Source organism: Beduini massiliensis, from assembly GCF_000829905.1.
Classification (GTDB): Bacteria; Bacillota_I; Bacilli_A; order Erysipelotrichales; family Coprobacillaceae; genus Beduini; species Beduini massiliensis.
This window is the reverse complement of sequence record NZ_CDPP01000005.1, coordinates 173,014-288,356: the sequence shown is the minus strand read 5'-3', so window position 1 is coordinate 288,356 and position 115,343 is coordinate 173,014. Positions and strand designations below refer to the sequence as shown.

Genomic DNA, 115,343 nt, shown 5'->3' with positions numbered 1-115,343 from the left:
TTTAGTGCCATTAATTCATCATGTGTTCCTTGTTCAATGATATTTCCATCTTGAACAACTAAAATTAAATCTGCATTTTGAATCGTAGATAGTCGATGGGCGATCACAAAACTTGTTTTTCCTTCCATCAAAGAAAGCATTGCGGCTTGAATCTGACGTTCAGTGCGTGTATCCACATTGGACGTTGCTTCATCCAAGATTAAAATTTTACTGTCCAAAAGCATCGCTCGTGCGATTGTGAGCAACTGTTTTTGCCCCTTTGATATATTTACCCCATCATTGGATAAGATTGTATCATATCCATTAGGCAATTGAGTAATAAATGTATGAATATGGGCCGCTTTAGCGACTTTCATAACTTCTTCTAAAGTGGCATTATCTTTTCCATATGCAATGTTTTCAAAGATACTGCCTTCAAATAACCAAGTATCCTGTAATACCATCGAAAAGTTTTTACGCAGACTTTCTCGGGTCAAAGACTGAATATTTTGTCCGTCAATCAAAATTTCTCCGCCAAGTGGGTCATAGAAACGCATCAATAAATTAATAATGGTGGTTTTACCTGCTCCGGTAGGGCCTACGATAGCGATCGTTTGTCCCGGCTCAGCCTCAAAACTTACCTTTTTTAAAATCGGACGATCTGGTGTATAACCAAAATCGACTTGATGAAATGCAACGGCTCCTTTTACGTTTTCCAGTACAACTGCATCTTGGCAATCTTCCAACTCTGGTGCTTCATCAATAAGTTTGAATACACGTTCTCCGGCAGCTAAAGCAGATTGCAGTTCAGCTACAATATTGGCAGCTTCATTTATCGGTCCGGAGAATTTTCTGGAATATAATACAAAAGAAGTGATATCGCCTAAGGATAAATGCTGCATTAAAAACAAGATAGCTCCAAATACACTGATCAAAGATAAAGAAAGATTGTTGACAAAGTTAACGGTTGGCCCTACCATACTGCCGTAATATTCAGCACGATAATATGCGGTGACAGCATTTTCATTTTGCTTATCAAAGCGTTCAATCATATTTTGTTCCTGATGATAGGCAGTGATGGTTTTTTGTCCGGAAACCATTTCCTCAACAAAGCCATTCAATTCTCCCAGTGCCCTAGAACGTTTGGAAAACATGGGTCTGGTTTTACCGGTCATATATTTAGTGAGCACAATAGAAAGCGGAACTGTAAAACAGAATACTAAAAGTAAAGTAGGGGAGATTGCAATCATCATCCCTAATGATCCAATGACAGTAATTAAACTGGCAACAATTTGGATTAAATCATTCGATAAAGACGTATTGATCGTATCAATATCGTACGATATTTTAGAAATAATATCTCCTGTGGCATGGGTATCAAAGTAGCCAATCGGCAAACGCATTAACTGATTAAAAACATCTCGTCGCATCTGATAGACTACTTTTTGAGATATCTTTACCATTAAAATGGAGAGTATATAAGAAAAAACAGAAGAAAGGACATAGAAGATGACCATGATAAAACAATAATAGAAAACAGTTTTGAAATCGACCATTCCTTTGCCAAGCTCAATGGCATCGACAGCCTTTCCTGACAGCATCGGTCCTAATAAAGCAAGGACATTACTGATAACGGCTAAAACGATAGCAAGCAGAATCATCCATTTAAAATGCAACAAATATTGACTTAATCGCTTCAAAACATATTTTGTGTTTTTAGGTTTTTGCAATGTTTTTTGATTTGCGGATTTAGGAGCATTAAACTTCATAGATCTGACCTCCCATTTGTGAAACAGCTAATTCACGATAAATATCACAATGCTGCATTAAGGACGCATGATTTCCCTGAGCTAAGATTTTTCCTTCTTCCAAAACGAGGATATGATCCAACTGCATGATTGAACTTACTCTTTGAGCAATCATGATCAAGGTGGTTTCAGGATAATTTTTCACAATCGCTTGACGAAGAAGCGCATCGGTTTTGTAGTCAAGGGCACTGGAAGCATCGTCTAAGATCAGAATTTTTGGATGTCCGGCTAAAGCACGGCTGATGAGAATCCTTTGCTTTTGTCCACCGCTTAGATTAGCACCTTTTGCTTCAAGATGTGTGTCATACTGCTCACTTAAATTTTCAATAAATTCAGATGCCATTCCGTTTTGAGCGGCAAGGCTGATCTGTTCATCATTTAAAGCACGACCGAAACGAATGTTTTCTGAGACACTATCACTAAATATGGTATCATTTTGAAAAGTGACGCCAAACATTTCTCTCAATGTCTTTTCATCGATGGATTGAATATTTTTGCCATTAATTAGAATACTGCCGGAACTCACATCATAAAAACGCATTAATAATTGTATAATAGTTGATTTTCCAGCTCCGGTGGCACCGATAATTCCCAAACTTTGATTTTTCTTCAAATGAAAATCAATATCTTCTAAAACGAGTTCTTTTTGATTGAAAGAAAAATTAACATGGTTGAATTCTATAAAGTAGTCACTGGTTAAAACAGGCAGTTCTTTTACTTGAAGATCTTTTGTCTTCAGCAAGACTTCTTCGATACGATCAGCTGAAGCACTTGCTTTAGAATAGATGATAAATAAACGGGTAACATTCATCATCGCTGTCAAAATAATAGTAAAATAACTTAAAAACGCTACAATTTTACCAGGCTCGCTGATGCCTGCATTCACCCTTTGGGCACCGACGATAATAATAAAAACTAATCCCACGTTTAAAAGAATATTCATGATCGGATTAATTAGCGCCATCGTGTAATTTGCTTTTGTTTCTTGGTCGACGACTGTCTGATTTGTTTTTTCAAAACGTTTCTTTTCATAGTCGATTTTAGATAATGCCTTGATTACACGGATTCCGGTTACATTTTCACGGACAACTTTTACTAACTGATCAATATAACGTTGTAAAGATGAAAACATTGGCACCCCTTTTCTCGATACTAAATAAACAGTCAAGCCAATAAACGGCAGTGTTGCCACAAGGATCATGCATAAAACCGGTTCTAATGTCATGGTGATGACTACCCCGCCTAAAATCAAAATAGGGGCACGAACACCTAAACGCTGAATCATGCCGACCATTTGATGCATGTTGTAGGTATCTGTCGTTAAACGTGATACAAGCGACGGAATTGTTAATTGATCCAACTGCTTGCTGGAAAGATCTGTTACTTTTACATATAAATCATGACGAACATCGCGAGTAAAGTCACGTGCTACCCCCGATGCCTTGCGGTTAGCAAAGATATTCGCCCATAAAGCTAAGATAGAACAAACGATCATAATTGCTCCCCAAACAAAGATCATTTGTATATTTTTTAATGGAATGACATCATCGATCACATATGCCAAGATCCATGGCAAAAGCAAATCCATAATCGTTCCAAAAAATTTGATGACAAAACCGTATCCCATCCTTAAAAGATAGGGACGAATATAATTTGTCATTGTCCTCATATTAACCCCTCCCTTACGTATTTCATTTTTAGTATAGCAGTCCGTTTATGATTATTCAATCTTTTTGTTAAGGTACCATACATTATGAAAAGGTGAGGAAAACACCGTAATCGTTTGAATAATAAAGTGTAGGGGAGGAGGAAAATGGAAGAACTGTTAGAAAAGATTTTACTGTCGGCATTGAAAAAGAATGTAACGGATATTCATCTTAATAGGATGAAAAATAAAACGCTTGTTCAGTTTAGACAGCAAGGAAAACTGCGTCCTTTTAGTGAATATGAGGAGCCTAAGGGGAAAAAGTTGATCAATTACATTAAGTTTTTAGGAAACATTGATTTGAATTATCGCTTAACCCCACATACCGGGCAGTTTGAATATGAGCTGAATCAAAAAAACTATTCGTTTCGAGTCAGCAGTATTCCTACCATGTATAGTGAAAATATCGTTATTCGAATTTTACATCATGGACGATTGCTCGATATAAAAGAACTGACTTTACATACCAAAGCGCTTTGTACACTAGAACACATTACTACATTAAAAAGTGGTTTAGTGATAGTGTGCGGTCCTACCGGAGAAGGGAAATCAACGACTTTGCACGCCTTGCTTCATCGTATTTTTGAAAAGGGGATGGTACATATCATTACTATGGAAGATCCGATTGAAATTGTTGAACCTGCATTTGTTCAAATACAGATGAATTTAGATACCGGAATCAATTTTGAAAATTCTCTTAAACAAATTTTACGTCATGATCCAGATGTGGTGATGATTGGTGAAATTCGCGATGAATCATCTGCAGCATTGGCAATTCGTTGTGCTTTAACAGGCTGTTTAGTATTATCCACACTCCATTCAAAAAACTGCTTGGGAGCTATTCATCGTCTAAAGAATTTAGGAGTCAGCGATTTAGATTTAAGAGATACCCTTCACTATGTTTTATCTCAACGGCTTATCTATTCCCAGCAGACATCATTTTCTATCTATGAATGGATGGATTCGTCTGTTGTTCAACAGGTGTTATCCAAAAAGACAATCCTGTATAAGGATTTTACGGAACGTATTAAAGAATCGATTCAGATAGGAGAGACAAGCATTGAAGATTATGAAAACAGCGAATTTAGGTCAGCACTATTTGATGATTGAAACATTATCCTTGTTTATTAAACAACAATATCCCATGCATGACGCCTTGATGATGTGTTATCAGCTATTCAAAGAACCATCACTTTTAAAACTGCTGGATGAATTAAAACAAGGAAAAGCTATTGAAGAGATGGGGGATCTTTTATATCACGATAATCTTTTTAAAGAATTTTTCATCTTTTATTTATATCGTGATTCTTTAGATCAGGCACTTATAAAAGCCCTCGACCTATGCAGACAAAAAGAGGAGTTAAAGCATGAAATCATCAAAGCATTTACTTATCCGGCTTTTTTATTGGGTGGAGTTATCGGTTTTTCGTTTATTGCGGTCTTTTATCTGCAGCCTCAGTTTAAGCAGTTTTTTTCTTCATTTGATATCCATTTTAATTTCCTGCAGCAATGCTTAATGCAGCTCCTTTTTGCTTTTCCTTTTCTTTTATGTTTGTTTTTCATTATTGCTGGGGGAATCGTGATAGGCTTTATTAAAGAACTTAACGGTCAGAACTTCAAAGAATTGGAAAAGTGGTTTCATTTCTGGTTATTTGGTGGTGTACTGAAAAAATATTTTTCTATTAAATTTTGTCTCTATTATAAAGAGTTTTTATACCTTGGTTATGATCTGCATACCATTCTTGATATGATTTCTCAAAAGATAAGGGATTCCCATCTTCAAATGATAGCATTTGAACTCACTGAAAAAGTAAAAACAGGAACTGAACTCATCGAAATTATAGAATCGCTGCCATATTTTGATACTCATTTTAAGTTAGTTTTTAAACTGTCTCTATCGCATCCCGCTCCATTTACATTATTTGATCAATATTATAAAACCAGTTTGTTGCTATTGAAAAGCACGATTCACAAGATTATTCAATCCGTACTGCCGGTATTATATGGATTTATAGGAATTTATATAGTAGGAATCTACAGTGGGATGATTTTGCCGATGATGAATATGCTGGATAAAATATAAGGGGGAATTAAAATGAAAAAAGGTTTTACACTTATTGAATCTTTGTTTGTGATTGCCGTTATGATGATTGTCTTGCTTGTCGTTATTCCTAATGTAACAAGCAAAAACAAGATAGTCAAAGATAAGGGATGTGAGGCTCTTTTGGAAGTAGTCAACTCCCAAGCACTACTTTATGAATTAAATACGGGAGAATTTCCCGGATCGATCGATGCATTAATTGATGGAAGCGGAACTTATTTGAATGAAAATCAGCGTACCTGCCCAAATGGAAAAAGCATTTATTTAAGCGATGGACAAGCGTATGCCAGCTAAATCAGGATTTACAATGATTGAATCTTTGTTTAGTTTAGGGATCATCATGCTGATGCTTTTCCTTGCCCTGCCTAACCTGCACGATGTTGAAAATTTCATCGACGACCAGGAACAATGGCGTCAGAAAATTTATCACACACAGCTAAAAGCCATGATTTCTAAAACAAGAACGGAATTAGAAACCACCGGTGTTACCTTTAATGCGTTTGGCAATATTCACCACGCGGCAACAATCACGTTAGATGGACATAAATGTATCTTTCAGTTAGGCAGCGGACGGTTTTATTTTGAATAGGGGATTCACGATGATCGAAACATTATTTGCTTTTTCTCTTTTTTCCATAGTTGCAATCGGTCTCATCCAAGGTATTGTGGTGATAAAAAAAGGAACAAATACATCAATGCATAGTTATCAAGAAAAAATAGAACATATAGAACGTGAACTGGAACAGCTTTTTTTACCAGTCGATGATGTACAGTGGGCAATCACTCAGGTTTTACCTTAATCGAGACACTGTTTTCATTGATGATTGCAAGTATTGTTTTGACACTTTGTTTTACCGGGATGTCCTTATTGCATCAACTAAAGCCGTTTGAAACGCTCGCAACAGATAAAGAAATCATGTTTAAACAACTGCAAAGTGAATTGATGATGGCAACGGATATTTCGACCAATCATGAACAGCTTCGATATTATAAAGCTGGGCAATGGTTTACGCTTCTGCAAGATCAAAATCGATTAGTCAAAAAGGATGGGTATGAAATCTATTTGTATGATATCGATCAGCTTTATTTTGAAATTAGTGATTATATTTTTTTGACACTGCATCAGGGAGAAACAACAGATCGAAGAATCATCGGGGTATATCATGAGAGTAAATGAACATGGTTTTGTATTAAAGAATGTTTTAATACTGTTGCTGGTTTTAAGCAGTATCGCTTTTTCTTTTGCACACTACTATCAGCAAAATCTTAAAATCCTTCAGCAAAGTTTATTGTTAGAAAAGCAAAAAGCAGCCGAACTAATTCTTTATTCGTATTTTATGGCACATCTTCATACAAACGAAAGTAGCGTTATTGAAAGCACAAGTACGCAGATTACTTATACAATTTCCGCTACAGATAACCACTCTAATTTAGATAGCAGAATCTGCTTCGACTCATGTTATGGGTGGCGATTGGAGTACGATTTTGAAAATCAAAGGATGATAAGTAATGAATACACCCCATAATTTAAAAAAATACAATAAAGAATAATGGAAATCTGCTATAATAGTAGAATAAGTGAGGGAAGAATAATGATTTTAGAAACAGAACGTTTATATTTAAGAGAAATGACTTTTGATGACAAAAATGATCTTTCTGAAATATTGCAGGATCCAAGAGTAATGTATACCTATGACCATGAGTTTAGTGATACCGATGTACAGATATGGCTGGAACGTCAGCTTGCCCGATATCATAAAGATGGTTTTGGGTTATGGGCAATGATCTTAAAAGAAACGGATGAAATGATCGGACAAGCGGGGCTGACCTTTCAACAATGTGCTGAGGAAGAAGTATTGGAAATCGGGTATTTACTAAAAAAACGTTTCATGCATTACGGCTATGCCAAGGAAGCGGCAGAGGGCTGTAAACGTTATGCATTTGATCGGCTGAATGCGACTAAAGTGTATTCCATTATAAGAGCAGATAATGTTTCATCAATGAAAGTTGCAAAAGCGATTGGAATGCATAAAGAAAAAGAGTTTATGACACAATACTATAGTGGTAAACAGCTGCATTATCTTTTTATGATACAAAAATAATTTAATGCTTTAAACTAATAAATATGGTCATAATAAAATTGGGTGATATAATGTATCTGTTTTATCTTTCAATTTATAGTTATCTTATTTGGCTGTTGTTTTTTGCAATAGATTATTTCTTTTTACCTATTCAGTTTGCATATGATCTGCAATGGATGCAGTTTCTTATTTTTATTGTCGTTGGCTTGATCCTTAGTTATCTATTTACATCGTTTTTAAAGATGATGAAATGGAATCGTTATTTATTAAGTATTCTAATGGCGATTTTGATCTTATTTGTACAATGGCTGAGCGGTTTCTTTATTTTAGACGCTTTTTCGGCATTTACCTTTCTTTTAACAAATTTTTTATATTCTTTTATCATATTATCTTCACTAAATCAAAAAAATTTGATATAATCAATCAATGTTGAGGGAAACCTTAAATTATTTAGTAAAGGAGAGAGTATAAAATGATTAATGTCGGTGATTTAAGACCTGGTATGACTTTCCAATATGAAGGAAATTTATTTGTTGTACTGGAAGCAAGCCATAATAAAACAGCTCGTTCTGCGGCAAACGTTAGAGTAAAAATGAAAAATATGCGTACGGGTTCAACCACTGAAACGACGTTTGGTGGTAATGAAAAAGTTGCGAAAGCGCATATCGATAAAAATAAAATGCAATACTTATATGACACAGGATCTGAATTAGTGTTCATGGATAATGCAACTTATGAACAAATTGAAATTCCTGCAGCAAACTTGGAATGGGAAATCAATTTCTTAAAACCAAGTGACGAAGTGGAAGTGACAAGCTTTGAAGGAGAAGTATTAGGGTTATCGTTACCTATCAATGTACCTTTCAAAATTACAGAAACTGAACCGGCTGTCAAAGGAGATACTGCGACTGGAGCAACTAAAAATGCTACAATCGAAACTGGTTTCCAAATCAAAGTCCCTTTATTCATCAGTGAAGGTGAAATGGTTATCGTAAGTACAGTAGACGGAAAATACCAAGGCAGAGCATAAGAACTTCATTTTTGAAGTTCTTTTTTCATATTCTCAAACTTTCTACATATATTGTATTGTCATACATAGAAAGGAGAATATTATGAACAAGCAAGCGTTAACTTTTTTATCCCTATTCAGTCTTATATTGATGTTATCTGTGTATTATATCTTGCTTCCGCCAATTGAAAATACATTACCTGTCAGTGAACCGGTAGAACAGGAACAAGAACCGGAAAACAAAGAAGCGGATTTTGATTCGATGAAGTCTGACTTGGATGAACGTCATAACTCTGAAGTAGCGGGATATAACGCTATTATCGCATCAACAGATAGCAATATCGACCAAGTGAGTGAAGCGTTAGAAAATATTGATATGGTCAATGTAAACAAAGAATTAGAGAAAACACTTTCTAAACAAGTAAAAGATATGGGATATAATGATGCCTTTGTGGAAATCAGCAACAAGGTGATCAAAGTCACGATAAAAAAAGAAAAGGGTGAAGCAGGCGAAGTCGCTAAAATTATTAATGCTATTTATGCTTCAACAAACAATAGTTATTTAGTGGAAGTAAAATTTATTGCTTAGATTCCTTGTAATTTAACTTGGTTTTTTATACAATAGAGTTAAGTAGTAAAGGAGAATGATCGATATGGCTCAAAGTATATATTACAGCAATCCAGCAAATGAAAAATTAGGTAAAATCTGTATCGGTTTACCGGTATTTAACCTTATTGCAGAAAAATCAATTGATGAAATCGAAGGTGTCCATGTAAGCGGCAAAAATGGTATTTTAAGTGAACTTGACGGTGCTGATTTAACAATGACGATCAACACTAAAATATCATATGGAATTCTGGCGAGCAAGGCTTCAAAGGAGATTCAGGAACGGGTGACACGTGCCATCGTTGATATGAGTAATGTCTCACCAAAAGCAATTAACGTTAACGTGATCGGGATTGAATTTTAACCAGTTTAAAAACTGGTTTTTTTTGTTATCTTATGATATCATATTAAATTGTATAAATACATATTGGAGGATTTTAGGAATGGCTAAAACACGTCGTCAAATCGCTAGAGAAACAGCAATGATTGCCATCTATCAATATTTGCTGGTAGATCATAGTTTAGAAGAGATTGAAGCATATATATCAGAAAATAAAACAATCATGGAAGATGAAGCAACTTATACTTTTTGCAAGACTTTGATTGATACAACCTTGTTGAATTTAGATCAGTACCGCAATGAAATTTCAAAACATTTGAAAAAGGGATGGACATGGGAACGTTTAAGTAAGATGGAACAGGCTATCTTGCTTGTAGCAACATCTGAAATGTTGGATTCCGATCTAGCGAAGGGAGTCATCATTAATGAAGCTATTTTAATAGCGAAGACTTATTGTGATGAAGAATCATATAAGTATATTAATGGTGTGCTGCACTCATTGATTTAATGGAACAGCGTTATTTAACAGTCAGTGCTTTAAATAATTATTTAAAAGCTAAATTAGATCAGGATGTTCATCTGCAAAAGATTTTTCTGCAAGGAGAAATTTCCAATTTAAAATTACATAGTTCAGGGCATTATTATTTTACTTTAAAAGATGAAAAATCAAGAATTAACGCGGTGATGTTTTCAAGTTATGTTCAAAAACTGAAGATTCGTTTAGAAAACGGAATGAAAGTATTGATTGTCGGCAGTATTTCGGTATATGTGGCAGCTGGCAATTTTCAGCTCTATGTTTATCATGTAGAGCCGGATGGCATAGGAAATCTTTATATTCAATTTGAGCAGTTAAAAAAGAAACTTTATAATGAGGGATTATTTGAGGATACTCATAAAAAAAGGATTCCCCTGTATCCTCAGGAAATTGGAATTATTACTGCTTACCCAAGTGCCGCTTTAGAAGATATTTTGCGTACTTTGCATAATCGCTTTCCATTAGTAAAAGTCAAACTTTTTCCAACTTTGGTTCAAGGCGAAAGTGCTTATCAAAACATCATTCGTTGTTTAAAACAGGCGGATTCATTAGGGCTTGACGTGCTTATTTTAGCCCGTGGCGGTGGGTCTTTAGAAGATTTATGGAACTTTAATAATGAGGAATTAGTACGTACTATCTATCACTGTCAAACGCCTATCATCAGCGGGGTAGGTCATGAAGTAGATACGACCTTGACAGACTATGTAGCGGATTTGCGTGCGGCAACACCAACAGCGGCAGCAACGGCAGCAGTTCCTGACTTAAATGAATTATTGATGCAAAATGATGCCACTATGGATTATCTTCAAACATTAATGATGCATCAGTTAGAGAATACGAAAACAAAGTTGGTACATCTGAGTCAACATCCTTGTTTAAAAGAACCGCAGAGAATGATTACCAAGCAGCAGGAAAAATTAGGTATGCATACATTGTTTTTAAAACAGCAGATGTCACTCGTTCTAAAGCATTATCGCTATCAGCTTAGTCAGCTGGATCAAAAAATTGTGCCGATGACGCAGCAGTTTATTCAAAAGCAATATTATACGATTGAACAGCAGACTCAGCAGATGCAATACGCTTTAGTGCAGAAAATGAATACAGAAAAGCAGCACTTCGGACAACTTTTAGAGCAACTGCAATTGCTGAGTCCGTTAAATATTTTAAAAAGAGGCTATGCCATTGTTGAAACGAATGGACATGTCGTTGATAGTGTTTTACAAGTTAAACCGCATGATGAAATTGCCATACGTTTAAGTGATGGCACTATTAAAGCCACTGTAAAGGAGTAAAGTTATGGCAGAAATTACATTAGAAGAAGCGATGAAGCGATTAGATGAAATCGTGAAAATTTTAGAGAAAAATGAAGAACCTTTAGAACAATCAATTAAATTATTTCAAGAGGGAATGGATCTTTCTAAACTATGCAATGATAAATTGACTCATTTTGAAAAACAAGTTGTAGAAATTATCGGTAGTAAAGAAAGTCAGGAATAGATCGATGGAAAAAATGAAGACACAAATTGAAACTTATCTGGCTCATTCCTTAGAAGCTTTAAAAGATGGTCCGGTGAAAGAGGCGATGTACTATTCTTTATTAGCACCGGGCAAACGTTTACGTCCTATTTTGTTTTTAAAGGTACTGCAAGCTTATGGTATGGATTATTCTGCTTATATAGATATTGCCTGCAGTGTTGAAATGGTGCACACCTATTCTTTGATTCATGATGATCTGCCGGCAATGGATGATGATGATCTGCGCCGAGGCCGTAAAACTTGTCATAAGCAATTTGATGAAGCTACTGCCATTTTAGCGGGAGATGCATTATTAACGCAAGCTTTCAGCATTTTAAGCCAAGCTAATATTACAGATGATAAAAAGATACAATGTATCCGGATTTTAGCTGAAGCAAGCGGACAAAATGGAATGATTTATGGGCAGCAGGAAGATCTTCACTTTGAAAACAAACAAGCAACAATGGAAGAGTTAATCAATATTCATACTCATAAGACCGGAAAGTTGATTACAGCGCCTTTATTGATGGCCGCCCAAATCGCAGCGCCTCAACAAAAAGATGTTTTTGTGGAATTAGGGGAAACGATAGGACTTGCTTACCAGATTCAAGACGATATTTTAGATGTGACGGGTGATGAAGCAATCATTGGCAAAAAAGTAGGCAGTGACATCGAAAATAATAAATCTACTTATGTTTCCTTGTTAGGATTGGAAGCATCACAAGAATTAGTAAAAGACTATTTTAAAAAGGCATTAGAATGTATTTATAAATTAAAGATCAATCATGGCATCATGATCGAGGTCGTTCAGGCTATTTTGAAAAGGGTGAAATAATGGACGTTTCAAAGATTAAAGATCCTCATTTCTTAAAGAACTTAAATACCGAGCAGTTAGAAAGTTTAGCCGGTGATATCCGCCATTTTATTATTAACAGTGTCGCTAAGACAGGCGGACACCTTTCAAGCAATTTAGGGATTGTTGAATTGACGATAGCTTTGCACTATGTTTTTAATGCACCAAAGGATAAGATTTTCTTTGATGTCGGGCATCAGAGCTATACACATAAAATTTTGACAGGCAGAGCCAATCGCTTTGATACATTAAGACAGCTAGGGGGATTATCCGGATTTCAAAAATGCTGTGAGAGTGAATATGATGCTTGGGAAGCAGGACATTCCTCAACTGCTTTATCTGCGGCTGTCGGAATGGCAATGGCACGTGATTTAGACGAAGAACAATACGAAATTATTCCTGTCATCGGTGATGCGGCCATGGTTGGCGGCGCTTCGTTGGAAGCTTTAAATCATCTAGGATCCACACATTCGAAAGTGATTATCATTTTGAACGATAATCAGATGTCGATTTCAAAAAATGTAGGTGGAGTGAATAACTTTCTTTCTGAATTGCGCACCTCCATGGCATATAATAAAGCGAAGCAGGAATATAAAGAGATGCTGTCCCATATTCCTTTAGGAAAACCATTATATAAAGTTTCTTCTGCAGTGAAGGAATCCATCAAAAAGAATCTGATCGACGATACGATTTTCACAGAATTTGGCGTTGACTATTTAGGTCCGATTGATGGTCATGATTTCAAAGATTTGATTCGGGCACTTAATAAAGCAAAAGATTCTTCAGGAAGCATCGTGGTTCATGTGCTCACCAAAAAAGGAAAAGGGTATCCTTTTGCTGAAAATGACGTTGAAGGAAAATGGCATGGAATCAGTCCTTTTGATATAGCGACAGGCGAAAGTTTGAAAAAAACGAAGCAAAATGAAGTGACTTGGTCAGAAGTTGTATCTGAACAAGTGTATAAAGCGATGGCATTTGATCAGGAAATAGTTGCGATTACACCGGCGATGATTTCCGGCTCAAAAATGGAGAAGATCTTCCGAGATTACCCTAAACGTTCTTTTGATGTGGGAATTGCTGAACAGCATGCTGTCACTTTTGCCTGTGGTTTGGCAAAAGCAGGTAAAAAGCCATTCATCTCTGTTTATTCTTCTTTTTTACAGCGTGCTTATGATCAGATTAATCACGATGCTGCCAGAATGAAACTGCCTTTGCTGATTTCGGTCGATCGTGCCGGATTTGTCGGCGAAGACGGTGAAACACATCATGGTGTTTTTGATATTGGCTTTTTAATGGCAGTCCCTAATCTTGTCATTTTTACGCCAAGCAATGCATTAGAAGCAAAAGAATTTATCAATACCGCTTTTCATTTATCTGATCGTCCATATATTATCCGTATTTCAAAACAAATGATAAAAAATCAGGATGTATTGGTAAATCATTATATGGAAATCGGAACTTGGACAACCCCTCTATTACAAGAGGATGCCAAAGTGGCGGTTTTAACTTATGATGATAAAGTTCAAAGAGTAATTCACCATATTAAAGCGAATAATTATAATGTAGACGTTATTAATGCGCGTTTCTTAAAACCGATGGATGAAGTAATGTTAAATAAAATTGCGGATAAATATGAACATTTAATCATTTATGAAACGGATATGAAGAACGCTTCTTTAGGACTTTATGTGAATGAATATTTTACTGATCATCATTTAAAAATAGATACGGTACATTTGGCGATTGATGATCACTATACCCCGCAAGGAAAGATTGACCAATTGCTTGAATTAGAGAATCTGGATATGAAAAACTTAGATATCCATTTGAAGAAGGTATTATAATGAAAAAAGAACGAATAGATGTATTGTTAGTAGAAAAAGGATTCTTTGATTCGCGTGAAAAAGCTAAACGTGCTGTGATGGCAGGAATTGTTTATGATGATCACGATCGAATCGATAAACCGGGAACCAAAATTGATATCGAGACTAATCTCTTTGTCAAAGGTCAAAAACTTAAATATGTATCTCGTGGCGGTTTGAAGCTGGAAAAAGCGATTGAAGTATATCATCTTGATTTAAAAGATAAAATCATGTTGGATATCGGTTCTTCTACGGGAGGATTTAGCGATTGCGGATTACAAAATGGAATTAAACTGGTTTATGCGTTGGACGTAGGAACGAATCAGCTGGTTTGGCAGCTGCGCAATGATCCACGTGTTGTCGTGATGGAGCAAACAAATTTCCGTTATGTTGAATTGGAACGATTTGAATTTGGACGACCGGACTTTTGTTCTATCGATGTTTCCTTTATCTCATTAAAGCATATTTTTCCGAAACTTTCCGAAATTATAAAAGACGATGGACAAGTCGTTGCCTTGATCAAACCGCAATTTGAAGCAGGCAAAGAACAAGTGGGTAAAAAAGGAATCATTAAAGATCCGGCGGTTCATCTCGATGTTTTAGAAAAAGTTTTGGGCTATGCAAATGAAGAGGGGTTCCGAATGACCGGGCTTACTTATTCACCCATTACCGGTGGACAGGGCAATGTAGAATTTTTGGCTTTATTTGAAAAAGGAGAACAAACAGAACAATTTGATTTTAAAGAAGTGGTGACACAAGCGGCAGACTATTTTGGAAAGTAGGTGAACTTAAATGATCCAGGAATTATTAATCAAAAACTTTGCGATTATCGCTGAAAGCAGAATTACCTTTAACGACGGAATGACTGTCTTAACGGGAGAAACCGGTGCCGGTAAATCGATTATCATTGATGCAATCGGTCAATTGTTAGGCGATCGTGCCAATACATCGTTTATTAAAAACGGAGAAGATAAAGCCTTTATTGAGGCGATTTTGGATATTTCCGATAACGATGCTGTGTTAAGCAAATTGCAAGAAGCAAATATCGATAATGAAGATGATAATTTATACGTATCAAAGGAATTATTGAGTAATGGTAAAAGTATCTGTAAAATCAATTATCGTACCGTACCCGCTTCATTGCTGAAACAGATCGTGCCTTTAGCCATTGACATTCATTCTCAGTTTGATAACACAGAGTTGCTGAACAATAAGCATTACCTTGACATTTTAGATCATTACTGCGGCAGCGGTTTAGAAACACTTTTAGAACAATATAAAACAAGTTTTCAAGTATATTCAGAAACGTTAGCTAAAAAGAAAAGCTTAGAAAACGAAGAAGAGAATTATGAACAGATGGACTTCTATCAAAGTCAATTAGATGAAATTAATCAGTTTGATTTTGAAAACGAATCTGTAGAAGAGCTGGAGAAAGAAAAGCAGCAGCTGCAGAACTTTGAAAAGGTACAAAAAAGCATAAATGTTTTCCGGCAATATATTCAGCAAGATGAAGGCGCATTATCGAAGTTTTATTTAGGAATCAAAGCATTGGATGAGGTTTCAGATCTTGAAGAGTTTGAAGCATTGTATAACGAATTGTATGATTTGTATTACAAGAGTGAAGACGTAACAGAAAAAATCATGGATGTTTATTATGCTTTGGACTTTGACGAATATCGTTTTAACGAAGTTCAGGATTTATTATTTACGATTCAGCGATTAAAGAGAAAATACGGACCATCTGTAGAAATGGTCTTAGAAAAAAAGCAAGAGATAGAAGACAAAATGCAATTTTTAAGTAATCGCGAACAAGTCTTGTTAGAATTAGACAAATCTATTTTAGAACAAAAAGAAAAATGTATACAACTCGCGAATAAGCTACATACTATTAGAGAAAAAGCCGCAAAAGATATCTCTAAAAAAATAACTCAGGAGCTTCATTTGCTGTATATGGAGCATGCTCGTTTTGAAGTACAGGTGCAAATTGGTGAATTGTCAAAGCATGGTCATGATAAGATCGAATTTATGATCACAACCAATTTAGGACAGCCGATGCATCCTGTTTCTGATGTCGCTTCCGGCGGAGAGCTATCACGTATCATGCTGGCTTTAAAAACGATATTATTAGATCAAACCTCCATTTCTACCATTATTTTTGATGAAGTAGATACCGGAGTCAGCGGCAAAGTCGCTTACGCGATCGGGCAAAAAATGAAACGAATCGCTAAAAATAAGCAAGTACTTTGCATTACACATTTACCACAAGTGGCAAGCTTTGCCGATTGGCATTTGTATGTTTCAAAATACATTGAAAATAAAGATACCAAAACTAAAGTATCTGTGCTAAACCCTAAAGAACGCGTTGAAGAAATCGCAAAAATGCTTTCAGGTGATATGATCAGTGAAGAAGCATTAAAACAAGCACAAACGCTTTTATCACAAGTTGCAGCTTTATAGCATGAAGCTGCTTTTTTATTCCATAATAACATTGTAGCTTTGCTACAGAGGATGATGAGCTTGGTTAAAAAGTTGTTAAAGTTTGCAATTGTACTCTCTATGCTTTGTTTGACAACCATTTCCGCTTTTGCTGCCACGGTCATCTGTGGCGGTGATTCTGTTGGGATTGCACTGGCATATGACGGTGTCCTAGTTACAGGCACCTATGATTATGCAATCGATTCTCAGACAGTCAATCCGGTGAATAACGATATCCATCCCGGAGATTTGATTACCCATATTAATGGGAATAAAGTCGAAAATATTTCATTATTAGCCAATGAAATTCAAACTGCTATTGAAAGCAACAAATCTACAGTCCTCACGATCACTCGAAACAATGAATCGCTACAAAGAACATTGAATGTAAACTACGACCAAGCGACTGGGACATTTAAGACAGGTTTATATGTGAAAGATTCTACGATTGGAATTGGCACAATGACCTATTATGATCCTCAAAATCACACATTTGCATCTTTAGGGCATTCTTTAAGTGATCAAGATTTTGATTTGCAGTTTGCTAAAGGGACCGTCTTTGAATCTTATGTAAAAGATGTTGTTAAAAACAGTACTTCCAAAACCGGTGAGAAAATCGCAGTAGTGGAAGACGATAAGGTTCTAGGAGAAGTGGTCTACAATAACGAAATAGGGGTCTATGGCTATTATTATGGGACGATGGACGGTGAGACGATGGAAACAGCGTCAATCAGTGAAACAACACTTGGGACTGCCTACTTATTAACCGTTATTGACGGTCAAAATGTACAGAAGGTAGAAATCGAGATTACTGAATTAAAACCGCAGGCGGAAGCTGGCCAAAAAGGAATTTGCTTTAAAGTCACAGATCCGGCATTCTTAGAAAAAACAAATGGGGTTATTCAAGGAATGAGCGGTTCTCCAATCTTACAAAACGGCAAGATTATCGGAGCAGTATCTCATGTAAACGGGAAAGATCAAAAAGTTGGATATGGTGTCTACATCGAATGGATGCTTCAGATCAGCGATCAGATGAAGCAATAATAAAGGGCAGAAAATGCCCTTTATTATTTGTTATTCCAACAAGAAGTGACAAAGCAAAGATGAATTTGTCGAAATAATACATGTATGCAATACATTTTTAAAGATTATTGAAATATTTTAAAAATTTTACAAAGAAATTATTTATTTTACTCGAAAAAGGATATATACTAGACCTTGCCGATAGTTTAGGAACTCTGAATAGGAGAAACTAAAATGAACACGATTAAAACACTCATTGCACAAGACAACGTTGCATTAACCGAACAAATCATTTCAAAATTTTCTGAAACTAAGATTTTGAATTTGATCGACACAGCCGCTAATGGAAATGAATGTTTAGACAAGTTAAACAGAAAACATTACGACTTATTAATCATCGATTTAATGCTTTCTGGTATTGACGGACTAGTCGTCTTAAAAGAGTATTTTACTTCAAAGAATTATAATCCAAATATAAAAATCGTCTGTTTATCAGATTTCATGTCTGATATGATGTCACAAATGTTAAATGCATATAATGTACACTATTGTTTTAGAAAACCATTGGATTTGAATTATTTTGTTAAGTCTATTAACGAAATCGTAAATTTTCAAAACGATGACTTGTCACGTCTAGGCAATGACGAATTGGAAAAGTATCAAAAAGTAAAACTGGAAAATGAAATCACAGAAATTTTACATGAAGTAGGCATTCCGGCTCATATTAAAGGCTATATGTATCTTCGTTCTTCTATTATGGAAACATATTACAATCCTGATATTTTAGGGCAGGTAACAAAAGTCTTATATCCTGATATCGCCAGAATGTATAATACTACTTCTTCAAGAGTAGAAAGAGCTATCCGTCACGCAATCGAGGTAGCATGGAATAGGGGGAATACTGATGCGATTGATGAAATCTTCGGATATACAGTATCAGCAACGAAATCAAAACCAACCAATTCAGAATTTATTGCAATGATCTCAGATAAATTAAGATTGGCGCATAAAACAAAAACAACTGCAGTAGGAATGAATCGTTTTCAATAATGCCAATCATCTTCCATATTGATCTTAATTCATTCTACGCGAGTTGTGAAATTGCAAGAAATCCTTCACTTGCCGATAAGCCTGTCGTGATTGCCGGAAATTCACGTCGCGGTGTTATCACGACAGCTTCCTACAGTGCAAGAAAATATGGAGTCCATTCTGCAATGCCTTTATTTCAAGCACAAAAACTCTGTAAACATCTTGTGATCTTACCAGTAGATATGAATTACTATAAATCAATATCGGAACAGTTCTTTAAAATTATTGCTCATTACACATCGGAATTTGAAATTGCAAGCATCGATGAATGTTATGTCGATGTAACAGATATCGTATATGAATATGAAAATGCGATCGAATTAGCCAGTCAGATTCAAAAACAAGTGATGGATACATTACATATTGGCTGTTCGATTGGTATTTCTCATAACCGTTTTTTATCTAAAATGGGAAGTGATTTAAAAAAGCCAAACGGCATCACCGTATTAACAAAGACTAATATTCAGTCTTTTTTATGGCCATTGCCGGTTGGGACAATTCATGGAATCGGTAAAAAAACGGCAGTAAAATTAAATGAAAACGGCATTATCACGATTGGTGATTTTGCTCGTAAAGAAAACTACGACATTATCAAGCAGTATTTGGGGAGGAATGCACTGCTTTTTTATAACCGTGCCAACGGAAATGACGCGGTAAAATTAAACAGTGCCCACAATCAGCTGCAATCCGTTGGAAACTCAACCACTTTAGAAAAAGATACCAACGATATAGAAGTGATTAAAGAGCATCTAAAACGACTGTCAATGCAGGTTTCACAGCGAGCAAAAAAGCGTGATTTGATTTCTAATCATATTACTATTACATTAAAATATACACGTGAACTCAGTATTAACCGTACCTATCGATTAGAAACGGCAACCAATGACTTTGATATTATCTATGAAACGGTGCTGCTTTTATTTGACCTTAATTATGATGATCAGCCAATCCGTTTAGCCGGGGTCAGTTTAAGCAATGTCATTGCCCGAAAAGATTATTCAAAACAACTTTCTCTCTTTAATTATGAAAAAGAAAAGAATGACGATTCTCAAACCGATGAAGTTATTCGCTCGATTCAACAGCAGCTTCCGGATACGGTTAAGCTGACGAAAGCCTCAAAACTATTAAATCAGACAAATCATCAAAAAAAATATATCGATGAAGAATAAAAAAACATGCGTATTCATACTATAAATTGAGGTGATACTATGAATACAGCAATATCGAAGCATTTTAACCATTACCAATATATTTATCTTTTTATGATAATTTTATTTGGCGGTGGTTTTTTTCTTGGTCTGACAATGAAACTTTTACATCAGCCCATGATCCTTTTTCAAACGACGTATATTAACCATTTAATCACTTTAGATAATATTAAAACCTATATGTATCTAATCCTTTTTATCTATGTTTTACTTATTTTCAATTCTCTGCATGTCTTAGGCGTGATTACTTTTGGTGCCTTTATCTTTCTTTATGGAATACATAATGGTGTCTATTTATATAGTTTATGCTCACAATTCCAACATGTTTTTGGTTTTATTGTCGATTTGATCTTTCTTTTGATGCAGTGGGGGAGTATTGCTGTTTTGCTTGTTGGCTGCATCGAGATCGCAATTAATATTTTTGCTGTCACATTTGTGTTTAAAGAAGCAATCCGTCCATCGGAAATTCTTCATCAATACTTAAACTATGGATTCATTTCTGTTTTTATCTTTTTTATCAGCATCATTTTTAAAACATATATGATGAAGTTGTAAAGATAAACAAAAAATTATTAGCATAATAGTTGGTCGAACATTTAAACAATGCTATAATTTAAAGTGGTGATAACATGAAGTATAGCATTGATGAAGCAATCAGCGAATATAAACAGTATATTCGAATTGAAAAAGGGTTATCCAATCAAAGTGTTGCTTCTTATATGACGGAACTGAAAAAGTTTAGGGAATATTTTATTAAAAAGAAAGAAATCAGGGAAATCAGCAAGAACGATATATTGGATTATTTCAGTTATTTAAACGAGCAAGCTTTAAAAAAAAGAACAATTTCACACAATGCTTCTACGCTGAATAATTTTTTTAAATTTTGTATGCGTGAGGGGATCTTAGAGATTGATCCGATGGTAAGCGTGAAATTTCCTAAGTTAGATAAAGATCTTCCAGTTGTGTTAAATGAGCAGGAAGTGGAAGATCTCATGAATGTCGCTTATGCTCAAGCAAGGGAAAATGCGCTGCATTATCGGGATTTTTGTATGTTGGAATTGATGTATGCCGCTGGTCTTAGAATCAGTGAGTTAGTCAATTTAACGATAAATGACTTGCATTTAACAATGAATCTTATTCGTTGTTTTGGAAAGGGATCTAAAGAAAGAATGGTTCCCATTGCCGATTATATGATTGAGATACTCAATGAATATATGCAGGATTATCGTCCGCAGTTAATGAAAGATCATGATTCAAACTATTTGTTTTTAAACTATAAGGGACAGCCGCTTTCACGTCAGTCATTTTGGAAAATGATTAAGCAAAAAGCAGTGTTGGCAAACATAAAAAAGAACATTACGCCTCATACATTAAGGCACAGTTTTGCTACCCATTTGTTAAATCATGGTGCGGATTTGCGTTCTATTCAAGAAATGCTTGGACACTCCAACATTTCAACCACCACAATCTATACTCATGTTACAAATCAAAAAATGATCGATGAATATAAAAAATTTCATCCCCGCAGCAAGCAACAGGAGGAAAAAGAAAATGTATAAGTATAAACGGGTATTTACAATTGTATTGGATTCACTGGGGATCGGAGACGCAAAAGATGCTGAATCTTATGGGGATCAGGGAACAAACACATTAAAACACATTTGTGATCAATATCCGCAGATCGAAGTTCCTAATCTTGAAGGATTAGGACTAGGTGAATTAGATGACTTTAACGGAATTTATAAATTACCTGGATATTTTGGAACTGTTGGTAAATTAAATGAGATCAGCAATGGTAAAGATACCATGACGGGTCATTATGAATTAATGGGATTAAAAGTGGAAAAGCCGTTTAAAACCTTTACAGAGACAGGTTTTCCAGAAGCCTTTATTAAGGAATTCGAAGAAAAAACAGGGTATAAGACGATTGGAAATATCGCTGCCAGCGGAACGGAAATCATTGATTTATATGGTGAACAGCAAATAAAAAATAAGGAATTGATCGTCTATACATCGGCAGATTCTGTATTTCAGATTGCAGCCCATGAAACATACATAGGGCTGGATGAATTATATCGCTGTTGTGAAATTGCACGTGAGTTGCTCTTAAAAGATGAATGGAAAGTGGGACGTGTAATCGCAAGACCCTTCGTAGGAGAGAAAAAAGGAGAGTTCCAACGCACTTCTAATCGTCATGATTGGGCATTAGAACCGTTTGATCGTACAGTTTTAAATACATTAAAAGATAAAGGATTAGATGTCATTGCGGTGGGTAAAATTAATGATATTTTCTGTGGCCAAGGTGTGACCAAAGCCATTACAACTAAAAGTAATGAAGATGGTATGGAGCAAACGATTGCTCTTGCACAAACTGATTTTACCGGTTTAGCATTTATTAATTTAGTCGATTTTGATTCATTGTACGGACATCGTCGTGATCCGATTGGTTATGGGAAAGCATTAGAGAGATTTGACCTTCAGCTCAATGATCTCATGTACCAGCTGCATGAAGATGATTTATTGATTATTACAGCTGATCATGGCAACGATCCTACCTTTAAAGGAAGTGATCATACACGCGAGCAAGTGCCATTGATTCTTTATTCCAAAAAACTAAAAGGAAATCAAAATTTAGGAGATTTAGACAGCTTTGCGACAGTGGGAGCAACAATAGCAGATAATTTTGAATGCTCGTTGCCATCTATTGGAAAATCTATTTTAAATGTTTTATAAATATGCTTTTATTAAGATGAACCTCGTTATTTGAATTCCCAAATAATGATGGTTCATTTTATTATGGCATGCCATCGGCTTAAACTCTACTGTAAGTCGTTTGAATACGATAAACAAGACTAAGAGAGTTATTTCATTCCATAATAAAAGGTGTCTTACCATAGGATAAAACACCTAATATTGAATATTTTTCATCTGCTTATGGAATCTCATCTATAAACCCTCTAAATAAATTAACTTATAACAAATCATATTCATTTCATGATAACAATGCTTCTAATCTTCAATTTGATAATCGATGCAGACGCGAGATTCACGCAATGGTGTTATATACTGGCCAAATGCAACATGACTTGGGTGAATCTGGTATTGATTCAGATCTTCCATCGTTTGGAAAGTAGAAACCAAAATATAATCATAATTATCTTTTACAGCCTGTTCATCATTAAAATAAACATTCAATGAGATAATCTGCTGTATTTCATCTTTTAACTTCAGCATTCTTTCTTTTGCTTCTATAAGATTTTCTTGTTTGCTTTTGCCATTTGCTTCTTCTTTAAATTTAAACATTACAATATGTTGTATCATCATCCATTCCTCCTTTAAACATTATAACACAGCTTGAAAGTAGACGAAAACCTCTTTATAATAGATATTAGTTTTAATAAAGGAGAAATAAAAAAATGTCTACAGATCCTAAAAAATTAGTAAAAACCATTCTATTGACTTATTTACTGGCTTCTGTTATTTTAGCTTCAGGCTATACTTGCAGGGGAGTGCCGGTTTTGATTATTACTTTCTCAGTGATAAGTTTATTGCTTTACGGAAGTGCTGTATTAGCACTGCATCAAAACTATAAAAAATACAAAATAGCGATGTATCGTTTTTTGGAGGGAATTGGAATTGCCTTTTGTTTATTTGCTGTGATAATGGCAGTAATGAATATATAAGAAAAGCCTAGGGTTTTATTCAGATCAAACCTTAGGCTTTTTAGCTGCCTTACTTAGATATTCGTTCAAATACACACATAATAAATAAAGATTATTTACACATCTATTTTGGTTAACATAATATGCATTATCGGAAGTATCATATATTATTAAAACAGGAAAAGGTGAGCATTCATATCACTGTTATAGCACCTTTTCCCTTGGATATTAAAGGATTTCACTTATGAATAATGTTGATGTTAGCTTTTCTATTTCTGTCTTTAATCCATCATCTTGACAACGAACCGCCATATTCGCTAAAGTTATTTCATTATCTATTAATTCAATATTATCAGCCATTCGTATTTCAATTTGTTTTACTTCACACAATAAATCATTCAGCACTGCTTTTAATCCTGACTGATCACCTATAATGGCTTCATGAATTAATATACTATCATTCGATTTTTCATACACTAAATAGCCGATACATGTTTCTTCTTTATAAATGTTTAAAATGAAATGACCTTCATTTTGATGATATGGTATAAAATAATTCTGATAATAATCTATATCACGAATACGATACCCGGTATAAGCTTTGGTAAAAGATTGATATGACTTCAGCAAGCTCTCTGCCCTTACCTCTTTTTTGAAATTGTATACAACATTATCAATATTTTCAAATGGCTGCTTGATTACTGCTTTCTTATGATAATATGTCTCATGGAAATCAAATGAATGGTAAATATCCCAATTATAGGCTTGCAGGATCAATAATTGATCTTCTTTGTGATCATTTAACGCTTGATTCATCATAGTTCGCATAAAACCATTGCCCCTGAAATTGCGTTTTGTGCAGACCCCGACAATAAAATGGGTATCCACATCCTTATCCCCTATTTTTAAAGTCATGGGCTTTATTTGCATCGCGGCTAAGATCTGGCCATAGCATTCAATGGCATATGTATATGTCGGATTATATAAATGATTGAAGTAAAAATCCGTTGAAGTCTCATTTTCATCTGCAAAGCAGTCCAACCACAATTGTTTGATTTGTGCGGTATATTGATCATCAGGACGAATAAGTTTGGTTTGATTTAACCCAATGGCATATTTATTTAAACGATATAAAGGATGCAAATCCATTTTTGCCTTTCTTAATTCAGGAAGACCTAAGTCATCTTCACGATTAATAAAATGATAGTCTAAATGTTCATTCAAGAAATGTTTTAATACAGCTACATATAAACCACGAATACTGCGGTTTGCCTTTTCAACATGAATCTGCAGAGTATCTTTATAGAGTCTTGAAGCCAATGTAAAAGCTTCTATTTTGCCATCAATATACAAACATCCGCCCAACAGGTTCAGTTCATCATAATGGGCTAACAGTCCCCCAATTCCGTTGATTTCTGCTTCAATATCTTCTTTTCGATCATGGGAATCCTTCCATTGATTTAAAAAGCGAAGAACCTCTTCTTGCATGTAGTTTTGATAAGGAATAAATTTAAAACGTCCCTCGTATTCTTTTATAAAAGCATTATAATGATTGCGGCGTTTTTGCATTTTCTTCCCTTTTAAAGTGGCATGCATAGATACATCATAAACATAATCTCCGGCATTTTCTTCTAATCGCCATATAAAAGTGTTTTTAGGATAATATTTCTTTAGTAATTCTACAAATGGTTCCACTGCCGCTTCCACAACAAATTCTATTTCGTGCTGTTTTGAATACTCCAGCATAAAATCTACTGCCTCCTTGAAATGGGCTTCATCACATAGCGGCATCATCCATCTTATTCGATCATGATAGAGCCAGTAACCGACAAAAAAATGTTCATGAATTTCATAATAAAGTTCATAGACATCTTTCCACATCAATAATGTGACGATGTTGCAGTTATATTCATTGTAGCCATACTTCTCTATGTATGACCGGATTTCTTCAATATCATTATAGTCTATTTTTTTCATAAATTTCTCCTGTTACGCCAATATTATACCACACTCAATGATTATTAAAATTAAAATGCACAAAAAAGGCATTAGAGACTCTCTAACACCTTTTTATTGACCATATATTGAATGAATTGAGTGGCTGTGCGTCCGGAAAAACCACCGTTACGAATTTCCCAAATCATTGCTTGAGCATGCAGTTCTTCCCGGTCAATCTCTAAATGATACTTTTTTGCTAAAGTATCAACAATATTCAAAAATTCATCTTTTGCCGGATGTGAATAGAGAATCGTAATGCCAAAACGATTGACTAATGACAATTTTTCCTGCATAGCATCGTTTAAGTTCACTTCATCAACATTCTGTCGTTCAGACCAGCTTTGCTTGATCAGATGACGACGGTTGCTTGTAGCATAAATAATAATATTATTTGGTTTTTCTTCCAATCCGCCTTCAATAACGCTTTTTAAATACTTATATTCAGTTTCAAAATCTTCAAAAGATAAGTCATCCATGTAAATAATAAACTTGTAGTGACGATTTTGCAAAGTATGAATGATTTCCGGCAGGAATTGAAATTGGTGTTTATAGACTTCCACAATCCTTAAACCATCCTGATAGAAGTCATTTAAGATAGCTTTGATACTTGTTGATTTACCGGTTCCGCTATCCCCATACAACAATACATTATTTGCTTTTTCACCTAGTAAAAAAGCCTTCGTATTTGCCACCAATTTTTCTTTTTGACTGGTGTAGCCAACTATATCATTTAATGTATAACTCTCTACATGAGCAATTGGAATAATCTTATGCTGATCGTAGCGAAACGCCTTATTTAAGCCGTAGAAGCCTACTCCATAAGTAGAATAGTGATCCTTTAAAACTTCATAAAAGGCTTCTACAGAAGCCGTATTGGCTAAATGAGCGCAAAGATTGGATAACAAACGATGCACTTGTGGATCCATCATATGTTTTTTGATTTTGTAGCCATTAAACATAGGCTGATATAGTTCATTTAGACTAGAAAAGTCATAGTGAAACAGCTTATAGATAATAGAAAGGTCTGATAAAACAATCGCTTTTAAAGAAGCGCTAATTTCTTCTTTTCTTTCTAATGCCAATGTAAAAGAATTTTCATGATAAGCCAATAGAAGTGTGATGTATACTTGAAACAGTTGTCCGTCGATTGCATAGCTCTCTTTGATTTTTAACAGCTGGTGAAAAAGATCAATTTCATATTGATTCGGCGCCTTTTGCCAAGCTAAGAAAACAGAAAGCGGTTCTTCACTAATCAAATCGACTTTTAACGGACGATATAAAGTAAGCTGACTTAAATCCATTGATTTCACCTTAATTCTTAAAACTGTGAATTGGAGCAGGCACTCTGCCACCACGGTTTACAAATTTAGAACAATCGTATTCATTTACTTTCATGATTGGTGCATAACCTAACAATCCACCAAATACTGCTTCTTCACCAACATCTTTACCGATTACAGGGATGATTCTTACTGCTGTTGTTTTTTGATTGATCATACCGATCGCCATTTCATCTGCAATAATTCCTGAGATTGTGCTCTCTGTTGTCTTCCCTGGAATCGCGATCATATCCAGCCCTACTGAACACACACATGTCATTGCTTCTAATTTTTCAAGTGTCAGTGCCCCTGCTCGGGCAGCATCAATCATTGCTTGATCTTCACTGACCGGAATAAATGCCCCGCTTAAACCACCCACATAAGAAGATGCCATGACACCGCCTTTTTTAACTTGGTCGTTTAAAATCGCTAATGCTGCTGTAGTTCCCGGAGCTCCAACAGATTCCAATCCCATTTCCTCTAAAATTTCCGCAATACTGTCTCCTACAGCCGGTGTAGGTGCTAAAGAAAGATCGATGATTCCAAAGGGCACATCAAGCTTTTTAGAGGCTTCCTGAGCTACCAATTGTCCGACACGTGTAATTTTAAACGCTGTTTTCTTAATGGTTTCACATAACTCACCAAAATCTTTTCCACGTGATTGTTCAATGGCCTTTTTCACAACACCAGGACCGCTGACTCCGACATTGATAATGCAATCTGCTTCTGTCACACCATGGAAAGCCCCTGCCATGAATGGATTATCATCAGGTGCATTACATAGAATTACCAGTTTTGCACATCCCAAAGAATCTTCTTCTTTTGTCAGTTCAGCTGTATCTTTAATAATCTTCCCGCATAATTTGATTGCATCCATATTCAGTCCTGTTTTAGTAGATCCCACCACTACCGAACTACAGACAGAGCTAGTTACTGCCATTGCTTCAGGAATAGATTCAATCAGTAATTTTTCAGCCGGTGACATTCCTTTTGAAACGACAGCTGTATATCCTCCGATAAAATTAACTCGAGTCGCTTTTGCAGCTTTATCTAATGCCTTAGCAATCTTCACAAAGTCTTGTGTTGAATGACAACTGCTGCTGCCTACAAATCCAATTGGTGTTACAGAGATTCTTTTATTGACGATGGGCACCCCAAATTTCTTTTCAATTTCTTCTCCAACCGATACTAAATCCTGTGCTTTAGTAGTAATTTTATGATAGATATTTTCACATACCTTATCAATATTACTGTCCATGCAATCCAACAGGCTGATCCCCATCGTAATCGTTCTTACATCCAAGTTTTCCTGTTCGATCATTTTATTGGTTTCATTTACTTCAAACGTATTAATCATTCTAGACCTCCGTTAAATACGATGCATCTTATTAAAGATGTTTTCGTGTTGTAATTTAATATTGACTCCGATTTCTTTACCTAAAGCATCCAATTCATCAGCGACATTTCCAAATGTTTCTTCAACTTTTGAGGCATCGACGATCATCATCATATTAAAATAATCCTGTACAATCGTTTGTGAGATATCTAAAATGTTCATTTCATGTTTCGCTAGAAAAGTACATACTTTTGCGATAATTCCTACTTGATCTTTTCCTACTACGGTAATGACTGCTTTGTTCATATACATCCTCCTTGTTATATCTGTTAGCATTATAACAAAATACGATATAAAATACTACCTGTGATCCTATAAAAAAACCGGTAAAAAGAAGACTTTTACCGGTTTTTCATTATTATAATCGCAAGATCTTTTTTACTTGATCCAAGACTGCACGGCCGTTCATGGTGCCATAATCCACCATATCAATCATTTGGATGGGTATTGATCGTCTTATCGTCTCTTGAATGTGATGTTTTTCAAAGCGTTCTTGGGGTGATAAGAGAATGACATCTGCTTTATCGCTCCATGTGTTCAAGTCTTCTTTTGACACTGGTTGAATAGCGATTTCAATGCCATCGTCCCTGGCGGCTGCTTCCATATTATGTATCAACATATTAGGGGCTTCGGGACATTCGATGATAATTGTCTTCATTGCCAGCTCCTCCTTTTTTCTAATTATATCATACAATGTGCGGCAATTTATGTAAACCCTTCCATTTAATTTTTGTCAAGATATTTGCTTAAAATAATATTCTGTCTACATTTATATATACCGCTTTCAAAAAGGCGTGACAAATGAGTGAAAATGTGCTTTAATATATATGTAAATTAATTATATAGGAGGAACTTACAATGGTAAGAATTATGTTAGCATGTGCAGCTGGTATGTCAACTAGTTTATTAGTAACTAAAATGCAGACAGCAGCTAAAGAATCAGGAGTAGAAGCAGAAATCTGGGCAGTACCAGAAGCAGACGTTGAAAAAAACGTTGGTAAATTTGACGTATGTTTATTAGGACCTCAAGTACGTTTCAAATTAAAAGCTATCCAAAAAATCGCTGATGGTAAATGGCCAGTAGATGTTATTGAAATGACAGCTTATGGTACTATGAACGGTAAAAAAGTATTTGACTTTGCTATGGATACTTACAACAATTTCTATAACAAATAATAAACTATTAAAATAAAAGACGGGGGTTCTCCTCCGTTTTTTATTACTTGAAAGATGAAAAAAATATTAGTAGTAAGTGATACTCATATGGATAATGATACCTTTTCTTTAATAACTGACAGACATCGTGACTGCGATTATTTTGTACACTGCGGAGATTCTTCTTTACCCTATAACGATCCGCTGTTAGATGGTTATATCACGGTGATTGGCAATCACGATGATGATCCTCATTTCGATCAATATCGTTTCTTTAAAGCAGAAGACAAGCGTATATTCGTTACCCATGGGCATCTCTATGATGTTTATTCAAGTTATGACAAGTTGTATCAAAAAGCAAAGCAAATGAAATGTTCACTAGTCTTACACGGTCATACTCATATTCCCCATCTGCAGACAATTAAAGGTATAACGTTCATCAATCCCGGCAGTGTGATGTTCAACCGATCTCACTATGGCTATGGAACGTATGCGATTGTATTTATTGATCATGCACAAGTATCTGTTCATTTTTATCATCACGAAACGCATCAAATCGTAGATGACATTGTTCTTTTAGATGGGAATGAAATGCTGAAGGAATTTGGGTTCAATTCCGATTTAACAGATTAAAAAGCACCTCCTAAGAGATGCTTTTTTTGTTATACAACGTCTTTCATATTTTCGATAGCTTGTACTCTTCGGATATTATTTAGTGAAATTAACACCAGAACGGCAACAAGTAAAATATCAAAAATCATGATTGATACAATTAAGGTGAGCAAGATATTTTGTCCTAATTGGAACGCCGCTGACAGCTTCAGCTTTGATTCCAGTATACAAACCGGTATAAAGATGGCAGTAACTAGAGCAGAAGCATTGATATACCCTTCTAAGTATTCAAAAACAAATAGTTTATATAGCTGATATGAGGTCATTCCAACTGATTTCATAATACTGATATCACCACGTTTTAAATGCACATTTCCCACAAGGACGTTATTGATATTTAAAACAGAAATGATAAACAACAGGAAGAATAACGGATACAACAAGGATTCAATCATAAAGGATACTACTTTATTTTCCTGTGCTCTTAATAAGACATTATCATACGTATATGTGTCTTGAGCTCCGGAATTAGAAATAGCCTTGTCAATCGCCAGTGTTGCTTTTGTTACTGTCGCCTTATTGCTTAAGACAATCTTTGCCGCTTCTTTAACGGTAAAGTACTGCTGATATTTGATTCCATAGCGAGATGACATAGCTACAATACGTGGATATTCATCATAATCGCAATAAAGACCTTCGACCCCTTCATCCACTAAAGCAATAGCCGATACATTTTCATATAATGTCTCTAGTGATTCCGTCATATATAAACGGTCCCCAACTTTTAGCTGATCAAACAGCCCCTCTGCTACTTTTGAACCTTTTCTTAATACCACGACCATTCCACCATTATCCAAATCATCCAATGATCCAGCTACAACATAAGGTTTTAATCGATCTAATTGCTCATGGTCCAACAGCAAGGTTGCCGTTTGAATCTGACCGTACAAAATTCCGTTTTCATCTGTATTTTCTACGTAGCTTACACGAGCATTGCTCTTATAAGTTTTAAAATTAACCTGATTAATAGCATCTACCGGATATTGAATATACGGTCCTAAAACCTGACGTTTGATATCCATCGACTCCGGAATCAATTCACGATCATCAATAGCTTGATACAATTCGTCATAAAGATCCAGATTAATTGGAGTAGCCGTATTCATAGGGATAGAATTTTCAATGGAGAAGTCATAATTCACCGAAGCGGTTTCGTTTTTATATGAGAAATTGCTTAAAAATACCGCAAAGAAAATAACTGTCGTTAAAATAAGCAATGCAAAAGATTGAAAAATATTACGTGTTTGTTTTTTTAAACGTCCATTATAGATTAAAAACATTTTCCAAGAAAAGCTCTTCGACATATAACTTTGGCGCTGACGAGGCGGATCATAGTTATATGCAACATCTTTCAAATCTTCAATAGCATTAGAATGAATATAACGGCTGTAAGAATGATGTCCTAAGATCAGCATTAACCCAAATCCGATTAAGAAGGATGAAATCAATGTAAATGGATTCATGATCATCGACCAGGCAAACGGTAATGCTAACTGCTTGATAAACATCTTTAATACAAAGTAAGAAATCAAAATCCCAAATACGATGCCTAAAAAAGCTCCAAGCAGACCTAATGCCGATAATTCAATCTTTAATAAATGATTAATATCTTTTGGTGTTGCTCCAATTGATTTTAATAAACCAAATTCTTTTCGGCGGTCTTTGTCGGTAATGATAAAGACATTCTTTAAAGAAATGACTGACATCATGACTGCGATCAGAACAATCGCCGCAAACATGACTAACAAGGTTGTGGTGTCTTTTAAATAATTTTTAACCGTATCATAAGAAATTGCTGAATTATTCATCTGAATTTCTTGGGTATCGGCATGAAAGATTTCACTGATCATCGTTAATGAGTCAGCACGTTGTACCTGATCATCTCGAATGATCACATTACGATTCGTGCTATTGGCATTATCCGTTACATAAACCGGAGCCGCTGAAGTTGTCAGCTGAGCAAACAATTCGGTTGCTTCATATACCCCGACAACTTTATAAGAAGCGGTTTTGCTTGGGATCTGAGCAAATACATTGCTGTCCACTTGATATACACCGTTTGAGGCAGCATTGGACTCAATCAAATCCAATGAGAGTGTATCCCCTACTTTTAAACCTAATTGGTTAGGGACGACAATCTCATCATTGCCATTTGGCAGTGTTCCAGTTTCAATGATGATGGGCAAAGGAGAATCTTCTTCAAGCAAAGTTAGCTGATGAAGCGCTAATGAATGATCCTGATACGTTGAATACGTATTCAAATCATAATCATACGTGGTCTGATGACGTGTCAACGGTTCACCCTCATTGCTGTTGAAGATGTAATGGTATTCTCCTGTCGTTTCCTTATTTGGGATCTTAGTTAAAGAAAAGACATTGGTAAACAGGGTTAAAGAAGTAAAGATTATCGCAACACTTAAAGAAATCGCAATCAAACTTAAAAGCGTACGCTGTTTTTTCTTTACAATATTGATAAGAGCTAATTTATTAATATATTTACTTACCTTCATGATAGAACGTCGGTTCCTTTTCTTCGATTGCTTTCATCAGCATTTTTTTGCGTTTTGTGGTCATCCATCTTGCATTGTCAAAAGTATCCACAAATTGAAGCAATTCTTCTTTTGTTGAAATGGATTTAACTACTTTATTCTTTTTCATGTTTTTAAATTCAATACATCTAGCTCTTGCAAAAACATCCATTCCTTCTAAGAACAGGTCAAAATACACTTTCATGACATCTTCTACTTTTTCATCTTTTTTATCTTCTGTCGTTTTTAAATCTTCATTATAAATAAAGAAAAGTGTACGAAGCATTTCATTATAATCAATAACAAAGTTCCCGGTTTTCATATCCCATTTTTCATATTCCTCATCGATATGTACAGAAAACTCCATATTATCTAATTTTTCTTGTGCACGTTTAAAGATTTCATCTTTATCTAAACGTTTGATTGAAGTTTCTTCGATCGGACTATCTTCTCCTTCAGTTTGGAAGTCCTTAATGATGTGTCCATCCTGAATTTCTAAAACACGATCCGCATAACGAGCTAAATTCAAGTCATGTGTGATCATCACGATGGTCTGGTTATATTTTTTAGAAGCTAACACCAAAAACTCCATGATTTCTTTTGCTAACTTACTATTCAAATTTCCGGTCGGTTCATCAGCCAAAATAATGCTCGGCTTGTGAATCAAAGCTCTTGCAATCGCAACACGCTGCTGTTCCCCACCCGACATTTTGCTAGGATAGAAATCCAAACGATCTTTGATCCCCAACAATTCCACTAATTCATTGAAATATTGGCGGTCTACTTTTTTCTCGTCCAACATCAGCGGCAGTTCGATATTTTCTCTTGCGGTCAACACCGGAACTAAGTTGAAGAACTGATAAATGATTCCTACCTCTCTTCTTCTAAAGATCGCTAAACCTTCCTGATCCAGTTTTGTTACATCTTTACCGTTAATGAAAATTTCACCGGTAGTAACGGTATCTACCCCAGCCATCATATGCATCAAAGTGGACTTACCTGAACCGGATGTTCCAATGATACAAACAAATTCTCCTCTCTCGATAGAAAAAGAAGAATTTTTTAGGGCTTCTACCTTAATATCGCCAGAACCATAGGTTTTACTGACGTCTTTTACATTGATTACTGCCATATTATCCTCCTAATATAATAAAAATACACGTTAACATTGTAACCCTTTTCAGGTTAAAATGCAATTTATTGTATATAAAAAATAATCCAGTTTATTCAGCTGGATTATTGCTTTCAGTGGCTTTTTCTTCGTTTCTTTTTCTCTTGTATTCAATGATAAACATTACTTCTTTAAGATCTTCATCAGGCAGTTCCGTTAACAGACGTGCAATATTTGCGATATTATAATAATCATATTTTTTACCGCTCATGATTTCTTCTACACTGCGTCCATAAAGATTGGATAAAATCTTTAATTCCCCGACGGTGACGTCACGTTTACCATTTTCAATATCTGAAATGGCTGAATGGGGAACGTTTAAATAAGAAGCAACCTCTTTTTGGGTTAAATGCTTAAAGTTTCTATATACTTTTAATCTTTTCGCTAATGCCATATCAATAGCCATATTCTCACCTCGATTTTAAGAATATCATAAATCGTCAGGAATTTCAATTTAGAAATATTAAAAATATAAAATATTTTTTCCTAGGTTATATTTACGATATTTGCAACTTATTGGAAATACCTATTTTTCATTTAAGGAAAAGCTTATTTCATTTAGCAATTTTCAACATTACTTGACTTCTTTATTATTGAAATATCCTAACGTGTAATCTTTATTTCCGTGCCAGTAGCTTTGACTGTTATCAGCAATGATATGCTGATAATCCTCGATGACACGCTGTACTTCTGCTTGTGTTTCAATTGTCATTTTTAAAACGATGAAATCGGCCTGCAGATTTGAAAGCTCATCTACATATTGAATTTTCGCGTTATATAAATGCATACGGCATTCTTCATCCATTATAATAGGAAATTGTTCATTTTTCCTATCTATTAAATAGTATTGACCAATTTCACAGCGATTACACCCCTTTTTTTGACAACCGTAATGCTGCTGCGAAATAGGACAGTATCTGGTAATCATCGTTTCTAATCGCCCATATGCAACATAACCGATTTCTTGCTGACCGCAATGAAGCTGATTAATCTGCATCTCACTCATTTCGACAGATAAGATAACATCATTATTTTTAATCAAGTCATGATTTAAAGCATAACTGTTCGTAATGTTTAAACTGCTGTCTAAAATAAGCTTCTTTTCTGAAAAATAATACAAAGCCCCTATATCTCCCACCATTATTTTATCAAACAACGGATATATAGAAGATGATTTGATTTGTTTTAATTGCTCATCATCAATGATTCTTGATAGGTATGGGATTAAAGACACGTTTGTCTTTTGGCATAAAGAATAGGCTTCTTTTAATGAGGGATGAAATGGATAGTAGATAATCTTTGCCCCTGCATGGATTGCCGCTTCACATTGTTCCAACGTTTGAACATGCACATGAATCTCTTTGATAAAACGCTCAGAGGCTGCCGAACGATTAGGTTCAAACGCTTTAGATTGTCGCTGATGCGTTAATCTTGCTTGATCTAATGCTTCGATTCCCTTACGACGCAATTCATTTAATTCTTTAATGGCAAATTGAACGTTATCGGGTAAATTCACAATCGTTTTTTCAGCTATGTAGACCGTATTTCCTAATTTAGATAACTGTTGTTGTATTCTTTCTAAAGATAACGGACTGTTCATTGCCTTTTCAAGGATGGCAGATGACTGCACTGCAACCTGACAGTGTTTAGCGGTCAATGTCAATGTCAGCGGCCCTCCAATCTTGCCGGATAATTGAAGTGTAATCGGACTCTTAATCTTCTTTTCACTATATTCCTTTTGTAGTTTTTGAATCAGTTGAGCTGAAGATGTTTTAAAAACTTTCGTTCCTTCTTTGATTTTCACGTTAAACTCTACCGCAATTTCATCTTGTGGTTTTCCTTGATTCACCAAACGGTCACGATAATACATTTTGTTAACAACTCTTCCGCTGTCTTCAAAGCCAAAGCGAATACCATCCCCTTGAGCTAAAGGTTGATTTAATTTTATATAAACCAATTGTTCTTTGCGATCATATTGAGTAACTTCACCGATTTCTATTCCGAAGTTTCCGGGAAAGATATCCGTAATGATTTCTTTTTCATGATAAGCATGTCCTAAAGAGAAACTGCGGTTAAACATTTGAAACATTTCCGCTTTTTCTTCTTGAATATCTCCAACAGAATGTGTTTTTAACCATTGGTCTATCGCATGACGATAGCTTTTAACTACTGCCGCAACATATTCAGGACGTTTCATTCTTCCTTCGATTTTAAACGAAGTAACGCCTGCCTCAATATAATCACCAATATTATCAATCACACAGATATCTTTTGCCGAAAGCAAATAATGAGGAGCATAATCTAATGATTTATCTTCTAATTTCAATTTATATGGCAGACGGCATGGCTGCGCACATTTTCCTCTGTTACCACTTCTTTTACCAATTAAGCTGGACATCAAGCATTGTCCTGAATAACACATACATAAGGCACCGTGAATAAACACTTCAATATCAATCGGTGTATGCTTAGCAATATAGCGGATTTCTTCCATCGTATTTTCCCGCGCTAATACTACCCGTTTGACACCTTGCTTCTCCATTGCCTTTACTCCCGAAAGCTGATGAATGCTTGCCTGAGTAGAGGCATGTATTTCAAAATCAGGATATAACTTTTTTACTTCTGCCATCAAACCCAAATCCTGAATGATCAAAGCATCGACGTTCATTAAATATAAACGGTCAATGTATTCCATTAGTTCTTTGAATTCTTCATCATAAAACAGGGTGTTCACCGTCACGTAAATTTTCACATGGCGTAAATGTGCATATTTAATCGCTTCTTGCAGTTCTTCATCGCTAAAATTCGCTGCATAGGCACGGGCATTAAACATTGTCCCGCCTAAATAAACGGCATTTGCCCCGCTGTTCACCGCTGCCTTTAGTGATTCCAAACTTCCTGCCGGTGCTAATAATTCTATATTTTTCATAATTTTTCTATCAGTGAGTAACACATCTTAGCAGATGCTGCGCTTGCGATTTTTAAATATTCGTCAAATTGCATTTCACTGTTTCCTTTTCCAAAGATATCGCTTAATGATCGGGTAATAATAAAGGGCACACCATAAATCGTACAGACCTGAGCAATTGCCGCCGCTTCCATCTCAGCGCATTGGGCATTTGGGAAATGTTGTTTTATATTTTTTACCTGAACATCTTTAGCCACGAACATGTCACCTGAAACGATCAGTCCCGTATGAGCTGAAATACAGTTGTCACTAAGGACTTGCTTTGTCATTTCCATTAACTGAGGATCTGCTTCAAAAAAGCGCGGACTGCCTGCCATTTGACCATATTCGTAATTAAATGCCGTGACATCCACATCATGATAGCCAACCATTGAAGAAATAACAACATCTCCTACTTCTTGATCTAAAGATAGCCCCCCGGCACTGCCGATATTAATCAACTGTTCAGGATGATAATTTTCAAAAAGCAGTGTGGCTGAAACTGCCGCATTTACCTTTCCAATCCCCCCTTGGACAACGACACAGTCTTTATTGGCAATTTTTCCTATATGATATTTATAATTCAATTTTTCTTGTGTACAAGTGACGTCCATCAATTCTAAAATAGCTTCTACTTCTTCTATCATTGCACCGATTATTCCAATCATTTTATTTCCTCCATTATTTTTTTACGACAAAGATAACACGGTCATCCTGCTCGTCATATTCTTTAAAATCACTGTAATAGTGAATATTGTTAAATCCTGCCTTTTTTAAAAGATCCACATATGTTTCAACAGGATAGGTTTGCTGTTCATGACGTTCATCTACACGATCATGGTTTTCCTGATCAACAATTTGAACATGGTGACGGATTTTCCCTTCAGCAATCTTGCGCACTGTCCATTTAAAGTAAAAATCATCATCTTCTGCTTCTTCTACGTAATCTTCAAATGTTACATTGATTTTATGCAGACTGTGAACATCAAAGATAAACGTTCCGTCTTCTTTTAAAGCATTAAAAACATTCTGGAATACTTTTAAAACTTTATTAGGTGTTAATATATAATTTAACGAATCACACATACATAAAATCAGGTCAACCGGTTCATTGATGATAAAATCACACATATCGATTTTCCCTAACATTAAATCGACATTGGCTTCTGTGGCATTCATTTTTGCGACTTCCAACATTTGTTTGGAAAGATCCGTCGCATAAACGGTTTTATTCAATTTAGAAAGTTCGATTGCCATGATGCCTGTCCCACATCCTAATTCCAAAACAGTTTCAAAAATAGCGTTGTTCATAATAAAATGAAGATATCCAGAATAGAAATCTTCATCCATTAAGCTATCATAATAATAGGCAAATTTCTGATAACTCATTACAGGTATTTCTCCACACCAATACGTGGCATATCGCCCCATAATTTCTCTAAGTTATAAGCGCCTCTTTCATTTTCTTCAAAGATATGAACAACAATATCTCCGTAATCCATTAAAATCCACTTACTGTCACGCAAACCTTCAATACGTTTCACTGTGCATCCCGCTTTTTCCATTTCTTCTTCGACGTTGTCACGTAACGCCTGCATTAAACGTTCATTTGATCCGGTACATAAAATAAATGTATCAAAGATCGGACTTGCATCACGCATATCGATAGCAACAATGTTTTTGGCTTGTTTATCACTTAGCGCTCTTACTATAATTTCAATTTTATCCATGAGTACCCTCCTCTACATATTTCTTGTATATTTCAAAAAATACTTTATCTATTTTTCTGTTTTTTTTCTTTGAAAACTCATAAAAATCTTTCAAAGCATATCGGAACCCCTCTACTATATCTTGATTACACATCGCTCTTTCTTTAGATGCATCAAAATCACGAGTAGGTTCATATTTATCCGCACAATACACACACATGTCCAGTAAACTCATTTCCACAGAACCTGTGGTATGATTTGTGATGGCTTGCAAGATTTCTGTATCATCGACCAGATACTTTTCTTTTGCTAAAAAGGCGGACAGCCACTGATGCCAAACCGGAACACTTGCATCTAAATGTTCTGGATAATGACGCATCATCAAGTCTTTCATTTCCTCCATCGGCATCTCTTTAGCGATATCATGCAATAATCCGGCAATGTATGCCTTATTGCTATCCACATTATTGTTTAACGCAAACTCGCGCGCGGTATCCGCTACACTGAGTGAATGCATATAACGCTTTTTTGACATCAACGGACGAATCATCGTTTTTGTATAAATAGAATGCATCATCATATAATGAAGAACTTTGGGATCTAAAGCAGATACATCTCCGTTTTTGATCGCCGTAGAGGAAATATCGGTTGCTTCCACCTCTAGTTCGATCATCTTAAATTTTTCAATATTGGGATGCTTATGATATCCCAATCTCTCAACCACCACCAAAGTGGCCAGTGTGTTGATTTTATCCGCCTGAAACCATTTTTCAAACTGTTCTGCCTGATCATAACCAATAATGAAATAAAACTCATGATCATACATGTGATTAAGTTTTGTTAAAGTATCATAAGTATATGATTTTACATGGATATCTGCATGCAGTTCGATATCACATATTTTCATATAAGGATAATCCTTTGTTGCTAAACGAATCATTTCAATACGTTCTTTATTGCTTGCTGTGATTTCTTTAGTAAAAGGATTATTCAATACCGGAATAAACCATACTTCCTCTAGTCCCAACTGCAAATAGGCTGCTTTAGCATTACGAATATGTCCGTTATGAATAGGATCAAACGTCCCCCCCAGCAAGCCGATTTTAGCCATTAGATCTTAATGTTCCCATCTTTATTATATAAATATAAAACAATGGTTCTTCCAATAATTTGTGCAACTTCTGCCTTTGTATACTCACTAATTTTCAAAGCCACCACACGAATATCTTCATCGCATGATTCGAGCAGCTTCACCTTAATCAATTCATGTTTAATCAACGCCTGTTCGATCCCTTCAAGCATATTGAGGCTCACGCCTTCTTTTCCAACCTGATAAATAGGGTTTAAATGATGTGCTAGTTTTCTTAATTCTCTTTTTTGTTTTCCTGTTAACATATAAATTCCTTTCTATATTAAAGCTTCTCTTATAAAAACACCGATTCCTTTTGGTGCACGAATTACAACTTGAGTATGAGGTTCGATTCGAATCCATCCCAATCCCGATATAACAACATCTGACTTTTTATCCAACGAAGTCAGTGTGTAAGCGGCCATCTGTTGAATTGTTTTAATATCTTCAATTTCCGGTGTTAACGTCATATGACGATTATAGAGCTGATCCGCATTTTCTAATTTTGTACGATGAATCTTTAATGTTTTTGGCATATAGCAGATGAACGACTGATTGTCTCCGGTCACATAATCCATTCTTGCTAAAGCACCAAAATATAATGTCTGCTGGCTGTTTAGCTGATAACTGACAGGACGTAGTTCGCTTTTTGGCAAAATCACTTTCAACAATTCCGGTTTTACCAAATGCGCCATCTGATGCTTATTCACAATGCCTGGCGTATCATATAAAGATGAAGTTTCATCGAACGGAATTTCAATTAAATCCAAAGTCGTTCCCGGAAATTCACTTGTGGTGATCAGCAATTCATTCGTGTTTTCTGTATAATGCTTTAACAGTGAATTAATAAAGGTCGATTTCCCAACATTTGTCACTCCTACTACATAAACATCCCGCTGCTGACGATATTCATCAATGCACTCTAAAATTTCATCTAATTGATAGTTTTTGATGGCACTCGTTAAAAAAACTTCTTTCGGCTTAATATTATATTCTTTTAACTGCCTTTGAACCCAATGTTTAATTTTTGTATCTTTCACAGATTTAGGCAGAATATCACGCTTATTCCCAATCACAATTACATCATTCATGCCGATATGACGAATAAAGCCATCGATCATACTTCCGTTAAAGTCAAACAAATCAATGATATAGACAACGAGACAGTCTTTTTCCCCTATTGTCTGTAAGATATTTAAAAAATCATCATTCGTTAAAGTAGTGGACTGAAGTTCATGGTAATTTTTCATGCGAAAACAGCGTTTGCATAAAACATGATCCTGAGATAAAGCATTTTTGGGAACAAATCCGATTTGATGTTCGTTCTCAGTTTGAATGATCGCTCCGCAGCCGTAACATCGTATTTCTTTTTCCATAGAACTCTCCTTTCGCTCTTGGTTTTACACTTTATTGTACACTATTTTGTCAGTAAAATAAAGAAATTCATGATTATTTATTCTTTTTGACAGATTTTTGAATATCTTTTATAGAGGTGTTCGAAATATGTTGTATTATATTATGCTTTTGTTGCAAAACCCGCTTTTTCTAGGTTATATTAAAACGAATATTTTCTTAAACCCATTAAGCAAAGATGAAGAAGAAAAATACATTGAGCAATGGATTTTAGGAGATCGTAACGCTCGTGATAAACTTATTGAGCATAACTTACGTCTTGTAGCCCATATTGCTAAAAAATATGAGAGTTCAAATGTATTGCAAGAGGACCTGATCAGTATCGGAACTATCGGTTTGATTAAGGCCGTCGATTCTTATTCTAACCATCATCAAACAAAGCTGGCAACCTATGCTTCCCGCTGCATTGAAAATGAAATTCTGATGTTTTTACGTTACAACAAAAAGACTCGCTTGGACGTTTCTATGAATGAAGCAATCGGTAAGGATAAAGATGATGGTGAAATTGCTTTGATTGATGTTATTCCGATGGTGCAGCCGGAAATTATCGACACGATTCACTTGAACGATCAAATCAAGCAGCTGCTTGGTTATTTAGATATCTTAAGTGAGCGTGAACGTGAAATCATTGAACTGCGTTACGGATTAAATTTAAAAAAAGCACTCACTCAAAAAGAAATTGCCAAACATTATAAAATATCCCGTTCTTATGTATCACGCATTGAAAAAAGGGCTTTAACGAAATTATTAAAATGTTTCATTGAAGACGAAGAAGAAAAGAAAAAAAGGAATCCCTGAGATTCCTTTTATTCATCTTCACTTAAAACATCATCAATCGTCAGCTTTTTAAACTTCTTTGGCTTGTCTTCATCATAGAAATGTACTTCCGGTAATTCGATTGATTCTTTTTTCTCTTTAACGGGCATTTCCGCGGCAGCATCAAACAAATTCGGTTCATCTAGACGAATAACCTTCTTTTCTGTTTTAGGTTTTATTTCTGTTTCACCCTTTTTAGCAATAATAACATCATCTAACAGTCCCATCAGAATGTTGTCAACACCCTCAACCATTGAGGCAAAACGAGTATCAATCGTAGTTGTATTAAAATGTTTTGCTTCAAATGAATGATGCACAAAGGCATTATCAATAATATGCAATGATTGCTGATCATTTACAGTAAACGCCGAAACAATTCGCTGTTCATTTGATTTTACTTTTTTCACGATCAATACACCTCGGCTGGTTCGATTTGACGCCGGGATATCCAACAAACGAATCTTTTTAATATATCCTTTTTCACTCAAAAGAATCAAGCAATCTTTTGACGTTGGAAGGAAGGCACTGATACCCACCACACGGTCCCCAGCGACATTAATTCCTTTAATCCCCGCTGCTTTTATACCTAAGACACTGATTAGTTCTTCACTATACAAAGCTGCATACCCCTTTTCAGAAACAAGAATCAGTCCTTCTTCTCCGGTAGATAATGCTACATCCACCAATTCGTCTTCCCCTTTCAGGTTCATACACTTGATTGGTTTAGAATAACGGGTCACTTCAAATTCTCTTAAAGCGGTGCGTTTTACTTGTCCATTGGCGCTAGCTAAACAAATGTAACAAGGAAGATCAAATGATTTCACTAATACACTCTTAATGATTTTTTCATCATTGTTGACTTTGATCATATAGCTGATATGTTTTCCGACATCTTTCCACTTAAATTCTTCTAATTCATGAATGGGAACGTACAGATAATTTCCTTTATTGGTAAACAGCAGTAATTTATCAACTGTATTAGCCGCAAACACATTCACCAATACATCCTCATCCTTTTTACCAAAGACAGTCTTTTCGCTCGCTTTATATGAACGTGGCGAAATGCGTTTTACATAACCGTCTCGGGTCACCGTAATATAGATATCTTCAGGAATAATCAGATCTTCTTTATTGATTGTAATATCTTTTATTTGATCTAAAATAACGGTCAGACGCGGTACTTTATATTTTGATTTTGTCTCTTTTAACTCGCTGATGATCACACGTCTCAATTCTTTTGGGTCATCAAGAATTTTATTAAGCTCAATAATCAGCGCTTCAATTTCATCGTGTTCTTTTTGCAAGGCAACAATATCGGTATTGGTTAAACGATATAATTGCAACATTACAATAGCTTCTGCTTGTTTTTCCGTAAATTCATATTTTTCTATTAAGTTATGCTTCGCATCCCCTTTATCTTTAGAAGCACGAATGGTTTTCACCACGTCATCTAAGATTGAAATAGCTTTAATCAACCCATCGATAATATGCTGACGAGTCTGTGCTTTATTCAAATCAAAAATGCTGCGGCGTGTCACAACGTCGATTTGATGTTCAATGTAAGAATCTAATATTTCCATTAATCCCATCAAGGTTGGACGTTTATTCTTGATTGCTACCACATTGTAGTTATAATTTTTCTGCAAATCCGTATTTTTATAAAGATAGTTCAACACATTTTGCACATTGGCATCTTTTTTCACTTCAACAACGACACGCAGTCCGGTACGATCGGATTCGTCACGTACTTCTAAAATGCCATCAATATTTTTATTTAAACGAATTTCATCGATTTTACGTACCAGATCCGCTTTATTGACTTCATAAGGAATTTCATCTACAACAATGACATTCATATTCTTTTCTTCTTGAATTTCCACTTTAGAACGAACCACGACTTTTCCGCGCCCGGTTTTAAAGGCGTTTACGATCCCTTCTTTTCCTTCAACGATTGCTCCGGTTGGAAAATCCGGACCTTTAATCCATTGCATCAAATCTTCCAAACTACAGCTTGGATGTTTGATGCGATAAATAGTGGCATCAATTACTTCCTCAAAATTGTGCGGAGGAATATCCGTAGCATATCCGGCAGAAATTCCTGTAGCACCATTCACCAATATATTAGGATACTTTGCCGGTAATACAGTAGGTTCATATTCCGTATCATCAAAGTTTAGTGCCATCGTGACCGTTTCTTTATCCAGTCCTGCCAACAACTCCAATGCAATCGGTGATAAACGAGCTTCCGTATAACGCATCGCTGCTGCCGGGTCATTGTCAATAGATCCGTTATTTCCCTGCATATCGACTAGAGGTACACGCATTTTCCAATCTTGGGATAATCGCACCATCGCATCATAAACCGAAGTGTCTCCATGAGGATGGTAATTCCCGATAACATTCCCTACTGTTTTTGCTGATTTACGATAGGGTTTTAAATGGGTATTTCCTTCTTTGAACATCGCATATAAAATACGACGCTGAACAGGTTTTAACCCATCACGAACATCCGGCAAAGCACGATCCTGGATAATATATTTTGAGTAACGTCCAAATCGTTCCCCCATGATTTCTTCAAGGGGCATTAATATTTTTTTATCTGACATGATCACATCTCCACTTCTAGTCTAGGATAAATGAATCTTCCAATGAGAATTGAACATTCTCTTCGATCCATTCACGTCTTGGCTCTACTTTATCCCCCATCAGCACCGATACACGGCGATCGGCAATCGCAGCATCCTCGATAGTCACTTGAATCAATGTGCGTGTTTCCGGATTCATGGTTGTTTCCCATAGCTGATCCGCATTCATTTCCCCAAGCCCTTTATAGCGCTGAACATTGTAGCCACGTCCGACTTTTTTCTTTGCTTCTTCTAATTCTTCTTCATTCCATGCATATTCAACAACATTCTTTTTGCCTTCTTTTCTTGCTACTTTATAAAGCGGAGGCAAAGCTATAAAGACTTTTCCCGCCTGTATCAAGCCACGCATATAGCGATAAAAGAAAGTCAACAGCAACACTTGGATATGTGCCCCATCGGTATCGGCATCGGTCATAATGACCACTTTTCCGTAATTGGAATCATCAGCATCGAAGTCCTGTCCAACCCCTGCACCTACAGTATTAATGATCGTTGAAATTTCTTCATTCTTTAAAATATCCTGCATACTTGCTTTTTCAGTGTTGATGACCTTACCTCGCAATGGCAGGATTGCCTGATATTTTCGGTCACGCCCTTGTTTTGCAGAACCACCGGCTGAATCCCCTTCGACTAAGTAAAGTTCTTTTTTCTTCTTATCTTTTGACTGAGCAGGGGCTAATTTACCGCTTAATATTCTTTCTTGCTTATTGCCTTTGCCTTTACGGGCATCTTCTCTGGCTTTACGTGCCGCTTCACGTACTTGCGAAGCTTTAATCATCTTTTTAACCAGTAAATCCGCTACCTCTTTATTTTCTTCTAAAAAGAAACTTAACTTTTCTCCCACTAAAGAATCCACAGCATTTCGAGCTTCCGGAGTTCCCAGCTTTTCTTTTGTCTGCCCTTCAAACTGAAGCAGTTGTTCGGGAATCTTAACAGAAATAACCGCAGTTAACCCTTCACGAACATCATTTCCTTCAAGATTTTTATCTTTTTCTTTCAATAAGCTGTATTTTCGTGCGTATTCATTGAACACACGTGTTAAGGCAGTACGAAATCCGGTTTCATGGGTTCCGCCGTCACTGGTTCTTACCAGATTGACAAAACTAATTGTATTTTCTTGATAACTATCCGTAAACTGCAATGAACATTCGGTTTCAATCTCGTTAACGACACCTTCTATATTGATGATTGAATGAAGTACATTTTTTTGATCATTCATATAATCAACAAATTCTTCTAACCCTTTATCATATTTGAAAGTATCGGATTTTCCGGTACGTTCATCATAAAGTTCCATTTGAATGCCTTTTAATAAAAAAGCACTTTCTCTCATTCTTTCTGAAATCGTGGTATAGTTGAATTCAACGGTTGAAAAGATCGTATCATCCGGCATAAATTGAATAGTGGATCCGGTTTGCGTGCTTTTTCCAATGACTTTTAAATCGGAAATAACAGTCCCGCCATTTTCAAAACGTTGAAAATATTTTTTGCCATCGCGACAAATGGTGATCTCCAGCCATTTTGATAAGGCATTGACAACACTGGCCCCAACGCCATGCAGTCCGCCGGATGTTTTATATCCGCCATCGCCTGAGAATTTCCCTCCGGCATGGAGAATCGTTAAAATAACTTCGGTTGTATTTCTGCCGCTGGCATGTTTCCCGACAGGGTATCCACGACCATGGTCTTCCACTTTAATACTGTTATCTTTACCGATGGTGACAATGACTTTATCACCATAACCAGATAAAGCTTCATCAATGGCATTATCGACGATTTCCCAAACGAGATGATGCAATCCTCGTCCGTCCGTTGATCCGATATACATCCCCGGTCTTTTTCGAACTGCTTCCAGCCCTTCTAAGATTTGAATGCTCGAATCATCATATGTATTAGTTACCTTTTTACTCATCAGTAATGACTTCCTTTCTTTAGAAACATTATGTTAATTATACCTTAACCCTTTTATTTTTCAAATATATTCGGTATAATATTTGCGGGAGTGATAAAATGAATATTCAAACGATCATCACAATGATTTTATCTTATTTGTATGGTTCTATTCCCTTTGCATTAGTCATTGGAATTGTTTTTTATCATACAGACATACGAAAATTTGGTTCAGGAAATCCGGGTGGATCGAATGCCGGACGTGTCCTTGGAGCAAAAGCCGGATTGATTTGCATTATCCTTGATATTTCCAAATGTTTCGTTGTTGTAGAATTGACTAAATTGTTAACCGGTACCTTTGATTTACCGCCTTATGCCATTTATTTATCTGCATTGGCTTGTGTTATCGGACATTGTTATTCTGTCTTCATGAAATTCAAAGGCGGGAAAGCTGTATCTGTTTTCTTTGGATACATATTGGCCACAAACTTTATCGTTTTTGCCATCGTGGGACTTTTCTTCTTAGCAGTGCTCAAAATCACGAAATATGTTTCTCTAGCTTCAATCAGCTGTGCCTTGGTTATGATGGCGATTACACCATTCTTCCATTATGGTCCGGTGGGACTATGTGTGAATGCTGTTATTGTTCTATTACTGATCTATAAACATCGTGCTAATATCACAAGGTTAAGAAATAAGACTGAAAATAAAATCACTTGGATGTAGAGGCTGAGCCTCTATTTTTTTGTATATGAAATCGTTTTTGTGTCATCTAAATGTGTATCGATGGTCTCTTTTAAAAGATGATAGCTATGCTCTTCTAATGAAACGATGGTGAGTGCACCGCCGCGAATAATAGAACGATTCAATGTCGTCAATTCTTTAATCGGTACCTCTTTTATAATGCTCATCAAAATCACATACAACATCCCATGAATCGCGATAAAAATATGATGCTCTTCTTTTAATGAAGACAGTTCATCTAAAAATGAATGCAGTCGTGCATAAACTTCCGCATAGCTTTCTCCATGAGGAATTCGATCAAATGTTTCCGGATGATTCCAAAGGGCATCGTAATCTTCTTCATCGAGCAGTTCGCTTACATAACGTCCTTCATAATCTCCAAAACTCATTTCTTTTAAACGCTCATCTTTTATGATTGACCGATTTGGGAAGACAAGACAAGCGGTTTGATAGGCACGCATCAATGGACTCGAATAGATCATATCGATCGGATAATGTTTCATTAGCTTCGATAACGCTTGCGCATCTTTAATCCCTTGCGTTGTTAAAGGGGAGTCGCCATGTCCTTGCAGGCGCCCTTCTTCATTCCATTGTGTCATGCCATGACGGGTTATATATAAATAAATCATTCTTACAACAAAAAAATAAGAGGAACCTCTTATTTATATTGCGAATTCATTGATTTCATGATTCTTTTGATCTGTGCTTCTGTTGGTTTTCTTCCCATTTCCATAAACATTGCACGGATCATCTTTTCATTGATAGGAGGGTTCTTTTGAAGCTGCTTCTTGAAATAATATCTTGCCCCAAAGAAACCTACAATCAGCCCAACAACAACACAAAGAATTTGGATAAATAGATCACTCATTTGTTGACACCTCCATAAATTACTTATCTAGTATAACATAATTTGAATCACATTGCAAAATGATATTCTTCATTATATGGAACTTTGTCGAACAGCGCAAATAAATGCCATGATCATAGACTTTCATCAAAGAAGAAGCGCCTGTAATACGATTTCTTATGTAGTGCGTGCCCAAATAATATGTATAGTCGTTTCTGTCCTTAAAGAACTCGTTTAGGATATGATCGATTTCCTGATGATCCAAGAATACTAACTGATGCTGTCCTCTTGAAAAGAGATCACGATTCCTTCTTGCCATTTTATGAATCGCTTTGGGATATTTATAGGCATAAACAAGAAATTCATTATTTAGTTTATAAATATAATACTCTTCCATCTTTCATCACCCAAACTTATTTTAGAGGATTCAAAACGAAAAAAAAGACGAATTATCGCCTTTTTTATTATTTTATTAGTTTATAGATGTTTTCTTTTACTTTATCTACGGTGAAACCATAGTTTGCAATGACATCTTTTGCCGGTGCTGAAGCGCCAAATGTATCAATCCCCATGCTGATACCATCAAGCCCAACATATTTTCCCCAACCAAAAGTTGCTCCCATTTCAACAGATAAGCGTTTTCTCATTGAACTAGGTAAAATACTTTCTTTATATTCTGCTGATTGTCGATCAAACAAATCCATTGAAGGCATAGAAATAACACGCACGTCAATTCCCTCTGCCAGCAATTCTTTTTTAGCTTCCATTGCCAGATTGACTTCTGAACCTGTTGCGATAATAATCGCATCCATCTGATTTTCTTCTTTTCCAACAATATAGGCACCATGACGCAATCCTTCATAACCCGTATTTCCCATTGTTGTTAGGTTTTGTCTTGTTAAAAGGAGTGCTGTTGGACGATCTTTAGTTTCTAATGCCTGACGCCATGCCCCAGCCATTTCATTGGCATCACAAGGACGAATGACCTGCATATTCACCATTGCACGCAGCATTGCCATTTGTTCGATTGGCTGATGTGTTGGTCCGTCTTCGCCAACAGCAATACTGTCATGAGATAAAGCTAAGATAATGGGTAATCCCATTAAAGTTGACATTCTTAATCCGGCTTTTAAATAATCACTAAATACCATGAATGCACCAGATGCAACCCTTAATCCGGTATGCAGTGTCATCCCGTTCATAATCGTTACCATGGCAAACTCACGGATACCATAATATACGTTTCGTCCGTCATAATTTCCAGGTAAGAATGGTTTTTCATAGCTGATATTCGATTTTGTCGATCCTGATAAATCCGCTGCTCCCGCCATGAATGAATGGTATTCTTTCGCAAAAGCATCGATCACTTGAGAAGAAGTATTACGTGTTGCATCACTGTGCCCTACTTCATATGTTGGTAAAATACTGTCATAATCCAATTCATAGTCATCATTGACTGCCATCATAAACTCGTTATAAAGTTCCGGATATTCGCTTTGGTATTCTTTCAGCATTTTATCCCATTTTTTGTTTTTATTAAGTCCGCGTTTAGCTACGTTTTTATGAAAATCTGCATACACTTCTTCAGGTACAAAGAAATCTTCATGGTCAAAACCATAAGATAATTTTGTATTGCGTCCATCTTCAGCTCCTAAAGGATTTCCATGAACTTTGCTCGTTCCTTGATTTTTAGAACCATATCCGATCACGGTATGATTAATGATCAATGTCGGTTTATATATATTGTTTTTCGCTTTTTTAATAGCTTTAGAAAGACTGCTAAGATCATTTCCATCTTTTACTTCCAACACTTCAAATCCACAAGACTCAAAACGTTTCTTCACATTTTCAGAGAATGATAAATCCAACGGACCATCCAAAGTCACTTTGTTGGCATCATAAATAATGACTAATTTTCCCAATGAATAATGTCCGGCTAATGAACAGGCTTCATAAGTTACGCCCTCTTCCATATCTCCATCTCCACATAACACATAAGTGTAATGATCGCAGATGTCATATCCAGGTTTATTAAACTTTGTTGACAAAGCTTTTTCTGCCATTGCCATTCCGACTGCCATTGGGATTCCCTGTCCTAACGGACCTGAACTGGCATCAATTCCCGGTGTCATTTTATATTCAGGATGTCCCGGTGTTTTTGATTCCCATTGTCTGAATGCTTTTAAATCATCCATAGTCAGATCAAATCCAGATAAATGCAGTAAACTATACAATAATGCACAAGCATGTCCAGACGCTAAAACAAAACGATCACGGTTAAACCATTCCGGATTCTTTGGATTGGTAGTGAACGTTTTAGTAAATAACGTATATAAAGCGGGTGCCGACCCAATGACCATTCCAGGATGTCCCGAATTGGCTTTATTGATCATGTCGATACCAAGAGAACGAATCGTTGCGACCGATAAATCAGATATTTCCATTAAGCTAATCCTCCGTTAATAAAATTGCTATATCAACATTATTATACACAATTCGAGTCAAAAGTATATTATTTTTTTATCATCAGATAAAAAAATTATCTTTCAACAAAAAAAGACCCTAATGGGTCATTCCTGAATTCTTCATCTTTTCTTCTTTTATTTTTTCCGGTGTAATATCATTTCCTTGAGCATCCACCACTTTAACTGACGTTAACTGCTGTTTAAATCCGGCTCTAAAGATCTTCAGATATTCTTGATACAGCGCTTGCTGTTCTGTTTTTTCTTCCTCTGTTAATCCTTCCGTTTTTTTCTTTTTAGCAAGAAAGTTGATCCTTGCAATCAGTTCATCCATTTCCATCTATACAATCTCCTTTACTATAAGGCTTTTAAACAAAATAAGCGCCTAGAGGTGTTTAGATTATCCCTGGTTCATACAGGTGGGCATCTTAGCACTTAAATTAGGATCCCTAATCATTGAAAAGGTATTCAACACATTAAATGCAAATCAGATTCCCTTATCTAACATGTAGGAAATTTATTTTCCTCTAGGCAATATTATTATAGCATAGTTTGGTTGTCTGTAAACCTCTTTTAATCATAAAAAATTATGCTGAATTTATCACGATAATTTAAACTTTTTATTCAAACTGTCATAATTTGAGTAGATTTTCGGCTGTTATTTTATGTGTTTATTGGGAAAACAGAGTTTTTTCAGCAGTAGGTTTTCAAACAAAATTATCGATAACTTTGATGCTTTTCATACAAAACTATATGAATAGATATGTACTTCACGATTGTCCTTTGTTAAAGATATTTCATCTTTATACGGTTCATTTAGTGAAATCAACGAAATCTTCTTTCTGTAATGCATATTCCACTGTTGATTGCGATTCCCCTAACTGATTCTGCCATGAATTTTTTAAAACTTGAACCTGCTTGAATCCGAGTTCTTCATAGACATGCTGAGCTCTTTTATTTTTCAAGTTTGTGTTAAGAATAATTATTTTGTATTTTAAATCATTAAACAAAGATGAAATCAGCATACTAAGCAGTTTTTTTCCTAATCCTTTATTATGTAATGAAAAATTACAAATTTTTATGCTTATTTCTGCGATTTCTTCCCCTATATGGCGATAACTCATTTCACCTATTGGAATTCGGCTCATTTCAATAATGAACTGTTGATAAGATTTGTCAGCAGCGTTATTTAAACTCGTTCTTATTTCATCAACAGATTGACCAATTCCATTAGGAAATCCGGCATGTGCCATGATCATTCCATCATTCCACCATGTTGCTAATAGTTTTGCATCCTCTGCAACTGCATTTCTTATCTTTAAATTTTCAAATTTTAATAACATGCGTTTTCCTCCTCCGAATCATTCGATATTCTGATGTCTCTCCATTTTTACTAAATAAAATTAAAAAGGAGTACACAATCAACCTATTGTCAAAGCCTTCATCATCCTTTAGTAAACAGACTGACTTCCAAGAAAAAAAGACCATTCTCATTAAGAAAACGATCTTTCCTGTCTGTTTCAATCTTCAAACAGCTTAATTATCGGCACTGGTTTTTTGCGGTAAAATAATATGCACTGTTTTTGTATCTTTAACAAAGTAATCTCTCATTTTCAATACATCGTCTAAGGTAATACTACTGATGATATCAATAATTTCAAAAGAAAATATTCCTTCAAAATAATAACGGCTGAAAGTATTCGCAATCGCTTCAGGAGAATTAAAACTATTAATAAAAATTCCAATCGATTTCTTTTTTACTCTCTCAAATGTAGCTTGATCGATATCAAATTCATTTAGATGATCGAATAAATGAGTCAAATATTGTTTTAATTCTTCCGGTTTCGTGGTATCCCCACCTACTTGAATAAAAGAATAATCTCTTTCTTGAGTAAAACCTGCACCAAAAGAATCGTTGATCAATCCGGTATTCTGCATTTCCTCATAGACTGGACTGCTTTTTGAAAACAGGATATCTAAAAGGATATTCATACTTAATTCTTTGATCAGTTTATCTTTTCCGTTTTGAGGAATATCGTTTACTTTAATTCCCATCATCATTTTCGGCATGACGACATCCATTTTTAACACTTCTTCTTTTCGATAGACAGTCACTGGCTCTTCTATTTTTGCACGAATGATCTCTTGAGCCGGAGCAAACTGTTTTTTTGCTTGGTTTTGACGAATTAACTCCATCATTTTTTCCGGTTCGAGGTTTCCTACCACAAAAAGCATCATATTGCTTGGGTGATAAAATGTTTCATAGCATTCTTTGAGCATCTCCACCGTTGTTGCATTTACGGTTTCTATTGTTCCGGCAATATCTACTTTAACAGGATGACGATGAAATAAAGAAGCGATAGAGCCAAAATAATTACGCCAGTCCGGATCATCATCATACATGGAAATCTCTTGACCGATAATCCCTTTTTCTTTTTCAACACTTTCTTTTGTTAGATAAAGAGACTGCACGAAATCAAGCAGCAGTTCAACACATTCATCAATGCGGTCCGCACTTGAAAATAAATAAGCCGTACGAGAACTTGAGGTAAAGGCATTGGTGCTTGCCCCCAATAAAGAAAACTTATCACTGGCATCACCATCTTCCATATCAAACATTTTATGTTCAAGAAAATGTGCGATTCCATCTTGAGTTTTAATCATTTCGGACTGTCCCAGCGGCACAAACTGTGTATCAATAGCGCCAAAGCGAGTTGAAAACAAACCATAGGTTTTACTGAAACCATATTTAGGCAACAAGTAAACATTTAAGCCGTTATCCATTTTTTCATGATAGAGTGTTTCTTTGATTGTCTTATAATATAATTTTTCCATGGCTTACTCCTTTCCTTCTAGCATATAGATTGTATCCAGCTTTACCTTTTTACTAACTCGAATGACGTCTTCTAAAGTGACTGCATTCAAACGATCAATATACTGCTGATTGGTTTCCTCTTTATGCGTGATATCACGGTTATAGCGCAAAGCAATGATATTTAATGCCTCATCATCTGATTTCTTTAATGAATTTTCTAACATCACTTTCGTAATATCTAATAATTCTTGACTTAATTCTCCACGTTGAATTTTCTCTAGTTCATTTTGAATCAATTTTACGGTTTGATCATAATTTTTCGTTTCAATTCCGGCATTCACCAGCATAATCCCATTGAAAGCATCATAACTTGAACTCACATAATAGCATAAGCTGTGTTCTTCACGAACGACTTTAAATAATTGAGAATGCGCAAATCCACCGAACAAACCATTAAATAAAGTAAACGCATAATGGTCAGGACTGGTGAAATCAGTATCAATCGTATAGCCCATATTTAACTTCGCCTGAACAATATCTTGTTTTTCTTTAACGACTAATACATCGGATTTATTCGATTTGAATATAGTGCTTGTTGCAATTTCCTGCGGTCTTTTAGACAGTTTAAAGTTTTTGGAGAATAATGTTTCAAAATTTTCATCAATATCGCCTACAACATAAATATCAAATACATCATTTTTCAAGCATTGCAGATAATAATCATATAATGCTTCATTAGTGATGCCATCAATTTCATCTTCATAACCAAATGTGCTGATACCTAATGGTTGATTTTTCCCCATTTCTTCAAATAAACGTTCTAAAGAATAAGAATATTTATCATCTTTCAATGCTTGCAGACGCCATTTGAATTCTTTTTTCTTTTGATTAAAAGTTAATTCATCAAAACGTCCATCTTTTGCATTGGGCGAAAATAAAACATCACGAAACAGCTCAATTTGTTTTGTCAGAAGATCTTCATTTTCTTTTAAATATTGTGAATCGATACAGACACTGGCAATCTGAATGACGTGTGCCAGTCCTTTTGTTCCGATTGAACTTGAAAAACGAGCACCGTATAATTCCTCTAAATAAGATGAAAAGCGTGCCACAGAAGGCAGTTTTTCAGTTCCGCCGGTAAACATGAAGCTTAGTAAACTTCTTAATGTTGTGGTTTCTCTGGTTAACGGAGCTGCCATTTTCAAAATAATCATGACATTTTTAAATTTATTTATGGGAATCAGATGCAAACGATACCCGTCATACTCTATTACATTTTTCATTTCAACACCTCTTCCATTATTGTAAGTATCTAAGTTTTTATTATACTCCCTTTTTTAAAAAAAGAAACTGTAATAAAAAAGAATAGCCTTTGTCTATTCTTCTTCCTGATATCCTCTGATTAGCACTTCTCTTGGTTTTGAACCAATCTGAGGACCGATGACACCATCACTTTCTAACTGATCAATTAAGCGTGCCGCTTTATTGTAGCCGATTCTGAATTGACGTTGTAAGAGTGAAGCACTTGCCTTTTGTGCCGAAATAACAAATTCTCTTGCCATTTCGTATTCTTCATCTTCCTGATCGTCATAGCTGCTGCCATTATTGACCGCTACTTTTAAATTGGTATATTTTTCATCATATTCCGCTGTCATTTGTTTGGTTACATGGTACACGATATTGCTGACTTCTTCATCGGAAACAAATGCTCCTTGGACACGTGTCGGATGACTGACTCCCATTGGCGAAAACAGCATATCGCCTTTTCCCAAAAGTTTCTCTGCTCCGGTTGTATCTAAAATCGTACGTGAATCAATACTTGACGAAACCGCAAAAGCAATTCTCGAAGGAATGTTTGCTTTAATAACCCCGGTGATAACATCGGTTGAAGGACGCTGTGTCGCAACAATTAAGTGAATCCCAGCAGCACGTGCCATTTGTGAAATACGCATGATGCAGTCCTCTACTTCCTTGCTGGCGACCATCATCAGATCTGCTACCTCATCAAGAATCACCACGATAAACGGCAGTATCTCTGTTTTTTCCTCATCCTCTTTAAGCTGATTGTTTTTCTCTTTAGCAAAAGCATTATACCCGGCAATATTTCTTACATTATGACGAGCAAACAAATCATAGCGGCGTTCCATTTCTTCTACGATCATGCGTAAGGCCACTGCGGCCTTTTTAGGATCCGTAACCACCGGTGCCAATAAATGAGCAATGCCATTATAATTTGTTAATTCCACCTTTTTAGGATCGACTAATAATAATTTCACTTCATCCGGACGGGCGCGCATTAAAATACTGCAAATGATTGAATTCACACAAACAGATTTTCCAGACCCCGTTGCCCCGGCGATCAAAAGATGGGGCATTTTATTTAATTCCGCATAAATGGAATTTCCGGTAACATCCTTTCCCAAAGGGACTAATAGTTTACTGTCATTATATTTTTGCGGAATATCTGTAAACACTTCTCTGAATGTTACGGTATTCGCTTCTAAATTTGGAATTTCTACCCCCACCGCTGATTTTCCCGGAATCGGGGCTTCGATACGAATATCTTTTGCAGCCAATGCCATTTTAATGTCATCTTGCAGCTGCAAAATCTTATTAACACGGGTTCCGGTTTCTAAAGTAAGCTCATATTTAGTAACCGATGGTCCGATAAAAATATTTTTAACCGATGCATTCACCCCAAATTGTTTTAACACCATGATGAGCTTAGAGGCATTATCCGTTGCATTTTGACTTGCCATTTTATTATTTCGCTTATTCGTTGTGCCCTTTAAAAGAGATAAAGGCGGATAACGATAATGATCCAAATTTTTAGCGACCGTTTCATTATGAACGACTGGCGGTTCTGTTTTTTTCGTCTCAGTAACAACGGTTTCTTTTGATACCGGAGCCTCAATTGGTTCAGGAATCTGACTGACACGAATAATTTCCAATGGTTCTTCCTCTTCATCGTTCATCAAAGGTTTAGGGATCTTTTTATCAGCAAACACTTTTTCGGGAAAGAAAGGGCTTTTTTTCTTTTCCTTTTTCCTTTCTTTTGTGGTTTGAATCATTTGTTGGTAGTGTTTTACCTGCTTGTTTTTAAACTGATCCACTTTTTTACGATGACGCAGATAAATACGTCCGCCTAAGAGTGCTGTTCCGACGGCAATCAATAAACCACTGGCAATCAACGAGCCGATATAATCAAACAGCATACTAAAGCAGCCGTAAATTAAAGCACCAATCAATCCCCCGCGAATAATCGTATCCTGGCTAAAAAACAAATTGATGACATCGGTTCCCTTAATAGCATGATCGCTGGGAATGGATGCCAGTGTCAGCATAGCCAGTAAAATCAGATAAACCCCTACGGCTTCCGGAGAAGCAAATTTAGGAAATTTTAAATTAACAAAAAAGTATCCGCAAGCAATCAACAGCAGACCATAAACAATGCCTGCAAAATTGCCAAAAAAATAGACAAACACATAATCCATATAAACGCCGACAATCCCTAATTTCAAACAAGAAACGATCAAAAGGAATGCCACTAGGATGGTTAGGATTCGATATTGTAATTGTTCACTGAAAAAAGATTCGTCTTCTTTTTTCTTTCTTTTCTTTGTTGTTGCCATATCATCCCTCCACTTTGTCATTATAGCAAATCCATGCCTTTAATGAAAGAAAAAAAGCAAGGAGTCCTTGCTTATATTTCAATCACGATTGGCAAAATAACAGGTTTTTTGCCGGTTTGTTTCATAATATATTTGTAAGCTTTATCTTTGATCATTTGACGAATATCCGCTACATCGACATCACTGTTTGCCTGGTTTTCAGTCATTGTGTCTTCGGCAATCTTTAAGATCCCTTTGACAATATGTTCAGAATCTTTCAAATAAACAAAGCCACGTGTCTGAACATCGGTATTGGCAACGATTTCACGCTTATCATTAATGGTCATCCCAATGATTACCACACCGTCATTTGACAGTTGAATACGATCATCAATTACTTTCATTCCGACATCACCGACACCAATTCCATCAATCATCACATCTTCAATTTCATAATATTCACGAGCATGCTGAAGCTGTCCGTCTTTAAAGGTGATTTCTTCCCCGTTATCCATAATAATAACATTTTCTTCCGGCAGTCCGCTTTCTTTTGCAACAGCAGCATTCGCGATAAAATGCTGATATTCACCACGGATTGGAATATAGTATTTCGGATGGAAAATCTGCAGCATGACTTTCAAGTCTTCAATGGAAGCATGCATACTAGATAAATCTTTATTTTTAAAGATATAGATTTTAGCATCGGTCTTATACAATTCATTCTGTGCTTTAGTCGCAATCTTTTCAGTCCCCGGAACTACTGGAGATACGACGATAAACGTATCTTTTTCATTAATCTTCAGCATTTCATCTCCGCCATCAATAATATCTGAGATATCGTGATAGATGCGGGTTGGACGTCCGGTAAGCAAAACCACTAATTGATCATCAATGTCCGGTCTGCCAATCTGCGATTTAAAGGCTATATTTTCTTTTGGGATTTCAATTACCGCTTTTTTCAGCTGATTTCCCATACGAACGATTGAATTTGTATTATCATATTTATCACGTCCATAGAAAACGATCTTACGATTATATCTTTTTGTTAATTCAATGATTTCCTTTGTTCTAAAAATATTTTGAGCATACGAAGCGACAATGATTCTTCCCGTCGCATCTTCAAAAATCGGATCGATCTTATCCTTGATCTTATGCTTAGGTGATGTATAACCCGGCTTTTGCGCATAGCTGGATTCACACAGCAGTGCCAGCACACCTTTGCTGCCAATCTCCATCATCGTTTGAATATCGGTCTTAAAACCACTTGGTGCTCCAAAATCGATGATGAATTCTCCGGCATGGACAATATATCCTTCCGACGTTTCAAAAGCAATTCCGATTGATCCCGGAATCGAATGGGTCACAGGAAAAAATTTAATATGCACTCCGGCAACATCAATATCACTTTTTCTTCTGACACGCACGATATCTGCTGTGATACGTGTACGATTCAAGCGATTATGCTGTTCGATCATTTCGACGATTAAATCGGCAGTCAATGTCGGTGCATATACCTTTACTGTAATTTGTTCTAATAAATAAGGCAAAGCTGCCATTGTATCATCATGACCATGTGTGATAAAGATTCCGGCAATCTGATCTTTTCTTTCTTTTAGGTAATCAAAGCTTGGAATTATGATATCGACCCCTAATTTTTCCGATTCCGGAAACCTAAATCCTGCATCAATAATAAATAATTTCTCATTTATATTAATGACATACATATTCTTTCCCATTTCCGCTTGGCCACCGAGCGGCAGGATTTTCACTACATCATTCATTTATTATATTCACTCCTTATAAATTTTCTGTCACATATATTTTATTATACATGAAATAAGGAGGAATTAAAATGAAATTACAAATTATTCACCAAACGCTCCAATTTTTTCTCAGTTTCTTTACTTACCGGACACATCGGCAAGCGCAGCACATTTTCAATATAACCCTCGATGGACAGCATATACTTGATTGGACCCGGGGATGCTTCAATAAAAACATACTGTGCAAAATTTTTAATGAAATCATCCTGTAATTCCAGATTCATCTGATAATCATAGTCTTTCATAAACTGTTCAAGCTTAGGATAGATCATATGACTGCTGACGGAAATAACACCATCCATCCCATGATCCAGTCCCTCTTTTAATGTTCCATCTTCGCCGCTTAAAATTAGAAAATGGGGATATGCCGCTTTTATTTGTGTCACCATCTCAAAATTATGACTGGCATGTTTCAACCCGATCAAATTCTGATGTTTCTTTAAAAGTTCAAGCATCGTATCCGCTTTGATCTCTACCCCGCAACGACTTGGCACATTATAGATGATGATGTTTTTGTTTGTACTGCTAAGCAACAAATCAAAATGTTTGAACAAACCGGCTTGTGATGGCTTATTATAATAAGGCACCACAATCATCAAGGCTTCGACTTCTTTATTTTCAAAATATTTTAATTGTTTTAATACCTCAGCTGTATCATTTCCGGAAATTCCCATAATGATTGAACAATCTTTTGCTTTGCGAATCACAAAATCTAACAGCTGTTCTTTTTCTGACAAACCCAAAGTAGGCGCTTCGGCTGTAGTTCCACAGACAACGAAGCCCCTTTCTCCTTCACGAATCAATTTAGCGATAACATTTTCCAATCCATTAAAATCAATTTGACCTTTTTGGTCAAATGGTGTGATCAGTGCCGTATAAATAGCTTTCATTTAAAACGAAATAATAACCGGTTGATATTGTTCGTTGTTTAATGCGCTGATACAAGTCGGCACTAATTGGTTTGGATCGCACACCATGCTGTTTGGTTTTTTTACCGGGTCATCTTGACCAAACGGAATAAAGAAAATATGTTTCGTGTTCATCAGTTTCATAATATTGGTTCCGCTGTTTCCTAATGCATCATTGGTAAATATACCCAATACAACAGGATGCAGATTTCTTAATGTCGCTTTAATCGCCATAACTAAAGCATTATCGCACAACCCATTGGCAAGTTTTGCCATCGTGTTGGCACTGCATGGTAAAACGACAATAAGGTCTAATGGATCTTTCGGTCCAAATTGCTCCGCTTCTTGAATCGTGGTTACAATTTTATGACCGGTAATTTCTTCCATTTGCTGTCTAACATCTTTAGCTTCCATGAAACGGCTGTCTTCTTCATAGACCATGCCGCTCATGATGCAGTATAGATCGGCTCCGGTTTCTTTCAAAATACGAATCGCTTTTAGCGATGCTTCCAGCGAACAAAAAGAACCGCTCATTCCGATTCCAATTTTTTTCCCTGCTAACATTCTGTTCCCCTCCTATAAATAAAATCAGCGATCATTTTACCCGCCTCTTTATAGCCATACTGGCTTGGCAGACCCGGTAAAATATAATCGTGCAAATGACTGGCACACTCATGATGGTAGCCATATGGGAAAGAAGAAATATCAAATAGATAGATGGATTTATCTAAGTTCTTTACTGTTTCTTCCTGCATTGCTTCGTGGGGTGCGGTATTCACAATGATATCGATTGGTCGCTTCAGCAGCTCATCTTCGCTGATGATCTCAAAGCCATCCTTTAATGCCGCTTCAATAGCATCAGGATCTTTTTCAATCACTAAAATAGCGGATTGCAGTGCCGATAATTTATTGGCAATACTCTTTCCGCAATGTCCGTAACCAATGACACATGTGGTTGAATTTTCTAAAGTATAAGGTCTTTTTTGGATAATTTCACTGATTGTTCCTTCAGCAGTTAAAACAGCGTTTTTATTGATCATCTCTTCTTCTTTCATCAAGGTAACGAAAGAAAAATGATATTTTTCTTGTAATTTATTTAAGACAGGATTGTTTTTTCCTGTATAAATAATCGTTTTAGGATCCAAGTTTTCAAAAAAAGTTTCATCTAGATGGCAGTAATAGCCATGACTCGTACCTTTCAAGGTTTCATTCAATCCATTAAATCCAAGCAATACAAAATCTAATTCTTTTGCCCATGTCAACGTCTCATACAGCATGCAGCCTTTTTTAATCAATTCCATTTCGGTATATGATAAACGCTGATCGTCATTCAATATATAACCTTTCATTTTATTCCCCCTTTCATCTATTTATATGCGTCACTAAAGGGCATGTGCATTTAAACTTGTAGACTCTGCCTTAATAAACAGCCTACAAGTTCTAATAAATAGGGATGTATATCATACAGGTAGCACTTTGCTTTCTTAGCATCTAACTGTTCGTTTTCGTTAATTCGATACACCATGGAAATAAAAATGGATGGATGTGTTTGCTTTTCGCCGATTTTTATTTCATACTTAAATAAAAAAGCGTTGTCTGCTTTGATGATTTCAAGATCCGCAAATACCTTCAACTTCGAAATATCGGTCATATCTTGACGTAAATGAGCATTTAAAGCTATTAATGTAATGTTTTCTTTCATAATCTCCTCCACTAATACATAGACAAAAGATTAAGAAAAAATACTAAAAAAAGATCATGCTATTTTTCAAGCATGATCTCTAAAATTTCATGATCGGTCACTTTCATTCCTTCTTTGCCGATTCTTCCGATCGCTTGGATCGTATTTTCAATCGACTCTTTTAAGATGCCGTCACATGTATTATAAGCACAATTTTTCATTGCCAAGTAATGCGCCATCATCGCTGCATCAATGGCAGTGGCAATCTTTACCGCGCAAGATGCCTTTGCTCCATCACAAACGATACCCGGAATATTGGCTAATGTATTGCGGATTGTCATATCGATTTGTGCTAATGTTCCTCTTGATAAATAAGTAATTCCCGCTCCACTGGCACAGCCTGCACAGACAGCTCCGCAAAAAGCAGAGAGACGTCCGATCCCAGTTTTTTGATGAATTGTCACCAGATTAGAAAATACCAAACCACGATACAGTTGTTCTGCACTCATTTGGTGATAGCGAGCATAGACGATAATCGGTACAGAAGAAGTGATCCCCTGATTTCCACTTCCCGAATTTGTCACAACAGGCAGTGAACAGCCTGACATACGCGCTTCAGAAGCAGACGCGGTATAAGCCTTCATTAACGTCAAGACATCTTGATCCGGATAGTTTTCCATCAGCATCTTACCAATCCCAACGCCATAGCCCCCTTTTAGTCCCTCTTTGGCAATCGCCATATTATAGGTAATTTGCTTATCCAGCATATCTTGAACATCTTCAATATTTACCGTATTGGCAAATTCAAAAATGTCGCAGATATTTAAGACCGAACGATCTGCCAGTACCCCCAAATATTTACTTTCTTCCTGTTGGGTTTCAAACAGCACTTCTTTATCCTTAATAATCTTGGTAATATTGGTATGCGTATCTTTAATTTCCACAAATGCTTCATGGTCATCAGCCGTTGCAAGCACTTGAATATGTAAAGGGGTCAAAGATTCGAGCAGTTCTACTTTACAGTAATCCGTATTCAGCAGCTGTTTAGCCTTGCTGATCTGTTCCTTGTTTACAGTATTGATAACTTCTAAACGTTTTGAGGCATCTCCTGCTAATACCCCAATAATTGCACTTGCTTCGATTCCCACTAAATGTCCGGTATTAGGCACGGTAACACACTTTGCATTTTTAACGATATTACCACTGCATTTTACCACTAAACGTGTTGGCAGCTGTCCTAACACTTCTTTTGCTTTTGCACAGGCATAAGCAATCGCAATCGGCTCCGTACACCCCATTGCCGGAACTAATTCTTCTTTTAATATTTGAATGTATTCTTGATAGTTTTCTAGCATAATCTTTCTCCTCTATTAGACATTCTACCTAATCTAAAGGGTACATTCAACCCTATTTAAACGTTTCATTATTTTTAATTTATGAAAAAAACGTTTTATCTAAATTTTCTATATTAGACTTATCTTTATATGGGGGAATTATTATGAAATTAAGTCAGTTTTTTTCTGTAAAATCACATGTATCAAAAGATGAAATACAAGGTGAAATCCCCAGCGATAAAGAAATTTATAAAAAGACCTTAGGTGTTGCCTGGCCTTCTACGCTGGAAGCCGTTTTGATTTCGCTCATTTCTTCTGTCGATATGATCATGGTTGGTTCCATCGGAGCCGATGCGATTGCTTCTGTCGGCATCACCAATCAACCGAAGTTTATTATTTTAGCGGTAATCTTATCTTTAAATGTGGGAGTTACTGTTGTCGTTTCAAGAAGAAAGGGCGAACAGGATAAAGATGCGGCAAACCGCTGTTTAAGACAAGCATTGATGATTTGTATCGGTGCCGCTTTAGTATTGTCCATAGCGGGAATTATTTGGGCTAAAGATATCCTTTATCTTGCCGGTGCCAATGACGAATATGTCGATATGGCCGCCACTTATTTTAAATTGATTATGGTCGGTAATATTTTTTATAGTATGTCGTTGACGATCAATGCCGCTCAAAAAGGATGTGGGAACACTAAAATCTCTATGAGAACGAATCTAACTGCCAATGTCGTTAATTTAATTTTTAACTTCTTGCTCATCAACGGGATAGGCTTTTTTCCTAAGATGGGAGTTGCTGGTGCCGCTATTGCTACCTCATTAGGAAATATAGTTGCCTGCATCATGTCATTTATGTCTTTACGTCATCAAGAAGAATTCCTGCATTTTTCTTTCCACCAAAACTGGCGTTTCGATAAGAAAACATTGCATGATCTATATTTTATTACCTCTTCTTCTTTTGTGGAACAAGTCTTTATGCGTATTGGTTTCTTCCTTTACTCAAAGACCGTGGCAACTTTAGGGACTATTGCTTTTGCCACACATCAAGTCTGTATGAATATCATCAATCTTTCTTTCTCGTTTGGAGACGGACTATCTGTCGCCACTTCTTCTTTAGTTGGGCAAAGTCTGGGTGCCAAACGAAAAGATATGGCAAAAATATACAGCACTTCTACGCAAAAGCTGGGAAAGGTAGCCGCTGTTTTAGTGGGAACCTTCCTGATTGTCTGCCGTTATCAGATTTTGGGTCTCTTTACTAATGATCCGGTCATTATCCAAACCGGCGGCAATATCGTTTTTATCATTGTGTTAACTGTTGTCTTCCAGATTACTCAAGTCATTACTTTTGGTTGTCTGCGAAGTGCCGGAGACGTTAAATTTACTGCGATGATTTCTTTAGTGAGCGTTACAGTGGTACGCCCGGTCTTGACTTACCTATTAGCTTTCCCATTAGGACTAGGATTAATTGGGGCATGGCTCTCTCTTTTCTTAGATCAGCTCATTCGTTATTTTGCTTCCCGAATACGTTATCGCAAAGGAAATTGGGTCAATCTTAAAGTTTAAGGTGCTTAGCACCTTTTTATCATATAAAACAATCAGTTGTATCCGACTTTGCTTTTATGATAAAATCAGGGAGTAAATCAAGTCTTCATTCAGGAGGAACTTATGCTAATCACAATAAAAAACTTAAACAAACGCCACGCTGACCGACAAATCCTAAAAGAGGCTCAGCTTATCATCAATGATCAAGATAAGATTGGGATCATCGGAAAAAACGGTGCCGGGAAATCCACCTTATTGAAAATCATTGCCGGAATTGAGCAGATGGACAGCGGTGATTATATTACAGGTGGAAATATAAAGATCAGTTATTTAAAACAAATGCCCGATTTTCTTGAGGGTCAAACCTGTTTTAGTTATATCAGCAGTCAGTTAAAAGAGAAAGATAAAGTGAATGACTATGAAATCAAAGCGATTTTATCTAAATTAGGAATCTATGATTACGACCAGCAGATCAGCCAATTGTCCGGTGGACAAAAAAAGCGTGTTGCTTTAGCATTGGCATTGCTTTTACCTAGCGATCTGCTGCTTTTAGATGAACCAACGAACCATTTAGATCAAGATATGATTTTATGGCTGGAAAAATATTTAATCAAATATCCCGGAGCTATCGCCATGGTAACACATGACCGTTACTTTTTAGAGCGCGTCTGCAACAAGATGGTAGAGATTGACCGCTGTGACTTATTTTGTTATCAAGCCAATTACTCTGCCTATCTCGAACAAAAAGAACTCACTCAGGCCCAAATGATTGCCAGTGACCATAAACGTCAGCAATTTTTAAAAAAAGAACTGGAATGGGTACGTGCCGGAGTTCAGGCACGCTCTACAAAAAGCAAAAGCCGATTAGAGCGCTTCGAAAAATTATCTCAAATCGCTTCTGTTTCACAGGATAAGGAATTTGACCTTTCTTCGATCGCCAGTCGCCTTGGCTCTAAAACAATCGAGTTAAAAGAAGTGACTTATCAACTAGGTGATCGTACACTTATCCAGCATTTTTCATATTTGTTTTTACGTCATGATCGCGTAGGGATCATCGGAGCTAACGGAATCGGTAAATCGACTTTACTGAATATCATTGCTCAAATCAAACAGCCAACTGCCGGTGAAGTTATTTTAGGTGATACGGTTAATATTGGTTATTTTTCACAAGAAATTCAAGGAATCGATGAAAATAAACGAGTTATCGATATCATTCGTGATTATGCCGAACATTTTCAAACCAGTGAGGGACAATTAAGTGCTACCCAGCTTTTAGAACAATTCTTATTTGAAAAAGAAAAACAATATACCGTAGTAAACCGCCTTTCCGGCGGTGAAAAGCGACGTTTATTTTTACTGACTGTTTTACTTAAACAGCCAAATGTCTTGATTTTAGACGAGCCTACTAATGATTTTGATATCCCGACTTTAAATGTCCTAGAAGATTTTCTGGATCAATTTAGCGGAATCGTTATCACAGTCAGCCATGACCGTTATTTCTTAGATCGTGTTGTCGATCAGATTTTCGCTTTTGAAGAAAACGGAGTCATTCAGCGATACATGGGCGGATTCAGTGATTATTTAGAAAAAAAGACAACTCAGAAAGAAACTGTGAAAGAAGCCAAAAAGAAAGTCATAAAAAAAGTCAGTACTGTCAAAATGACGTATCAGGAAAAGAAAGAGTTTGAATCAATCGAATCTGAAATCAGTCATTTGGAAACACAATTAGCAGAAATTGAAAAAGAAATGAACACATTCCATGATGATTATACAAAGATCATGGATCTCACAAAAAAACAAGAACAGCTTGAAACTACTTTGAAAAAAAAACTGGAACGTTGGGAATATTTAAGTGAACTAAACGAAAAAGTGATGCAGGCACATTAGCCGCATCACTTTTACTATTTGCCAAAGCAGAAATTTTATCGCGTTCCCTTAAACTATTTTATATAATAAAGATAAGGAAGGTGATGTATAATGAAAAAATCTCTACTTCAATCCTTTATTATTTTCTTTTTAGTACTCGTTGTAACGGGTACCGGTATCGGCTTTTATTCTTTGCAAAAGCCTTTCTCTTCCCCACCTGATTACACAAAACTGACGATTTATGAGGAGGCCTCCCATTATATTCATGTTTTATCACAAAACCATAATGTTTCAGATGAAACTTTGGATTCAAAAATCAATGTGGCTTTTGCGGATGATTCCCTACATTTTGGCAAACTTATTCATCATCTTCAAATTACCTCTGATTGCAGTATCCAGCTTTGCTTTTATATTCAGTTTAAAAATAACCCCAACACGCAGGCCCCAGAAATCATCACAAGTGTGGACCATGCCGAAGTAAACATACAAGATTCACAGGCAGCCAAATCATATAATGGTACGCTTTATTATATTTTAGATTCTAATGGTGTTCTCATTTGGGATTTAAACGGTAATATTTATAATGAAGGGAATACTTCTTATAAAAATGAACCTAGAAGTACGGAATCTGCTTTTGTTCAATATGTCATTGACGGCTTATACGAACATTATAAGTATATTCATGATTCGGGGCGATTGAGATTGGATGATACGATTATTATTTCATATTAAAAAGCAATGCCCATCAAGAAACGGCATTGCTTTTATATTATCTTTCCATTAAATGGATTAAAATGGACAATTTCATTGTAAAAATTAACTGCCGCATATTTGCCATCTGTTATTCTTAATCCAATATAAGCGTTGTTCATATTTTTAGTGACCCCACTCGATTCGCATTTTTTTATTTTCCATAATTCTTGCCCTTCTTGATTCAAACAATAAATATTACAATGCGTTTGAACATCTAAATCAAAGCCTAATAATACAAAAATATAAGATTTACTCATCATAACATTATAGATTTTGTTTGGAAACACGATTTCTTTACCATTAAGTTGAAGACAATTATCTTGAAAGGTCATTTTTCCACGCTCCTATTCTGATATAAGAATACATTATAAAATATGCAAAAATATAGAATAAATACTAAAGATTCTCGAAAGGTTTAAAAAATTTCTTAATATTCGGTAAAAACCGGCTAAAACAAAAGAATGAGTTCTCCCCCTATTCCTAATTTTCAAGTATAATAAAGATAAGGAAGGTGGTTTATTATGAAAAAGAAATTCTTTAAACATAGCTTATTGGTTATTTTGGTCATCATTATCGGTGTCATCTGTCTTGCTGCCTATTTCAAAGCCAAACAACTGCAGCCGGACCCAAATTTCACTGAATTTACCGCTTACCAAGATCATGCCGATTATATCGACGCGATTAAGCAAGACGCCAGTATTCCGACAGATATTCTCAATGAGCTGCTGAAACGTGCCGAAAATGATCCTTCTATTCATTATGGGTTATTCGTTTATCATCTTCAAGTCACATCAAAATATACCGTTCGTCCTTATTTTTTCGTTCAATATGAACAGGATGAAGAAAACCAAAAGATCACAAAGATTGAATACGGGAACATTAACCGTCAAGATGTAAATAAAAACAAGCAATTTATCGGAAAAATGTTTTATAATATAGAATCTCTCAATAAGATTGCTTGGCAATTAGAAGGTAAATTTATGAATGGGAATACTACTAGTGAAAGCAGAAAATATTGGGATACCGGTGGCGTGACTGTTGAATATAGCGCAAATGAAGAAAGTACCTATTACCACTACCTCAATACAGAAGGTTATATCAGTTTTCAGGATCTGTCAAAAAAATGATTACAACGCCTTAGTCCCATTCCAAAAAGTTTCTAATTGTTTTGAAACATGATCCACTGAGGTTTTCTGCAAATGTTTCCATTCTCGTGGAAACATTTTTGTATACTCTTTTGAAGCATAACGTTCATCCAGCAATAAAATTACTCCGCGATCCTGATGGGTACGAATTACACGTCCGGCTGCCTGAAGCACTTTATTCATCCCCGGATATTTATACGCATAATCATACCCATCTGTTTCAAAGTAACTTTTGATGAGATCTCGTTCTAACCCCAGCTGCGGCAGTCCTACTCCCACTATAATTGTGCCAATCAACTGCTCCCCTTTAAAATCAATCCCTTCTGAAAACATTCCACCCAAAACCGTGAAAAATACCTGTGAACGATCTTTTACAGTTTTGAAATGATCAAGAAATATGCTTTTATCTTCCAAACTCATCTGTCCTACTTGTTTATAAACGTAAACTTCATCATTTGGCATAAAACGCTGATACACTTGATTAAGGTATTCATAAGAAGAAAAGAAAATTAAATAATTTCCAATTTTTCCCTTTGCCAGTTTAGAGATATACTGACAGATTTTATCATAAGAATAGACACGCTGACGATATTTTGCCTGTACATCGCTTCCCACTAAAACTAAACGGTTTTGGCTATCAAAAGGGGAATCATAATATAATTTAAGATCATCTTTCTTGCCCCCTAGAATGCGATAAAAATATTGAATAGGAAGCAAAGTTGCACTAAAGAAGATAACAGCTTGTGCCTGAGTGTAATAATCATTAAGCAAACTGCTTGGGTCCATACAGTAAATTTTCAGCATGACATCCCCATCATCAACGGCATAAGTGACATAAGATTCACGATACAATTCATAGATTTTCATAAATGCCACACATTCAAAATATAAATCCAAAATCTCCTGTTCTTGCTCTCCGTTTTCTGACAGGAACTTTTGCATTGCCCATAAGAATCCTTCTACTCGTTTAGCCATTTCTACCGGTGGCTGATAGTCGACGATATAAGGACGATCCGCTAAGTCATTTTTTAGCTGAATCATCACTTCATCCAACGCGATTAAGGCTTTATAAGCATTTTTCGAGCGATCTGACATCATCGTTTTGACTTGACGGATATGGGAATGAAACAGAGCCTTAGAATACATATCTCTTGAACGATCGACTAAATTATGGGCTTCATCCACCAACATAGTTAATTTACTTTCAGGATAAAAGGCCCGCTGTAAATTGACTCTTGGATCGAAAGCATAATTATAATCCAGTATTGAAAAATCACTAAACAAAAATAGGTCTAAAGAAAACTCAAAGGGGCAGACCTCGTGTTTTAAAGCAAATGTCTGAATATTTTCTTTATCATAAGTATTGGCGTGTGCCATGATATCCAGCATCGCCTGATTTACCCGGTCATAATGATTTTTGGCGTAAGGGCAATAATCCGGATGGCAATGACGTTCTTCAAGAAAACACATTTGATCTTTGGCGGTAATTACCACCGTTCTTAAAGTCAGCCCGATTTCTTCAAGATGACAAAGTGTTTCTTTAGCAACGGTACGAGTAATCGCTTTTGCAGTCAAATACATAATCTTGTTTGTATGCCCATGATGCAATGCTCTTAAAGCAGGAAATATGGTTCCTAACGTTTTTCCCAGTCCGGTTGCCGCATGAATAAAAAGCTTTTGCTTATTTTTAATTGTATAATAGACGGCATTCATCATTTCCTGCTGACCATTTCGATACTGATCATAAGGAAAAGCCAATGTTTCCAAAGATTGATCACGAATTTCTTTAAAATCAAAATACAGCTTAACGAACGCATGATATTGTTCAACGATTGAAAAAAAGATCGTTTCGATCTGATCAAATAAAAAATGTTCCTTTAATATTTTCTGATCTTTATTATTCACATCATAATATGTCAGCTGACAATCTATTTCTTTGAGATCATTTTGAACACAATAAATATAAGCATAGCACATCAGCTGGTGGAAATGGCGTGGATTGACATGATCAAGATCTAAATCATCTAAAGGATAGGTAACAGATTTAATTTCATCAATACAAATTTCCTTCTCTGAAATAATTAATCCGTCCATCCTGCCCTGAAGAACATATAAAAAACCGGCATATTCAAATTCATAGTTTAAAGCGACCTCTGCCTGATAAAATTCGCCTTGTTGTTTTTGTATAAGCTGATGAATGCGGGTCCCTTCAACGGCTCGGTTATTCGCTGAAATTTCTGTAATGATATGTCCGCTGCGACTGATGAACTCTACCATTTCTCGAATTGAACATCTTACTGTTTCCATGCATCCACCTCTTTTCTCCATTATACATATTTTTTACTTTAAAATCTATGTGCTTGTGAGAATATTCAATTTATGGTAGGATACCACTAGGAGATGAGGATATGGACAAGAAATTTGATGACCTTCTCAACAGTGTATTTGGGACGAAAAAAACATTAGAAAAAATGGAAAAAGAGCATAAAAAAAGTGGGGATTTAGTTAGTGAGTTGGAACAGATGAGCAAACAAATGGATCAGTTGATCAAAGAAAACAGCCGTCAGATGATGAAAAACACCAGCAAGCAAATGGATAAACTGCAGCAGAATTTAAAGGAAGAGATGAAGGAAGAAACACCAAAAGAAATTGATTTTGGTGATTTTGAAACAAAACTTAAAGATATCATGATTGGTCAAGATCGATTTATCCATCAGCTCGTTATTGCGTTTAAAAGAGCGAAAATTGCCGGAAATCGAATTGGTAAAATCAAAAATAATATTTTAGTTTTAGGGAAACAGGGAACCGGAAAGCAACTTGTATTAGATAAGTCAAATGAACTGCTTTATCTGTTAGGAGAAGTAAAAAGCAAAAATCTTCATATCATGGATTTATCTCTTTACCCCTCTCAAGGAGAAGAAAAATTGTTTTTACAAGACCTCTTCGCCCTGCTTTCTAAAAGTGACAGTATTTTAGTTTTCTTGAATTTTGAACAATGCTTTACAGGATATTTATCTATGATTACTCAATTATTAAAAACTGGGAAAATCACATTAAATAAACGTTACATTTTAAATAATCATCAATTAGTAGAAAGTACAAATGTACTCTCAAGTGATTCCATCGGCAGCCTGGAAGCGAATCAGCAATACCTGATTTTTGTTTCTGATCAGTCAATAAGCCAGTTAACTGCAAAATTGGGAACAAAGTTTATTCAATTATTTGGCGATATATGCGAAACAAATGCCTTTAGTGAAGAAGAAGTGGCAGAAATCACCAAACAACAGCAGTTCATCTTTATTCAGCGTTGTTTAAATCAATTACAGATCGATGTCACTGTTGATCCCAAATTGGAAACGACCATATTAAAAAAATATGATCCCCAACAAGGCATCGAATCCATTCAATATCAATATGACAAATTGTATCAAGGATTAGTAGAACTAAAACTTCAAGAAACACGTCCAATTAAAAGCGTCACTATACAGCAGGATATGTCTGTTTTAGTGGATGAAATCGTTTATCCGTTGGATCACCTCTTACCTAATCAAAGCAATTTAGAATTACAACAAGTGATTGATGAACTCGATACGATTATCGGTTTAAAAGAAATCAAAGAATATATTCTTTCTTTAAAAGATCATTATGAAATCATGAAACTAAGAGAACAAAGTGGTTTTAAAACATCGGACATCTCTAAACATATGATCTTTACCGGAAATCCCGGAACTGGAAAAACGACGATTGCCCGTATTGTTTCACGTTATTTAAAAGCAATCGGTATTTTAGAAAGCGGTCAATTAGTGGAAGTCAGCCGCGGAGATTTAGTTGGACGCTATGTCGGACATACGGCACCATTAACCAAACAAGTGGTAGAATCAGCACTTGGCGGGGTACTGTTTATTGACGAAGCTTACTCACTTTATCGTGGAAAAGAAGATTCATTTGGTTTGGAAGCAATCGATACTTTAGTAAAATGCATGGAAGACTATCGCGATCAACTGATCGTCATATTAGCCGGTTATACTAAAGAAATGAGCGAGTTTTTAGAAGCAAACTCTGGATTGAAGTCACGCTTCCCTAATATTATTGAGTTCCCGGATTACACCGCACAGGAACTGTTGGATATTACCTTCAATATTGCCGCTTCAAAAGATTATCAGATTGATGAAGAGTGTTTCCAGCCGTTGCTTCATTATTTTGAACAAAAACAAAAGACCGATTCACAACGAAGCGGAAACGGTCGTATGGCACGAAATTTAATTGAACAGGCCATGATCAATCAGGCCAAACGTCTGATTGTTGAAAAAGAAGCCTCAATCAATCAGTTAAAACTTTCTGATTTTGATTTCGTTAAATAATATTTCTTAGGACTAAATCTGTTATTCCCGGATTTAGTCCTATTTCTATTTTTATCACCTTAGGATGATGCCGATAGGTCTGACGAACCATTTTCCTTAACGCATCGCCTTGATGAAAACCATGAACAATGCGTAACCGATATACATTCGTTTTCGCTTTTTTTAATTGCGAATCAATATAGGTCTTTGCCTGATACTGATTCATCCCATGTATATCAATTTCAATAATACCACCATTCATTTTCATCACCCTATTCATTATAGCATCATTCGCAGTGTTGTTTAAGCATAGCGATACTTTTTTTCAAATCATAATCTCCCATATTTAATAATAGAATCATTTGATTTTCATTTTCTTCCATGATTCGCATTTTAAACACTGCCGGCAGCTGCTTTACAAAATTATCAAAATCTAATTTTGATATTCCGATACTAACTGAATAGATTGCATAAATATCAAAATCAAATTCTTCCATGCTTAGTGTCAGCATTTTTCCCGATACTACGTTCCCATTCGTAAAGTCAACCGCTTCTGAATGCAATGTATAAGTCACTTCTTCATCATTTAATGTCAATAATAATTCCTGCAGCAAGAGACTGGGAATGTTTCGATCTACTAATATTTTCTCTTTAAATTCAATCAAGCTGCCGGCAAAGCTGATGACACCATCCATGGCATAATGCGGGTAGTTTAATGAAGAAAAGTGAGTAAAGCCAATGTTGTAGCAATGCGGTAATAAAGTCGTTTCATTTTGATCTAGGTTTATAATGTTAATCTCTTTCATAGTTCCCTCCATTTATCTAGTACATTATATGAAGGAGAACAGAAAAAATTTAAGATTTATTGTATTTCCATATAAAAAATCACCTTGTTGAGATAAGGTGATTATTTCTAAATAAGTTTTTTGTGTTTCCATTTACCGCTTTTCCAACGCCAAATAAAGCACAGTGATCTAAAGCACCAGTCTAAAATCATGGCGATCCAAACCCCCATGACCCCCATATGAAAGACATAAGCTAACACTAAACATGCACAGATTCTAAATGCCCACATAGAGAAAATAGAAATAGACATTGTAAATTTCGCATCATTTGCTGCACGGAATACATTAGGCAACGTAAACGCAATTGGCCAAACCAAGATGGCGAACACCGTATGTAATACAAGCAATTCAAATGCCGTTGCCGTTGTCTCCGGTGATAAACTGTATAATCCTAAAATCGGTTTACACAAAGCCAAAATCACAACATTTAAAACCAACATCGATATAAAAGTAATCTTCATTAAATATTTAGAATAATGTTCTGCCTGTTTATAATCTTCAGCCCCGACACATTGTCCAACAACCGTAACAATAGCGAGTCCCATCGCCGCTCCGGGAATAATCTCTAATCCGGCGATATTGTTCGCAACCGCATTCGCGGCAATCGCCACTGTACCAAATGAAGCCACTACGCCTGCTACTAAGATTTTACCAATCTGAAACATTCCGTTTTCTAAACCGTTGGGCACCCCAATTTTCAAAATCGTTTTAATCATGCCAAAATCAAATTTGAAATGAAAGTAATGGCGGACATTAATCATTAAAGACTCACTTCTAAGCATCCATAGCATCGTCATAGAGCCAACTACACGAGAAAACAAAGTCGCTAATGCTGCCCCTAAAACACCCATGTGAAAGACAAAAATTAACACCGCATTCCCCACAATGTTCAACATATTCATAATAACGGAATTATACATGGAGATTTTTGAATTCCCCATCGATCTAAACAAAGCCGCTCCGGCATTATACAATGCAATAAACGGATAAGAGATTGCAGAGACAGTAAAATAGATCTGTGCATTGCTCATGACTTCTCCATCGATATTAAAAATCAAGGCTAATAACGGACCTTTTACCAACAAACAGACAATCATCACGACCAGTGCTAACGCTCCGGTTACAAACACCAATTGTTTTGCGGCTTTATTGGCATTATCATGATCCTTTTTACCTAAATATTGACTTGCCACAACCGCCCCTCCTGTTGCAAGGGCTGAGAATATATTGATTAACAAAATGTTAATCGTATCGACAAGCGATATCCCTGAAACCGCTGCTTCTCCACAAGAAGATACCATCATCGTATCTGCCATTCCAATTGTCATGGCAAGTACCTGTTCGATAATCAGCGGAAAAATTAATCTTTTTAAATCCTGCTTACTAAACATGTCATTTCCCCCTAAACATGTAAAAATTATACGCTCATTTATTTTTTTATCAACATGAAATGTTAAGATTTTGTTAAATTCGATAAAACATGACCAACAAAAGATAATCCTATTAAGACCGTGACATCCTATTATTAAGATCATTTTCTATAAATATGATTCATTATTCAAACAGCAAATTTCCTACACTTCTTTATCGCTGATCTTTATTAATTCCTAATCCCCCACATATAAGCCCATCATATTTTGCGTACCCGTCATCCCCTATTAAAAAAACAACTAGAGACCTAGTTGTTGTAAAAGTCATGAATATCCATAATATTTTGCGGCGGTACACGATATCCCGTTTTAAGCTGACACCATAATTCAACATGTTCGTTTAACGCAATGACATCCATTGCATAATAAACTAACTGCAGCAGAACATCTTCCCTATTTTGAGAAGGGGCTAAACTGGCTAAATCAAAGTTGCTCAAATCTTCGGTAAATTTGATTAAGTAGGTTTGATGATCAATATCCCAATAAGAGAGTAAATCATCATCATTATAAATCTCTGCCAGTAAAGTCAAAATCTCCGGACGAATTTGATTTTTTGCGGAATAATAACCGAAATCCCCAACCCGTAAATATACATGAGTAGACTGATCATCATATATTTTTTCTTTTAATGGCTGAAATTTGGGATCATCTAAAGATTCTGTTTTCCCACGATAGCTAATTGTCTTATCTAAGAGATCAAATAGGATCTGATGTTCTTTTAAATAAGCGGTTAAACTGTTTTGCGTAGATAACACGGCATACAGATTAGATAACCCATGTTCTTTTATAAATGCACATTGATCATCATTGGAGGTTACATGCATCCCCACTAATTGCACAGTATCAAAAGGCAGAGCATCATGATCAACATTTAATGTCTCAAGCAATTTAGCCGCATCGTAATCTTGGATATGATGTTCCATATATTGTCGGATTGCTTCAATATCTCTTTGAAGGAATGTCGCTAAACTTTCTAAGGCTTTTGATTTATTTGTAATGTCAAATATTGTCATATTATCCTCCCTTTCGCATGTCTCTATTATAGCTTTTATTCGTTTAATTGTATAGATGAGATATGCTATAATATTAAAAAAGGAGTATACTTATGCAAGACATCGATAAAATCATCGCTTTACAAAATGAATATTTTCTTTCCCAAGCGACAAAGTCTTATACTTTTAGAAAAAAACAATTAAAGACTTTGTATAAAATAATTTCTGATAACACCAAAAAAATTGAAGAAGCATTGTATCAGGATTTAGGCAAACCGGCATTTGAAGCGTATTCTACAGAAATAGGCTTTGTGTTAAACAGTATTACTTATACACTTCGCCATTTAAAAAGATGGATGAAACCAAAAAAATATCTCTCTCCTATTTTTTTATTTGGCAGTTATGATGCCATTACTTATGTCCCTTATGGAATCAGCTTGATTATCGGTCCTTTTAACTATCCTTTTCAGCTTGTAATCGAACCTTTGATTGGGGCTATTGCCGCAGGAAACACTTGTATTGTAAAACCTTCTGAAAACACCCCTTGCACAGCTGACTTATTAGCACAACTGCTGCAAGATAATTTTGAAGAACGCTATATTGCTTGCGTTAATGGGGATAAGGAAGTGACCATCGCCCTGACCCACAGCCCTATTCAGCACATTTTCTTTACAGGAAGCATTCCAGTTGGAAAAAGTATCATGAAAGCTGCCAGTGAGCGTTTGATTCCCGTCACTTTAGAGTTAGGCGGAAAAAGTCCGGTAGTGATCGACGAAACGGCAGATGTAAAAGATGCCGCTAAAAAAATTGTTTGGGGAAAAGCATTAAATGCCGGACAAACCTGCATTGCTCCCGACTATCTTATTATCCATGAACATCAAAAAGATGCCTTTATTGATGCTTGGTCTACTTATGCTAATCAATTTAAAGGACATATGGCTAAAATCGTCAATACACATCATTTTGACCGTTTGATTCAGCCTTTAGACACCGCTATAATTTATAGTGGAGGCACTTATGACAGGGAACATTTACAGATTGAACTGACGCTTGTGGCAGGAAATGAATCAACGTACATGGAAGAAGAAATTTTTGGTCCTATCCTGCCCCTTGTGACCTATCGAGATTTTTCTGAAATTGTTCCGATGATTCAAAAACATCCTAATCCGTTAGCCTTTTATATCTTTTCTAACAATCAACAGCATATTCGAGACCTTCAAAGTCGTGTTGCATTTGGTGGCGGATGTGTTAATGATACGATCAATCATCTGATTTCACATAAAGTTCCTTTTGGCGGAGTAAGTACCTCGGGCATTGGTCAGTATCACGGTAAAGACAGTTTTATTACGTTTTCTCATAAGCAGACAATCCATCATCGTTTTTTAAAAAAGGATATCGTTTCTTTATACCCACCTTATTCTAAAACACTATATCAGTTAGTAAGAAAGATAATGAGATGATCGAAGCAGTTCAGATCATCTTTTTATTATCCAAAATAAAAACAAGCTTTCGCTTGTCAGTCTTTATATACCATATTCGGAAACACTTGTTCTAAAAATTCATCAGGATAAACGCTGTCACAGTAACGCCCTATTATTGAATATGGCGGAATATTACTTCGTCTTAAATTTTGTCGAACTACCGCAGCCAAAGAGATTGCCATATCAAACGCTAGAAAGATGGATAAGATCATGGTCAGCGATTTCCCCAGTGAATAGGGAATTTTTTCGATCCACCTTGATAGAGGCGGATAAACATAATAAACAAAGACTAAAGAAAGCAGTCCCCAAAACAGCATGAACGGTAAAGTTGTGCGTCCATTGATATTTAAAAAATGATGTGAGTAGTCCCATGATGTACTGCCCACGACTTTTTCTTGAAGGAAACTTAGCAAGTATTCAAACCCTCCGCCAATTAACGCTCCATGAAATAAAGTGATATACCATTTTTTAGGTTTACGGCTCAAACATATCACCATTAATAATAGACCGATGGCATATACCGGATTAAAAGGCCCATAAATAACGCCTTGACGCATTACCCATTCGACTCTGCCATATTTAATCCATACTTTTATAAAATGAAGAATTTCTTCATAATAGGTTCCTGCAATGCCGCCAATTAAAAAAACAAAGAAAAGTTTATCATAGCAAAAGCCTTGTGCAAACACCTTTTCAGTTTTATCCTTTGAGCCTCTCATACTTTTTTCCATAAACGTTTCCCCTATTCATTTGTCAAATGTCGACATTTTATATTGCCTTGATTATAACATCATTGTGATGTTAATACAACCACTACCAAGATATGCTGATAAAGCAAAAAGATTCTAAGAAGTGCTTAGAATCTTACTTTTGACGATGGGCTTTTCGCCATGCTTCAATCTGCTTTAAACGTTCCGTCACTTTACTTTCCGTTCCTTGCATTGTAGGCTGATAATAACGACGATCCAACAGTTTTTCTGGCAGACAGTCCATATTGGTAATTTTTTCTTTAGTATCATGAGCATACTGATACCCTTTTCCATAGTCAAGATCTTCCATCAGTTTTGTTGGCGCATTACGAATCACTAAAGGCACCGGTTCTGCCAGTGTTGTCAGGGCATCCTTTCTTGCCATTTCATAGGCTTTATATAACGCATTGGATTTAGGTGCTAAAGACAGATAAGTAACAGCATGCGTCAAATTCACATTGCATTCCGGCATCCCATTGAAATGACAAGCTTGATAACAGGCAACTGCAATCTCTAAAGCTCGACTGTCCGCCATACCTATATCTTCACTGGCAAAACGGATTAAACGTCTGGCTACATAAAGCGGATCTTCACCGGCTTCCAACATGCGGCTTAACCAATAAATCGCAGCATTGACATCACTGTTGCGCATCGATTTATGCAAAGCAGAGATAATATTATAATGTTCTTCCCCGTTTTTATCATAGAGAAGTGATTTTTGACTGATACATTGTTCCACACTTTTTTCATGGATAATCCAACGATCGCCTTCTTTTTCGGCATTTAAAACCAACATCTCCAATGTATTTAAGGAAATCCGTGCATCTCCATTAGCAAATCCGGCAATCATATTTAAAATGGCATCAGACACATCAATCGTTATATTCCCATATCCTTTCGGACTTTTCAAAGCCTGTTTCAATAAATCAACTAAATCTTGTGTCGTCAGTGATTTTAAAACAAAGACCTTGCAACGAGATAAAAGCGCTGAATTTACTTCAAATGACGGATTTTCTGTCGTTGCTCCAATCAATATGATGCTTCCTTTTTCAACAAAAGGTAGAAAAGCATCCTGCTGAGCTTTATTAAAACGATGAATTTCATCAACGAATACAATGGTTTTCCTTCCATACATACGTTCTTTATCCGCTTCTGCCATAACTTGCTTAATTTCTTTGATCCCACTTGTCACTGCACTAAAATCTATAAAACGTGCTTTTGTTTTATGCGCAATGATTCTTGCCAATGTGGTTTTCCCTACTCCCGGCGGTCCCCAAAAAATCATGGAAGGCACTTTGTCATTCTCGATCAAACGATAAAGAATCCCATCCTTATCTAAAAGGTGTTTTTGTCCTACATATTCTTCTAAAGTATCTGGTCGTAATCGTGCCGCTAAGGGTTCATCATCTAATAATCTATCCATCGTCATTCACCTCTTTTTCTATTCTAGCATGAATCTCTCTTACTTTTCCATCTTTAGACACAAAAACGGTCAATTCTCATTTGTTGACCGTCTCTTACTTTTTAACGTTTATAGTTTTTTACTGCTCGCACTGGAATACACATTCTTTCTGCCACTTCTTCATCACTTAGCCCCATTGCAACAAATCGCTGACATACAACCTTCATGTTTTCACCGACTTCAATGATGTGCCCATCCGGATCAAAAAAACGAATAACACGCTGTCCCCATTCACATTCCATTACGGGATGGACATAGTGAATCTCCTTCATTCCATGAAGTTTTTCTAAATACTTATCAAACTGATCCTCTTCAAAATAAATTTCAGTATCATTGCCTTGATAGGTCACTTCTTGTTGAACAAATCCTTTCCAGCTCTCTTCAGTCTGCAATGCCAATCCTCCACTTAAGACAACATGCCCATCTAAATCCGCCAATACTCGAAGTCCAATCACTTTCGTATAAAATGCTTTTGCTTTTTCCATATTTTTTACCACTAACATACATGTTTTCATTTTCATCGTTCTTCCCTACTTTCTTTATTTAAAGTTTAAACCCTACAGCAGCTGTAAGGTCAACTCTTTTTTACAGGAATCATCAATTCCGTTACAAATTCATCCATATTAGAGGTTAAAGAATGATCAATCAAATAATTTTCGATGGCTGCCCCATTCATCTCATATCCGTGCGTATTCATCCAATCCAGCATTAGTCCATAGGTTTTTGGTTCTTCTTCGTAAGCTCCATGATGCAGAGCTGATAATACCCATTCTCCACCAAATTCCCGAACCTGTGCCTCTTGCGGATCTTCTAGCACTACCTCTACTGCCACCTCAATGTCTGCATTCGTCGGGTCAAATTGCCGATAATCATCGTAATAAATCGCTTTAATGGGCCCTGACGGCAATAAGTTTTTCTTTTTTAAAAGATGATTCAATTCGGCAAAACGACGCATGAAATCTTGAGGGGTACCCCCATCTTTTTTACGAATGAATAAAACTGTTTTCTTTTCAAGAAACTTTAAGTGAATATTCATTGGTGCATTGATGTATTGGATGATATCCAATTCCTTGCTTAAACGTTCTTCTATTTGGATCAATCGTTGAATAGTTTGATGAACTTCTTCTCTTTTTTTAACGATGTTTTTTTCACTAAAACGAATCGAATCAGACTTTAGTTTTTCTTTTATTTCATTAAGAGAATACCCCTCGCTCTTAAATTGACTAATGATATTGATTAGCAATAACTGTTGAGAGGTGTAATAACGATAGTTCGTCTCAATATCTTTTTTCTCAGGTTTTAAAAGACCGATTTCATCATAGTAATGTAATGTCCGGATGGGAATTCCACATATTTTAGATATTTCTCCGATCGTATAATATTCTTTTGCCATAAAATCAGCCCATCCTTATATTCTGTTGAAAAATCAATAAAGATAATCCATACAAAAGCATAATATGAAGCGGATAAAACAGATAAAACGCATATTTCAAAGATAATCCTCTTTGATGATTATAGAAAGCGACCGGAATCATCGCCAAAAAAGCCGGCAGTTCTGTGATGGAAAGCAGACAGAGAATAATACAGGCAAGTCCTACAGATAAGACCGGCTTTTCACGAAAAAAGTAAATCACGATAATACATAAGATTCCATAAGCACTATAATCTCCACCGATTACTACAACACTGCCACAGGCTAAAAAGGTAATGAACAGATAGCTCATACAGAAAATCAGAGGACTTTTTACCCTCTCTTTTATCCTATCAAAGCCATACATCGCTATAACGCCAATCAATAATGTAAAAAATACATTTTGATAGTGCATATTCCATTCACCAAAGAAAGCATAATCAAAGGGAATCTCCGACAGAACAGCTAAGATTCCTAAGTTGCGCATGTATTTGAGTTTGCTGTGGGTATGGTAAAAGCCTTCTACCAATAAAAAACAAAACAGCGGAAAAGCAATACGACCGATGCTTCGCAAAACGAAATCCAATATCAGCCAGCTTTCCTTTATTTCTCCTATTCCTAGCTGCATTGGCAGATATAGTTTTCTTTCTATTAAAACTCCCCCAATATGATCCATCAGCATGAACACGCATGCGATGATCTTAATCGAACTGTTGCTTAACCCCATTCTTTTTTCTGACATGATATCCTCCTGAACTAGTAAAATGAAAGATATCGAACCTAATGATCCGATATCTCTGTTCTAACCACTGACTCCCAAATATTCCTCAAGAGTGGTTTGACGATTGTAAATTTCTGTAGCGGCATCAATCCCGACATAACGAACATGCCATGGTTCGTACATATATCCGGTAATGGCTTCTTTCCCTTCCGGATAACGAATGATAAACCCATATTCATGAGCATGTGCCGCCAGCCATTTTCCTTCCGGTGTTGTTCCATAATTGTCATCTACTGCCCCAATATCAAAGCATAATCCGGTTTGATGTTCTGAAAATCCTGGTCGTGCCGAATAACGATCGGCTGCAGCTTGTCCATCTGTGGCAACATAATCATTGTATAATCCGACCTGATAATCATAACTGCGCCATCCACTAATCAAAGGAATATCATAACCTGCCGCATTTGCTCCTGCCTGCAAAGTTTCTAAAGCGGTTGACGCTTCTTCATTCCATCCGCCAAAATCTGCAGGAATACCATATTTCTTATTTACGATCAAAATACCATTTATATAAGTTGGCTGGATTTCGTCATTATTCCCACTTGTAAGCTGATCCTTTGCCACTACTTTCAATGTATAAGTGGCAGTTGTACGATTCCCGTTTTGATCGACCGCTTCAACATTTATTGTATATTCCCCTGCATTCGCAAGATCAGCATTGCTGCTTGCGGTATAATAGTTCACTTCATCTTTGCTCGGATCCGCTTTATATGGCAGTGCTCCATCAACCACATCACTGGCAGATTCAACATTTGCTGCAAGATCATAACTTTGCCCAACCGTTATCTCAACAACTTCTTGACGCAAAGTAATCTGTGGATTTTGTGTATCTTTAATTTCTACTGTGTACTCAACTTTTTTCTCTTTATCTTTAGATTTTAAAACAAATTCAATCTTTTGAGGTCCCACTTTCGAAGTATCAATCACCGGATAGATGACTTCATCTGCTTTAAATGAAGCAACTAAAGATTCTGCCTTGATATCGGCAGTTCCATATTCGATTGTTGTTTTATTTTCCTTAAATTCTATAGATAAAGCTGGCTTTTTATTCAAAATAATAAATAATGCCGCCGCAACAAATAAAATAACAACAACAACCAAAGCAATCCATGCCTGTGGTCGCACCTTTCTTTTTTTCATGTGACTCACTCCTTTATTTCATATTCTTTTTTATTCTAGCATAGTTCGTCGATAATAGACAGTATTATTCAATCGGAATCCCTAATGTCTCTTTTATCACCTTTGCAATCATTGGCATTCGCTCCGCTTCAAACTGCGGATACATCTTAAACCAGCGCATATTCAGCGGAGAAGGATGCGGCAAGATAAAGGCCGGTTTCCCATTAAGCCAGTGATCCTTAAAAATCATTTCTGTAAACTTCTCTTTAGGAAAAAAGTAATGAGCGGCATAACGTCCAATCAAGATATAAATTTCATTTTCCACACAGGCCATTTCCTTTAATAACCATTTATCCGCACAATGCTTAGGAGGTTTTTGATCTCCCCCGTTTTTTGCTTTACCGGGATAACAATGAGCAATCGATGTTATATAAAAACACATTGGGTCATAGAAAACCTCATCACTGAGCTGATACCATTGTTCACGCAAACGTTTCCCACTCGGATCATTGAAAGGGAGCCGTGTTTCATGAACTAATTTAGAAGGCGCCTGCGAAATTTGCATGATTTTCGCTTCCTTTTTACCAAATGCAATAGGATGAGGTAAATAACCAAATCTTTCCTTGCAATCATGACAGGTTTGGATTTCTTTTTGTAGTTTTTCTAATGTATCATAGGACATAAAATCAACCTTTCTGTTTTCATTGTAGCATGTTCTTTTTATGACGTATACTTTTCTAATAATAAAAACTTCGGGCTCCCGAAGTTATGGTGCTAAATAATCATTTAAAGAAGTATCTCCAAAAAACGTATTTGCATTATATAAAAACAACAAATCGGTAATGCCCTCATCTTGAATCAATTGATGAACATCGCCAAAATAATAACGCGGATCAATCATCACAATTTTTTCATAATGAGGTGCCAAAAATGGAACAAAAGCATTCGCATAAGAATCTTTAAAAATCAATAATCGCTGTTCTGATTCGGAGTCTGTCGCAATATCTACTCTAGCAAAATTTCCGCCCATAAAAGCTGCATATTGATCTTTTGTTGACAATTTGCTTTCATCATAAAAACTCACTGTCTTCTTTTTTTCTTCCACATAAGAAATAGTATAATGTGTCTGATCATCACCAACATATATTTGAATTTGATCTGGCTGACTTACGGGATAACCACTTTTACTTGCGAGCGTACCGATAAAGTTATCACTGATATAATAATTCGTATATTGAGGGGATGTAAAGCCATTCTGCAAGGCAAATGCTTGATAAACATAATAGGCATTCAAACTGGTCCAGTGGTGATCCGTATGGTAATACAAGTATTCTTGATCATGTTCCTTTAAAAGTTCAGAGAGATTCGGTGCATAATCTACGTTTAACCCCTCCAAAAAGCGCTGAATGACAACCTCCTGATCCAACGGTTTAGCAAGGGAAGGCAGATTATCCTTTTGTAAAGAGATGGCATTTGGCACCAGCAACATGGACGTATTCAAATCCTGATATCCCTCTAAAAAGGTTTGCAGACGCTCTTTAAGCTGAGTTATCTGTTCATCGTCAAAAGGTTTAAAATCTTCAAACATCTGGTCGTTTTTCCCAATATAAACATCATGAAAATAACGTTTGCCAGATAAGTAATCCAATTTTGTTTTTAATGTCACTAACGAATTACGGAAAGGAAACTGATCAGAAAGATAACGATCTTGTTCAGATTGAAAATCTTTGTTCATATAAGCTTCACTGTTTAAATTCGGTCTTGTCTGCAGTACCCGGTTCTCCGATTCCGAAAAAGTTTTTTGTTTGCCAAAATAAATAACCAATGGACAAAGAAATAAAATAAATGTGATGATAATAATGATTGATTGTTTAGATTTCATCTTTTTTCTCCTTTATCCTAGAATGCTGCATATAAAAATGACTGATACGTTGAATTCAAAAGAGCGGCAATACAAAGAAATAGCAGGCTCACTAAAATAACGGTACATATCCAATGTCCCTGTGCCTCCCCATGAAGACGCTGATACATTTTCCCCGGTAACGGAAATATAAAGACTGTTGCCAATAGTAAAATCAACCCATAATTTTGAAGCAGCCAAAGCGTATGATGCAAAACAAAACCCTCCGCTCCAAACATCGCCCCTAAATAGCGAAAAGCTTGCTGAATTGTGGGACTGAAGAAGAACACCCAACCGATCATCACAAAAAAGAAAGTTGAAGCCCATTTCAGCCAATGAGGCAGCCTTAACTTAGAAATACCGTATTTCTCAATCAGCAGCATTACCCCATAATATAATCCCCAAAAAATATAAGTCCAGCTGGCTCCATGCCATAAACCCGTCGTCATCCAAACGACTAAAATATTCACAATATGTCTTGGCAAAGGAACACGATTGCCCCCCAGCGGAATATAAATATAGTCTCTGAACCACTGGCTTAGTGAGATATGCCAACGACGCCAAAAATCAGAAATGCTTTGTGCTATATAAGGATAATTAAAGTTTTCCATCAGTTCAAAACCGGCAATCTTCGCTAGTCCCAATGCCATGTCACTATACCCACTAAAATCAAAATAAATCTGCAGTGTAAAAGCAAAAACAGCAATCCAAACTGTATAAAAACTTAATGTTCCATCCGCAACAGCCAGTCCGTAAAGGACACTTAAACTATCCGCAAGCAAAACTTTTTTAGAAAGCCCAATAATAAAGCGTTCAATGCCTTCACTTGCCTTAGAAAAACTCACTTTACGATGATATATTTGATGAAAAAAGGGTTCAAATCGTTCGATTGGTCCCATTAATAATTTAGGGAAGAAAGAAACGTATAAAGCATATTCAAAAAAGCCATGCATTGGGCGGTTTTCATCTTTATAATAATCAAATAATACAGATAATACACTAAATGTAATAAATGATATCCCTATTGGCAAAGGAATCGGTTCAAATTGAATTTTAAAATGAAACAAGCCGCCAATCGTCGTTAAAATAAAACCATAGTATTTAAAATAAAACAATAGGAACACATTAACTAAAATTCCTTGTATAAATAAGGATTTTCTTCTTTTCCCGGTTTTTTTATTCATGAAGCTAAGCAAGATAAAATTATAGGTCATCAAAAGAATTAAAAAGAAGAAATGATGGGGATCTCCCCAAGAGTAAAAGAATAAACTGACAAAAAGCAATATCCCATTACTTTTTTTAATGGATAAAAACAATGAACAAAGAATAAATAAAGGCAAAACAATAAACAAGAATGTAAAACTTGTAAATGACATTTAGATCACCTTAGCGATATCTTTCCAAATGGTTTCCGCATTGGGACTGATGATCAAAACGACATAGCCTTTTTTATCACGAATGCGGCTTTCTTTTAATAAAGCCGTCTGATCAGGACCATAACCTTCGAATATCTTTATTCTTTTGTCTATTCTTTTTTCCATTGCTTTTTTTACTTCTTCTCTTTGTGCACTGTTTTTTACTTTCACAACCATAATTTCATTTACTTCTGTCGATTCCTTGGATTCATAAAGCAAAATGCCGTCATAATCGTCACTGCGCAATCCGTAATCCTGATTGACATTGCGTGTTGATGCCAAAAAAACATTTTCTGATTCTATATAATCATCAAGATATGGCTGTATTTTATCTATCGTTACTAAACTGATTTTATAGCGAAAAGGATAAGCGAGCATCACTACTGCAACAGCTATTAAAAACAAACTAAATAAACGATCTTTTCTCATGCTCTCCTCCTATAAATCGGCTTCATCTGCCATATAACTTAACCATTTAGGGAAATATGAATATCCCGGATGGATACCATCTGATTGATATTGCTCCATATCATTAGGGTCCACCAAAAAACCAGGATCGATAAACTTTACCCCTAAACGCTCACACATTGTTTTTAACGCCTCATTGAATTCTAAATAACGATGATTATATTCATTGACACTTTGTCCCTTGCTTGTTAAGGGAGTAATAGCCACCACATAAAGGTCCGTTGCTGGCAAAGAGGCTTGTAAATCATGGATTAGTCCCTCATAAGCATCAATCCAACCATCAATATTCCCACGAAAAGCCGGCATGTCATTTAAACCATATTGTAAAAACAAGGTTTGGGGACTCAACCCTTTTACAACAGCGACATCTTCTTCATTATTGCCGACTGTGCGCCCTCGTTTACTGACAACTTGATTAGGATTTAACAGCTGATAATCCAAAAGTGCCATCGCCATTGAATCCCCCATAATAATTGCATTCTCATAGATTTGCTTAAAATTAAGATCTTCCCTCTTATTTGCACGTTTTCGTTTCTGTGCATTGGAAATGCTTGTTTCTACGCTGGCTAAATCACGTTGAGACATTTCTGCTATTTTTTCTCTTCCTAGAGCGACCTCATCGGGATATGTCATTTTTTTAGGTGAAAAAATAAAAACAGAAGCGACAATCACAAGTACAACGAATATTATTATTCTTCCTTTTTTCATATCTCTCACCCTTCCCTAGCATATCACTTATAGAGTATCATATTCCACATATATAGCCAATCAATATTCTTAAAAATGTCATTTTTTACCGAACTGTAAAATGACTTGGAACGATTAAAAAAGATATCCTGCGATATCTTTATTTATGGATTGATTTTAAAGAAGCATGTGATTTTAATTTACGTCTTCTAAAGATCATCTTAAAATCACGCCAGCAAAATGGAATCAGCGGATATAGATAACTTTCTTTAGATATCGTTTTACTGCGATAAAGAATCCATCCCATGATGACCAATCCTATCCATAAGCCCCATTTAGGCAGTAAGGCAATCAAGATCAACAACATTACACGCATGAATTTGATGCCATAGCCGAGTTCATAACTTGGCTGTGTGAAATTGGCTAATGCGACAAACGCCATATATAAAATAACTTCCGGTGCAAACCAACCAGCTTCCACCGCAAAATCTCCTAAAATCAATGCCCCAATAATACTAAAGGAGCTGCTTAAGGAACTGGGGGTATTGAGCGAGGCTAATTTTAATGCATCAATCCCAAATTCCAACATTAAAAGCTGAACGATAATAGGAATATTGTGGGCATTGCCAATCAGTGTAAATTGCAAAAAGGCCGGTGTCAAGCTCGGATTTGTATTAAAATAATACCAAATCGGACTCGCTAATAAAGTCACAATAAAAACACCAATGCGAATAATACGCAGATAAGTCCCCGTTAAAGGCGGCAAATAATAATCCTGAGCTTCCTGAACAAAGTCAAAGAAATATGTTGGCAGGATCATCACACTAGGGGAATTATCGATAATCACGATGATTTTGCCTTCTAGTACATTGCTGCTGGCGGTATCCGGACGCTCTGTATAACGTACTTTTGGAAAAGGACTATACCACTTCCCTATGACCAATGCTTCAGCTAAACTTTCCTGTGCCATTGTCAAAGCCTCTACCTGAATATCTGCCAACTGCTTTTTGATGCTGGATAATATTTCCGGTTTAACAATACCATCCATATAACATAATACAATATCCGTTTTGCTTCGTGTTCCTACGCTGGTATATTCCATTCTTAATCGCGGGTCACGTATGCGTCGACGAATCAACGCCGTATTAAATACTAATGTTTCAACAAACCCATCCCGTGAACCTCGTAAAACCCGATCATCTTCCGGTTCCTGCATTCCTCGTGTCGGATAGGTACGAGCATCAATGAATATTCCTGCAGAAAATCCTTCCACAAGCAACACGATCGTTCCCGATAGGATTGCCTGTACCATCATTTCTATCTCTTCATTGACTTCTACTTCTACATAAGGAATAAGCTGAGCGGAAAACTGTTCAATCGTTTTGAGCTGATCCATTTTAATAGCAGTTCCCATTAAAAACTGCATCAATCGTTCAATAATATCATCTTTCACATAACCATCTATAAAATAAAAAGAGAGTTCCTTTTTTTGAATGGTCAAGGTTCGCTTTACAATGTCAAAGTTAATCTCAACATCTAAAATTCGATCTAATTCATCAACACATTGCCAATAATCTTTTTTATCCATTTTATCACCTATTATTAAGATTGACTTATTTAAGTAAAAGTATACAAAAAGCAGGAGTAATAATCTCCTGCTGTTTATTTTCTGTTTTTTCGCATCCACTGATACGCAAAATCTGTTATGGACTGTATCTCTAACAAACGTGCTTCTCCCTGCCCCACTTTTCCAATCTGAACATGATGTTCTTTTTCGTAATCCTTGCCAATTTCTTCAAAATCTTCATCATTATAGTCAATTTCACGAAAACTGACCCATGTTGCTTTTTTGTCTTGCATCATGCTGGCGCCGGTATCTACCCATTTAGGATTCTCTAACCACGTTTCTCCTAAATGCATACAGGTACAATTACCATACCCTACTCCTAATAATAATACTTTGGCATTTTTTTCATACAATCGGTATAACGGTGACTGTTTTCCAAATCCAGGCGTCAAAGCATGATTCTCTAATAAAACTTTTGCTTCTGGACCACGGGCAATAAAAGACACTTGAGGATGATAAGAACGCTGCGACCCGGGATAATGGCGAAAAAGATCGGCAATCTTGCCCATTTGCCTTGTGGGAGTCAAGATTGGATCAAAAGGTGGCATATGCATTCTGATTTTCTCTATCCATTCTTTAGGGACAGGAGGTGCCTGCCAATTTTCAGGATCTGAATTTTCACCACTGAAACTAGGCATTACCAAGGTTCCCTCTTCCCCCAATGTTTCAATCAATGCTTCTACCACACTGACTTCTCTGCCAATGATCCAGCCCAACTTTGAAAGTGATGCATGCACAAGCAAACAATCCCCCTTTTGAACCCCTAATTCTTTTAAATCTTGAATTAAATCTTCTTTAGTATACGCTTTTTTACTTCCTTCTATAATTTCATATTCACGCATAGTTTCACCCGCCTTTCTTTCATTCTAACAAACTTAGCCTCATTTTCATAGTTGTATCGCATAAGAAAAAAGCAAGGTAATCAAAAAAATTGATCAAACCTTGCATTGTATTTTATTCCATATAATCATGATTAAAAGCATTCTCACTATTTGCATTCATTATATCCGCATTAAGATAAGGAATAAAGACGTTATTTTCTTTATCCATTTGGACAACTCCATAACTTACCAATTTTTAGATGACTCTTGCGTAATATCTTTTTTCCATTGCTTCCGCCACAGATTGCCGTTATCTCCATTAACAAAAACAGACATTAGTTTCTCTCCCATACGCATTATAAGAAGAGATAGTTTATTTCTAAACCTATCCCATAATAGTTATGGAAGATTTTATCATATCTACTTTAGCAATGACAAGAGATTAACAATAACAGATATTATTTTATAGTCAGCCGTTTATCACAAGCATGGATTAAATATCAATCTCTTCACTTTATACTAAATGATTCATTTCTATAGACTAAATTATAAAACTGATTAAAGTCCTTTTTAAATAAGTTTGCTTTTTCCTATTTTAGAGAGACTTTAAAATAAACGCTAAGGCATGAGCAGTAAAACTTTCCCGACAGGTCATAAAATCTTTTTTACCAAAAGTCCATGTCTCTTTAGCATTTAGCGGATGGGCATCAGAAGCCATTAAAATAACGGTGCTTTTTTTATTATAATAATGACATACTGTCAAAAAAGCAGAAGACTCCATATCCACACCTACACAGCCTTGTGTACGCCAGTATGCTTCCTTTTTAAAGGTTTGACGATAAATAGCGTCTGTTGTGACAGTAGGTACTAAATAAACAGTTTGAAGCGTTTTAAAGTATTGATACACTTGCTCCTGCCTTAACTTATCCGTTTCAACAAATTCGATATCGGATATATAATGGCGCGATGTGCCTTCTTCACTCAAAACCCGATTGGGAATCACAATATCGCCGACTTCGACAATGCCGTCAAATACGCCACACAGCCCTAATAGATAAAACTGTTCAACGCCCAATGCTATAAGTGTTTCTATTGTATCGGCAATCATCGGTGCTCCCGCTCCGCCATGAAGAAAACAGATATCCTCGTAACCATCTATTTTATAAACTTCTCCGCCCGACAAAAAGCGAGGTAATTTCTTTAACCAAACTTTCGCATGATGCTTTGACTTCAAAAAATCTAACCCATATCCATAGCAAAACACGACGGCTCGTTTAGGAAAAATAGGAACCGATTGCCCATGCTGCATATCATGAATCTGATCAAAAGCCGTAATGACCGGGCGACTATCATCTTTATCTAATCTGAATTTCATCTTATTTTACTTCTCCGTTTAAAGTTTCATAGACGGTCCTTTGCAGTTCTTTTACTTCCGGACTGTTTGGATTGTCGACATCTTGTTCAAATTTATCCATTGAATATGCCCAATAAACCCCCCCGCCATAGCCATTTTCTTTAACCCAGTTCATCTTCTCCTGAGTTATTTTAGGAGTGGCATCTTCATAACCCTCCCATTTTTTGTAGTAAGGGACTAAATAAGGGCCCCCTTCGTTATAAAAAGGAATCCCTAAGTTTAATTTTGCCCGGTGTTCAGGTGTATCGTTAACCTTATGAATATGCTTTTTCATATTATCTTTTACATATGACATCGGAGCTTGACTTCTGCCGCTTCCCGAATCATAGTCATAGCACATTACGTTCATATAATCCAGTGCTTCCAATCCTTCTTCATCAACCCATGGGAGCCCTGAAGCAATTGTCAGCAATTTACTCTCATCAGGATAACGTTCATCTAACTTAGCACGGAATTCCTTCAGCAAAGCAATTCCATCTTTTTCACAGGTTGGACAAGAAGCAATTGTTCCCCATCCGCCGTTATTTGGATATTCCCAGTCTAAATCGATGCCATCCAATTGAAATTCATCGATCAAATCCATACAGCTTTCAATAAATTCATTTCGTCCTTTTGATGTTTGTGCCATATAGCAAAAACCATCTGAATCCCAACCACCAATCGAAAGCAATATATTCAGATCCGGTTTTTGTTCTTTCAGAGCGACTAAAGCATGAAGATAGGGCTCACCGTTTACTATAGATTTCATTTCTTCAATCCAACCGTTCACTGTTGCCCGGTAATGATAATTTCCATCATCGGGGTCTTTATAAGCCTCTTTTGACGCTACATTTCCATTCATTAAGGGGCGCCCGTCATATCCCGGATCATACTGATAAGCTTCAATCATGCCAAAGGCAAAATTAATATGAGTGACATAGCGTGTATCCACTGCCGATGTAACCGTTTCTCCATCTTCTCCGATCCAACGCCAATTTTCTGATGCCGGCACAGTGACATAGGCAATTGCTCGATATTCCCCCTCTTTAACGAGTGATTCTTGTTGCTTGGGGACCGAACAGCCACTTAACCATACCGAAATCAAAAGTAAAAACAGAATTTGTTTTTTCATTCAAATCTCCCTTTCTATCTATTTCTATACCTCTATCATACACCTTAAAGCTTCCTTTAGGTCAATGCTTTTTTCTTTAACACCAGTGTATTCTGGTCCCCATGATTCACTATAATATGCATTAATATTAAAAATATCATTGTATTGATCCCATTCAGAATTAAACCAAGCAAAAAAAACATTCTTTTACTTTATCCTCACGCATAAAATCACCTCTATAAATTCAAATTTGTATATAATTTAACTTTCATCATAAATGCTTTCTAATCCATATTTATTTACCACTAACAAGAAACAAAAACTTATTAAAGTTCCAACAATGCCATAAATTGCATCTATTATATCAGTAGTATTCATAAAACCCATTATTGTTTCACACAAAATATTTGCTATAACAATAAGCAACCCTAACAAAATTATTTTTTTAAATGATATTTTTTGTAACATCCAAGTAAATCCAACACCTAGATAAAACACTAAGCTTAATGAAAAATTTGTAATATGAGAATTAATTTCTGTATTGATTACTACTATATTACTATTTAAAACACTTGCCCAACGTATAATTGATAGCATTGTAGCTATTAAAACTAAACTATTAAAAACAACTTTCGTTGACTTTTTTGGTTTCAACATATTATCCCTGGCTATGCTTTTTTTAAAAAAATTCAAATTTCCCATAAAAATTCTCCTTTACAAATTCTAATTTATGGGGATATTATACCTTAATCATAGGCAATACACAATTTTATTTGTTCTCAATATTCTTATTTTGATGAGGTGGAATTGATTGTTGTTTTCCATTCTTTAAGATTATATCCTCTGCTTTGATATACCAATCAACGTCCGCACCCATGTAGGTAGCAGTTGCTACAGTATCAGCCACAGGATTGATGATTTCCACCTCTGCATTGTAATCAAACTCCTTTAATGGCACACTGGCAGGTATGGAAACCTGTATCATACAGCCTTTTTCTTTACATTTCAAATCATAGGTACGCTCTTTGACTTCTGTTGAGGGTGTGCCGTCCTTATCTGTTGTGTAGATACGGTCAATGCCGTTTCCTGTAATCTGGAAACGCAACCCACTTACAATGCCATCTTCGGACGCTTTCTTTAATTTAATATGTCCGATTTTTTCAGTGTGTAGCTTGAAGTACGCAGGAACAGCTTCACGAGAACCAGTCACATCTAATGAAGTATGGTTTTGCTGTGTAGAGTTATACCAGTATTCGGGCGTACCAGAAACTAAAGAAGGCAATACGTCTTTAGGCAGGTTCTTATTGGCTTTCAATGTGATTGTATCGAGCTGCTTTTCTGTTGGGGCGGATAACACCAACTTATTACCGTTTCTTTTTACGCTCACGCCAGAAGCTGAAAAGTCAAAATACTTCAATACGTTTCCGCTGTCCTCTAAGGTCAATTCAAAATTGCCTGTGTTCATGTTGTATTTCATTTCATAATCTTTAGCCTTGCCAGCACTAGAAGCTGTAAAGCTGGGAATAACATCGTAGCTTTCCATGTTGGCACGAATTTGATTATAGATACTGCGTGCGGTTGGGTTATCTTGCAAAAGATTGTCTGCAATTCTGCTTTCCCATGACGTACCATATTGACCGCCTGTAATGACCCATACCATAGCTTGCGTTGCCATAGCATTGTCAAGCCATGAGCCACCATACAGATTGCCTGTATTTTCATTGTAGCCAAAGACCAAGGCACGCTGTAATAGCTTTTGTTGTGCTGAACTGATGTCAGGGTGGGTGTGTTGATGGCTGTAACTGTCACCTGTATTGCATGGTATACTATACTGAATGCAATAGACGATTTTTTCCAAGCCACTGCTATCTACATTCATTTTAAAAGTCCACCAGTCTTTATATTTTGTATCACTTCCAAATAGTGAGGGATAACTACTGTCAAACTGATAACCATATTGTGGGTGTTTTTCCAGACGGATAACGCTATTTGATGAAGCGTGTACCTGCGTGGCAGGTAACGAAGTAAAGAGTGTTGCTAGTGTCAGCGTGGCAGTCAGCAACCGTTTAAATATTTTCTTCATGTAATGCTCCTTTCATTGGGTAATAAAATAGTCGTCCATTTCTGAACGGCTGGAAATAGAAAAGGAACGCTTCTTTATAGGCGTTCCATAGTCTATATGCTTTATTCAATTTTGATGTTTCAATACTGATGTGCTGTACCATATCTTTGCATTGCTTGGACTTATCAACGTATCAAGGCTCATTAGTAAGTAGTAAATAAGTAGTAAAATGAGTTCTTTCGTCCTTTGTAAATGCGATAGATACAGTGTTTTAGGGGATAATCAAGATTTTACTGTTTTTTTGAGTATAAAAAAGATTTCAGGGTATCCTGAAATCTCCTATTATTCTTTACCGCTCCAGCAATAAGTACATAATTTACATGGTTCAAGACCAATCGATTCAATCAAATCATCTAAACGATGGTATTTTAGTGATGTAAACTTCAAACGTTTACAGATTTCATCTAGCATTGCTTGATATTTAGGATGATCCGGATCAGCATATTGAAGCAATACTTCTTCACTGACATTATCTGTTCCTTCAAGGTCACGGATTACTCTTCTGGTAATCAAATCCATTTCTGAATTTGAACGTGAGAAATTCAGATACTTACATCCAAACAGCAATGGCGGACATGCTGGTCTGACATGCACTTCTTTTGCACCACTCTGATATAAGAATTCTGTTGTTTCTCTTAATTGAGTTCCACGTACGATAGAATCATCAATCAGCAATAAACTTTTATCTTTGATCAATTCCTGTACCGGAATCAATTTCATTTTTGCAATCAAATTTCTTTGTCCCTGACTTTGGGGCATAAATGAACGTGGCCAAGTCGGTGTATACTTAATAAATGGTCGGGCAAAAGGAATCCCTGAACGATTCGCATAACCTACTGCGTGTGCAATTCCTGAATCAGGTACCCCGGCAACACTATCCGGTTTAGCATCGTCACGCCCCGCTAAAAGATCACCGCAGCGATTTCTCATCACTTCCACATTAATCCCTTCATAAGTAGACGTTGGATATCCATAATATACCCATAAGAACGAACACATTTTCATTTGATCTGATGGTGCCTGTTCCTGTTTGATCTCGTCTTCGGTCATAAAAATAATTTCTCCCGGACCTAGATCTTTTTCATGATGATAACCTAAATTCAAGAAAGCCGAACTTTCAAAAGTAACGCAATGGGCATCTTCTTTTGTGCCAATAATAACTGGTGTTCGTCCAAATTTATCACGTGCACAATAAATTCCATCCGGTGTCATGATCAAAATACTCATTGATCCTTTTACCACCTTTTGAACATGTTTGATCCCATCAACAATCGTATCTTTTTGATTGATGATTGCCGCTACCATTTCCGTAGGATTAATCACGCCCCCGCTCATTTCTAAAAAGTGAGTCGTTCCATAAGCAAAACAATTTTCCTTTAATTCTTCTAAGTTATTGATACGTCCAACCGTTGTAATAGCAAATGACCCTAAATGAGAATTTACCAACAATGGTTGAGCTTCATTATCTGAAATACAGCCAATTCCAATCTTTCCAACAAATTCATCCACATCTTTTTCAAATTTTGTTCTAAAGGGTGAATTTTCAATATTATGAATAGAACGATTAAATCCATCCGGTCCATATACAGCCATTCCCCCTCTGCGGGTTCCTAAATGCGAATGATAATCTACTCCAAAAAATAAGTCCATGACACAATCGTTTTTTGATGCTACGCCAAAAAATCCACTCATCTCGATAACCTTCTCCTTTAACCATAGTTTACTTATCTATTTTAGATGATTTTTCGACATAAGTCTACATTTTGTTTCCAACAATTACGATAACTTATAAAAGAAAGCGCAAACACTTTATGTATTCTCCTTTCTTTTATCCCAAATTGTAATGAAATAAACAAATTTATATTCCTTTAAAAAATACATATATCTAAACAAGAACAGCTGAAAAATCATTTTTACGACTAGATGATTAATGAATAAATAAAAGAAAAAACTCGAAGTTTAAAAAGGAAATGCCTTTTCATAAGACATTTCCTTTTATCGTGATTCATTAAAATAACAAATCTTAGCACAAAGATGATCTCCTACTTCTAAAACCGCATAACTAGGACCGTTTCTACTGTTGCATCGCCAAAGTGCACCGGGATTAAGCAGCAATACAGAATCTAAATATTCTTTTCTGGGAACATGGGTATGTCCAAAGCAGACAACATCCACATTTAAAGACTTTGCCAGCTTAATCAATTGTCTGTCTCTTTTTGCAGAAGGATACTGATGACCATGCAGAATAAGGAGTCTATATTTTCCTATTTCCAGCACCAATTGTTCGGGAAAACTGTTTATTTCATCATTATTTCCACGGACAATCTGAAATTGCGGATAATCTTTCTGATTTAACAGAAAATCCCCGCAATGAATATAATAGTCCGCCTTGGGATAACGTTTTAAAATCTCATCCATGCGCTCTGCTTTCCCATGTGAATCACTGACGATAACAACGATCATTTTCTACCTCTGCTTATTTTTCAGATTCTTTATATTTTCCAATATCCCGACAGCTCAGCATAACCGCGTCTTTCGCCTTCCATTTTACATGTGAGGCATCTACATCCACCCATACTTTAAGATAAGGATTATATATTTCGACATTTTGATTTTCTTTACCACTTAAAAGTAATTTAAGCGGACAAAACGAACAGGGTGAAGTCCGCTGCATAAAAATTTCATAACAGCACATTCCTATTTTCGCTTCCGGGCATAACTCCATTGTCTTTTTATTAATAAATAACAGTTCATAAGTTGCCGGATCAATGACATAGATCCATGAATTTTGATTATTTAATAAATCCAACAATCCGTTAGATTCTTGTCTCAATACTGATTCTGCCCTGTTTTTTAGTAAAAATACACTTAGGATTTCCGATATAAACACTAAAGTTTCAATTTGATCTTGTGTCCAGTAACGATTCTGTCGACATTCATCAAACCCTACATAGCCTTTAAATTTCCCATTATCTTGAATTGCACACTGAAGCATGGATTTTATGCCTTGCTTTGCCACCACTTCATAATGATATTCAGGCAGTTGATGAATATCCGTACAGTAAAAAATTCCATCTTCATTAAAATTATCCATATAATTTCTGCCCAGCTCATCCTTATAGGCAACTCGCTTCAAACTCTTAATCTGTGGCTCCACACCCTCATTACACCATTCAAACGTATTCATACAATAAGCATCGTTTTCAACATTTTCAAATATATAGACACGACTTACATCAAACTGCAGACCAACGATTTCTAAAATAGATGAGATTGCCCCAGACAAATTTTTTGAATTATAAAGCACCCGAAATACATATTCTGTCAGCTGACCGCTCAGCACCTTATTATTTTCATTAGAATCAATGGTTTCATTTACTACTGAGCTAACTTTAGTATCTCCTATATATTCTTTAATAATCGATTCATCATAAAAAGCATATTGATTTTTTCCAGCCTTTTTCGCATGGTAGAGTGCCTGATCCGCTTTTTGAAAAAGCGATTTAAAATCATCTCCATCTTTTGGCACCAACGCAATACCAATACTGCACGAAATCGGGACCTGTTTATCATGGTTTAACTGTAGTTCATGCATTTCATAGATCATTTGCCCAGCTTTACTTTTAATTGCTTCGATATCCTGCCCATCTTTTACAAAAATAATGAATTCATCTCCGCCAATTCTTCCAATAATATCATGATGATGAAATACGTTTTTCATTCTTCTGGCAATATCACTTAATATTGCATCACCAAACAAATGCCCTAGACGATCGTTGATTTCTTTAAAATTATCAATATCAATGATCATCAATGCATGGGTTCTTTCTTTATCCAATTGAGTTAAAATACTTTTAATCTGTCGTTGAACAGTCATCTTATTATAAATACCTGTCAACGCATCTTCCTGTGAACGGTTTAATAAAAATTGAGAATGCTTTTTTTCCTGATCGATATCAATAATAATGCCGATTGCTCGGATTGGTTGATCCTCTTTATCAAACTGTACGCTGACACGCACACGCCACCAACAGTATTGATGATGAGTATTCATCAAACGCAGTTCTTCTTCAACATAACTGCTTTTATTTCTGATTTTATCAAGCAAACAATTCAATTTAGGAAGATCTGCCTGATAAAAAAGAGGACGACATGTTTCCAGTATAAATTCTTTGATATTGTTTTTAGGTATTGGCTGTGTAATTATTCTTTCCAAACCTCTTGAATATTTCAAACAATCCTTTCTAATATCCCAGTCAAATACGACATCATTGGTCTGGTCCATAATAATATCGTAGCGTTCTAATGCCAGGCTTAGTTCTTCTCTTACCTTTTTTTCTTCTGTGATATCTATAATAATGCAGTAAAAGGATGGATAGCCTCCTTGTGGATCTTCAATCAATTGTCCTTTATCCAAAACCCATAAGGAATAATGTTCTTTATGTAAAATACGATATTCGATCTGCTTAGTATTGCCAAGTGACATTTGCCGTTTTACTTCTTTTTCAATACTTTCACGATCACGTGAATCAATCATCTTTCTAAAACTGTCTTGAAATAAATCTTTTATTTCCTGACGAGTATATCCGAGCATTTTTAAAAAGCCGTCACTGACGTATTGCAGCGTCAGAGCCTCATCATCTAAACAGCGGAAAATCCCCCCGGGAACATTATTGGTTAATACTTCCAGATCATCATTCACTTGTTTTAATCTTAAAGCATCAAGATTCTCTTTCTCCTTATCTTTCTGCTTTGTCTTTTCTTTAATAAAAGCAGAAGTGGCTTTTGTATTCATTTTAGTGCCCTCCTGCTTGATCATCATTAAAATAGCGATTTTCAAAATCAGCGGCACTGATTGGTCTGCCAAATAGATATCCTTGAATATAATCCGGTGACGCCTGTTTAACCACATTATACTCTTCAATCGTCTCTACCCCTTCAACACACACTTTTAAATCAATGATATGTGCAAGCTTGACGATATATTCCAAGAAGGTATATTCATAGCTGCCTTGATTGATTCCTTGAATAAAACTTCTGTCGATTTTAATAATATTCGCTGAAAGTTCTTTTAGATGACTCAGCGAGGAATAGCCGGTGCCAAAATCATCAATCGCAATCCCATAGCCCATATCCTGAATATTCTTGAATTCTTGATTTAAAAAATGCAGATTGGGCACCCAGCAGCTTTCTGTCAGCTCTAAAATGAAATTTTTTGCGGAAAGCTTGCGATAATCATTGTTTTTCAAATATTCAAGCAATGAGTTTTCTTTAAGTTGAGTGTAAGAAACGTTGATGCTCATGATAAAATCAGGATCATATTTTTGCCAATGTTTGCATTGCTTAACAGCTTCCTCAAACACCCATTTTCCCACTTCAATAATCAAGTGACTTTCCTCTAACAACGGGATAAATTCAATCGGTGACACTTCTCCGTGTTCAGGCGAATGCCAGCGCAGCAAAGCTTCGGCTCCGACCACCTTTTTAGTCTCCGTGTCAATTTGAGGCTGATAAAACATTTCAAACTCATCACAGCCACGGCTGACACAAGCATGCAGACTTTCTTGCATTTCAATAATCTTTAAACGACGATTATAAATTTCTTTAGAAAAGAAAATCAGTTGGTTTTTCCCATTCATCTTAGCGATTTCAACAGCTCCCTCTGCCTGCCTTAACAATCGCTGATAGTTATCTCCGTCATGAGGAAAGAAACAGGCCCCGGCGGATAGAGAAACAAACAGTTTATGTCCATCCATCATAAATTGATTAGTGATATAAACTTGGATATTTTCATAAATCATTTCGATATCTTCTTTTGTGCCGTCTTTCATTAAAAAAGCAAATTCATCTCCATCCAAACGATAGATTTGACAATCTTGAGGCAATAAGTTAGATAATTGTGTTGAAATTAAATTTAATGCCCGATCTCCAAAAGCATAGCCATGGCGTTCATTGATATTCTTAAAATTATCAATATCCAAAACCACAACCAACCCTTTGACATCCGAACTTAAAAGATAGTTTAAATCGCTCTGAAATTGAGCACGATTCATTAACCCCGTTATATTATCAAACTTATTTTGCTTTCCAATGTTGGAAATACGCCCTACCATAAAAAGAGGACGCTGATTTTCATCTTTATTCACTTTCCCTCGGCAAGATACCCATATGATGTGTCCGGCTCTATTATAAATACGGTATTCCATATCATGATAATCCTTTTTCCCATCACCAATTAATTGCATATCATCTAACCAACGCTGACGATCTTCTGGTACCATGATGCCTGCCCATTCTTTCACAACGTCATTCTTAATTCCTTCATCGATATTAAAATCAACATAAGCATTATCCGATATATAAAAATATCCTCTTTGGATATCCCACATATAAAGATAATCGTCTGTCGTTCTTGAAAACAAATCAAAGAAATCTGCTGCAGTTAGCCCTATATTTTTCATCATATTACGCATATAGTTGCCTCCCTTTACTCTCTATGTTCATTATATCCTAAATTTATTGGCAATACTAGGTTGTTTGATGAAAAGAAACACAAGTTTATCCAGATTTTATCCCCTAAGTTTAAATAATACAAAAAAAGAACCATCCTTCTTTAGAATGGTTCTAAAACGTTTCTATTTTGCTTCTTTTACTTCGCCTTTTCTCTTTTTAATAAAGTAGAATACAACGCCTGCCACAACTAAGATACCTACAGCACTTCCACCTATGATATAAGGAGTCTGAGCTTGTTTTGGCTGATTAGCTAATGGTGTTTCATTTTCTTCTACCACTTCAGTTTCAGGAGCATTTTCAGGAGTTTCATTAACTAATTCTCCGTTTTCATTTACAACTAGCGGCGTTTCATTTTCTGGTACGGTAATCACTGTTCGCCCAGTCATATAATCAATCGTTACGGTTGTCCCGGTTGGCGTTTCGACTACTCCACCGTTATTTCCAGGTAAAACCACCACATCCTGATTGGCTAAATCTTCTGCATTACGATAAATGAATGTATAACTGCGTCTTGTTGAATAAAATTCATGTGTATATTCAGTATCTTGTCCAGATAATAAGACATATTGATTTCCATTTGCTTCATAAGCAGCAGGTACTGTGATTGTTAACCCTTCATTTATATTCGCTGTTGCTTTGGTCGTAAATAAGATTTTGTTTTCAGTTAAATCATAATAGGAAATTGTCACCGGATATTCTTCAATATTCAAATCTTTTTCATGAAAGTAAACATTATACTGACGTTGGTTTGAACTGAATTGATGAGTAATCGCTGTCGGTTGTTCCGGTGCCAAAATGTAGCTAGCTCCGCCATTGCTTAAACTTCCCGGAATTTCAAATTTAACTGTTTTGTCTACACCTACGGTTTGATAGTGACTTTCAAGAATCTTTCCAGTTGTCACATCAACATACTGTACATAAACATCATAAGGCTGATTTTGATCAGTAACTTCTTGCTTATATTGAATCGTATAGTTTTTAGTAACTTCTCCATACGTATGACTGATGGTGTTGTTGTCTGCTAATTGGTAAGATGAAGTTCCTGCTTTAAAAGTAGAAGGGGCTTCATGGGTTACTGTTTTCCCACTTTGTACAGTCAATGTTTTTCTTGCCAATAAAACATCTCCGGCTCTGTAATCAACAGTTATATAATAAGGCAAATTAGCACTTTCTTCTTGGATCTGATAACGTACATAATAGGTATTGGCACCATCATTATAAGATTGAGAAATATCGCCTTGATCCGCCATTAATGTATACGTACGGCTGTTATGGGTAATAGTTTGGGGAACTTGATAATATCCGCCATTTGCTTCGCTTACTGTAAAAGTATCGCTTGATTTAATGGTATTGCCATCTTGATCTAAGAACACAACTTTTGATTGATAATCATCACGTGCTTGTAATTCATATTCGAATACAATCGCATCTGTTCCGTAAGGAACTTCTTTATAGTTCAAACCATCTTTCACGTTGTAAACACGTCCATTTAAAGGAATAGATACAGGCGCACTTGCACTTGCTCCATTGGCATTGCAAGTCACATAAGTCATGTCCTTTAATGAAGTTCCATTACTTTGATAATATACTTTAATACGGTAAGAGGCAATACTTGCAACCGCCGCTGAATAATTTCCATCCGTATTATTTTTTAATTGAAACATAATTGTTCCGCCATCTCTATTCAAACGAATCTCATGCGTATTGCTTCCATTTGCCGCAATATTTACAGTTGCTCCACTTTCGTTTGTATCTCCAGAAACACTATAAGTATAATTCTTTGCTGTGCTATCATTATTATTTACAGTAAATACACGTACATAGGGATCATCACTGATTGCTGTCGAAATCGTCAAAGCCTGAGCAGCATGAACTCCTTGTACAAATATAGTCATTGTTGAAAAAACAACAGTTAATGTTAATAAAAGTTTTAATAGTTTATTGTTCATCAACAATCCCTCCTTCATCTTTCCTTTTTACACCCATATCATATCATTTAATTATCACAAACATGTCACAACTCATGAAATTATGTACAAATAGTGAAATTTTCGTTATTCACTTATCTTATGCAAAATTAATTCAGAGGTTACAAAAAAAGAATAATCTTCTGCGATTATTCTCTTATTCAAGATGATACTTATTTATTCAATGGTCCATTCCACATTACTAAGATCAAAGACAGCATATGTTACCTCATTATTCTGCGTATCTTTTTCCGTTTTACTGATGATGGGGACTGTTGCTTTTTTGACAACAGGGGTAGAAGAAAAATCCGTACTGTCTCCATAATCATATTGGATAACATCAATACTGCTCCCTACCATATCTAAGGTGATTCTTTGATTGCTGATGGTGATTGTATTGGAACTGCCTCCATATTTTTTATAGATCCTAAAGCTGAAGTTATTGAGATCATAGCCTTTTTCTTTAAATATTTTCAGCAATTCACTGCCTGTATTCGGTCCTTCTGAATCTAAACGTTCCGGATGACTGTTCCGGTTAAAATAATCGTTTATTTTACCTATAAAACTACTGCTGAGCAATTCATTTCTTACCTGTTCATGAATATTGATATCACTTAGTTTTTTCGATAAGGTAAACTCTTGTTTAGCGTCATTAAAACTGACATATTTTCCGTCAATTTTTACCACAAAATCTCCGGTACTGGTCTGACTTTCATTCAGCTTTATGGATATGAGTTCACCTTCCACTTCTGCTTTTTCCATCACCTCTTGGTGCCAAGAAGCATCATTTACTTTTGTCAAGAGTTCTCCTCTGGCTAACAGCCAAACCGATTCGCTCTTTGTCACGGTTAAAACATTGTGTGCTTTATTTATTATTTTTGTATCTTCAGCATCTTCTACATACCCCATAACTACCGGAATGGTAATGACCGCAAGAATGGCAATAATCACTAAGACTACGATAATTTCAATGAGTGTAAATCCTTTATTTTTTCTTTTCATAGTCTGCTCCTTTACCTTTATTATATCGAAAAATGATAATTTTTCTATAATAAAGAAGAAGATTTAGCGATAATTAAGATAAAAACAGTGGAGCTTCTCAGCTCCACTATTTAATATCTTGTTTTAATCTTCTTTTTTTCTTTCTTGTTTCTAAAGCGATTCCACTGACAATTCCCGCTGACACCAGCCCGATTAATGACCATGTCATGATTGAGGTTGGATCTTTGGTATCCGGAGTGTTAAATCCGCCAAAATCGTTCATAAATGATTTTGGTAAATAAACACCGCAGTCCCATGTCATATCATAGCCTTCTTCATTCAAATAGAATGGACGGCTATAGTACCAGTTATCTTCAAATAGCGCAACGCCATCCGAATCGATAGCACTGTCACTACCAACATTGGATAATGTCACATAATATGGACGTTCAATTTGGAAACGAACACGATACATCCCGGCATTCAGATTTGTAAACAGATAATACCCTGCCGCGTTCGTTGTAGTTTGACCCATCACCTGCCAGAATTGATCATCACTTACATCGCCTGTTTCATTGTATTCCAAGATGACAGAAATACCGCCTATACCGCTATCGACTTCATCTTGCAAACCGTTTTGATTCTCATCAAACCACACATAATCGCCGATAGCCCCATAAGAATCAATGATCCCCGCATCCCAAGAAAAATCTTTGGTATGATAAGCTAAGTGAATAATGTCTGTCGGGAACCCAGCTCCCGGTAAATAAGTTGCTAAAGCATTGGAATCCAGTTCACTGTCGCCGTTTTTAGGAATTGTTAATTTTGAAGAGATTGGCAGATCAAAAACGATACGATAAACAATCTCTGTCCCATAATCGCTGGATTTTAAATGCTCAAACAAATAATGTCCGCTTTGGTCAGTGACTGCCTGTGCAACCTGTTCCCAACCAACGCTATCTGGTGAGCGCATTTGTAAATATACCGGTACATTGGCAATACCATATTCTTCTTTGACGTTATCTTGAAGTCCATTCTGATTGGCATCGAACCACACATAATCTCCTAAGACACTGTAGCGCGAAGCACCACCATCGACATGTTCAATCAAAGTATTTGGCGGCAAAGTAATAATATCCGTAAAGCCACTTCTTAAGTCTGCACTCAAATTATATTCGATATCACTGTCTTGTGTATCATCCCCGCCGATATTTCCATTAACGATCTCATATTCATCCGGGAATACGAAACGCACTTGATATTGTCCGTCTTCTAAACGATCAAAATAGTAACGTCCATCTTCTTTCACCACTTGTGTAGCGGTCGGAGTCGTTTCGAGTGTTCCGTCAAGAGGATTAATGCGATACAGTTCTACCAATGTATTGGGTACCGGAATATCCGTTCCATTATCTAAATCCTGTAAATCATTGTAGTTGCGATCTTCAAAAGCTATTCCGCTGATAGCACTGTAAACCGTTAAGCCGGCATCAATGGACATATCATAACCACGATAATCTAATTCAATAACATCGGTTTGCATAGTAAAGTTATTGACACGATGTACAGCATTGGAATCAAATTCACTGTCGCCTTGATAAGGTGTTGTAAAGCTGTAATGTTCGTTATATCCTCCCGTCACCACTTGAGAAGTATCAAACTCAACAATATACTTACCTTCAGGAAGATCTTTGAAAGCATAATATCCTTCTTTATTGCCGTAGCCGAAAGTCGTCTTGGTTTCTTCTATAACTTTTCCTCGACTACCATCTTTATTTGCATAATAGACACGGACAATGACACCATTGATCCCTTTTTCATCTTCATCTTGAATACCGTTATGGTTCGCATCGATCCATACATAGTTGCCTAATGCACCTAAAGCTGTAAAGCCGGCATCCAAACTGTTATTTACTTCTCCTACGTAATTTGTTCCTTCTTTTGTCGCAGTTAATCGCACAATAGGAGTCAATAAGTAGGTATCGGGATCATTCTCATCATTTCCAATATCAGAATCCATTAAATCATCTTCCCCGACATTTGGAAGGGTTGGAATATATTGATAACGGGATTCATCCTGTGGTTTTTCAAACTCCACTTGATATTCATAAATGGTTTTGCCGGCAAAGTCATTTGGATCCGTTGAATCTTTAGAAGCCCCATTTACCGGAACGTTACAGTCTAATTCATCAAATGCATAATAACCGGATGAAGATGTGGTTGTCGTTTTGATCAGACTGCGTTCTGTATGAAGTTTGCCGTTTACATACGTCGTTTTATATTGATACAGTTTCACGCCAAGTCCGGCGATTGGGGCGTCCCCCTCATCCTGCAATCCATCTCGATTGATATCATAGAAGGCATAGTCTCCGATCTTTCCTTTAGGCATCGATAATTTTACTTTTACTTCATAATTTTCTGTACGGTTATTGCTGGCAATGGTCTCATCACGCATTCCTCCACGGCTTACTGCTACCATGGCTGAATTGGCAATGTATTCATTATCAAACGCATCTAATTCATCCGCACTGTAAACAGGAGCCTGCATTTGAATACCAATGCTTAATGATTCTCCTTTTTCAAAATACTGACCATTATCACAGCTGATTTCAACAGCCACAGCACTGACGTATTTTAAGTCATCGTTTGTGATTTCACTTGCTGAATACCATGTATGCATCCCATTTTGCCATTCAGCATCGCTCATAGTGCTATAAAGAATCGGTAAATCTTCTGCTGCAGATACTTTTTGACGTGCTTCTTTTGTCCATTTATCCCATTTTTCATCGTAGTTACGACTATCAATACAATAATAGATTTTAGCCGTTGCATAATCCGGAAGATCCAGAAAATCAACAGATTTCAACAAAGCTTCTTTCTTTAATGACGTAGAACGATCAAAGACGAAAGCCCCCTCATTGTCACGACTTGTTAATGTGTCGCCATAAAATGGCAGGATATCGACAACGCGAATACGATCAACCGGTGTATCGGAATCATCTCCGTTTTTAACGTTAATCTTATAATCGATATTTCCTCCTGAAGAGGTCTGCGCAATACGGTTATAGTCTACGTAGTCATCATCAAAGTCACCCTTTACCTGTTTATAAATATAAAGCGTGTTATTGTCATTAACCTGTATATCCGCATTGGCGTTGGCATGTTTGTTTCCGCCTACATCTTCCCCTAATGCTTTATCAAGTGTCTCATCATCGACTAAAGCATTGCTGTTGTGTTCAGGATTATTGACATTAAAACTGTTTCCATAAGGATTTTCTGCAGATTTAACGATCTTTTCATCACTGTTTAAATATGCTAGCACCCATAATGGTCGGTCTTGTGAAGATGGCTGACTATAGGAAATAGCTCCAGAGAAAGTAATCTTGAGCGACTCCCCAGGCTTTAGATTTGCCGCATCCCCATACTTTTTAAATCTAAAGGTTACTTTTGTAGTAGGCTCATTTAGACTCTCTAAACCATCCGTTCCCGGAACACGCGCCGATTCTACTGTTGAGAAGATGATTTCAATGTCACTTGGTTTGATATCCGCACCCGTTGTTCCATCTGCCGACAGTTTTATGATTTTAAATTGCTCGGCAATCAAACTGGATACGGAATCATTCAAGGTCATTCCAATTGGTAAATCAAAACTGATAATCGGTTGATTAAAGTCCGCACCGTTTGTGGAAACATTTTGTGCTGTAATCGTATACTGTACCGTTTCTCCCGGCTTAAATATTTTAGAATCCCCATTTGGATTTTCCGCAACAACGCCTAAGTTAACGGTTGGTACTTTATTTTCTAGTGCGGGCAGCAAGATTTCAACTGTTTCCGATTGTCTGGTCACTGTATTAAACTGGTTCACTCCATCTTCATCTTTTACGATAAAATGATATTGTGCGTCCGCAATATTTTCTATACGTCGGATTTCATTATAAGCGGCATCACTTGGGCGCTGATTAAAGGTATAATGAATATCAAAACCATCGGATATGAAACCTTCTTCTACCCCCGTATAAGCCACTTTTACATGAGCTGCTTTCAATGAGGAATCAATTCCTATCGATCGGCTTTGACCTTGATTTAATTTCTGTAAGTTATTAAATTCCCCATTAGGCACTTTCAACCACGTTTCACTGCCATACGTTTGATAATATATTTCCGCATTTACCGTGATATCTTTATCCTTATTATATGCTCGATTTATAACCACTGAATCAATATAATAAGAATCCTGATCCACATGTAAATCTTTGATATATTTTCCTTGACTGGCATCATAATATTGTAGTTCTGTCTGAGTATCGGTCACTTCTATCGATTGTGCTTTTACAGTATTCGTCCCATTAGCAAAATTACGAATGATAAATACACTCCTATATGGATCTAATGACAACGATTGATCTGCTGTGACAGATTTCAAATCAGATGAAGTAATCCCCTTATGAATTTCTAATTTAAAATTCATCAAGTCTTCTTTAGAAATATTTTTAAATGTCACCTTATTTTTATCAGTCGTTCCATCTATTACCCAATCACTCTGGTGAATTGGATAAACAGTAATAGACTGTTTAGTTGGATAAATGTCATCATCTAAGACATAGCCTTCTGGTGCTTTTGTTTCTTTTATATAATACGTTGTTCCAGTTTGTTCGGCTTCCAACAAATTACTGATGGCATATCCGAATTCATTTGTCGTGATTTCCCCTACTTCAGTGGTATAAGCCGCATCCGAGTAAATCTTAAAGACGGCTCCGCTTAATCCTTTATCCAATAAATTCGGATCTATTTTATGAATAACTAGGCGTCCTTTATCTGCTTTATTGATAATGTCACCATTTGTTGTACCATTTGGATAATATGTTTCTACTGCCGACTCATTTGGTTTTACACTCACATCATATCTAACCTTCGAATACACATATCCATCCGGGTTATCGGTCGTCTTTATCTCTTGAACATAATATTCCCCTGCAGGCACATCCGTCCAAATAATTTTTCCATCCGTATCTGTCACTTTTTCTTCAATTAAGCTGCCAGACTGATTATAAAGTCCAAAATGAACCCCCTCGATTGGCTGATTAGCAGCACTAGGAATATAAGATGAAACATCATCTAGTTTGGTAATTTCAACTTGTCCTAACGCCTGATCCACCAGCGTATCCAAATTAGCTGTCGTTAATGTTGTGATTTTCTTTGCATTAATTGTAAAGTCGATTGGTTCAATCTTTTCAAATCCTTCCGGTGCTGTTGTCTCCACTAATCGATACTGTCCCGGTTCTAACATGAATGATGAAAATGTCCCATCTTCTTTGGTCACGATCGTATCACTTATCAACTGATCCCCTTTATATAAGCTAAAGACGGCTCCGGCTAATCCGTTTTTGTCTGGACTGGTTTTCTTAAATTCAAACTTACCGAAGTTTGGGAAATTGACGATTGCCTGGTCTCCTGTTAGGGATGTATTTTCTTCCCCCATCACAATAACGATTGGATATTCTTGAGTATTCTCTGCAAAGCCATCCACCGTCTTTGTTTCTTTTAATGTATAGTTTCCGGCTACCAAATTTAAAAACTGTACCTTACCGTTTTCATCACTGATTTCTTTAGCCACTTCTTTTCCTGCCGCATCATACAATGTGAATTCAGCACCTTGGAGCGGTAATTTATCCGTTGAATTATCCCAAGCGGCTACTTTATCAATTTTCAAACTGCCGTAAGGATCATTGAATACTTCGATTTCTTTTTTAGTCCCATCACTTTGGGTTGTGATTGAAATCTTTTGTTCATTTAATACATACCCATTTGGTGCTTTGACTTCTTGAAGCTGATACTTAGTATCAGGAAGTAAATCTTCAAAATAGATACCTGTATCGTTTTGATAAGTTGCAGTTTCAATTAAATTATCACCTAAATACAAACTGAATTGAGTTCCTTCCATCTGCTTATCAGAAATCGGAAGATTTGTCTTTTGATCTTTCTTAATAATTTGGATAGACTGTTTTTTCTTGTTTGTAATTTGATAAGAAGATGCATCATTGACTTTTTGCGCTTCAACATGATAAGGCCCATGCATCGTCTCATCTTCAAAATAACCAGTAGGCGTCGTTGTTTCTTTAAGGTAATAATTTCCTTCAGGAAGTAGTGGTGATACGGCAATTCCCTGATCGTTGGTTGTGATAAATTGATTTAAAGAAGTATCGGTATCCCCTACTTTCTTAAAAATTTCAAATTGAACATCTTTAAGTGTAATAGTCGGATCGGAAGCATCTGTTTTTGTTATGGTGAACTGTCCATAATGAGACTCATTCACTATTTTATCTGCGGCACTGCCAATTTCTTTTCCTTGTTCATCAATAGGAGTAACCAAAGTAGTTTCCTGATTGCTGATGATGCTGACTTTACCTAAATACTCTGCTTGATAACCATTTGCAATGCTTTCAGCTGTCACTGCAGTCTCTTTGATTACATAGTTTGCTTCATCCAACCAGTTTTCTCCAACATTGATCTGGCTGTCATCTAAACGATAAAACTCAAGTGTTCCATCGGATAGTGATTTTGCTGTTCCGACTTTTGTGGAATCGTCTAATTGTAATTCTCCATCTTTTAAAACATACTGGTAGAGGTTAAATTCAGCACCTGCTAATGGCGTTTCTTTTACCTCAAGATCAATCAGCTGACGCCCTGCTTTTGTTAGAGCTAAACGCCCCTGCTCCTTGTTAATTATGGTGATTGGATGATCTAAAGCATCTTGTAAAGTGGAATAATAAACAGCTTCATACTTTCCGGTTGCTATATTATACGTACTTCCTGTAATTTGATTAGATCGGATTTCAAAATCAAAACTGTTATTTTCATCTGCCGTATAGCCGTTTTCAACGGATTGTTCAACTAAACGGTATTGTCCACTCTTTAATAATATCGGACTTTGATAGATGTTTTTGTTTGTATCAATGGTTAATGTTTTTCCATTTTCATCTTTATATTCAACATAATTATCGCTGTCATCTTTCACAAACAACTTGAATACGGCCTGCAGTTTCAATGTTTGATCATTATGAGCCGTTTTCATTAATATGAATTTACCGTAGTTTGTTTGATTCTCGATAGGATGTTCATATAATACTAAATTATCTTTTCCATCATTTGTCACATAAGATAAATTCACTACATGTCCGACTATTTCATTAGGAATCACAATTCCACTGTTTTTTGGTAATGTTTCGTAATCTTCTACAACTAAATAGCTTCCCGGGGCTAACTGCTCCGTAATGGCAACTCCATCCCCAGCTGCTGCTTGTGTCCCCGTTTGCACCGTGCTTATTTGTTCTGCTGTATAATAATTTCCATCATCAGCTTTGATTGCACCTTCGGTTCCTTGCGCTACTTTTTCTTTAATTTTATAAATTTTGAAGTTTACACCGTTTAAAGATTCTGTTTTATCGGCAAATTTTAATTGCTTACGGATCCAGATACGCTGATATTTATTGTTGACAATTTCTAAAACATGACCGTTTTCATAATATTGATAGCTTCCATCTGCTTTTTTTACTACTGTCACTGTATGAACAGAGGTATCACGGAGATAATTTTGCGGTGCTTTTAATTCGACGATATAATATGTTTTGTTGGCGTCTACTTCGCCAAAATCAATCACACCATTATTTGTCGTACAAGTTGCCATGATTCCATAAATCTGCTGTTGAAGTGGGTCATTAATTAAAGCTGCCAGTGCTTCTTCTGACATATTGATAATCGCTTTTGCTTTATCTTCATTATCCAATAAAGCCAAGACCGCCCCATTTACAGATTGACCCACTCCATCCACCTTTTTACCGGTTGGTGAAATCGGTTTGAAGTTTTCAATCGTGACTTCTGTTAAAGTTCCTGCCGCTCCTGTCTGAACTTTTGTCCATTCATTAGATGCTTTATAACCATCCGGTGCCTGTACTTCTTTAAGGAAATAAATAGAATTAGGTTCTAACAATCCGGAATACCCAATTCCCTCCTCTGTAGCGCCGTTAACGATATTGCCATCGGCATTAACTAAAACAGCTGTTCCGGAAATAATCTGATAAGCTAAACCAGATGACACCACTTTATACTGTGTCCCCTCTATGACAATGATCTCTTCATTATCTTTGACTTGAGTGAAATCTTGGTTATCAGCCAGCTGATAAATATCAAATTTTGCGTTGTTCAAATGTTTAGCAGAATCTCCAGCATCTACCTTCTCTACTTTGATTCTTGCTTTTTTGCTGACGTTATGGAATGTTGCAACACCGTTCTTTCCGGCTGTTAATTCAACAATCTGAGGGGATTGTTGTTCATAATCCTTTGTCTGCTCTATTGTCAATACCTCTTCAATATAGTAAAACCCCGGATTCAAATCGCTGATTGTTGTCTTTTTACCACTGATTAGCGTTGCGATTGAATTCCCTTCTTTAATATAATACTGTCCGTTATACTCGATTGCCTCCGGCGTTGAAGCCGTCACTTGTTTTGCGGCATAGACATTAAACGTAAATCCATAAGCCGGAAGGGTGACTTGACTGCTGCCAGTTCCCCAAATCTCATTTTTTACTAATTCTAATGAACCGGTAGGTGCATTTTGAATCGGTGTGTCAAAATAATCTAAGTTGATAACTCCTTTTTCAATCGTAAAATTATAGACCTCATCACTTAATACATAATTTCCATTGACACTTTTTTCAACAACCGCATATTGTGCCGGTCTTAACATCTTTGATTCATAAACACCGGTACTAGAGGTATTGAATTCAGTAACATACTCCGCATAAGAAGTAATATTATCTTTTGTCACCGCATTAAGATCTGCCCCATCTTGATAACGATATAAAATAAAGGTTGCATTGACTGGCTGTTGTGTATTGGAATCCACTTTCTTTAGTTTAAATCGCCCTTTTGCATACGTATTGACTAATTTAAGTGTATTGCTGTCACTCTTTGTTGTTTTTCCAGCCTCTACACGGACAACTTGAGGAGCTAATGTCTCATAAATCCCATTCGTATTATTCTCTTCTACCCAGTAGTCTCCTTTTTTTAAATAAGGTGAGCCACCCATTCCATCCGATCCGGTTTGAAGCGTACCTAATGTTTTATCAGCAGTTGCCTTGGCTTTATCTGCCACGCTGTCTTCTGTTAGTTTTGGATAATAAGAGAATGAAATGCTTAACGGTTCTAACGTTGTTGTTCCGTTAGTTCCTTCCTTATAAGATTCTCTTTGTTTTTCAAGGAAGAATTTTCCTTTCGGTTCATTTTTTACAACGATTGCTTTAGCTTCAATAACGAGTAAATCATCATCTGTATCTGTAGCTAAAGGCGCTGTAAATGGATGAAGTTCAGAATCTAAGATATACTCATTTGGTACACTGACTTCCTTATACCAATATGTTTTTCCGGGAACAATATCATAGAACGTAGCAAATCCTTTCGGTCCGGTTGACTTTTCCGAGTAATTTGCCAGATCATCTTTATCTTCATAAACTCTGAATTTTACCCCTTGGATAATATTTCCGGTAACAGAGTCGACCTTTTTAATTCTCATTTTAATATAAGGATCGTTTTTAATTTCTTCTTTGATTTCTGTCAAAGTATTATTGCTGATGGTGAAAGTAACAGGTGTTGTATTTAACACATAACCGTTAGGTGCCTTAACTTCTAAGAGCTTGTACTCTCCGGCTGGGAGAAAAACAGAAACCGCTTCGCCTTTACTATTGGTTTTTAAAGTAATAGGCTCCCTTAATTCATTAATATCCATAATTCTGAATTCAGCATTCGCCAATGGTGCATTCGTCTTTGAATCTGTTTTTGTAATCTTTAACTGCCCCATAGTCTCTGCAGTATTATTAATATTTTCAGTCGTTAACTGCCCACTTACTATCGTTACCGGTACGGCAGATGTGAGTCCTTGATAACCTTCCGGTGTTTTTGTTTCTTTTAAATAGTACTGTCCGGGATCTAAATATACAATCTTTGAAGAAGACCCTTGAGAATCGCTGATGTCTATTTGAGGAGTTATCACAATAGTGTTCCCCTCTGCATCTTTAACAGGCTGCGTTAATGCTTCATCTGTATATACCTCAAATTCAGCACCGCCAATAGGAACCGCAAATTGTACCGAACTGGATAAAACTCCAAATTTTCTAATCATCAAACTTCCCTGTTTTTGATTAGTCACCGTTATTTCTTCCAGATGATTTTTCGTAACATGCACTAAAAAGAATGTATCCTCTAAAACATAGTTGAGAGGTGCTTTTGTCTCTTGAACCACATAATAACCTTCTTCTAATGCCCCAGATTCATATTCTCCTTTTACAGCACTTTCCTTTAAATCATAGCTGTCCAATGTAGGAAGAGGAACAAAATTTCTCAATTCTTCCTCTGTTAGAGGTGTAGCTTTATTTGGTATTTCATAAATTTTAAACTCTGCTCCGCTTAATAACACATTCGTATTTTGAGCATCTTTTTTTATAATCTTGAATTTTCCTTTATTAGATACATTTAATACATAAGGATATCCATCAATTTTATCCATAGTACTAGGATAATTCACTTTATTAGCTGCAACCTGAATATCCCAAACTGTATCATTAGGTACAAATTCAGCATCGTCATTGTTTTCTGTTATTGTGTAATTCCCTGCCGGAATTCCAGAAAAAAGCACTAATCCTTGTTCATTAGAAGTCGCCTGATAAGTCTTCGTCGAATCCTCTTTATTCGTCAGAGTAAAGCTAACGCCCTGCAGCCATCCTGTATCTTGCTGAGTTGCACTGCTTCCACGTTTCCAAAAGGCAACATAACCGTATTGGCTGGATGTATTGACAACCTCCATAGAATTATCTTGCAAAACGACATCATCCACAAGGATTTTACCGTCTTCTTGGACAACGACCTTTTTAATTGGCTGTGCATCAAATAAAGATGGCGCACTTTCTTCTTTAAGATAGTAGGTTCCTTTTAATAATTTACTAAAAACAATCTGCCCGTTTTCATCAATTTGTTTTCCAATAAGTTCCTCTTTATCATAATTCTTAGCAGGTGAACTGCACGCTGGATCGGTATATAAGCCAAATACGACCGGACTCTCATTATGTGCATAATAAATATCCTGCCATGCTTTAGTCATAACGTTTGTCTCTTCTACCGGGATAGAAGGAGTTCCGACAGTCCCGACACTCACTTTTTTAGTGATTGTCAGATCATAATACCCCGCATTTTCATCTTGCCATCCCACTTGAATCATGGCATTGCTTTTTAAAGTCTGCTCATTTTTATTAAGCGGTTTATAAAGTAATGTTGCCTGATTATCCAATATTTTTTGGATAAAAGGCTCATTGACAGGAATTTCATAGGCCTTATAAGGGTACAAAACACTAACCGTATACGTCGTATTAATCGGTGTTCCTTCTGGAATAAAGTTAGTATCCGTCGGGCTTGTTTGATATTTATTTAAAGAATTTTCATTGAAATGAATGGTCTTAATTGAACCATCATCATTTTTATCCAGTGAATAGTCACTGCCTTCACTTAATGTA

The 115,343-nt window shown here is 36.1% G+C and carries 101 protein-coding genes (2 of these 101 only partly in view); 36 read left to right on the top strand and 65 right to left on the bottom strand.

Going from position 1 to position 115,343, the window contains the following annotated elements:
- Window positions 1-1,748 carry the 5' portion of an ABC transporter ATP-binding protein gene (locus BN1225_RS08125; RefSeq protein WP_041139308.1) on the bottom strand. 40 nt of this gene lie to the left of the window's left edge, so only the first 1,748 of its 1,788 coding nucleotides appear in the window; its start codon is at window positions 1,746-1,748; its stop codon lies off the left edge, out of view.
- The gene (locus BN1225_RS08120; protein ID WP_041139307.1) at window positions 1,738-3,456 is read right to left on the bottom strand and encodes an ABC transporter ATP-binding protein; all 1,719 of its coding nucleotides are present in this window, start codon (window positions 3,454-3,456) and stop codon (window positions 1,738-1,740) included. The genes BN1225_RS08125 and BN1225_RS08120 overlap by 11 nt, the downstream gene beginning before the upstream one ends.
- Window positions 3,457-3,600: 144 nt before the next feature.
- Here BN1225_RS08120 and BN1225_RS08115 point away from each other — a divergent pair, with 144 nt between their 5' ends.
- The 25 genes from BN1225_RS08115 to BN1225_RS07995 all read left to right on the top strand — a co-directional run bounded on the left by BN1225_RS08115 (window position 3,601) and on the right by BN1225_RS07995 (window position 22,923).
- Window positions 3,601-4,602 carry an ATPase, T2SS/T4P/T4SS family gene (locus BN1225_RS08115; RefSeq protein WP_041139306.1) on the top strand — a complete coding sequence of 334 codons (1,002 nt, stop codon included), beginning with the start codon at window positions 3,601-3,603 and terminating at the stop codon, window positions 4,600-4,602.
- Window positions 4,553-5,575, top strand: a complete 1,023-nt coding sequence (locus tag BN1225_RS08110; RefSeq protein WP_041139305.1) for a type II secretion system F family protein — start codon at window positions 4,553-4,555, stop codon at window positions 5,573-5,575. Before BN1225_RS08115 ends, BN1225_RS08110 begins: the two co-directional genes overlap by 50 nt.
- A gap of 12 nt (window positions 5,576-5,587) precedes the next feature.
- Window positions 5,588-5,887: a competence type IV pilus major pilin ComGC gene (gene comGC / locus BN1225_RS08105; protein WP_082029314.1), complete on the top strand. Its 300-nt coding sequence runs from the start codon at window positions 5,588-5,590 to the stop codon at window positions 5,885-5,887.
- Window positions 5,877-6,182 (top strand): type II secretion system protein, encoded by a 306-nt coding sequence (locus BN1225_RS08100; RefSeq protein ID WP_041139303.1) that lies wholly within the window; start codon window positions 5,877-5,879, stop codon window positions 6,180-6,182. The genes comGC and BN1225_RS08100 overlap by 11 nt, the downstream gene beginning before the upstream one ends.
- Window positions 6,183-6,192: 10 nt before the next feature.
- Entirely contained in the window at window positions 6,193-6,393 is a 201-nt protein-coding gene (locus BN1225_RS08095; RefSeq protein ID WP_041139302.1) for a hypothetical protein, read from the top strand.
- Between the two features lie 20 nt (window positions 6,394-6,413).
- Window positions 6,414-6,770 (top strand): ComGF family competence protein, encoded by a 357-nt coding sequence (locus tag BN1225_RS08090; protein WP_242857702.1) that lies wholly within the window; start codon window positions 6,414-6,416, stop codon window positions 6,768-6,770.
- Window positions 6,757-7,119: a hypothetical protein gene (locus BN1225_RS08085; RefSeq protein ID WP_041139300.1), complete on the top strand. Its 363-nt coding sequence runs from the start codon at window positions 6,757-6,759 to the stop codon at window positions 7,117-7,119. Before BN1225_RS08090 ends, BN1225_RS08085 begins: the two co-directional genes overlap by 14 nt.
- A gap of 66 nt (window positions 7,120-7,185) precedes the next feature.
- Window positions 7,186-7,695, top strand: coding sequence for a GNAT family N-acetyltransferase (locus tag BN1225_RS08080; RefSeq protein WP_041139299.1), 510 nt, complete (start codon window positions 7,186-7,188; stop codon window positions 7,693-7,695).
- Window positions 7,696-7,745: 50 nt separating this feature from the next.
- The gene (locus BN1225_RS08075) at window positions 7,746-8,093 is read left to right on the top strand and encodes a hypothetical protein (protein WP_041139298.1); all 348 of its coding nucleotides are present in this window, start codon (window positions 7,746-7,748) and stop codon (window positions 8,091-8,093) included.
- A 53-nt stretch (window positions 8,094-8,146) separates the two neighbouring features.
- Window positions 8,147-8,704 (top strand): elongation factor P, encoded by a 558-nt coding sequence (gene efp, locus BN1225_RS08070; RefSeq protein WP_041139297.1) that lies wholly within the window; start codon window positions 8,147-8,149, stop codon window positions 8,702-8,704.
- 82 nt (window positions 8,705-8,786) lie between these two features.
- Complete coding sequence (locus BN1225_RS14975; protein WP_041139296.1) at window positions 8,787-9,272, top strand: SpoIIIAH-like family protein; 486 nt, start codon at window positions 8,787-8,789, stop codon at window positions 9,270-9,272.
- Between the two features lie 64 nt (window positions 9,273-9,336).
- Window positions 9,337-9,654 (top strand): Asp23/Gls24 family envelope stress response protein, encoded by a 318-nt coding sequence (locus BN1225_RS08060; RefSeq protein WP_041139295.1) that lies wholly within the window; start codon window positions 9,337-9,339, stop codon window positions 9,652-9,654.
- A gap of 79 nt (window positions 9,655-9,733) precedes the next feature.
- Entirely contained in the window at window positions 9,734-10,138 is a 405-nt protein-coding gene (gene nusB / locus BN1225_RS08055) for a transcription antitermination factor NusB (RefSeq protein WP_041139294.1), read from the top strand.
- Window positions 10,138-11,457: an exodeoxyribonuclease VII large subunit gene (gene xseA, locus BN1225_RS08050; protein ID WP_041139293.1), complete on the top strand. Its 1,320-nt coding sequence runs from the start codon at window positions 10,138-10,140 to the stop codon at window positions 11,455-11,457. Before nusB ends, xseA begins: the two co-directional genes overlap by 1 nt.
- A 4-nt stretch (window positions 11,458-11,461) precedes the next feature.
- Window positions 11,462-11,662 (top strand): exodeoxyribonuclease VII small subunit, encoded by a 201-nt coding sequence (xseB, locus tag BN1225_RS08045; protein ID WP_041139292.1) that lies wholly within the window; start codon window positions 11,462-11,464, stop codon window positions 11,660-11,662.
- Window positions 11,663-11,666: 4 nt separating this feature from the next.
- On the top strand, window positions 11,667-12,515 hold the full coding sequence (locus tag BN1225_RS08040; RefSeq protein WP_041139291.1) for a polyprenyl synthetase family protein: 849 nt from the start codon (window positions 11,667-11,669) through the stop codon (window positions 12,513-12,515).
- Entirely contained in the window at window positions 12,515-14,377 is a 1,863-nt protein-coding gene (dxs, locus tag BN1225_RS08035; protein ID WP_041139290.1) for a 1-deoxy-D-xylulose-5-phosphate synthase, read from the top strand. The genes BN1225_RS08040 and dxs overlap by 1 nt, the downstream gene beginning before the upstream one ends.
- Window positions 14,377-15,177: a TlyA family RNA methyltransferase gene (locus BN1225_RS08030; protein WP_041139289.1), complete on the top strand. Its 801-nt coding sequence runs from the start codon at window positions 14,377-14,379 to the stop codon at window positions 15,175-15,177. The genes dxs and BN1225_RS08030 overlap by 1 nt, the downstream gene beginning before the upstream one ends.
- A gap of 10 nt (window positions 15,178-15,187) precedes the next feature.
- On the top strand, window positions 15,188-16,852 hold the full coding sequence (recN, locus tag BN1225_RS08025) for a DNA repair protein RecN (protein WP_041139288.1): 1,665 nt from the start codon (window positions 15,188-15,190) through the stop codon (window positions 16,850-16,852).
- A gap of 60 nt (window positions 16,853-16,912) precedes the next feature.
- Window positions 16,913-17,914 carry a SpoIVB peptidase S55 domain-containing protein gene (locus BN1225_RS08020; RefSeq protein WP_187117545.1) on the top strand — a complete coding sequence of 334 codons (1,002 nt, stop codon included), beginning with the start codon at window positions 16,913-16,915 and terminating at the stop codon, window positions 17,912-17,914.
- 213 nt (window positions 17,915-18,127) lie between these two features.
- A complete protein-coding gene (gene spo0A / locus BN1225_RS08015) occupies window positions 18,128-18,943 on the top strand; it encodes a sporulation transcription factor Spo0A (RefSeq protein WP_041139286.1) in 816 nt (271 codons plus the stop codon).
- The gene (locus tag BN1225_RS08010; protein WP_041139285.1) at window positions 18,943-20,151 is read left to right on the top strand and encodes a DNA polymerase IV; all 1,209 of its coding nucleotides are present in this window, start codon (window positions 18,943-18,945) and stop codon (window positions 20,149-20,151) included. The genes spo0A and BN1225_RS08010 overlap by 1 nt, the downstream gene beginning before the upstream one ends.
- 39 nt (window positions 20,152-20,190) lie before the next feature.
- Window positions 20,191-20,745, top strand: a complete 555-nt coding sequence (locus tag BN1225_RS08005) for a hypothetical protein (RefSeq protein ID WP_041139284.1) — start codon at window positions 20,191-20,193, stop codon at window positions 20,743-20,745.
- Between the two features lie 74 nt (window positions 20,746-20,819).
- Window positions 20,820-21,749, top strand: coding sequence for a site-specific tyrosine recombinase XerD (gene xerD, locus BN1225_RS08000; protein ID WP_052466488.1), 930 nt, complete (start codon window positions 20,820-20,822; stop codon window positions 21,747-21,749).
- Window positions 21,742-22,923 carry a phosphopentomutase gene (locus BN1225_RS07995; protein ID WP_041139283.1) on the top strand — a complete coding sequence of 394 codons (1,182 nt, stop codon included), beginning with the start codon at window positions 21,742-21,744 and terminating at the stop codon, window positions 22,921-22,923. Before xerD ends, BN1225_RS07995 begins: the two co-directional genes overlap by 8 nt.
- A 276-nt stretch (window positions 22,924-23,199) precedes the next feature.
- Here the strand turns inward: BN1225_RS07995 and BN1225_RS07990 are convergent, their stop codons facing one another.
- The gene (locus BN1225_RS07990; RefSeq protein WP_052466486.1) at window positions 23,200-23,514 is read right to left on the bottom strand and encodes a Dabb family protein; all 315 of its coding nucleotides are present in this window, start codon (window positions 23,512-23,514) and stop codon (window positions 23,200-23,202) included.
- Window positions 23,515-23,606: 92 nt separating this feature from the next.
- Here BN1225_RS07990 and BN1225_RS07985 point away from each other — a divergent pair, with 92 nt between their 5' ends.
- On the top strand, window positions 23,607-23,873 hold the full coding sequence (locus BN1225_RS07985; protein ID WP_041139282.1) for a hypothetical protein: 267 nt from the start codon (window positions 23,607-23,609) through the stop codon (window positions 23,871-23,873).
- 207 nt (window positions 23,874-24,080) lie between these two features.
- On the opposite strand, the gene BN1225_RS07980 is transcribed toward BN1225_RS07985, so the two are convergent.
- From BN1225_RS07980 to BN1225_RS07960, 5 genes are all read right to left on the bottom strand, one after another.
- Window positions 24,081-25,829 carry a GNAT family N-acetyltransferase gene (locus tag BN1225_RS07980; protein ID WP_052466484.1) on the bottom strand — a complete coding sequence of 583 codons (1,749 nt, stop codon included), beginning with the start codon at window positions 25,827-25,829 and terminating at the stop codon, window positions 24,081-24,083.
- Window positions 25,830-25,900: 71 nt separating this feature from the next.
- On the bottom strand, window positions 25,901-27,151 hold the full coding sequence (locus tag BN1225_RS07975) for an ATP-binding protein (protein ID WP_041139281.1): 1,251 nt from the start codon (window positions 27,149-27,151) through the stop codon (window positions 25,901-25,903).
- Between the two features lie 10 nt (window positions 27,152-27,161).
- On the bottom strand, window positions 27,162-28,526 hold the full coding sequence (locus tag BN1225_RS07970; RefSeq protein ID WP_041139280.1) for a PFL family protein: 1,365 nt from the start codon (window positions 28,524-28,526) through the stop codon (window positions 27,162-27,164).
- A gap of 12 nt (window positions 28,527-28,538) precedes the next feature.
- Window positions 28,539-28,811 carry an ACT domain-containing protein gene (locus BN1225_RS07965; RefSeq protein ID WP_041139279.1) on the bottom strand — a complete coding sequence of 91 codons (273 nt, stop codon included), beginning with the start codon at window positions 28,809-28,811 and terminating at the stop codon, window positions 28,539-28,541.
- A gap of 112 nt (window positions 28,812-28,923) precedes the next feature.
- On the bottom strand, window positions 28,924-29,223 hold the full coding sequence (locus BN1225_RS07960) for a PTS sugar transporter subunit IIB (RefSeq protein ID WP_041139278.1): 300 nt from the start codon (window positions 29,221-29,223) through the stop codon (window positions 28,924-28,926).
- A gap of 200 nt (window positions 29,224-29,423) precedes the next feature.
- Here BN1225_RS07960 and BN1225_RS07955 point away from each other — a divergent pair, with 200 nt between their 5' ends.
- On the top strand, window positions 29,424-29,741 hold the full coding sequence (locus BN1225_RS07955) for a PTS sugar transporter subunit IIB (RefSeq protein ID WP_041139277.1): 318 nt from the start codon (window positions 29,424-29,426) through the stop codon (window positions 29,739-29,741).
- 54 nt (window positions 29,742-29,795) lie between these two features.
- The gene (locus BN1225_RS07950) at window positions 29,796-30,353 is read left to right on the top strand and encodes a YfcE family phosphodiesterase (protein WP_041139276.1); all 558 of its coding nucleotides are present in this window, start codon (window positions 29,796-29,798) and stop codon (window positions 30,351-30,353) included.
- Window positions 30,354-30,382: 29 nt separating this feature from the next.
- On the opposite strand, the gene BN1225_RS07945 is transcribed toward BN1225_RS07950, so the two are convergent.
- From BN1225_RS07945 to yqeH, 10 genes are all read right to left on the bottom strand, one after another.
- A complete protein-coding gene (locus tag BN1225_RS07945) occupies window positions 30,383-32,902 on the bottom strand; it encodes an ABC transporter permease (protein ID WP_041139275.1) in 2,520 nt (839 codons plus the stop codon).
- Window positions 32,889-34,052, bottom strand: a complete 1,164-nt coding sequence (locus BN1225_RS15210) for an ABC transporter ATP-binding protein (protein WP_074434810.1) — start codon at window positions 34,050-34,052, stop codon at window positions 32,889-32,891. The genes BN1225_RS07945 and BN1225_RS15210 overlap by 14 nt, the downstream gene beginning before the upstream one ends.
- Before the next feature lie 91 nt (window positions 34,053-34,143).
- Window positions 34,144-34,497, bottom strand: coding sequence for a helix-turn-helix transcriptional regulator (locus tag BN1225_RS07935; RefSeq protein ID WP_041139274.1), 354 nt, complete (start codon window positions 34,495-34,497; stop codon window positions 34,144-34,146).
- 168 nt (window positions 34,498-34,665) lie between these two features.
- A complete protein-coding gene (locus tag BN1225_RS14365) occupies window positions 34,666-37,020 on the bottom strand; it encodes a U32 family peptidase (protein ID WP_041139273.1) in 2,355 nt (784 codons plus the stop codon).
- Complete coding sequence (locus tag BN1225_RS07925; protein ID WP_041139272.1) at window positions 37,017-37,706, bottom strand: 5'-methylthioadenosine/adenosylhomocysteine nucleosidase; 690 nt, start codon at window positions 37,704-37,706, stop codon at window positions 37,017-37,019. Before BN1225_RS07925 ends, BN1225_RS14365 begins: the two co-directional genes overlap by 4 nt.
- A gap of 13 nt (window positions 37,707-37,719) precedes the next feature.
- Window positions 37,720-38,427 (bottom strand): class I SAM-dependent DNA methyltransferase, encoded by a 708-nt coding sequence (locus BN1225_RS07920; protein WP_041139271.1) that lies wholly within the window; start codon window positions 38,425-38,427, stop codon window positions 37,720-37,722.
- Window positions 38,427-38,768 carry a ribosome silencing factor gene (gene rsfS, locus BN1225_RS07915; protein WP_041139270.1) on the bottom strand — a complete coding sequence of 114 codons (342 nt, stop codon included), beginning with the start codon at window positions 38,766-38,768 and terminating at the stop codon, window positions 38,427-38,429. Before rsfS ends, BN1225_RS07920 begins: the two co-directional genes overlap by 1 nt.
- Complete coding sequence (locus BN1225_RS07910; RefSeq protein ID WP_041139269.1) at window positions 38,761-39,858, bottom strand: nicotinate-nucleotide adenylyltransferase; 1,098 nt, start codon at window positions 39,856-39,858, stop codon at window positions 38,761-38,763. The genes rsfS and BN1225_RS07910 overlap by 8 nt, the downstream gene beginning before the upstream one ends.
- Window positions 39,858-40,142 (bottom strand): ribosome assembly RNA-binding protein YhbY, encoded by a 285-nt coding sequence (gene yhbY / locus BN1225_RS07905; protein WP_041139268.1) that lies wholly within the window; start codon window positions 40,140-40,142, stop codon window positions 39,858-39,860. The genes BN1225_RS07910 and yhbY overlap by 1 nt, the downstream gene beginning before the upstream one ends.
- 12 nt (window positions 40,143-40,154) lie before the next feature.
- Entirely contained in the window at window positions 40,155-41,252 is a 1,098-nt protein-coding gene (gene yqeH, locus BN1225_RS07900; RefSeq protein ID WP_041139267.1) for a ribosome biogenesis GTPase YqeH, read from the bottom strand.
- A 127-nt stretch (window positions 41,253-41,379) separates the two neighbouring features.
- Between yqeH and sigK the strand changes: the two genes are divergently transcribed.
- The gene (sigK, locus tag BN1225_RS07895; RefSeq protein ID WP_041139266.1) at window positions 41,380-42,087 is read left to right on the top strand and encodes an RNA polymerase sporulation sigma factor SigK; all 708 of its coding nucleotides are present in this window, start codon (window positions 41,380-41,382) and stop codon (window positions 42,085-42,087) included.
- A gap of 8 nt (window positions 42,088-42,095) precedes the next feature.
- Here the strand turns inward: sigK and parC are convergent, their stop codons facing one another.
- Window positions 42,096-44,711, bottom strand: a complete 2,616-nt coding sequence (gene parC / locus BN1225_RS07890) for a DNA topoisomerase IV subunit A (RefSeq protein WP_041139265.1) — start codon at window positions 44,709-44,711, stop codon at window positions 42,096-42,098.
- Between the two features lie 16 nt (window positions 44,712-44,727).
- A complete protein-coding gene (parE, locus tag BN1225_RS07885; RefSeq protein WP_041139264.1) occupies window positions 44,728-46,662 on the bottom strand; it encodes a DNA topoisomerase IV subunit B in 1,935 nt (644 codons plus the stop codon).
- 98 nt (window positions 46,663-46,760) lie between these two features.
- On the opposite strand from parE, the gene plsY reads away from it, so the two are divergent.
- Window positions 46,761-47,366, top strand: a complete 606-nt coding sequence (plsY, locus tag BN1225_RS07880; protein ID WP_041139263.1) for a glycerol-3-phosphate 1-O-acyltransferase PlsY — start codon at window positions 46,761-46,763, stop codon at window positions 47,364-47,366.
- A gap of 11 nt (window positions 47,367-47,377) precedes the next feature.
- Here the strand turns inward: plsY and BN1225_RS07875 are convergent, their stop codons facing one another.
- The 15 genes from BN1225_RS07875 to BN1225_RS07805 form a co-directional block, all read right to left on the bottom strand.
- Entirely contained in the window at window positions 47,378-48,013 is a 636-nt protein-coding gene (locus tag BN1225_RS07875; protein ID WP_052466482.1) for a histidine phosphatase family protein, read from the bottom strand.
- A 29-nt stretch (window positions 48,014-48,042) separates the two neighbouring features.
- A complete protein-coding gene (locus BN1225_RS07870; RefSeq protein ID WP_041139262.1) occupies window positions 48,043-48,252 on the bottom strand; it encodes a YneF family protein in 210 nt (69 codons plus the stop codon).
- 19 nt (window positions 48,253-48,271) lie between these two features.
- Window positions 48,272-48,628, bottom strand: a complete 357-nt coding sequence (locus tag BN1225_RS07865; protein ID WP_041139261.1) for a hypothetical protein — start codon at window positions 48,626-48,628, stop codon at window positions 48,272-48,274.
- A 67-nt stretch (window positions 48,629-48,695) separates the two neighbouring features.
- On the bottom strand, window positions 48,696-50,675 hold the full coding sequence (tkt, locus tag BN1225_RS07860) for a transketolase (protein ID WP_041139260.1): 1,980 nt from the start codon (window positions 50,673-50,675) through the stop codon (window positions 48,696-48,698).
- A 118-nt stretch (window positions 50,676-50,793) separates the two neighbouring features.
- Window positions 50,794-51,033 (bottom strand): DUF896 domain-containing protein, encoded by a 240-nt coding sequence (locus BN1225_RS07855; RefSeq protein WP_041139259.1) that lies wholly within the window; start codon window positions 51,031-51,033, stop codon window positions 50,794-50,796.
- Between the two features lie 472 nt (window positions 51,034-51,505).
- Entirely contained in the window at window positions 51,506-52,036 is a 531-nt protein-coding gene (locus tag BN1225_RS07850) for a GNAT family N-acetyltransferase (protein WP_041139258.1), read from the bottom strand.
- Between the two features lie 193 nt (window positions 52,037-52,229).
- Window positions 52,230-53,528 carry an EF-P 5-aminopentanol modification-associated protein YfmH gene (gene yfmH / locus BN1225_RS07845; RefSeq protein WP_041139257.1) on the bottom strand — a complete coding sequence of 433 codons (1,299 nt, stop codon included), beginning with the start codon at window positions 53,526-53,528 and terminating at the stop codon, window positions 52,230-52,232.
- Between the two features lie 3 nt (window positions 53,529-53,531).
- On the bottom strand, window positions 53,532-54,791 hold the full coding sequence (yfmF, locus tag BN1225_RS07840) for an EF-P 5-aminopentanol modification-associated protein YfmF (protein WP_041139256.1): 1,260 nt from the start codon (window positions 54,789-54,791) through the stop codon (window positions 53,532-53,534).
- Between the two features lie 93 nt (window positions 54,792-54,884).
- Window positions 54,885-57,140, bottom strand: coding sequence for an FtsK/SpoIIIE family DNA translocase (locus BN1225_RS07835; protein ID WP_041139255.1), 2,256 nt, complete (start codon window positions 57,138-57,140; stop codon window positions 54,885-54,887).
- Window positions 57,141-57,211: 71 nt separating this feature from the next.
- Complete coding sequence (locus tag BN1225_RS07830; RefSeq protein WP_041139254.1) at window positions 57,212-58,900, bottom strand: ribonuclease J; 1,689 nt, start codon at window positions 58,898-58,900, stop codon at window positions 57,212-57,214.
- Window positions 58,901-58,977: 77 nt separating this feature from the next.
- The gene (dapA, locus tag BN1225_RS07825) at window positions 58,978-59,832 is read right to left on the bottom strand and encodes a 4-hydroxy-tetrahydrodipicolinate synthase (protein WP_041139253.1); all 855 of its coding nucleotides are present in this window, start codon (window positions 59,830-59,832) and stop codon (window positions 58,978-58,980) included.
- Entirely contained in the window at window positions 59,833-60,414 is a 582-nt protein-coding gene (locus BN1225_RS07820) for a dipicolinate synthase subunit B (RefSeq protein ID WP_041139252.1), read from the bottom strand. It lies immediately after the preceding gene.
- Complete coding sequence (locus tag BN1225_RS07815) at window positions 60,408-61,199, bottom strand: NAD-binding protein (RefSeq protein ID WP_041139251.1); 792 nt, start codon at window positions 61,197-61,199, stop codon at window positions 60,408-60,410. Before BN1225_RS07815 ends, BN1225_RS07820 begins: the two co-directional genes overlap by 7 nt.
- 50 nt (window positions 61,200-61,249) lie before the next feature.
- The gene (locus BN1225_RS07810; protein ID WP_041139250.1) at window positions 61,250-61,552 is read right to left on the bottom strand and encodes a hypothetical protein; all 303 of its coding nucleotides are present in this window, start codon (window positions 61,550-61,552) and stop codon (window positions 61,250-61,252) included.
- Between the two features lie 59 nt (window positions 61,553-61,611).
- Complete coding sequence (locus BN1225_RS07805; protein ID WP_041139249.1) at window positions 61,612-62,886, bottom strand: L-cysteine desulfidase family protein; 1,275 nt, start codon at window positions 62,884-62,886, stop codon at window positions 61,612-61,614.
- Between the two features lie 143 nt (window positions 62,887-63,029).
- Between BN1225_RS07805 and BN1225_RS07800 the strand changes: the two genes are divergently transcribed.
- From BN1225_RS07800 to BN1225_RS07790, 3 genes are all read left to right on the top strand, one after another.
- On the top strand, window positions 63,030-64,430 hold the full coding sequence (locus tag BN1225_RS07800; RefSeq protein WP_052466480.1) for an MATE family efflux transporter: 1,401 nt from the start codon (window positions 63,030-63,032) through the stop codon (window positions 64,428-64,430).
- Window positions 64,431-64,532: 102 nt separating this feature from the next.
- A complete protein-coding gene (locus BN1225_RS07795) occupies window positions 64,533-66,296 on the top strand; it encodes an ABC-F family ATP-binding cassette domain-containing protein (RefSeq protein WP_041139248.1) in 1,764 nt (587 codons plus the stop codon).
- Between the two features lie 90 nt (window positions 66,297-66,386).
- On the top strand, window positions 66,387-67,007 hold the full coding sequence (locus BN1225_RS07790) for a hypothetical protein (RefSeq protein WP_041139247.1): 621 nt from the start codon (window positions 66,387-66,389) through the stop codon (window positions 67,005-67,007).
- 32 nt (window positions 67,008-67,039) lie between these two features.
- On the opposite strand, the gene BN1225_RS07785 is transcribed toward BN1225_RS07790, so the two are convergent.
- The gene (locus tag BN1225_RS07785; protein ID WP_041139246.1) at window positions 67,040-67,360 is read right to left on the bottom strand and encodes a DUF7957 family protein; all 321 of its coding nucleotides are present in this window, start codon (window positions 67,358-67,360) and stop codon (window positions 67,040-67,042) included.
- A gap of 189 nt (window positions 67,361-67,549) precedes the next feature.
- Here BN1225_RS07785 and BN1225_RS07780 point away from each other — a divergent pair, with 189 nt between their 5' ends.
- Window positions 67,550-68,155: a hypothetical protein gene (locus BN1225_RS07780; protein ID WP_041139245.1), complete on the top strand. Its 606-nt coding sequence runs from the start codon at window positions 67,550-67,552 to the stop codon at window positions 68,153-68,155.
- On the opposite strand, the gene BN1225_RS07775 is transcribed toward BN1225_RS07780, so the two are convergent.
- Entirely contained in the window at window positions 68,156-70,480 is a 2,325-nt protein-coding gene (locus BN1225_RS07775) for an ATP-dependent DNA helicase (RefSeq protein WP_041139244.1), read from the bottom strand.
- A 101-nt stretch (window positions 70,481-70,581) separates the two neighbouring features.
- Between BN1225_RS07775 and BN1225_RS07770 the strand changes: the two genes are divergently transcribed.
- A complete protein-coding gene (locus tag BN1225_RS07770) occupies window positions 70,582-72,534 on the top strand; it encodes an AAA family ATPase (protein ID WP_041139243.1) in 1,953 nt (650 codons plus the stop codon).
- On the opposite strand, the gene BN1225_RS07765 is transcribed toward BN1225_RS07770, so the two are convergent.
- From BN1225_RS07765 to BN1225_RS07750, 4 genes are all read right to left on the bottom strand, one after another.
- The gene (locus BN1225_RS07765) at window positions 72,527-72,775 is read right to left on the bottom strand and encodes a Smr/MutS family protein (protein WP_041139242.1); all 249 of its coding nucleotides are present in this window, start codon (window positions 72,773-72,775) and stop codon (window positions 72,527-72,529) included. The genes BN1225_RS07770 and BN1225_RS07765 overlap by 8 nt on opposite strands.
- 25 nt (window positions 72,776-72,800) lie before the next feature.
- Entirely contained in the window at window positions 72,801-73,319 is a 519-nt protein-coding gene (locus tag BN1225_RS07760; RefSeq protein ID WP_041139241.1) for a hypothetical protein, read from the bottom strand.
- A 107-nt stretch (window positions 73,320-73,426) separates the two neighbouring features.
- Window positions 73,427-74,749 carry an MATE family efflux transporter gene (locus BN1225_RS07755; protein WP_041139240.1) on the bottom strand — a complete coding sequence of 441 codons (1,323 nt, stop codon included), beginning with the start codon at window positions 74,747-74,749 and terminating at the stop codon, window positions 73,427-73,429.
- Between the two features lie 287 nt (window positions 74,750-75,036).
- A complete protein-coding gene (locus tag BN1225_RS07750) occupies window positions 75,037-75,801 on the bottom strand; it encodes a hypothetical protein (protein ID WP_041139239.1) in 765 nt (254 codons plus the stop codon).
- A gap of 92 nt (window positions 75,802-75,893) precedes the next feature.
- Here BN1225_RS07750 and BN1225_RS07745 point away from each other — a divergent pair, with 92 nt between their 5' ends.
- The gene (locus tag BN1225_RS07745; RefSeq protein WP_041139238.1) at window positions 75,894-77,240 is read left to right on the top strand and encodes an aldehyde dehydrogenase family protein; all 1,347 of its coding nucleotides are present in this window, start codon (window positions 75,894-75,896) and stop codon (window positions 77,238-77,240) included.
- 56 nt (window positions 77,241-77,296) lie between these two features.
- Here the strand turns inward: BN1225_RS07745 and BN1225_RS07740 are convergent, their stop codons facing one another.
- The 24 genes from BN1225_RS07740 to BN1225_RS07625 all read right to left on the bottom strand — a co-directional run.
- On the bottom strand, window positions 77,297-77,992 hold the full coding sequence (locus BN1225_RS07740) for a putative ABC transporter permease (RefSeq protein ID WP_052466478.1): 696 nt from the start codon (window positions 77,990-77,992) through the stop codon (window positions 77,297-77,299).
- A gap of 133 nt (window positions 77,993-78,125) precedes the next feature.
- Window positions 78,126-79,433, bottom strand: a complete 1,308-nt coding sequence (locus BN1225_RS07735; protein WP_041139237.1) for a replication-associated recombination protein A — start codon at window positions 79,431-79,433, stop codon at window positions 78,126-78,128.
- A 101-nt stretch (window positions 79,434-79,534) separates the two neighbouring features.
- On the bottom strand, window positions 79,535-79,993 hold the full coding sequence (locus BN1225_RS07730; protein ID WP_041139236.1) for a VOC family protein: 459 nt from the start codon (window positions 79,991-79,993) through the stop codon (window positions 79,535-79,537).
- 53 nt (window positions 79,994-80,046) lie between these two features.
- Entirely contained in the window at window positions 80,047-80,865 is an 819-nt protein-coding gene (locus BN1225_RS07725) for a MerR family transcriptional regulator (protein ID WP_041139235.1), read from the bottom strand.
- 4 nt (window positions 80,866-80,869) lie between these two features.
- Window positions 80,870-81,625, bottom strand: a complete 756-nt coding sequence (locus BN1225_RS07720; RefSeq protein ID WP_041139234.1) for a TraX family protein — start codon at window positions 81,623-81,625, stop codon at window positions 80,870-80,872.
- Window positions 81,626-81,685: 60 nt separating this feature from the next.
- Entirely contained in the window at window positions 81,686-82,804 is a 1,119-nt protein-coding gene (locus tag BN1225_RS07715; RefSeq protein WP_041139233.1) for a M15 family metallopeptidase, read from the bottom strand.
- A gap of 64 nt (window positions 82,805-82,868) precedes the next feature.
- Window positions 82,869-83,465: a uracil-DNA glycosylase family protein gene (locus BN1225_RS07710; RefSeq protein WP_041139232.1), complete on the bottom strand. Its 597-nt coding sequence runs from the start codon at window positions 83,463-83,465 to the stop codon at window positions 82,869-82,871.
- A gap of 84 nt (window positions 83,466-83,549) precedes the next feature.
- The gene (locus tag BN1225_RS07705) at window positions 83,550-84,665 is read right to left on the bottom strand and encodes a DHHW family protein (protein WP_052466474.1); all 1,116 of its coding nucleotides are present in this window, start codon (window positions 84,663-84,665) and stop codon (window positions 83,550-83,552) included.
- Between the two features lie 17 nt (window positions 84,666-84,682).
- A complete protein-coding gene (locus BN1225_RS07700) occupies window positions 84,683-86,059 on the bottom strand; it encodes an MBOAT family O-acyltransferase (protein WP_041139231.1) in 1,377 nt (458 codons plus the stop codon).
- Complete coding sequence (locus BN1225_RS07695; RefSeq protein WP_041139230.1) at window positions 86,060-86,527, bottom strand: DUF4358 domain-containing protein; 468 nt, start codon at window positions 86,525-86,527, stop codon at window positions 86,060-86,062.
- 9 nt (window positions 86,528-86,536) lie between these two features.
- A complete protein-coding gene (locus BN1225_RS07690; protein WP_052466472.1) occupies window positions 86,537-87,274 on the bottom strand; it encodes an SGNH/GDSL hydrolase family protein in 738 nt (245 codons plus the stop codon).
- 139 nt (window positions 87,275-87,413) lie between these two features.
- Window positions 87,414-88,841, bottom strand: a complete 1,428-nt coding sequence (locus BN1225_RS07685; protein ID WP_041139229.1) for a spore germination protein — start codon at window positions 88,839-88,841, stop codon at window positions 87,414-87,416.
- A 74-nt stretch (window positions 88,842-88,915) separates the two neighbouring features.
- Window positions 88,916-89,722 carry an AAC(3) family N-acetyltransferase gene (locus BN1225_RS07680; RefSeq protein WP_041139228.1) on the bottom strand — a complete coding sequence of 269 codons (807 nt, stop codon included), beginning with the start codon at window positions 89,720-89,722 and terminating at the stop codon, window positions 88,916-88,918.
- 574 nt (window positions 89,723-90,296) lie between these two features.
- Window positions 90,297-91,076, bottom strand: a complete 780-nt coding sequence (locus tag BN1225_RS07675) for a nucleoside phosphorylase (RefSeq protein ID WP_052466471.1) — start codon at window positions 91,074-91,076, stop codon at window positions 90,297-90,299.
- A gap of 1 nt (window position 91,077) precedes the next feature.
- Window positions 91,078-92,226: a glycosyl hydrolase family 18 protein gene (locus tag BN1225_RS14100; protein WP_052466469.1), complete on the bottom strand. Its 1,149-nt coding sequence runs from the start codon at window positions 92,224-92,226 to the stop codon at window positions 91,078-91,080.
- A 240-nt stretch (window positions 92,227-92,466) separates the two neighbouring features.
- Window positions 92,467-92,907, bottom strand: coding sequence for a hypothetical protein (locus BN1225_RS07665; protein WP_082029311.1), 441 nt, complete (start codon window positions 92,905-92,907; stop codon window positions 92,467-92,469).
- A 67-nt stretch (window positions 92,908-92,974) separates the two neighbouring features.
- The gene (locus BN1225_RS15205; protein WP_187117544.1) at window positions 92,975-94,288 is read right to left on the bottom strand and encodes a DUF961 family protein; all 1,314 of its coding nucleotides are present in this window, start codon (window positions 94,286-94,288) and stop codon (window positions 92,975-92,977) included.
- A 321-nt stretch (window positions 94,289-94,609) separates the two neighbouring features.
- Window positions 94,610-96,019 (bottom strand): amidophosphoribosyltransferase, encoded by a 1,410-nt coding sequence (locus tag BN1225_RS07655; RefSeq protein WP_041139227.1) that lies wholly within the window; start codon window positions 96,017-96,019, stop codon window positions 94,610-94,612.
- 303 nt (window positions 96,020-96,322) lie between these two features.
- Complete coding sequence (locus tag BN1225_RS07650; protein WP_041139226.1) at window positions 96,323-96,790, bottom strand: metallophosphoesterase; 468 nt, start codon at window positions 96,788-96,790, stop codon at window positions 96,323-96,325.
- A 13-nt stretch (window positions 96,791-96,803) separates the two neighbouring features.
- Complete coding sequence (locus BN1225_RS07645; protein ID WP_187117543.1) at window positions 96,804-99,194, bottom strand: diguanylate cyclase domain-containing protein; 2,391 nt, start codon at window positions 99,192-99,194, stop codon at window positions 96,804-96,806.
- A complete protein-coding gene (locus BN1225_RS07640) occupies window positions 99,124-100,800 on the bottom strand; it encodes a putative bifunctional diguanylate cyclase/phosphodiesterase (protein ID WP_041139225.1) in 1,677 nt (558 codons plus the stop codon). Before BN1225_RS07640 ends, BN1225_RS07645 begins: the two co-directional genes overlap by 71 nt.
- Window positions 100,801-100,962: 162 nt before the next feature.
- Complete coding sequence (locus BN1225_RS07635; protein WP_041139224.1) at window positions 100,963-102,789, bottom strand: hypothetical protein; 1,827 nt, start codon at window positions 102,787-102,789, stop codon at window positions 100,963-100,965.
- Window positions 102,790-102,984: 195 nt separating this feature from the next.
- Window positions 102,985-103,809 carry a prepilin-type N-terminal cleavage/methylation domain-containing protein gene (locus BN1225_RS07630; RefSeq protein ID WP_041139223.1) on the bottom strand — a complete coding sequence of 275 codons (825 nt, stop codon included), beginning with the start codon at window positions 103,807-103,809 and terminating at the stop codon, window positions 102,985-102,987.
- Between the two features lie 106 nt (window positions 103,810-103,915).
- Window positions 103,916-115,343, bottom strand: the 3' portion of a protein-coding gene (locus tag BN1225_RS07625; protein WP_041139222.1) for a SpaA isopeptide-forming pilin-related protein. Its footprint extends 839 nt past the window's final position; only the last 11,428 of its 12,267 coding nucleotides appear in the window; its start codon lies off the right edge, out of view; the stop codon is at window positions 103,916-103,918.

Excerpts from the sequence above, each read along its gene's own strand:
- BN1225_RS07855 (WP_041139259.1), bottom strand. The coding sequence starts at position 51,033 with ATGGAAATGGATGAACTGATTGCAAGGATCAACTTTCTTGCTAAAAAG.
- BN1225_RS07850 (WP_041139258.1), bottom strand. The coding sequence starts at position 52,036 with ATGTTATTAAAATTTGAAAATTTAAAGATAAGAAATGCAGTTGCAGAG.
- BN1225_RS07685 (WP_041139229.1), bottom strand. The coding sequence starts at position 88,841 with ATGGATAAAAAAGATTATTGGCAATGTGTTGATGAATTAGATCGAATT.
- BN1225_RS07815 (WP_041139251.1), bottom strand. The coding sequence starts at position 61,199 with ATGAAAGGTTATATATTGAATGACGATCAGCGTTTATCATATACCGAA.
- BN1225_RS07715 (WP_041139233.1), bottom strand. The coding sequence starts at position 82,804 with ATGAAAAAAAGAAAGGTGCGACCACAGGCATGGATTGCTTTGGTTGTT.
- xerD (WP_052466488.1), top strand. The coding sequence starts at position 20,820 with ATGAAGTATAGCATTGATGAAGCAATCAGCGAATATAAACAGTATATT.
- BN1225_RS07805 (WP_041139249.1), bottom strand. The coding sequence starts at position 62,886 with ATGCTAGAAAACTATCAAGAATACATTCAAATATTAAAAGAAGAATTA.
- recN (WP_041139288.1), top strand. The coding sequence starts at position 15,188 with ATGATCCAGGAATTATTAATCAAAAACTTTGCGATTATCGCTGAAAGC.
- BN1225_RS07975 (WP_041139281.1), bottom strand. The coding sequence starts at position 27,151 with ATGGATTTAAGTCAGCTTACTTTATATCGTCCGTTAAAAGTCGATTTG.
- BN1225_RS07705 (WP_052466474.1), bottom strand. The coding sequence starts at position 84,665 with ATGAAATCTAAACAATCAATCATTATTATCATCACATTTATTTTATTT.
- BN1225_RS08095 (WP_041139302.1), top strand. The coding sequence starts at position 6,193 with ATGATCGAAACATTATTTGCTTTTTCTCTTTTTTCCATAGTTGCAATC.
- BN1225_RS07650 (WP_041139226.1), bottom strand. The coding sequence starts at position 96,790 with ATGATCGTTGTTATCGTCAGTGATTCACATGGGAAAGCAGAGCGCATG.
- BN1225_RS07990 (WP_052466486.1), bottom strand. The coding sequence starts at position 23,514 with ATGATGATACAACATATTGTAATGTTTAAATTTAAAGAAGAAGCAAAT.
- BN1225_RS07920 (WP_041139271.1), bottom strand. The coding sequence starts at position 38,427 with ATGAGTTATCAGAAATTTGCCTATTATTATGATAGCTTAATGGATGAA.
- dxs (WP_041139290.1), top strand. The coding sequence starts at position 12,515 with ATGGACGTTTCAAAGATTAAAGATCCTCATTTCTTAAAGAACTTAAAT.
- xseB (WP_041139292.1), top strand. The coding sequence starts at position 11,462 with ATGGCAGAAATTACATTAGAAGAAGCGATGAAGCGATTAGATGAAATC.
- BN1225_RS08080 (WP_041139299.1), top strand. The coding sequence starts at position 7,186 with ATGATTTTAGAAACAGAACGTTTATATTTAAGAGAAATGACTTTTGAT.
- BN1225_RS07695 (WP_041139230.1), bottom strand. The coding sequence starts at position 86,527 with ATGAGAAAAGATCGTTTATTTAGTTTGTTTTTAATAGCTGTTGCAGTA.
- BN1225_RS07665 (WP_082029311.1), bottom strand. The coding sequence starts at position 92,907 with ATGGGAAATTTGAATTTTTTTAAAAAAAGCATAGCCAGGGATAATATG.
- BN1225_RS07740 (WP_052466478.1), bottom strand. The coding sequence starts at position 77,992 with ATGGAAAAAAGTATGAGAGGCTCAAAGGATAAAACTGAAAAGGTGTTT.
- BN1225_RS08060 (WP_041139295.1), top strand. The coding sequence starts at position 9,337 with ATGGCTCAAAGTATATATTACAGCAATCCAGCAAATGAAAAATTAGGT.
- plsY (WP_041139263.1), top strand. The coding sequence starts at position 46,761 with ATGAATATTCAAACGATCATCACAATGATTTTATCTTATTTGTATGGT.
- BN1225_RS08075 (WP_041139298.1), top strand. The coding sequence starts at position 7,746 with ATGTATCTGTTTTATCTTTCAATTTATAGTTATCTTATTTGGCTGTTG.
- BN1225_RS14365 (WP_041139273.1), bottom strand. The coding sequence starts at position 37,020 with ATGAAAAATATAGAATTATTAGCACCGGCAGGAAGTTTGGAATCACTA.
- BN1225_RS07755 (WP_041139240.1), bottom strand. The coding sequence starts at position 74,749 with ATGTTTAGTAAGCAGGATTTAAAAAGATTAATTTTTCCGCTGATTATC.
- BN1225_RS15205 (WP_187117544.1), bottom strand. The coding sequence starts at position 94,288 with ATGAAGAAAATATTTAAACGGTTGCTGACTGCCACGCTGACACTAGCA.
- BN1225_RS07810 (WP_041139250.1), bottom strand. The coding sequence starts at position 61,552 with ATGAAAGAAAACATTACATTAATAGCTTTAAATGCTCATTTACGTCAA.
- BN1225_RS07980 (WP_052466484.1), bottom strand. The coding sequence starts at position 25,829 with ATGAAAAAAATAGACTATAATGATATTGAAGAAATCCGGTCATACATA.
- BN1225_RS07970 (WP_041139280.1), bottom strand. The coding sequence starts at position 28,526 with ATGATTAATACGTTTGAAGTAAATGAAACCAATAAAATGATCGAACAG.
- BN1225_RS07865 (WP_041139261.1), bottom strand. The coding sequence starts at position 48,628 with ATGGAAGAGTATTATATTTATAAACTAAATAATGAATTTCTTGTTTAT.
- BN1225_RS07655 (WP_041139227.1), bottom strand. The coding sequence starts at position 96,019 with ATGAGTGGATTTTTTGGCGTAGCATCAAAAAACGATTGTGTCATGGAC.
- BN1225_RS07955 (WP_041139277.1), top strand. The coding sequence starts at position 29,424 with ATGGTAAGAATTATGTTAGCATGTGCAGCTGGTATGTCAACTAGTTTA.
- BN1225_RS07870 (WP_041139262.1), bottom strand. The coding sequence starts at position 48,252 with ATGAGTGATCTATTTATCCAAATTCTTTGTGTTGTTGTTGGGCTGATT.
- BN1225_RS08040 (WP_041139291.1), top strand. The coding sequence starts at position 11,667 with ATGGAAAAAATGAAGACACAAATTGAAACTTATCTGGCTCATTCCTTA.
- sigK (WP_041139266.1), top strand. The coding sequence starts at position 41,380 with ATGTTGTATTATATTATGCTTTTGTTGCAAAACCCGCTTTTTCTAGGT.
- xseA (WP_041139293.1), top strand. The coding sequence starts at position 10,138 with ATGGAACAGCGTTATTTAACAGTCAGTGCTTTAAATAATTATTTAAAA.
- BN1225_RS07730 (WP_041139236.1), bottom strand. The coding sequence starts at position 79,993 with ATGAAAATGAAAACATGTATGTTAGTGGTAAAAAATATGGAAAAAGCA.
- BN1225_RS07760 (WP_041139241.1), bottom strand. The coding sequence starts at position 73,319 with ATGAAAGAGATTAACATTATAAACCTAGATCAAAATGAAACGACTTTA.
- tkt (WP_041139260.1), bottom strand. The coding sequence starts at position 50,675 with ATGGAAATATCTGATTTATCGGTCGCAACGATTCGTTCTCTTGGTATC.
- BN1225_RS07770 (WP_041139243.1), top strand. The coding sequence starts at position 70,582 with ATGGACAAGAAATTTGATGACCTTCTCAACAGTGTATTTGGGACGAAA.
- BN1225_RS08030 (WP_041139289.1), top strand. The coding sequence starts at position 14,377 with ATGAAAAAAGAACGAATAGATGTATTGTTAGTAGAAAAAGGATTCTTT.
- nusB (WP_041139294.1), top strand. The coding sequence starts at position 9,734 with ATGGCTAAAACACGTCGTCAAATCGCTAGAGAAACAGCAATGATTGCC.
- yfmF (WP_041139256.1), bottom strand. The coding sequence starts at position 54,791 with ATGAAAAATGTAATAGAGTATGACGGGTATCGTTTGCATCTGATTCCC.
- BN1225_RS08115 (WP_041139306.1), top strand. The coding sequence starts at position 3,601 with ATGGAAGAACTGTTAGAAAAGATTTTACTGTCGGCATTGAAAAAGAAT.
- BN1225_RS14100 (WP_052466469.1), bottom strand. The coding sequence starts at position 92,226 with ATGAAAAAACAAATTCTGTTTTTACTTTTGATTTCGGTATGGTTAAGT.
- BN1225_RS07635 (WP_041139224.1), bottom strand. The coding sequence starts at position 102,789 with ATGAACAATAAACTATTAAAACTTTTATTAACATTAACTGTTGTTTTT.
- BN1225_RS07690 (WP_052466472.1), bottom strand. The coding sequence starts at position 87,274 with ATGAAAAAAGGAAGAATAATAATATTCGTTGTACTTGTGATTGTCGCT.
- parE (WP_041139264.1), bottom strand. The coding sequence starts at position 46,662 with ATGAGTAAAAAGGTAACTAATACATATGATGATTCGAGCATTCAAATC.
- BN1225_RS08120 (WP_041139307.1), bottom strand. The coding sequence starts at position 3,456 with ATGAGGACAATGACAAATTATATTCGTCCCTATCTTTTAAGGATGGGA.
- BN1225_RS07680 (WP_041139228.1), bottom strand. The coding sequence starts at position 89,722 with ATGCGTGAATATGAAATTATAGAAGGAAGTAAAAAAGCGTATACTAAA.
- BN1225_RS07710 (WP_041139232.1), bottom strand. The coding sequence starts at position 83,465 with ATGTCCTATGATACATTAGAAAAACTACAAAAAGAAATCCAAACCTGT.
- yhbY (WP_041139268.1), bottom strand. The coding sequence starts at position 40,142 with ATGTTAACAGGAAAACAAAAAAGAGAATTAAGAAAACTAGCACATCAT.
- BN1225_RS07965 (WP_041139279.1), bottom strand. The coding sequence starts at position 28,811 with ATGAACAAAGCAGTCATTACCGTAGTAGGAAAAGATCAAGTAGGAATT.
- BN1225_RS07795 (WP_041139248.1), top strand. The coding sequence starts at position 64,533 with ATGCTAATCACAATAAAAAACTTAAACAAACGCCACGCTGACCGACAA.
- BN1225_RS07950 (WP_041139276.1), top strand. The coding sequence starts at position 29,796 with ATGAAAAAAATATTAGTAGTAAGTGATACTCATATGGATAATGATACC.
- BN1225_RS07700 (WP_041139231.1), bottom strand. The coding sequence starts at position 86,059 with ATGTCATTTACAAGTTTTACATTCTTGTTTATTGTTTTGCCTTTATTT.
- BN1225_RS07675 (WP_052466471.1), bottom strand. The coding sequence starts at position 91,076 with ATGAAATTCAGATTAGATAAAGATGATAGTCGCCCGGTCATTACGGCT.
- spo0A (WP_041139286.1), top strand. The coding sequence starts at position 18,128 with ATGAACACGATTAAAACACTCATTGCACAAGACAACGTTGCATTAACC.
- BN1225_RS07910 (WP_041139269.1), bottom strand. The coding sequence starts at position 39,858 with ATGGCTAAAATCGGCTTGCTGGGGGGGACGTTTGATCCTATTCATAAC.
- BN1225_RS07835 (WP_041139255.1), bottom strand. The coding sequence starts at position 57,140 with ATGGCAACAACAAAGAAAAGAAAGAAAAAAGAAGACGAATCTTTTTTC.
- parC (WP_041139265.1), bottom strand. The coding sequence starts at position 44,711 with ATGTCAGATAAAAAAATATTAATGCCCCTTGAAGAAATCATGGGGGAA.
- BN1225_RS07775 (WP_041139244.1), bottom strand. The coding sequence starts at position 70,480 with ATGGAAACAGTAAGATGTTCAATTCGAGAAATGGTAGAGTTCATCAGT.
- BN1225_RS07945 (WP_041139275.1), bottom strand. The coding sequence starts at position 32,902 with ATGAAGGTAAGTAAATATATTAATAAATTAGCTCTTATCAATATTGTA.
- yqeH (WP_041139267.1), bottom strand. The coding sequence starts at position 41,252 with ATGGAAAAAGAAATACGATGTTACGGCTGCGGAGCGATCATTCAAACT.
- yfmH (WP_041139257.1), bottom strand. The coding sequence starts at position 53,528 with ATGGAAAAATTATATTATAAGACAATCAAAGAAACACTCTATCATGAA.
- BN1225_RS07725 (WP_041139235.1), bottom strand. The coding sequence starts at position 80,865 with ATGGCAAAAGAATATTATACGATCGGAGAAATATCTAAAATATGTGGA.
- BN1225_RS07640 (WP_041139225.1), bottom strand. The coding sequence starts at position 100,800 with ATGCGTAATATGATGAAAAATATAGGGCTAACTGCAGCAGATTTCTTT.
- BN1225_RS07630 (WP_041139223.1), bottom strand. The coding sequence starts at position 103,809 with ATGAAAAGAAAAAATAAAGGATTTACACTCATTGAAATTATCGTAGTC.
- BN1225_RS07800 (WP_052466480.1), top strand. The coding sequence starts at position 63,030 with ATGAAATTAAGTCAGTTTTTTTCTGTAAAATCACATGTATCAAAAGAT.
- BN1225_RS07745 (WP_041139238.1), top strand. The coding sequence starts at position 75,894 with ATGCAAGACATCGATAAAATCATCGCTTTACAAAATGAATATTTTCTT.
- BN1225_RS07750 (WP_041139239.1), bottom strand. The coding sequence starts at position 75,801 with ATGACAATATTTGACATTACAAATAAATCAAAAGCCTTAGAAAGTTTA.
- BN1225_RS07935 (WP_041139274.1), bottom strand. The coding sequence starts at position 34,497 with ATGGCTATTGATATGGCATTAGCGAAAAGATTAAAAGTATATAGAAAC.
- BN1225_RS07830 (WP_041139254.1), bottom strand. The coding sequence starts at position 58,900 with ATGAATGATGTAGTGAAAATCCTGCCGCTCGGTGGCCAAGCGGAAATG.
- BN1225_RS07765 (WP_041139242.1), bottom strand. The coding sequence starts at position 72,775 with ATGAATGGTGGTATTATTGAAATTGATATACATGGGATGAATCAGTAT.
- BN1225_RS07820 (WP_041139252.1), bottom strand. The coding sequence starts at position 60,414 with ATGTTAGCAGGGAAAAAAATTGGAATCGGAATGAGCGGTTCTTTTTGT.
- BN1225_RS07790 (WP_041139247.1), top strand. The coding sequence starts at position 66,387 with ATGAAAAAATCTCTACTTCAATCCTTTATTATTTTCTTTTTAGTACTC.
- BN1225_RS07875 (WP_052466482.1), bottom strand. The coding sequence starts at position 48,013 with ATGATTTATTTATATATAACCCGTCATGGCATGACACAATGGAATGAA.
- BN1225_RS07925 (WP_041139272.1), bottom strand. The coding sequence starts at position 37,706 with ATGATTGGAATAATCGGTGCAATGATAGAAGAAGTAGAAGCTATTTTA.
- BN1225_RS07780 (WP_041139245.1), top strand. The coding sequence starts at position 67,550 with ATGAAAAAGAAATTCTTTAAACATAGCTTATTGGTTATTTTGGTCATC.
- dapA (WP_041139253.1), bottom strand. The coding sequence starts at position 59,832 with ATGAAAGCTATTTATACGGCACTGATCACACCATTTGACCAAAAAGGT.
- BN1225_RS07995 (WP_041139283.1), top strand. The coding sequence starts at position 21,742 with ATGTATAAGTATAAACGGGTATTTACAATTGTATTGGATTCACTGGGG.
- BN1225_RS07735 (WP_041139237.1), bottom strand. The coding sequence starts at position 79,433 with ATGGATAGATTATTAGATGATGAACCCTTAGCGGCACGATTACGACCA.
- BN1225_RS15210 (WP_074434810.1), bottom strand. The coding sequence starts at position 34,052 with ATGGCAGTAATCAATGTAAAAGACGTCAGTAAAACCTATGGTTCTGGC.
- BN1225_RS07785 (WP_041139246.1), bottom strand. The coding sequence starts at position 67,360 with ATGACCTTTCAAGATAATTGTCTTCAACTTAATGGTAAAGAAATCGTG.
- BN1225_RS07720 (WP_041139234.1), bottom strand. The coding sequence starts at position 81,625 with ATGTCAGAAAAAAGAATGGGGTTAAGCAACAGTTCGATTAAGATCATC.
- BN1225_RS14975 (WP_041139296.1), top strand. The coding sequence starts at position 8,787 with ATGAACAAGCAAGCGTTAACTTTTTTATCCCTATTCAGTCTTATATTG.
- comGC (WP_082029314.1), top strand. The coding sequence starts at position 5,588 with ATGAAAAAAGGTTTTACACTTATTGAATCTTTGTTTGTGATTGCCGTT.
- rsfS (WP_041139270.1), bottom strand. The coding sequence starts at position 38,768 with ATGGATAAAATTGAAATTATAGTAAGAGCGCTAAGTGATAAACAAGCC.
- efp (WP_041139297.1), top strand. The coding sequence starts at position 8,147 with ATGATTAATGTCGGTGATTTAAGACCTGGTATGACTTTCCAATATGAA.
- BN1225_RS08100 (WP_041139303.1), top strand. The coding sequence starts at position 5,877 with ATGCCAGCTAAATCAGGATTTACAATGATTGAATCTTTGTTTAGTTTA.
- BN1225_RS08005 (WP_041139284.1), top strand. The coding sequence starts at position 20,191 with ATGAATACAGCAATATCGAAGCATTTTAACCATTACCAATATATTTAT.
- BN1225_RS08090 (WP_242857702.1), top strand. The coding sequence starts at position 6,414 with ATGATTGCAAGTATTGTTTTGACACTTTGTTTTACCGGGATGTCCTTA.
- BN1225_RS07960 (WP_041139278.1), bottom strand. The coding sequence starts at position 29,223 with ATGAAGACAATTATCATCGAATGTCCCGAAGCCCCTAATATGTTGATA.
- BN1225_RS08085 (WP_041139300.1), top strand. The coding sequence starts at position 6,757 with ATGAGAGTAAATGAACATGGTTTTGTATTAAAGAATGTTTTAATACTG.
- BN1225_RS07985 (WP_041139282.1), top strand. The coding sequence starts at position 23,607 with ATGTCTACAGATCCTAAAAAATTAGTAAAAACCATTCTATTGACTTAT.
- BN1225_RS08010 (WP_041139285.1), top strand. The coding sequence starts at position 18,943 with ATGCCAATCATCTTCCATATTGATCTTAATTCATTCTACGCGAGTTGT.